The organism is Citrobacter sp. 21OH12SH02A-Citro (assembly GCF_027919895.1).
GTDB classification, from domain to species: Bacteria; Pseudomonadota; Gammaproteobacteria; order Enterobacterales; family Enterobacteriaceae; genus Citrobacter; species Citrobacter braakii.
In genome coordinates this window covers 2761595-2875659 of record NZ_CP114801.1, presented here as the reverse complement: position 1 = coordinate 2875659, position 114065 = coordinate 2761595, and the positions used below count along the sequence as shown (strand labels likewise).

Here is a 114065-nt window from a genome sequence, read left to right as displayed (position 1 = left end):
GCGGATCATAAGTTACAGCAGCCTAAACGCGTGCGTTTGCACGTCACGGGGATCCTGCAACTGAGCGGTCAGCTCGATCACAGCTTTGCCATGATCCCAATGGAAGATGCGCAGCAATACCTGGATATGGGATCCAGCGTTTCCGGGATCGCGCTGAAAGTGAACGACGTGTTTAACGCTAATAAGCTGGTGCGAGACGCGGGTGAAGTCACCAATAACTATGTGTACATTAAGAGCTGGATCGGTACTTACGGTTATATGTATCGCGATATCCAGATGATCCGCGCCATTATGTATCTGGCGATGGTGCTGGTGATTGGCGTGGCCTGTTTTAATATCGTTTCCACGTTAGTGATGGCGGTAAAAGACAAAAGCGGCGATATTGCGGTATTAAGAACCCTGGGGGCTAAAGATGGCCTTATACGTGCCATTTTTGTCTGGTACGGCCTGCTGGCGGGGCTGTTCGGTAGCCTGATAGGCGTCGTCATTGGGGTAGTTGTCTCGCTGCAACTGACGCCAATCATTAACGGGATTGAAGCTCTTATCGGCCATCAGTTCCTGTCCGGCGATATCTATTTCATTGACTTCCTGCCATCGGAATTACACTGGCTGGATGTGATTTACGTGCTGGTGACAGCACTCGTGCTGAGTCTTTTGGCAAGTTGGTATCCGGCGCGTCGCGCCAGCAATATTGATCCTGCGAGAGTACTTAGCGGCCAATAACAATATATACACGAAAGCATTCATGCGGCGGTAAGTCGGCAAACCGAAATCTCCATGAGCATAGATAACGATGTGACTGGAGGGTGAGTGCGCAGCCAACCCCAAGGCATCTTGAAGGATGACGTGTATCAAGGAGCGGTGATGTATTACGGATTTGACATCGGCGGAACCAAAATTGCGCTGGGCGTGTTTGATAAGCAACGTCGTTTGCAATGGGAAACACGCGTCCCTACGCCTCGCGACAGTTATGACGCTTTCCTTGATGCGGTCTGCAATCTGGTGACGGAAGCGGACCAGCGGTTCGGCGTTAAAGGTTCGGTAGGCATCGGCATTCCTGGCATGCCGGAAACGGAAGACGGCACGCTGTATGCGGCCAACGTTCCTGCTGCCAGTGGTAAGCCGCTCCGCACCGATCTCAGCGCTCGCCTTGACCGCGATGTGCGTCTGGATAACGATGCTAACTGTTTTGCTCTTTCCGAAGCCTGGGATGACGAGTTCACCCAATATCCACTCGTGATGGGGTTGATCCTCGGCACCGGTGTTGGCGGCGGTCTGGTGCTTAACGGGAAATCTATCACCGGGCGCAGCTATATCACCGGCGAGTTTGGTCATATCCGTTTGCCAGTCGATGCGCTGACGTTGATGGGCTTTGATTTCCCATTGCGCCGCTGCGGGTGCGGTCAACTGGGATGCATCGAAAGCTATCTTTCCGGCGGTGGATTTGCGTGGTTGTATCAGCATTACTACCATCAATCGCTGGATGCCCGGGAAATTATCGCGTTGTGGGAGCAGGGTGATGAACAAGCACGTGCCCATGTTGAACGCTATCTGGATTTGCTGGCGGTGTGCCTTGGGAATATCCTGACTATCGTCGATCCTGATTTGGTGGTGATAGGCGGAGGTTTGTCGAATTTTACCGCTATTACGACGCAACTGGCGGACCGACTGCCACGTCATCTGCTGCCGGTTGCCCGGGTGCCGCGTATTGAGCAGGCGCGGCACGGTGATGCGGGCGGGATGCGCGGAGCCGCTTTCCTACATCTTACCGATTAATACAAAGAGGTTGTTATGCTGTCGCGCCGGGGTCATCGGTTAAGCCGCTTTCGTAAAAATAAACGCCATATGCGCGATCGCCTGCGTCAACGAATCTTTTTCAGAGACAGAGTGGTGCCTGAATTGATGGAAAAACCAAGAGTGCTGGTACTGACGGGAGCGGGAATCTCCGCTGAGTCAGGAATTCGAACCTTTCGCGCGGCGGATGGTCTCTGGGAAGAACATCGGGTAGAGGACGTTGCGACTCCGGAAGGATTTAGTCGTAATCCGCAACTGGTCCAGTCGTTTTATAACGCCCGTCGTCATCAGTTGCAACAATCAGAAATCCAGCCTAACGCGGCGCATATCGCGCTGGCAAAACTCGAAGCCGAGCTGGGCGACCGTTTTTTACTGGTGACGCAGAATATTGATAACCTGCATGAACGTGCGGGCAGCCAGAACGTAATCCATATGCACGGCGAACTGCTCAAGGTTCGCTGTTCGCAAAGCGGGCAGATTCTGGAGTGGACTGGCGATGTGACTGCGGAAGATAAATGCCATTGTTGCCAGTTTCCGGCGCCGCTGCGCCCGCACGTGGTGTGGTTTGGTGAAATGCCGCTGGGCATGGATGAAATTTATATGGCACTGGCAATGGCCGATGTGTTCATTGCGATTGGTACATCGGGCCATGTATACCCGGCAGCGGGGTTTGTGCATGAAGCTCGACTACATGGGGCGCATACGGTAGAGCTAAATCTCGAACCGAGCCAGGTAGGAAGCGAGTTTGAAGAGAAGTATTACGGTCCGGCAAGCCAGGTGGTGCCTGAGTTTGTTGAGAAGTTATTGAAAGGACTGTGATTTTTTTGCCCGATACGCGCAGCGCTATCGGGCATTCCTTACAACGCTGAATTAACGTCCTGCTTTCAGCTTCTGATAATACTCTTCATAGATAGCGCTGGCGGAACCGACATCGTTCTGCCATTCCCCTTTGTTGATGGTTTCTGCATCAGGGTAGAGGGTTTTATCGTTCGCGACTTCAGGGCTTAACAGCTTACGTGCTGCCAGGTTTGGCGTCGGATAACCGATGGTTTCCGCGACTTCTTTCGCCACGTCCGGGCGCAGCAGGAAGTTAATCAGCTTCAGCGCACCTTCTTTATTTTTTGCGTTTGCTGGAATAGACAGGCTATCCATCCAGAAAATCCCACCTTCTTTCGGCCATACCACTTCCAGCGGTGTACCTGCCTGACGCGCCACATACGCGGAGCCGTTCCACACCATCCCCAGATTGACTTCGCCTTCCATATACGGGTTGGCCGGGTTGTCAGAGTTAAATGCCGCGACGTTAGGCATCAGCTTCTTCAATTCGTTATAGGCGGCTTCAATCTCTTTAGGATCGGTGGTATTGCCGGAGTATCCCAGCTTGCGCAGCGCCATCTGGAACACTTCACGCGCATCATCCGTTAACAGCAGGCTACCTTTGTACTCCGGTTTCCACAGATCGGCCCAGCTGGTTACTGTTTTCGGGTCGATGGCATCGCTATTGATGCCAATGGCCGTCGCACCCCAGATATACGGGATAGAGTAGTCATTGTTGGGGTCGAATGGCTTGTTGAGCATTTCCGGATCGAGGTTGTGGAAGTTGGTCAACGTCGACTTGTCGATCTTCTGGATCATGCCTTCTTTGCGCATTTTATCGACGTAATAGGTGGACGGAACCACCAGATCGTATGCGCCGTCTTTATAGGTTTTGAGCTTGGCGTACATGGTTTCGTTCGACTCGTAGGTCGAATAGATAACCTTAATGCCGGTCTCTTTGGTGAACTGCTCCAGCAGTCCAGGCGGGACATATTCGGTCCAGTTATAGAAATAGAGCGTGTTGTTGTCATTAGCGTGAGCGGCGCTCATGCCCAGTGCCAGAGCACCCGCCGCGAGCAGGTGGCGTGACCATTTTTTCATCATTTAACGTCCCCTGAATTAAGGGCCTTAGCGGCCCTTGGTTTTATCACGTGCAATAAGCTGGCTGGCAATCACCATAACCAGCGACAGAACCAACAAAATGGTCGCCAGCGCGTTCACCTCTGGTGATACGCCGACTTTTACCATTGAGTAGATTTTTAACGGCAAAATTTCATAACCAGGCCCGGTAACGAAGGACGACACGACGACATCATCCATCGACAACGTAAAGCTCAGCAACCAGCCGGCAGCCACTGCAGGCATTGCCAAAGGCAGTATAATCTTGCGCAGAATAGTCACTTCACTGGCGCCGAGATCTTTGGCGGCTTCAAGCATTCGTACATCAAAACCTTTCAGACGTGAGTAAACCGTCACCACCACAAAAGGTAGACAAAAAGTGATATGCGAGAACAGCAGTGACCAGAAACCCAGTTGAATGCCGATCAGCATAAACAGCACCAGCAAAGAAATCGCCATTACGATATCCGGCGACATCATCACCACGAACAGCATGCCGCTGACAAACGGTTTACCGCGAAAACGGTAGCGGTACAGTGCAACCGCTGTGAGTGAGCCGATCAGCGTGGCAAACGTGGCGGATAGCACCGCCATCGTCAGCGAGTGTTGCGCTGCCTGTAGCAGGCTGTCGTTGTTCATCAGCAGGCCGTACCATTTGGTGGTAAAACCTTGCCAGTTGATGCCAAAGCGCGAGCTGTTAAAGGAGTTCACAATCAAAATAATGATTGGAATATACAGATACGCGTAGATGGCGGTCATAAAACCGCCTCTGAGCAGCCGACCGATCATTCGCGTTTCACCTTCTTGTTCAGAAGGCGCGATGTTTTCAGAGTATTGAAAATAATCAACTTTTTCTCTTCTCCAAAATCTCTCCAAAACTTCCCGCCAAAACAGATAGCCAAAAAGAAGCAGCTATCACTAAGGCCGCGAATTTTACAACAATTTTTAGGATGATCGGGGAAAAAAAGGCCATTTAAATGACCAGCTTTACCCATTCCTGACTGCGAGTGTCGGTATAGCAATCGGTTCAGGGAACAATTAACGCACGCTACCGCTGTGGTGGTAAAGGGGAGGTACTTGACTGCAAAGCCACGAAAGAGCATGGCGTCCCAGTGTTTGAAACCTGTGAACGCTGCAGGGAGCATGCTTAACGAAGGGTAACGAAATTGACGGGAATAGTGGTTTTTTGGATATCAATTTCCTGGCCCGGTGGTAACAAAAAACAGAAAACACCAGAACGGCGTTTTACGCTATCTACAGCGTAAATTTCTTGAATCACCCTGTTTTACGACACAAGAATTTACCTTTGATGACACCGTCAAAGAAACGGCCTTTAGATTGCACTGTGAGAAAAGAGTTATAGATGCTTTCAGGAACGCCCACATACTGGAAAGTTGAAGAATTTACGAACCCAATCTCCAGTGTCTTTTCTAATGGGTAGTAACCAATAAATTTTATTTTTGATGAAATCATTGCCTGTCGTTGCATTTTTTCTCCTTCAAATTTTTTAATTTTCCTTCTCTGATAATACACTGATATGAAACAAAAGGAGCATAGTTTTGTAAATGTTATGGCTGTTTCAGAATTTACTGGTTGGATGAAATGATTTTCTTTGTTGCTTTAATTTCCTGAACTGCGAAAAATAGCACGAAAATTCGTTGCTGGATTTTTACGGATTGAAACGGGATTTCCTTTAAGTGACTGATAAATATATTCTATTTTATTTTTCGTTATCCAGGGGACGACAGGCTGTATGTTATTGCTGGTGAACAGAACTCATTGATTATGCTGTCTCAGTTTCCATTTCTAAGATTTTGCGAAAAATTAAATGAAAAAATAACTTGCTATTGTTTGTGGGGTGTGTGATTAATGAGGGGTTGGTTAGGTACACAGACCCATTAAAGCGGTTTAGTAAAGCAGTTCTCATCTCAAGCGTTATCCACAGATAATCCTTTCTTTTGAGCCTTCTTATCGTTACTAATTAGATTGTGTGCGAAGCCCTTTTCGCCGTAAGGCTACATAGAATTTAAGGAATTACCTGTGTCTAATAAAATGACTGGTTTAGTAAAATGGTTTAACGAGTCTAAAGGTTTTGGTTTTATTACCCCTGACAATGGTAGTAAAGATGTGTTTGTACACTTCTCTGCTATTCAGAGTGGTGGCTTTAAAACGCTGAATGAAGGCCAAAAAGTTGAGTTCAGCATTACTGCTGGTGCAAAAGGGCCGTCAGCTGAAAACGTTGTAGCTGCCTGATATTTTTCCTGATGTAAACTAATATACGATAGCGAAGACGGTGAATGCCTGAGTAGATATATTAGTTTTTCAGAAACTCAACATCTGTCAACATAAAGCTGAACAGATGTCTGAGTCTAATCATTGGGTAGAACAGTTGAAATGATTATTTTATGAATGTCATTTGTTGTTTTACCTCTGTAGTTTTTCTTGCACGCTTAAGTGCATTCGTAAAAGCTAACAACATCCCAAAAATCGCTGGTGCTATAATATAAAGAAAATTATATTATTTTAGATTCCTCATGTGAACTGATAAGAAATATTTATTTTTTATTGCTTTTAATAGTGAGTTGTAACCTGATACTGAAAACCAAGAGAAATTATTAGTTAAATAGATCTTTTGGATATCACTGCGGTAGTGAGTGTTGTAGCAAATAAAGGCTAACATCATGACCGACCATATTTATTTTAAGTGCCCTTGTTGTCATGGGTCACAGTACAGAACTTCACATTTTGATGTGACTGAGAAAAATCCCTTTGGTGCAAAGTGTATTTTTTGTAAATCATCAATGATCACACCTGATAACTATGCGCCATATACTTCCAGTAAATCAAATGAACAGGTGTTGCGAAAGTAACATTTGGCTCTGACCTTCCAGTTAAGGCGGCAAGATTCATTATCATTGCCAGGCACTGGTTTAAGTCCAACAAGGGCCGTCAGTCTGCTACTACCTCATCGAATTGAGCGGGCGACTTTTGAACTTGCAGGAGACGAGGGTTTGATCCTCTATGGTTACACCATGAATAAAAACCTCGTTCTAACGGGGTTTTGTCATTTCAGGGTTATCCGTGCAACATACAAGTAAGTTGGGCAAAGAATTGTATTTTTTGTTTTGCTATTAACATCATGTCTGATGTGTAACGGTATTACTAATAACCATATAAAGGGCAACGCATTGAGAATCATACAAAACCATATTATGGCCCAGGAAATTGGTGAAACAGTTATCCAGCTACTTGAAAATGGCAAAAGGGTTACGACCGGGAATATCATTGATTTGCTCGAACGGAAAAGTCATGCCTTGCACGGTCAAGAGGCCGATGAGATAAGAGAAATATTGATATTTATCAGGAAAAAATCTGTTCTGTAAACGAGCTATAAATCACCTACGGTGCTCACGGATTATGGTTTCTCAATCAAAGACCTACTGAGAGGCATCTAGCCTGGTAGTGCAAAACTCTTCTTTTCTGGCCCACACAATAAAATAGGCCTTTTTCATTACTAAAAGATAGGTTGTGATATCTGGACGGTGTGAGGCAATAATGATTACATATTTTTCGGTTGACATTGAAATCAATTATTTTCTGTAAGCGCTTTTGTGATTAAGGTTGATAGTGCTTCAAGTTGGATAGCAAGCTGAATGCTCAACCAGACATATCCGTGAACGGCGCTTTCAATGATTTCCTCGCCCTCATTGGCGAGTAAAAGACAATGCAACTCTTTAGTAATTTCGAGAAGATGCTCGCTATTTGATGCTATCGGCGTTGGGTTTCCTTCATGCAAGGCATGTGCGAGGGTGTTGAGGGTGCTACGGGTCATTTTTTCCATATCTGACAGCGTGTGAGTATTCAATATGAGAAATCGACTGCCACGGGATGCCCAGTGGGCATTTATCTGAAATTTTTGCGCCGCTATCATATCGCGGGTTATCGATTGAATATCTTCAAGTAGACTCTTCGCAATCTTTGTTTCTTTATTTACTGGTGTAATAAGGCTGCGCATTTTTACTACATTATTCAGCGCTCGCGTTTGAAGTTTGGCCATTCTCGGGGGCGCAAGAACGTTTCGGGAGACTCCCGCCGTTGTTATTTTTAGATAATCAGAAAGAAAGTCAGCAAGTTGTATACGCCAGTTAATGAATGCTCTTTGGGGAAAAATGCTGGTAAACAACATCGCCAGAATGCATCCTATAATAATGTTGGTGCTTCGCCACAATGCTGTTTGTAAGTCTCCTGCAGGAGCGCTGCTGACAACCGCCAGCGTGATACCAATCAATAATGCGGCATAGGGACGTTTACTCATGGCCAGAAAACCACAAAGGAAAGCTGCGCATCCACACCACAGCATCATCATAGTGAGAGAGTACATTTCAATGTGTAATGCGATGATCCCCAAAATCGCACCCCCTACAGTTCCCGCCATACGTTCAAGTGCCCTGGGTATCACATTGCCCATGTAACTAATTGGTCCCATGACCACAACCAGTGTAATCAGGGGCCAGGAGTGGTCTGGTAAATTCAACATTCTTATCAGTAAGAAAGTTATAACAAATGCTAAAGCAATACGGATCCCATGAACTACGCGATAGTTGCGGTAAATCTTAAGTTCTAAAGGACTTATCGGTTTATTCCGTTCAATGGAAAAAATATTGTTTTTCATTGGTTAAAATCTTTAACATAGACAGAATTATAAAGAATGTTCAGATATACACTGAAAAAATAAACTCGTCTTACTTTTTTAACTTATAAAAAAGGAGGGCGATGCCTGATATAGGTTATTGTTAATCAATTGCTAATGCAGTAGCGAAAGAAGAAGTAATTTTTAATACCCACATTATCTTTGGATTTGCCATTATGGTGGTAAGCGGTTCTACACATCTTGAGTGGCCCCTGACTTAAATTCAACATGTTGACTTTGACAGATATTAAAAAGTTGTGGACTTCCAAAATACTGGTTAGCATGTTTAAAACGTTTTCTTTTTCAGGTTGTTATAAGGCTAAGCAAAACAGGTCAGATGGTTTCTGTGCACGGCTTTATATCAGCAACGGTATCATTATATTTATAACATATGCACTTTGATGAGCTAAGGCCCGGACCAAAGCTCATGAGATATAAGTTCTGGCTACATTAGATGGAAGCAGTACACAACCTATTCATGTGTTATCGAAAAGCAACTACGTAAACAGAAAGTGCAAGTGCGAGAAATATCCAGTATTGAGAATGGTAATGGAAAAGTTTGAGCATAAATATCCTCCACAGATTCGGTTCCTAATTAATGGCAGATTTAAATGTCAACAACAAACAAAAAAGCATGGGTATTGATTGTTTGATTGTTTCATATTGTTTCAGTGATGTGCTATGACGGTGCGTTTGCACCAACAATAAGATTCTTGCATTGTTATGGTGAGCTTAGTGTCAGCCGGGCATTAAGACGCGATCAATCTACTGATAAATATAACCCAGGCAGCCATATGCGGCTTGTTCTATCCTGTCTGTTACTCTTTGCCAGCCGCAAACCGATACCACAAATCTTGCCCGCCACCTGAATGCCGCAAAGCACACCGGAAATCTTGCCGTTCCTGCCAAAAGCAAAACAGCCGGAGCTGACGTTGTAATCCTCTCTGACATGCTCGGAAATTTCGTGGTAGACCCTAAATATTATGCTGAGATGGAGGAAATACGACTCTTCCGTGAGTCAAAATCCCTGAAAACTTAGGGTGATAGATAAAGGTCTTAAGCAGCATGACATAATTTTCGATTTAAGCTATTTAAATTCATTTTTATGATAAGAATCATGTGCGATTTCCCTATAAAACTAAATCTTGCTATGTTTGGTTAATCATGCGTTAATGAATTCTTGGTTTGTAACGAATTTATCTAAAGCAAGTGCTGTAATAATTTTATTTCTTGTTCCTGTTGAGACTTCCTTGCTGGCTTTTCTCTCTGATGATTTTTTCGGACCATTCTGCCCAAGGGCTTACTCAAGAAAGGTAATAATTATGTCTAATAAAATGACTGGCTTAGTTAAATGGTTCAATCCTGAAAAAGGTTTTGGGTTTATCACCCCTAAAGATGGCAGTAAAGATGTGTTTGTACACTTTTCTGCTATCCAGAGTAATGATTTCAAGACGCTGAATGAGAATCAGGAAGTTGAGTTTAGTGTTGAACAGGGACCTAAAGGCCCCTCAGCAGTTAATGTCGTGGTTGTATAAGGTAACTGTTATTACACATCATATTCACTTCAGATGCCCGTGTTGCCACGGATCTCAGTACAGAACGTCGAGCTTTGATGTTACTGAAAAAAATCCTTTCGGAGCAAAATGTATTTTTTGCAAATCGGTAATGATTACATTTGACAATATTGCGCTATACATTCGTTCTGGTCAGACTTTGTTAGATTTTAGAAAATAAAGTTCAGGTTCCTTATGGAGCCTTTTTTGTATGCTAAACCGTTCATCTTTGTACGAACAATCACGGTATCATTATGAAAAAAGTAATCGTTTTTTTTAACTCAGAACCGGCAGTTGTTGTATCCGTAATGAAGGGAATTACTTCGATAATGCGTGAGTTTCCCAATGGGGAAAAAGCACACCTGTCCGTGATGTCAGCAGGATTTCCATCTCTGACAGGAGACCATAAAATAGTTTATGTTGCCTCTGATCGCGATGTCAGTTCCGAAGAGATTCTCGAGGCAGCATCGAAGCTTTTGAAGTGACATCTGATTGTTTCTTTACCGACCGAGATAGTAGTCCAGTGGTTTGCAGGTTTTTTGCGCTTTTCTTGTATGAAGATTGCACTGCAACCTCTTGATTATTGAGTCTTTCCATTCTATCTTTTAAACATGTCAGCGCTGTTATAAGTGCTCCACGGGGAATGTTACATACTTGGCGTTGATACGTTAGAGATCAAGAGAGGTAAATAATGAACGTCGAAGAGTTAAAAACAAAAACTGAAGCGGATATTTCTGAATTCATTACAAAAAAAATTGTTGAACTCAAAAAAAAGACAGGAAAAGAAGTTTCCGACATCCAGTTTACTGCTCGTGAAAAAATGACTGGGCTTGAAAGCTATGATATTAAAATTACATTGATCTAATTGTTAAAAGACCCAGCTTGAATGAAAAGCATTATCTTAAAAGGTAATGCTTTTTTATTACTGTCAAAAAATTTGGATGTTGTCAAAACCTTCATTTTTAACCATAGAGACAAGGCCTGATTTTTTAATGGGGCCTTTCCGATGCCAGCCCGCGCTATCGGGCTACTGCTGGCTCAGGGCAGGGAATGCACTTGTCGAATATTTCGTGGTCAGTGGGTATCACATTGAGGGGAGTGGGATGACGTAGTAGCCTGCGAATGGGTTAATTATCATTTCGGTCGGGATTGTTAGATAACCCAACTCCTACTTTTACCGCAGCAAACAACATAATGCACAGAGCGGTAATGACGGTAAATACCAATGAAAGGCTGGTAATCATAAATTTTCTTCATTTCAGATGGATTTGATTATTAGACTAAGGAATAAAGGAAAAGTTCAGGGTAAATATCATAGTATTTCCCGGAAGAAATATCGAAGCGGGTCATTGTATACCAGAGCGGACTGCAGAGAGCCGTATCGAAGAGTGGCGGAGCAACGGTCTCAACGGCCCCTGTGGCTGCAAATATCTATCTTGGCAAACGTCGTCATCTACCCTGTGATATCCCCCTTTTGGATAAAAAATAGGAAGATAAATTAAATGGTTAAATTTTATCCAAACGTGGTACAGTGAATCTCATTCATCGAAAGGGTATGATCTTGACCCGCCATTTCCGGACAGCTTTTGTATCTTAAGTTAACGATGCCCGCTGCCGCCGGTATTCTCTCGGAGAGTGATATCCCAGCGCACTATGCGGGTGATTTTCATTGTAATGCGTGAACGCCGCTGCAAGGTTTCGCAGGGCTGTTCTCACATCCGGTTTCGGCATGAACGCGATATAGTCTTCCTTCATCGTCTTCACGAACCGTTCGGCCATGCCATTGCTCTGCGGGCTGCTCACCGCTGTTGTACATGGCTCCAGATTCAGCTCTTTGGCGAACCTCCGCGTTTCATGCGCGGTATATGCTGAACCGTTGTCCGTCAGCCACTGCACCGCTGTGTCGGGCAGCCTGTCGCCGAAGCGCTTTTCCACCGACCTCAGCATCACATCCTGCACGGTCGAACTGTCATAGCCTCCCGTGCTTGCTGCCCAGTCTATGGCCTCACGGTCGCAGCAGTCCAGCGCGAACGTTACCCGCAGTTTTTCGCCGTTGTCGCAGCCGAACTCGAAGCCATCTGAACACCAGCGCATATCGCTTTCTGCCACCGCTATCTTGCCCTTATGTTCACGCTTCGGTCGCTCTGGTTTGTGATGCAACAACAACAGGTTATGCTCGCTCATTATCCTGTAAAGCCGTTTGGCATTCACAGGTGGCTGTCCCTCTGTGCGACGTTGCTTGCGCAGGATGCCCCACACGCGTCGATAACCATAACTCGGCATATCGCTGATAATGTTGAGGATAGCCGACAGTATTTCTGCGTCTGCTTCTTCATTACGCCGGTTACAGCGCCTGTCCTGCCAGTCGGCAGAACGGTTAATCCGCAGTGACAGTTGCGCACGCGACACGCCCATGGTCCGGCTGACCATGGCTATTCCCCGTCCTTTGGCAACAAGGGCGCGTGCGCTATCCATTTTCGCGACTGACCGTACTCCACGGCTTCTTTCAGGATCTCAACTTCCATCGTCTTCTTGCCCAGAAGGCGCTGAAGCTCCCGGACCTGCTTCAGAGCAGCAGTAAGCTCAGAAGCAGGAACGACTTCCTCTCCAGCCGCAACGGCGGTGAGGCTGCCTTCCTGATATTGCTTCTTCCACTTAAACAGCAGGCTGGGCTGGATACCATGCAGGCGGGCGACATGGGAGACATTCATACCCGGCTCCATCGTCTGCTGGATAATGGCGATCTTCTCCTGAGGAGTTTTACGTTTACGGACTTCTTGCCCTAACAGGATCCCGGTCATCTCAAAATTGGTGTTAGTGTTAGACATATATTCAAGCCTATCTCTTATCTGGAGATACAGCTACTGTCTGGTGTTTCAGGGGGCTACATCATTCATCGAAAGGGTAATCATCATGTCTCTCATCGATTACGCAATGAAGTACCTCGGCGGCGTATCGACGACTACTGTCATCTGCCCGGCCTGCGGCTTACGTTCATCCCAATCTATTTCTAAAATTCGCCTTAAGCAGACAATGCTGTGCCCTGGCTGTAAAACACTGTTTGTTTCACCACGATAATCCTGACACTTAGTTGCACCTAAACCCGGTGTTCTATACTTAAGTCAAATCCCGGCAGCTGTTAAATCCCTGATGCCTTACGCCCATCCTGAGAGAACGTTTCTGAACTGATTTCGCAACTGCTCCTGCATGCTAACTCTGCATCAGAGCAATGCTATGAAAATGAACCCCAGGGCGTGGTTTAACCGCTCCCATATTCCGATGAATGCTCCCGAAAGCGTAACGTTTTCGGCGAACGATCCTGCCGGTGAAAGCACGCTGCAGTCAGAACTCTTTTCGACCGCCCAGATGGAACGCTACGGTCAGAAGCTCGCACGGACCCATAAATTATCGCCGGATAAACATCCTTATTATCTTCTAAAAAGACTCGGCGAGAATGAGGCCATCATTACCCAAAGCTGTTATGAGCTTAACGCGGGTAAAAAGACCAGCATCATGCCTGCCGGGGAGTGGTTGCTGGACAATTATTATCTGATTGAGGAACAAATCCGCACTGTCCGCCAGCACTTGCCGAAAAGCTTTGGTAAAGGTCTCCCGTCGCTGATGTCGCCGCTGAATTGCCCACGAATTTACAATATTGCATCAGAGGCCATTGCTCACGGTGACGGGCGCTGGGATGCCGCCAGCCTGACCAGCTATCTCACCGCCTATCAACAGGTGACCCCGCTGACATTAGGTGAAGTCTGGGCGTTACCGGGAATGCTGCGCCTGGCGCTGATTGAAAATCTTCGTCGTATCAGTATCGAAGTGATCAAAGCGCAGCAGGACAGAACGCTGGCTGATATGTGGATAACAAAGATTTTCGGATGTGCAGAGAATGCCCCTGGCGATTTAATCATGGTGGTTGCCGATATGGCACGCTCCCGACCTACGTTAACCAGTGCGTTTGTCGCAGAGCTGGTGCGGCGTCTGCAGGGGCATGGCAATGCGCTGTCGTTACCTCTGACCTGGGTTGATCAGTGCCTTCGGGAACAGGGGATCACCACCGACGTTCTCATACATAATTTCAATCAACAGCTTGCCGCCAGCCAGCTATCTGTCAGTAACAGCATCGCGGGTCTGCGATTACTGAGTGAAACGGATTGGGCTGATTTCGCCGAAACGATAAGTGTCGTCGAACAGGCATTACGTAATGATCCTGCCGGTATCTATCCTCGGATGCACTTCAATACCCGGGATCATTATCGGCACGTTGTTGAGGTACTGGCCAGAGACAGTGGTCTCAGCGAGCCTGAAGTTGCTGACAGGGTGCTGACGCTTTCAGGAAACAGTGCTCCCGATACACTGGAACATCATGTTGGTTATTATCTCGCAGGCGAAGGTCGGCAGGCGCTGGAAATTCATCTGTTAGCAGACACCTCAAGGCTCATGCGCTTGCGGCACAGTTTCAACAGAATAACCCTGCTGTCATGGCTTGGAAGCCTGGCGTTGTTGACAACCGCAACGACCGCAGCGATTTTGCACGAAACAGCCATGCAGGGCGCAGACTGGCTGTTGATCGCGGTGATATTCCCTCTGATTATCGCTGTAACTCAGTTGATGAGCGATTTACTCAGTGACGCCACCACCCGTTTTCGCGTTCCTCGCCCCTTGCCGCGGATGGATTTCTCAACCGGCATTCCCCCTGACAGCGCCACTCTGTTAGTCATCCCCTGCATGCTGACCAGCCACGCAAGTTTCAGCCAACTCCTCACCAGTCTTGAAGTCTGCTGGCTGGGGAATGAAAACGAAAATCTCAGGTTTGCGCTGCTCACTGATTTCGCTGATTCTGCAAATGAACCCTCGCCGGAAAGCCAGATGCTGCTCAGACAGGCGATCGCCGATACGCAGGCGCTGAATCGCCGCTATCCCTCCAGCCGCCCGCGTTTTTACCTGCTACACCGCCAGCCTGAATGGAACCCTGCGGAAGGAACGTGGATGGGCTATGAACGCAAGCGGGGAAAACTGGCGTTACTGAACAGTTGGTTGCGCCATCCAGGGACACAATTCGTCAGCGTTGCAGACATGCTTGCTAACCTTTTACCGGGCCACATTAAATACGTCATTACCCTGGACAGTGATACGGTGCTGCCGCGCGATACGGCGCACAAACTGGTCGCGACAATGGCGCATCCGCTGAATACGCCAGAGTATGATCCGGTACGCCAGAGGGTTGTCAAAGGATTTGGCATTTTACAACCCGGCCTTGCGGAGGAGATACCACGCAACGGTCAGGGACGTTACGCCGCCATGCGCAGCAGCATACCGGGCAATAATCCCTATTCGATGATGTCTTCGGATATCTATCAGGATCTTTTTGGGGAAGGATCGTTCGTGGGGAAAGGGATTTACGATGTTGACATTTTTATGCAGGCCACGGCCAACACCTGCCCGGAAAACCTGGTTCTCAGCCATGATCTACTCGAAGGATGCTATGCACGTTCGGGTCTGCTCAGTGAGGTGTTACTCTATGAACAGTACCCGAATAATTATCTGTCGGATGTTGCACGCCGTTCACGCTGGATCCGGGGTGACTGGCAACTGCTTAACTGGCTGAAACCACGTGTCAGAAGAGCCGATGGAACCCGGGCCAGGAATCCGCTGACCGCGCTTTCTTACTGGAAATTACTCGATAATCTGCGTCGCAGTCTGGTCGCCCCTTCATTACTGGTATTACTGTTCTTCACCCTGCTTGGGGTACCTAATCCGGTTTACTGGCTGGGCGTACTGTCGCTGATATGGCTGTTGCCAACCATCCTCTGCATCACCCATGACCTGCTGCATAAACCTCTGCGTCGCCGCCTGAAGCCGCATCTGTTACTGGTAGGGGCGGGCGCGCTGAAGCGTTTGTCAGGTATCGGCCTTAATTTTGCGATACTGCCGCACGAAGCCGGATATTCGCTAAAAGCGATCGCCGTGACGTTATGGCGATTGGGGATCAGCAGGCGTCACCTCAGCCAGTGGGTCAGCCACAGCCAGGACAGCAATCAGGCCGGACCCACTGTTGCGCTTTTTTATCAGGCGATGTGGCTGAATGTTGCATGTGGTGTGATGCTGATAATACTGACCGGACAATTTGCTCCACAACTGCTGGGGATTGCGTTGCCGATCGGTTTGTTATGGTGTGTGGCACCGCTGCTGATGAGCTGGTTGAGTCGCCAGCCTGCGCGTAAGGTGTTTTCGCCCAATCCGGAACAAAAACAGCTGTTGCGCCAGACAAGCCGTGAAATCTGGGCGTTTTTTGAAACCTTTGCCACAGAAAAAGAGAACTGGCTTCCGCCTGATAACTACCAGGAAATACCGCAGCCGACGGTGGCCCATCGAACTTCTCCTACCAATATTGGCCTTTCCCTCATGGCTAACCTGACGACATGGGACTTTGGCTACCTGCCCGGCGGGGAAGTGCTCCGGCGCGTATCGCTCACGCTCGACACAATGGATAAAATGGAGCACTACCGGGGCCATCTCTACAACTGGTATGACACTCGTACGCTGGCCCCCCTCAGCCCACGCTATATCTCAAGCGTCGACAGCGGCAACATGGCAGGGCATTTGTTGACCCTGCGTGCAGGGCTGTCCGCCATGCGTCATCAGCCAGTTTTAAACCGCCAACAGATACTGGCAGGGCTGAATGATACGCTGGATATTCTGGAAAAACAGTGGGGTCAGAACCCGCCTGACAGCTTGCGGTTGTTGCGAAAACACTGCCTGAGCGCGGTGTCGCTCTCTCCGCAGACATTTTTCAGCGAGCTGAAAAATATGCGCACCCAGTGCAATCACCTGAACACGCTATGCCATCAGGGATCTCCTCTTCAGATGCGTTGGGCAGGACATCTGGAGCATCAACTGGTTCAGCTTTGCCATGAGTGGTCGCTGCTGCTTGGTTGGTTACCTGCATCCTGGAACGAACAGACGCTGCCGACTTTGTGCGAGCTTGCCCGCGCAACATTTACTGGTGTAGGAACCCCCCCGGCGTCAGCGATGGAGCAGGCCCGGATGCGACTCAATATTATCACTGAACTTGAACAACGGCTGGATGAGCATGCCCGGATGGATTTCGCCTTTCTGTACAGCGAAGCAACCAGTCTGCTCAGTGTTGGCTATAACTGTGACACGAATATGCCTGACAAGAGCCACTACGATCTTCTGCCGTCTGAAATCCGCCTGACCAGCTTTCTTGCCATTGCCACTAATCAGCTACCTCTTAAAAGCTGGTACGCGCTGGGGCGACTGTTCACCACCATTGACAATGAAACCGCCCTGATGTCATGGAGCGGGTCAATGTTTGAATACCTGATGCCGAATCTGGTAATGCCCACCTGGCCTGGCAGCCTGCTTGATGAAATGAGTCAGTCGGCGGTTATGCGCCAGATTCATTGGGGGAAAGAACGCGGAGTACCGTGGGGCGTTTCAGAGTCTGGTTATCATGCTTTTGATGTTCAGCATAATTATCAATATCAGGCATTTGGTGTGCCGGGTCTCGGCCTGCGCAGGGGGCTTGCTGATGACATGGTTGTCGCCCCTTACGCCACACTGCTGGCGTTAATGGTCTCGCCACAGAAAGCCTGTGAGAACCTGATCAGGCTGCAAAAAAATGGCGCACATGGTGAATACGGTTTTTATGAAGCGCTGGACTATACTCCCTCACGCCTCGCAACCGGTCAGCTCTATGCGGTGGTTCAGTCCTGGATGGCACATCACCAGGGCATGGCGTTTCAGGCGCTGGCTCATGTGCTACTTGACGCCCCGATGACTGAACGCTTCATGTCCAGTACGGTCTTCCGCTCAGCGAGCCTGCTGTTACAGGAACGCGTGCCGGATGCGGTCGATCTGTACAGTCCGCGCCGTCATTTTGAATCTCATGAGGGCAGGGTCAAACCCGTTCGCTATGAACCCCGTATTTTCTATGGCGTGGACACGCCGGCCCCGGATATTCAACTGCTGTCCAACAACCATTATCATCTGATGTTGACCACGGGCGGCGGCGGCTACAGTCGCTGGAATAATATTGCGCTCACGCGCTGGCGCAGTGATACCACCCGCGATAACTGGGGAGCATTCTGCTATATCCGCGATATACAGACGGGGAATGTGTCGAGCAATACCTGGCAACCGACAGCCCACACCAGCGGGCATGACGAGGAAGTGATATTCACCGATGCGAGTGCTGAATTCAGACGCTCTTTCGATGGGCTCAGCGTCAAAACTCAGGTTGTGATCTCCCCGGAGGATGATATTGAGTTGCGACGGCTCACACTGATTCATCGTGGTCGCCAGCCTCGCTCTCTGGAACTGACAACCTATGCCGAAGTAGTACTGGCACCTGAAGCCAGCGATCTGGCACACCCGGCATTTAGCAATTTGTTTATTCAGACGGAACTGGATCCTGAGCGTGACGCTATTCTTTGCCACCGGCGCCCGCGTTCTCCGGGTGAAGCGAGTCCCTGCCTGTTTCACATGATGGTGGTGCATGGCGATAACCGTCATAACGTTTCGTTTGAAACAGACAGGGCAAAATTTCTTGGTCGTGGCAGAAACCCTGCGGATGCCCAGGCAATAAAGGCAGGCGGGGCGCTCAGCAATACGTCGGGGTCAGTGCTGGATCCGATCCTGGCAATACGCCACGCCATCACTCTGCAGCCTGGGCAGCCGGTCACGATTGATATCATTTATGGCATCAGCGAAACCCGCCAGCAGAGCCTGGCGTTGCTGGAAAAATACCGCGATTACCCTATCGCTGATCGCGTCTTTGAACTGGCCTGGTCTCACAGTCTGGTGGTATTACGCCAGATGAACGCCAGTGAAGATGATGCCACTTTGTTTAATCGTCTTGCCAGCGCGGTGCTTTACCCTGTCCAGGAACTGCGCGCCGAAGGCCAGGCGATCAGCCGCAACCGGCGTGGTCAGTCCGGTCTGTGGGGCTGGGCAATTTCAGGCGATCTGCCGATAGTGCTTCTCAGTATTACCAGCGAGGAAAGTATTGCCTCAGTGACCACACTGATTCAGGCGCACCGTTACTGGAGACAGAAAGGGCTGGATGTTGATTTGGTTATCCTGAATAACAGTCCCGGCGGCTACCAGCAGGGCTTACAAAATCAGATTATGGACTTAATTTATGCCGGATCTGAAGCCAGCCTGCTGGACAAAACGGGCGGTATTTTTGTTCGTAATGGCGAGCATCTCTCTGCTGAGGATAAGTTGCTTTTGATGAGCGTGGCCTGTCTTTATCTTGATGACCGCACAGGCAGTATCAATGAGCAGCTTAATCAGCGTACTCACACCCTTAAACCTCAGGCCAGAGCACTCATTCCACGAGCTGTGCGCGAGCGTAATCAACATACGGACTGGAGCCCCGATATCAGTCAGTTATGCCATTTCAATGGGTACGGTGGATTTTCTCAGGATGGTCGGGAATATCAGATTGTCCTGCGCGAAGATGCGCAGACACCGGCTCCCTGGTCAAACGTACTGGCAAATGCCCGTTTTGGCACTGTGATTTCAGAGGCGGGACAGGCCTACTCCTGGTATGAGAATGCACATGAATACCGGTTGACACCGTGGGAGAACGATCCGGTGAGCGATCGCAGCGGCGAGGCGTTTTATCTGCGCGATGAAGAGAGCGGTGAGTGTTGGTCACCGACGGCTTTACCTGTTCGCGGACATGGTGATTACCTGACCCGCCATGGTTTCGGTTACAGCGTGTTTGCCCATCGAGAGAATGGTATAGACAGCGAGCTGACGGTCCTGGTTGCCGAAGAGGCGCCGGTTAAACTGGCGCTCCTGACGCTCAGTAACTCTTCGGGGCGGACACGAAAACTTTCCGTCACCGGCTATGTGGAGTGGACGCTCGGAGGAACACGAACTCGCTCAGCCCCTCACATTGTGACACATGCGGCAAGACCGCCTGGCGGCTGCGGAGTGCTGGCGAACAACTTTTATGGCGATAACGGTAGCGGTCGTACTGCCTTTTTTGCCGTCAGCGGTAATGACTGTTCGTTGACCGGGGATCGCCGGGAGTTTATCGGTCGTAATGGTTCTCTGTACGCCCCGTCGGTCATGAAGCTACGCAGGCTTTCAGGTAAAACGGGCGCCGGTCTGGATCCCTGCGGGGCAGTACAATCGGCGGTAACATTAATTGATGGCGATCAGAGGACGTTTATTTTTATCCTCGGCGCAGAGGAGAATCATATTCGAGCTCAGGAGACGCTTGCCCGTTATATGAATGAGGAGACGGTCCGCGAGGAGCTGAACCGGGTTCACAACCACTGGCACAATGTGCTCGATAAAATCGTGGTTAACACCCCCGACACATCGGTAAATTTACTGGTGAATGGCTGGCTATTGTACCAGACGGTAGCCTGCCGCCTGATGGCTCGCAGCGGTTACTACCAGTCCGGCGGCGCATTTGGTTTTCGCGATCAACTGCAGGATACGCTGGCGCTGAGTCATGCTGATCCGAACCGGATGCGAGAACAGATAATCCTGTGTGCATCACGGCAATTTATTGAGGGTGATGTACAGCACTGGTGGCACCCGCCACACGGCAACGGGGTGCGCACCCGCTGTTCCGATGACTATCTGTGGCTTCCGCTTGCCGTTTGCCACTATGTTGAAACGACGGGGGATATGGATGTACTGGAAACACGTATTCCTTATCTGGAGGGACGTCCGCTTCAGCCTGGTGAAGAGTCTGCCTATGATACGCCGGTGATCAGCGGTACCGAAGAGACTCTCTGGTTACACTGCGTCAAAGCCATTAAGTATGGACAACAGTTCGGGGAGCATGGTCTGCCGCTGATGGGGGCGGGTGACTGGAATGACGGCATGAACCGGGTGGGGATCGAAGGCAAGGGTGAAAGCGTCTGGCTGGGCTTCTTCCTGTTCGACATTTTGCAGCGGTTTGCGGCGCTGGCTGATCGCAGGCTGGATGAAAGTGTCGCCTCAATGTGCCGTTCACAGGCTGTGCGCCTGCAAAGTAATCTCGAAGCCCACGCCTGGGATGGGGAATGGTACCGGCGTGGATATTTTGACGATGGTACTCCCCTGGGGTCGAAAGCCTCACAGGACTGCCGGATTGATGCGATTGCCCAGAGCTGGTCAGTATTGTCCGGGGCCGCTAGCCCGGGACGGTGCGCAAAGGCCATGCAGGCGCTGGATAAGCACCTTGTGGATAGCGAGGGGGGACTGATAAAACTATTAACGCCGCCTTTCGATGGGCACGGTCCAAATCCGGGTTACATACAGGGCTACCTGCCTGGTGTGCGGGAAAACGGAGGGCAGTATACACATGGCGCTATCTGGGCTGTAATGGCATTTGCCCGAATGGGGAATGCCGAACGTGCCTGGCAACTCTGGTCCATGCTCAGCCCGATAAATCATACTCTGAATGCGAACTCAGTCGGGATTTATAAAGCCGAGCCTTATGTCATGAGCGCTGATGTCTACAGCGTTGCTCCCCATATCGGACGTGCCGGATGGAGCTGGTATACCGGTTCATCAGGCTGGGCCTGGCGTTTACTTACCGAGGAATTACTGGGGATAAAACGTTCCGGTGCTGACCTTACGGTTCATGCCCGGTTGCCGGATGGCTGGCCGTCTTTTTCTATGACTTATCAATATGGCGAAAGCCATTATCAGATTAGTGTCTCACACGGCGATGCAGAATATCGCGTTACATTGGATGGTGTTCTCCTCCCTGATGACAGAATACCGCTGCGGGATGATGGACAAAACCATACGGTTGAGATTATTCAGAACTGACACTGAGTCCAGACGCGCATTAACGTCTGCCGTTAATGCGCTGATTATCCCTGAGAACCTCAATCGCTGTCTGCATGGCGATTTTGTCATCTCGTTTTTTTTGCTTGTCCTGCATGACCTGAAGGTATTCCAGCAAAGTTCGGGTATTAATAGGTCGGCCCTGTTTTCCCACTGCCAGCACGGCTTCGCCAAGAATAATTTTCACTGGTGGCAACTGGGCCGGGTACCAGTCAAGGGTGTCTTCTGATTTCATGATAAATTTCTCACGGAAGGGTATTATATCATAAATCAGACGTTTAATTTTCAATATCTGATATCCTGATTTAATCATAAATTAACATAACTTAAGCCAGTTATTTTTATATTAAGGCGTATAATAATTACTGTGTTCCTCAGAGAATTATTTATGTCTTATACAAAAGGACTCAGGCACTTTAAAGAAAGACCGGTGCATGTTGCCTGCCCGGTATGCGCATACAGAGCCGATCAGAAAGCAGGTAAACTAAGAAAAGATGCGGTTCTGGAGTGCCCTGCCTGCGGGCTGTTGTTCAGACCATCAGAATGCTGGTGTATCGGCGGCTGATCGGCTTCTGCCACCTAACGTGAGTGATGTTGGGAAATGACAATATTGCTCCTGTACTGCAGTTTGAGAGGATATGATGATGAAATCTAAAAAATCTATTTTTATTGAAGGACATATCCTTTCGAACAGCTGTCATGGGCAGGTTGGTCAATCTTTCTGTATCCACAGGGCCAGGTTTAATAATGGTAAATATGCGATTATCCGGGAAGCATCAGGAATATGTTTCAAGCCTGGCGAAATTATTCAACGAAACGATTGCGAGTGGTTTTATAACCTTACCAAAATTCGCCTTCTCTCATTTGAGTACCTTGAAGATGATGAATCCAGAAGACAATTTCTTGAATATCGATAATAAATTCATGCTTATCATGACGGCATATTTTTGCGGGTTTACAATTCCTTTCTGATTTTACAAATCTTATCCCCGTTCGTGACCTGGCATGCAGTTTACTTGAGGGTAAACTGCATGCCATGATCATTTTAACTTTATAGGTAATATCGGTTAACTATCAATGTCGCTAACCTTCTTGTTCAGCAAGCGGGAGGCGCGCCAGTAGATCAGCAGCATCAGACCCATGACGATGGTCAGCGTAATGCTGGTGGCAGCACCGAACGGCCAATCGCGGATGTTCAGGAACTGAACTTTAATCACGTTGCCAATCAGCAGGTTTTTCGCCCCGCCCATTAAATCGGAAACGTAAAACAGCCCCATTGCGGGCAGCATAACCAGCAGGCATCCGGCGATAATTCCCGGCATCGTTAACGGAATAATGATGCGGGTGAAGGTCTGAAGTTTACTGGCGCCCAAATCGCGCGCGGCTTCCAGCAGCGGTTTATCGAGCTTTTCAATGCTGGAATAGAGCGGCATCACCATAAACGGCAGCAGGATGTACACCAGGCCGATAATCACCGCGCTGGGGGTAAACATGATGCGAATGGGGGTATCGATAACGCCGAGCCACAACAGAAATTCGTTGAGGTAGCCCTTGGTGCTGAGGAATATTTTGAGTCCGTAGATGCGAATAAGCGAGTTGGTCCAGAACGGAACAATCAGCAGGAACAGCAGCAATGGACGCACTTTTTCCGGCAGTTTCACCAAAAACCAGGCAAACGGATAGCCGAGCACCAGACAGGCGAGCGTGGCAATCAGCGCCATATTGAGGGAGTGAACCAGTACCTCAAAATAGAGCGGATCGAGCAGGCGTGTATAGTTTTCCAGCGTAAAGACCATTTTGACGAAATTGGCGTCGTCGCGGGTCAAAAAGCTGGTGCCGATGATCATCAGGTTGGGCAGAAAGACAAATAACACAAGCCAACCGACAATGGTGACGATCACCACACTCTGGAATTTACTTGTGTTCTTCATCAGCCAGTACGACCTCCCAGCTTTCTACCCAGTTAATCGCCATTTTCTGGTCGAGAGAGTGGTCAAAGTCAGGATCGTCTTCGTTGAAGAATTCACTGACCATCACCATCTTGCCATTTTCCAGTTCCACAACCGACTCCAGCGTCATGCCCTTGTAGTTGCGTTCACGCACGTAGCCGATCAGGCCTTCGATATGATTGTCGTCGTTGATTTCATCAACGCGCAGATCTTCAGGGCGTAACAGGACGTGCAGCTTCTGCCCGGGAATCACCGCGAAGTTGACATAAATATTGCACTCACGACCTTCAACGTTAGCACGAACGCGCTGTTCGTCCAGACGTTCTATCACCGTCGCGTTAAACATATTGATCTCACCGATAAACCCGGCGACGAACAGGTTTTTCGGCTCTTCGTAGATTTCGCGCGGCGTACCGTCCTGCTCAATCTTGCCATCGCGCATCACCACGATACGGTCTGACATGGTCAGCGCCTCTTCCTGATCGTGAGTGACAAAGACAAAGGTGATACCAAGCTTACGTTGCAGCGCTTTCAGTTCGTTCTGCATCTGCTTGCGTAGTTTGTAGTCCAGCGCAGAGAGAGATTCGTCTAACAGAAGTAAACGGGGTTTATTGACCACCGCTCGGGCAATCGCTACGCGCTGCTGCTGTCCACCGGAGAGTTGATGCGGTTTTCGCTGGGCGAACTCTTCCAGTTGCACCATGCGCAGAGCTTCGGTAACGCGGGGAGGAATGTCGGCTGCGGGCGTTTTTTGCATGCGTAAGCCAAAGGCCACATTCTCAAATACGGTCATGTGGGGAAATAACGCATAGCTTTGGAAGACGGTGTTCACGTAGCGGTTTTCCGCCGGAACGTGAGTGATGTCCTGGTTGTCCAACATGATATGCCCGGAATCAACCGTTTCCAGACCGGCAATCAGGCGAAGAACGGTTGTTTTACCGCAGCCAGAGGGGCCAAGCAGCGTGAGAAACTCGCCATTATTGATGGTCAAATCCAGGCTGGAAATCACCTCTTTGCCATCGAAACTTTTGCGAATTCCCGCTAATTGCACCAGTGGAGAAAGCGAACGCGGTTGTTTATTCAATTTTTTACTCTGTCCCATGTAAACGCAACGGATGGCTGACCGCTGCGGGGTTCGTGGTTAACCACCTTGATGACTCTTAATGAGGGCCGTTATTCTACGGCAAACCATGGTAATCGCCAATCCTTGTTGCGAATTACTGACTTAGCCCTATAGTCAGAGGGGATGTCAGGGCGAAATATTCTCACTTGCGGGGATAAAAGTGACCTGACGCAATATTTGTCTTTTGTTGCTTATTGATAATGTTGTCACAAAAAGTGAGGGTGACTGCATGGATAAACTACTTGAGCGTTTTTTACACTACGTGTCGCTGGACACCCAATCAAAATCGGGCGTGCGGCAGGTACCCAGCACCGAAGGACAGTGGAAATTATTACAACTGCTCAAACAACAGCTCGAGGAGATGGGGCTGGTTAACATTTCACTGAGCGAAAAGGGGACGCTGATGGCCACGTTGCCCGCTAACGTTGCTGGCAATATTCCCGCGATCGGCTTTATTTCCCATGTGGATACCTCACCGGATTTCAGCGGTAAAAACGTTAATCCGCAAATCGTTGAAAACTATCGCGGCGGCGATATTGCGTTAGGCATTGGTGATGAAGTTCTGTCGCCGGTGATGTTCCCGGTGCTGCATCAACTTCTGGGCCAGACGCTGATCACCACAGACGGTAAAACGCTGCTGGGCGCGGATGATAAAGCTGGCGTGGCGGAAATCATGACCGCGCTGGCGGTGCTCATCCAAAAAGATATTCCGCACGGTGATATCCGCGTGGCCTTTACGCCGGACGAAGAGGTTGGTAAAGGGGCGAAGCATTTTGACGTTGCGGCATTCGATGCGCAGTGGGCCTATACCGTTGATGGCGGTGGCGTGGGAGAGCTGGAATTTGAAAACTTCAACGCCGCGTCGGTTAATATCAAAATTGTCGGCAACAATGTGCATCCCGGTACCGCAAAAGGGGTGATGGTGAATGCGCTGTCGCTGGCTGCTCGTATTCATGCTGAGGTTCCGGCAGACGAAAGCCCGGAAACGACGGAAGGCTACGAAGGCTTTTATCATCTGGCGAGCATGAAAGGGACGGTCGATCGGGCGGATATGCACTACATCATCCGTGATTTTGACCGCAAGCAGTTTGAAGCGCGCAAACGCAAGATCATGGAGATCGCCAAAAAGGTCGGCAAAGGGTTACACCCGGATTGCTATATCGAACTGGTGATTGAAGACAGCTACTACAATATGCGCGAAAAAGTAATTGAGCATCCGCACGTGTTGGATATCGCTCAGAAGGCGATGCGCGATTGCGATATTGAGCCGGTGCTGAAACCTATTCGTGGCGGCACCGACGGCGCGCAGCTGTCGTTTATGGGGTTACCGTGTCCGAATCTGTTTACCGGAGGCTACAACTATCATGGTAAACATGAGTTTGTAACCCTGGAAGGAATGGAAAAAGCGGTGCGTGTGATTGTACGTATTGCGGAGTTAACCGCAAAGCAGCAGTAAATTTATCGATAGATGCCGGATAGCGCTTTGCTTATCCGGCCTACAGTATTTCACACCAGAAGGCCTGATAGGACGCGCTAGCGTCGCATCAGGCACCGTTCGTATTATCCTTCGAAGAACCAGTATCCGCTGTTAACCAGTGCGGCAAGCATGGCAAGGAAAGACGGATCTTCCAGCGCATCCTCAAAGTTCTCGGCCGTCAGAACAATATGGCTGGCAAGCGCTTCCAGGGCAGGGCGATGCGGTGAATCAATTTTCTCACCGTTGGCGTAGACGTCATCGCCGATGCGCAATACGCGCAATCCGCCCAGACGCACTAACACATCCCCTTGCTTCAGGGCATCGTAAATTTCGTCTGGCTGATACGGCGGCTCCGGTGGAGCAATATCCAGCTCATGACGAGACTGAGATATAAACTCGCCAAACCACTGCTGGAAATGTTCCGGCTGATTAATCAGTCCGAGCATCATTTCACGCAGCTTGTCCATTTCCTGCGGCAGAACGTCAGCCGGATGATCGCGCGGCGGCAGGTCAGGATCGCTGTAATACGTGCTGCCCAGCTCACGTTGCAAAACGTAATCGGCGAAGCCGCTGATCAGTTCGCGGGTATTCGGCGCGCGGAAACCGACCGAATAGTTCATGGCGTTTTCCAGCGCATAGCCTTCGTGCGGGAATCCTGGTGGAATGTACAGGATATCGCCGGGTTCCAGCTCTTCATCGATGATGGCTTCAAACGGGGCGACCTGCAGCAGGTCCGGGTGAGGGCAGTGCTGCTTCAACTGCAGTTTTTCGCCCACGCGCCAGCGACGTCGACCGGTTCCCTGAATGATAAACACATCGTACTGATCAAGATGTGGGCCAACGCCGCCACCGGGTACGGAGAAGGAGATCATCAGATCGTCAATCCGCCAGTCCGGCAGTTCGCGAAACGGACGCATCAGCGCGGCGGTGGGTTCATGCCAGTGATTGACCGCCTGTACCAGCAGCGACCAGTTGTTCTCGCCGAGATGATCATAGCTTTCGAACGGACCGTGGCTAACCTGCCATTTACCGTCCTGGTGGCTGACGAGTCGGCTGTCGACTTCGCTTTCCATTGCCAGTCCAGCCAGTTCGTCAGGAGAGAGTGGATCAATAAAGTTGTTAAACCCGCGTTTTAAGACCACCGGGCGTTTCTGCCAGTGGCGTTCAAGAAAATCGGGCCAGTTAAGTGTGAGTTGGTATTCCATAATGAGCATCCCGCAGGCTGGTATCTGCAACCGATTATAACGGATACTTAACCGCAAGCGGGAAATCAGTACATATTTATTACATGCGGCGATTACTCGTCTATCTGCCCCGGCTGCTGGCGGCCAAAAATAACTTCCATGCGCGCGCCACCCAGCAGGCTATCGCCTGCAATAATCTGCCCGTCATACTGTTCGGTGATTTCTCGCGCCACCGCCAGTCCAACGCCTTGACCTGGCCGTAGCGTATCGACACGCTGTCCACGGTCAAACACCACTTCCCGTTTGCTTTGCGGAATACCAGGACCATCATCTTCAACCAGAATGTGTAGCTGATCCTCGGACAAATGCGCTGAAATCTCGACAAACTCCAGACAATATTTACATGCGTTATCCAGCACGTTGCCCATCACTTCGACAAAATCGTTCTGTTCGCCCACAAAACTGATTTCGGGTGAGATATCGAGATTTATGTTGACGCCTTTACGCTGATACACCTTATTTAGCGCCGAGGTGAGTTTATCCAGCAACGGCGCGACCGGATGCAGTTCGCGGCTAAGCAGCACGCTGCTACCACGCATGCTGGCGCGATGCAGGTAATAGCCAATCTGCTGGGAAATACGGCTGATTTGTTCCAGCATGATGGGTTCCGCGTCGCTTACGTTCATTTTTTCATTACGCATCGAGCGGAGCGTACTCTGTAATACCGCCAGCGGTGTTTTCAGGCTATGGGTGAGGTCTGTTAACGTCGTACGGTATTTGTCGTAGCGCTCGCGTTCGCTTTTTAAAAGTCGATTAAGATTGCGGACCAGGCTGGTCAGTTCGCGCGTGGTGGCGGGGTTTAGCATCTCTCGATGATGTTCCTCAAGCTCACGGACTTCACGCGCCAGCGATTCGATAGGCCGCAGACTCCACCAGGCGGCTACCCATAACAGCGGAATGACCAGCAACAGATTGGCGACCAGCACATAAATAAACCAACTCCAGACCATATACGAGCGCTTTAGCTCAATAGGAATGGTATCGACAACCACTATGGTCAACTGTGGCATTCTGGCAGTGGCGGGGTAGACGTTCACGGCGACCGAGTGGGTCATTTCGGCATCGTCGTCATCTTCTCTGACTTCTTTTAGCTGCTGCTGAGCGGAGTGATCTTCGCCCAGTAAGGTGCTGGTGGCATCTACATTGGCTTCAATCTCATGAAAACCGTTCGCTTTTAGCCATTCCGGTTGGATACTGTGCGTCAGCCAGGGAACATTGCGCTGCGCCCACAACAACTCACCGTTTTCGTTATAGATCAGCGACATTGTTGGGCTTTGCATATCGAGATTCTCGGGCAGCTCGACGTTTATCTTACCGTTCTCCCATTTTGCCAGGGTATAGAACAGGTTACTTTCACCCCGCAGCAGGCGGAACGTTGTTTTATCAAAGCTGACGCTGTAGCCCACCAGGGCAACCATGCCGTAGGCCAGCGAAAGCACCAATACCACGCCTGCGGTTGCCAGTAAAAAGCGCAACCGCAGTGATAACGGGAAAAAATGACGCAATAATTTATTCATTAGCGCAGTTCAAAAAGATATCCCTGGCCACGCACGGTGGTGATGACATCATCCGGGTATTGCGCCTGTATTTTTTTACGCAGACGCCCCATCAGAACATCAATGGTGTGGCTTTCACGCAGCTCGGCATCCGGGTAAAGCTGTAACATGAGCGAATCTTTACTGACCACTTTGCCGTTATTACGGATAAGTGTTTCCATAATGGTGTATTCGAACGCCGTGAGCTTGATAACTTCATCATTGACGGATAACTCGCGTCGAGAGAGGTCCACCTGGAAAGGAGGAAGAGAGATAATCTGCGATGCCAGACCGCTGTTGCGACGCATAAGTGCCTGCATGCGCGCAGCCACCTCTTCGATATGAAACGGTTTGGTGACGTAATCGTCGGCTCCGGCGCTGAGTACTTCCACCTTGTCTTGCCAGCCTTCACGCGCGGTTAACACCAGAATCGGCAACGAAACCTCATTGCTGCGCCAACGGCGGATCAATGACAAACCGTCTTCATCGGGGAGTCCTAAATCAACGATCGCGATATCCGGCAGATGTTCATTCAGATAATAGTCCGCTTCCTTCGCATCTTCTGCATCATCCACCTGATGCCCTAAATCCTGTAACTGAACCTTGAGGTGGTGGCGTAATAAAGCATTATCCTCGACAACCAGTACGCGCATCATCGTTTCTCCCTAAAATAACGGTATAAATAGTTTAACGCTGATTATGTGGCTGTGGGGATAAACATTTAATAAACCGCGGGAAGGGAGTCATTTCGTTCATGAAATAAAAAGCCGGATAAGGCGATAGCCTCCATCCGGCTAAAATACGCATTAGCTCGCCTGTTTTTTCATCATGCTGAAGATAAACAGCAGCGCAGCACACAGCACCACGGAAGGACCTGCCGGGGTGTCATAGAAGGCCGAGAAGGTCAGCCCGCCTGTAACCGCTATCATTCCCACACCAACGGCAACCCCTGCCATCTGTTCTGGCGTACGGGCAAAGCGACGGGCGGTTGCCGCAGGGATAATAAGCAGCGAGGTGATAATTAACGCCCCGACAAATTTCATCGCCACGCCAATAGTTAATGCTGTGACCAGCATCAGCAGAAGCTTAACGCGTTGCAGTTTCACGCCATCCACAAATGCCAGATCCGGACTGATGGTCATCGACAGCAGGTTGCGCCACTGCCAGAACAAAATCGCCAGAACGATAACCACCCCAATGGCGATGGAGATAAGATCTTCCGGCGTCACGGCGAGCAAATCACCAAACAGATAGGCCATCAGATCTACACGGATGTTGGACATCAGGCTGACGACAACCAGCCCTAATGACAGTGCACTGTGGGCCATAATGCCCAGTAGGGTATCAATCGCGAGGTGAGGGCGTTTTTCCAGCCATACCAGACCGCCTGCCAGCAATAAGGTGACGACGATGACCGCATAGAAAGGGTTTACATCCAGCAGCAGGCCAAAGGCGACCCCCAGTAGCGAAGCGTGGGCCAGCGTATCACCGAAATAAGACATTCGACGCCAGACCACAAACGAGCCGAGTGGGCCAGCGGCACAGGCCAGCATGATCCCGGCTAACCAACCGGGTAATAACAATTCAATCATGAGTGACCATTTCCCCGGCGTAAGACGATACGACCCTGTAAATCGTGGCGGTGATTATGATTATGACGGTAAATTCCGAGTTGTTCGGCACCGCGTTGCCCGAACATTGAGATGAATTCCGGGTGCATGGAAACCACTTCCGGCGCACCAGAACAACAAATATGATGGTTCAGGCACAGTACCTCATCGGTTTTTGCCATCACCAGATGCAGGTCATGAGAAACCATCAGTACGGCGCAATCCAGTTCACGTCGCAACTGATCGATAAGATCGTACAGCGCGACTTGCCCATTGACATCCACGCCCTGGGTTGGCTCATCAAGCACCAGTAGCTGAGGTTTATTCAATAAAGCACGGGCCAACAGGACGCGTTGTGTCTCCCCGCCAGAGAGTTTTTGCATCGGCGCATTCATCAGATGTCCGGCCTGAACACGCTTCAGTGCCGGAAGGATATCTTCTTTTTTGGTGCCGGGACGCAGGCGCATAAACCGACTTACCGTCAGCGGAAGCGTCGTATCGAGGTACAGTTTTTGCGGCACATAGCCAATCCGCAATCGACCATTACGCTTGATAACTCCCTCATCAGCCTCTACCAGCCCTAATACAACGCGCACCAGCGTAGATTTCCCGGCACCATTTGGGCCGAGAAGCGTCAATATTTTACCGGGTCGAAGTTCAAGCGATACGTCAGAGAGGACGCGGCGTTGACCATAAGAGACCGAGACATTTTCCAGTGAAACCAAAGTCGTCATATCAATTTTAGTCTTGCAGAAGTTATAGAATGTTATAATATCACAATTCTCACATTCATTACGATGATTGGTCGCATTATGTTACATAAAAATACGCTTCTTTTCGCAGCATTATCCGCTGCTCTTTGGGGTAGTGCAACACAGTCGGCAAATGCCGCTGTCGTGGCTTCTCTTAAGCCACTGGGGTTTATCGCTTCAGCCATTGCTGACGGGGTTACTGACACCCAGGTTCTGCTGCCTGACGGGGCTTCCGAACACGATTACTCATTGCGTCCTTCAGACGTAAAACGCTTACAGGGCGCGGACTTAGTCGTTTGGATTGGACCTGAGATGGAAGCGTTTATGGAAAAATCAGTCAAGAATATTCCTAACGCAAAACAGGTAACGATTGCGCAGCTCAATGACGTGAAACCGTTACTCATGAAAGGTGCTGACGACGATGATGACGATCATGGACATAATGATGCCGGCAGTGAAAAAAGTGACGAGCATCACCATCACGGCGATTACAACATGCATCTTTGGCTTTCCCCAGAGATAGCACGGGCCTCAGCGGTTGCAATCCATGAAAAATTAGTGGAACTTATGCCGCAAAGTCGAGCCAAACTTGACGCCAACCTGAAGGATTTTGAGGCACAATTAGCCGCAACCGATAAGCAGGTAGGTAACGAGCTCGCGCCGCTCAAGGGAAAAGGTTACTTCGTTTTTCATGACGCCTATGGCTACTACGAAAAACACTACGGACTAACACCGCTTGGTCACTTTACCGTGAACCCTGAGATTCAACCTGGTGCGCAGCGTTTACATGAAATAAGAACACAGTTGGTTGAGCAAAAAGCAACCTGCGTTTTTGCTGAGCCACAGTTCAGGCCAGCGGTCGTTGAAGCCGTCGCGAGAGGGACATCCGTTCGAATGGGAACGTTGGATCCGCTCGGAACGAATATCAAACTGGGTAAAACAAGCTATTCAGCGTTTTTGAACCAATTAGCCAACCAGTATGCGAGCTGCCTGAAAGGAGATTAATGAGGAAGTGATTACGTGCAACAGATAGCCCGCTCTGTCGCTCTGGCATTTAATAATCTGCCGCGGCCCCATCGCGTTATGCTGGGGTCGCTTACCGTACTGACATTGGCCGTCGCTGTCTGGCGGCCCTATGTTTACCATCCTGATTCTGCACCTATCGTCAAAACTATCGAGCTGGAAAAAAGCGAGATTCGTTCACTATTGCCTGAGGCCAGCGAACCTATCGATCAGGCCGCTCAGGAAGACGAAGCCATCCCACAGGATGAACTGGATGACAAAACGTCTGGTGAAGCCGGCGTGCATGAGTATGTCGTCTCCACGGGCGATACGCTGAGCAGTATTCTGAATCAGTACGGCATTGATATGGGTGACATCAGCCAACTCGCGGCTTCCGACAAACAACTGCGTAACCTGAAAATTGGTCAGCAACTTTCCTGGACGTTAGGCGCGGAAGGTGACTTGCAGCGCCTGACCTGGGAAGTCTCCCGTCGTGAAACCCGTACTTACGATCGCACCGCGACGGGTTTCAAAATGAGCAGCGAAATGCAGCAGGGCGATTGGGTTAACAGCCGAATCAAAGGCACCGTGGGCGGAAGTTTCGTCGCCAGTGCCAAAGATGCCGGACTGACCAGCTCTGAAATCAGCGCAGTGATTAAGGCCATGCAGTGGCAGATGGATTTCCGCAAACTGAAAAAAGGCGATGAGTTCTCGGTACTGATGTCTCGCGAAATGCTGGACGGTAAACGTGAGCAAAGCCAACTGCTGGGCGTACGCTTGCGTTCTGAAGGTAAAGATTACTACGCAATCCGTGCTGAAGACGGTAAGTTCTATGACCGCAATGGTACCGGACTGGCGAAAGGCTTTATGCGTTTCCCGACGGCTAAGCAGTTCCGCATCTCTTCCAACTTTAACCCGCGTCGTCTGAACCCGGTGACCGGACGCGTTGCGCCGCACAAAGGTGTCGACTTTGCGATGCCGCAGGGGACGCCGGTGCTGTCGGTGGGTGATGGCGAAGTGGTTGTAGCGAAGCGCAGCGGCGCAGCCGGATACTATGTTGCGGTTCGTCATGGTCGCACCTATACCACGCGTTATATGCACCTGCGTAAGTTGTTGGTCAAACCAGGACAAAAAGTGAAACGTGGCGATCGTATCGCGCTGTCTGGCAATACCGGGCGTTCAACGGGTCCGCATCTGCACTACGAAGTCTGGATCAACCAGCAGGCAGTGAATCCTCTGACGGCGAAACTGCCGCGCACAGAAGGTCTGACCGGGTCGGATCGCACCGATTACCTGGCACAGGTGAAAGAGGTTGTTCCTCAGTTGCGTTTCGATTAATTAACACGCTGACAGAGCCGGTACGCTATGCGTGCCGGCTTTTTTATTTTGTACGGCGCATCGCGCGCCGCTACACTATCAGCAGATCTACTTTTCGCCGCACCAGACACTGGAAGAACATGGAAACGAAAAAAAAGAATATTGAATATATCCCAGAGTTTCACAAATCATTTCGCCATCCGCGCTACTGGGGTGCATGGCTTGGTGTGGCGGCGATAGCAGGTATTTCGTTAACGCCGGCATCATTTCGCGATCCAATTCTGGCAAAGCTCGGAAGAATGGCCGGGCGGCTGGGAAAAAGCTCGCGTCGCAGAGCACTGATCAATTTATCCCTCTGCTTTCCTGAGCGCAGCGAAGCTGAGCGTGAAGCTATTGTCGATGAGATGTTTGCGACTGCACCTCAGGCGATGGTCATGATGTCGGAACTCGCCATACGCGGCCCGGAAAAAATTCAGCATCGGGTTGACTGGCAGGGGCTGGAAATCATCGAAGAGATGCGTCGCAACGATGAAAAAGTGATTTTTCTGGTTCCTCATGGTTGGGGCGTAGATATCCCAGCGATGCTGATGGCTTCCCAGGGACAGAAAATGGCTGCGATGTTCCACAATCAGGGAAACCCGGTATTCGATTTTGTCTGGAACACGGTACGTCGTCGTTTCGGTGGTCGTTTGCATGCGCGTAATGATGGCATCAAACCGTTTATTCAGTCTGTACGTCAGGGATATTGGGGATACTACCTGCCGGATCAGGACCATGGCCCTGAGCACAGCGAGTTTGTGGATTTTTTTGCTACCTATAAAGCCACGTTACCGGCGATTGGCCGCCTGATGAAGGTGTGTCACGCCCGTGTGGTGCCGCTGTTCCCGGTATACAATGGGAAAACGCATCGCTTAACGATTCAGGTTCGTCCTCCGATGGATGACATCCTGACGGCGGATGACCACACCATTGCCAGACGAATGAACGAAGAAGTGGAAATCTTTGTGACGCCGCATCTCGAGCAATACACCTGGATTCTAAAACTGCTTAAGACGCGCAAACCCGGTGAAATTGAGCCTTATAAGCGCAAAGATCTTTATCCGAAGAAATAAAAAAAGCCTCTCAAACGAGAGGCTTTTTTACATCAAACGGGGCGTTACTCGACGGTCAGAATACGCGTGGTATTCGTTGAGCCAATGGTGCTCATGACATCGCCTTGCGTCACAATGACCAGGTCGCCGGAAACCAGATAGCCTTTATCGCGCAGCAGGTTCACTGCTTCACTGGCGGCAACGACGCCGTCTGTTTCGCTGTCAAAGTGAACCGGGGTGACGCCGCGATACAGGGAAGTCAGATTCAGCGTACGTTCATGACGAGACATCGCGAAAATCGGCAGACCAGAACTGATACGTGAAGTCATCAGCGCAGTACGACCGGATTCCGTCATTGTGATGATAGCGGTGACCCCTTTCAGGTGGTTAGCGGCATACATCGCTGACATGGCAATCGCTTCTTCAACGTTATCAAACTGCACGTCAAGGCGGTGTTTAGAGACGTTGATGCTCGGGATCTTCTCAGCACCCAAACAGACGCGTGCCATAGCCGCGACGGTTTCAGCCGGGTACTGACCTGCTGCAGTTTCTGCAGAGAGCATAACGGCATCGGTACCGTCGAGGACGGCGTTAGCCACGTCCATCACTTCCGCACGGGTCGGCATTGGGTTGGTGATCATCGACTCCATCATCTGCGTGGCGGTAATGACCGCACGGTTCAGCTGACGTGCGCGGCGAATCAACGCTTTCTGAATACCTACCAGCTCAGGATCGCCAATTTCAACGCCCAGGTCGCCACGCGCCACCATCACCACGTCGGAGGCAAGGATGATGTCATCCATCGCATTCTGGTCGCAGACGGCTTCTGCACGTTCTACCTTGGCGACAATTTTCGCATCGCAGCCAGCGTCGCGCGCCAGACGGCGGGCATAGTTCAGATCTTCGCCGCAGCGCGGGAAGGAGACGGCCAGATAGTCAACGCTGATTTGCGCGGCGGTGACGATGTCGGCTTTGTCTTTTTCGGTCAGGGCTTCAGCAGAGAGACCGCCGCCCAGTTTGTTAATGCCCTTGTTGTTGGACAGCGGGCCACCGACGGTAACTTCGGTGAAGACTTTCATGCCCTGAACTTCCAGCACTTTAAGCTGCACGCGACCGTCGTCGAGCAGCAGGATATCGCCCGGGACGACGTCAGCAGGTAGTCCTTTATAATCAATACCGACTTTTTCTTTGTCGCCTTCGCCTTTGCCGAGGTTGGCGTCTAACAGGAACTTGTCGCCAACGTTAAGAAATACTTTACCTTCTTTAAAGGTTGATACGCGGATTTTAGGTCCCTGCAGGTCACCCAAAATAGCTACATGACGTCCCAGTTTTGCGGCAATTTCACGGACCTTATCCGCCCGCAGTTTGTGATCTTCTGGAGAGCCGTGAGAAAAGTTCATACGTACAACGTTCGCACCCGCGGCGATAATCTTTTCAAGGTTATTATCGCGGTCAGTTGCCGGGCCTAACGTGGTAACGATTTTGGTTCTGCGAAGCCTTCTGGACATGTAATACTCCGTTGACTGAAACAACTTGGTGTTGCGTGAACATTAATCCGGTCGTTCTCAAATATTAACGGTAAATGAACGACCCGGATGATAAAAGGGTAGAACATTGTTATTGCTTTTAGCGGTCATCACTCTTGATGAGTAATTCTTTATCAAAACGCGATTCCTTGAGCGCTTCCTTGACACGCTTCAAGTTATCTCTAAATTTTGCCCCACGGCGCAAAGTAAATCCTGTAGCCAGCACATCTATCACGGTCAGTTGAGCAAGTCGAGAGACCATGGGCATATAAATGTCAGTATCTTCCGGTACATCGAGAGTAATTGCCAGCGTTGCTTCACGCGCCAGTGGCGTGCCGGGAGAGGTGAGGGCGATAACCATGGCGTCATTTTCCCGCGCCAACTGCGCCAGTTCCACCAGACTTTTGGTTCTTCCGGTATGAGAAATAAGCACAATGACGTCATCGTCGCTACAATTCATGCAACTCATGCGTTGCAGAACAATATCGTCGGAATAGATTACCGGTACGTTAAACCGGAAAAATTTATTCATTGCGTCATGCGCCACTGCGGCAGAAGAACCGAGGCCAAAGAAGGCAATTTTTTTCGCCTGAGTTAATAAATCTACGGCCCGGTTTACCGCTGCGTTATCCAGAGACTGGCGGACGTGGTCGAGGCTTGCCATCGCTGACTCGAAGATTTTCCCCGTGTAAGATTCTACGCTGTCATCCTCATCCACATTGCGATTAACATAAGGGGTGCCATTTGCCAGACTTTGCGCCAGATGCAGTTTAAAATCAGGGAAGCCGCGGGTATCCATGCTGCGACAGAAACGGTTCACCGTCGGTTCGCTGACATTGGCTTCCACAGCAAGTGTGGCGATGCTTGAATGGATTGCCCGCTCGGGAGAGGCAAGAATAATGTCGGCGACTTTACGCTCTGACTTGCTCAACTGTTCCAGTTTTAACTGGATTTTTTCCAGCATATTCATGATGTAGGTAGACTCATGGGTCATGGGCAAAAACGATTTCAATGATACGGAGAAATCGGGGCATAATTTCGTGTATAGATATTACCCCTGCTAATGCAGCAACGGGGCAAAATGGACAGAATAGTTGTTGTTTTTTTTCATTACATGATCGGAGTCGGGTTTTCTTACGTCTTCAGGGGTACGAAAAAAGACGACTTTTTTGTCCAATTTGCGACGGCAAACGCCCATAAAGCGACTGTTCGCGGTAACAGCACGGCTGGATAAGCGTTTACGGTTTCCGGATTCACGTAAAAGCAGTACAGTGCACTGTAATAAAATTACAACCAGTGTCTGGCAAAAGCACCAGGCACTTAATTGAGGAGAATGACATGGCGGTAACGCAAACAGCCCAGGCATGTGATCTGGTCATTTTCGGCGCGAAGGGCGACCTGGCGCGGCGGAAATTGCTGCCTTCCCTGTATCAACTGGAAAAGGCCGGCCAGATTAACCCGGAAACCCGTATCATTGGGGTAGGACGTGCCGACTGGGACAAAGCAGCCTATACCAAGGTTGTGCGTGAAGCGCTCGAAACCTTCATGAAAGAAAAAATCGACGAAGGTTTGTGGGAGACTCTCAGCGGTCGTCTGGAGTTTTGTAATCTGGACGTCAATGACACCGCCGCGTTTAGCCGTCTGGGCGAAATGCTGGATCAAAAATCACGTACCACCATTAACTATTTCGCGATGCCGCCGAGCACCTTTGGCGCGATCTGCAAAGGCTTGGGTGAAGCAAAGCTGAATGCTAAACCAGCCCGTGTTGTGATGGAAAAACCGCTGGGTACGTCGCTGGCAACATCCCGTGAAATCAACGATCAGGTCGGCGAGTATTTCGAAGAGTGTCAGGTTTATCGTATCGACCACTATCTTGGCAAAGAGACGGTCCTGAACCTGCTGGCACTGCGTTTTGCCAACTCCCTGTTTGTGAACAACTGGGATAACCGCACTATCGATCACGTAGAAATTACCGTGGCGGAAGAAGTGGGTATTGAAGGCCGTTGGGGCTATTTTGACCAGGCAGGTCAAATGCGCGACATGATTCAGAACCACCTGCTGCAGATCCTGTGCATGATTGCGATGTCTCCGCCGTCCGATCTGAGCGCCGACAGCATTCGTGATGAAAAAGTGAAGGTACTGAAATCGCTGCGTCGTATCGATCGTTCGAACGTACGTGAAAAAACGGTTCGCGGTCAGTACACCGCGGGTTTTGCCCAGGGCAAAAAAGTGCCGGGGTATCTGGAAGAAGAAGGCGCGAACAAGAGCAGCAACACGGAAACGTTTGTGGCGATCCGTGTGGATATCGATAACTGGCGCTGGGCGGGAGTTCCGTTCTACCTGCGTACCGGTAAACGTTTACCGACGAAGTGCTCTGAAGTGGTGGTTTACTTCAAAACGCCTGAGCTGAATCTGTTCAGAGAATCCTGGCAGGATCTGCCGCAGAACAAGTTGACCATCCGTTTGCAGCCTGATGAAGGTGTCGATATCCAGGTACTGAACAAAGTGCCGGGTCTGGATCACAAGCATAATCTGCAAATTACCAAGCTTGATCTGAGCTATTCCGAAACCTTCAACCAGACGCACCTTGCCGACGCCTATGAGCGCCTGCTGCTCGAAACAATGCGCGGAATACAGGCGCTGTTTGTGCGTCGTGATGAAGTTGAAGAAGCATGGAAGTGGGTCGACTCAATTACCGAAGCCTGGGCGATGGACAACGACGCGCCGAAGCCGTATCAGGCAGGGACCTGGGGCCCGGTTGCTTCTGTGGCGATGATTACCCGAGATGGTCGTTCCTGGAACGAATTCGAGTAAAATATCATCTAGCCCATAGGTGTTATTTTACCGGTAACATGATCTAACACAGATTGTAGAATAATTTTTGCACTTTTAGGCTCCGCGTGGATTCACCCGCGGGGCTTTTTTTATTACACTGCCTGAAACGATTTTGCCCCTGAGCTACGGCCAACAAGCGATTCAGCTATTTTTACCCAACTGAAACACATTGTTGATCCAACGCTCTGACAGATAAATTTTAGGAGCCTCTATGAATCCGAATTTGTTACGCGTAACACAACGTATCGTCGAACGTTCTCGTGACACACGTTCCGCCTACCTCGCCCGTATTGAACAAGCGAAATCAACTACCGTTCATCGCTCGCAACTGGCATGCGGTAACCTGGCGCATGGTTTTGCTGCGTGTCAGCCGGACGATAAGGCCTCGCTGAAAAGCATGCTGCGTAACAATATCGCGATCATTACCTCCTATAACGACATGCTTTCCGCGCATCAGCCGTATGAACACTATCCGGCCATCATTCGTAAAGCACTGCATGAAGCCAATGCAGTAGGCCAGGTTGCTGGCGGTGTACCTGCAATGTGCGACGGTGTGACCCAGGGGCAGGATGGGATGGAGCTTTCGCTGCTCAGTCGTGAAGTGATTGCGATGTCTGCTGCAGTGGGCCTTTCCCACAACATGTTCGACGGCGCGTTGTTCCTCGGCGTATGCGACAAAATTGTCCCGGGTCTGGTAATGGCTGCGCTGTCATTTGGTCATCTGCCGTCAATCTTTATTCCTTCCGGTCCGATGGCGAGCGGTCTGGCGAACAAAGAAAAAGTGCGTATCCGTCAGCTGTATGCTGAAGGTAAAGTCGATCGCATGGCGCTTCTTGAATCCGAGGCGGCGTCTTATCACGCTCCGGGTACCTGTACGTTCTACGGCACGGCGAACACTAACCAGATGGTAGTGGAGTTTATGGGTATGCAACTGCCTGGCTCCTCATTTGTACATCCTGATGCGCCGCTGCGTGAAGCGCTGACCGCGGCTGCAGCCCGTCAGGTAACACGCCTGACCGGCAATGGCAATGAATGGATGCCGATCGGTAAAATGATCGATGAAAAAGTGGTAGTGAACGGTATTGTGGCGCTGCTGGCGACCGGGGGCTCTACCAACCATACGATGCACCTGGTGGCTATGGCGCGTGCGGCCGGGATTCTGATTAACTGGGATGATTTCTCCGATCTGTCCGATATCGTGCCGCTGATGGCGCGTCTGTACCCGAATGGTCCGGCAGATATTAACCACTTCCAGGCGGCGGGTGGCGTGCCGGTGTTAATGCGTGAACTGCTCAATGCGGGTCTGCTACATGAAGATGTGAACACCGTTGCCGGATTCGGTTTATCCCGCTACACCATGGAACCGTGGCTTAACGAGGGTGAACTGGACTGGCGCGAAGGGGCGGTGAAGTCTCTGGACAACAACGTGATCGCCACCTTTGACCAACCATTCTCCCACCACGGCGGCACCAAAGTGCTGAGCGGTAATCTCGGGCGTGCGGTGATGAAAACGTCGGCGGTACCGGTAGAAAACCAGATTATTGAAGCGCCGGCAGTTGTCTTTGAAAGTCAGCATGATGTCTTACCCGCGTTCGATGCGGGTCTGCTTGACCGGGATTGCGTGGTGGTTGTGCGCCATCAGGGACCAAAAGCGAACGGAATGCCAGAATTACATAAACTCATGCCGCCACTTGGTGTATTATTGGACCGTTGTTTCAAAATTGCGTTAGTTACCGATGGACGACTTTCAGGTGCTTCAGGTAAAGTGCCTTCAGCAATCCATGTAACCCCGGAAGCCTATGATGGCGGGCTGCTGGCAAAAGTACGCGATGGCGACATCATTCGTGTGAATGGACAGACAGGTGAATTGACGCTGCTGGTGGATGAAGAGGAACTTGCCTCCCGTCAGCCACACATTCCTGATCTCAGCGCATCGCGCGTGGGTACGGGACGTGAAATGTTCAGCGCGTTGCGTGAAAAGCTGTCCGGTGCGGAGCAGGGCGCAACCTGTATCACTTTTTAAGACTTATTTTGTAATCAGGCGAGAGAAAACTCTGATGAAAAACTGGAAGACAAGTGCAGAAGCAATCCTGACCACGGGCCCGGTTGTACCGGTTATCGTGGTTAATAAACTGGAACACGCGGTGCCAATGGCAAAAGCGCTGGTTGCAGGGGGCGTGCGCGTTCTGGAAGTGACCTTACGTACCGCATGTGCGATGGATGCCATTCGCGCGATCGCAAAAGAAGTTCCCGACGCTATCGTTGGTGCGGGTACCGTACTGAATCCACAGCAACTGGCTGAAGTCACTGAAGCGGGTGCGCAGTTTGCTATCAGCCCGGGTCTGACCGAGCCGCTGCTGAAAGCTGCAACTGAAGGCACTATTCCGCTGATCCCAGGCATCAGCACCGTTTCTGAACTGATGCTGGGTATGGACTACGGTTTGAAAGAGTTCAAATTCTTCCCGGCGGAAGCCAACGGCGGTACTAAAGCGCTGCAGGCAATTGCGGGTCCGTTCTCTCAGGTCCGTTTCTGCCCAACCGGCGGTATTTCGCCAGCGAACTACCGTGATTACCTGGCACTGAAAAGCGTGCTGTGCATCGGTGGTTCCTGGCTGGTTCCGGCAGATGCCCTGGAAGCTGGCGATTACGCACGCATTACCAAGCTGGCTCGTGAAGCAGTTGAAGGCGCGAAGCTGTAATTGCGTAAAATGCCCGGTAATAATTACCGGGCCTGCGAGTCTGAAACGGGCCATCTGGCCCGTTTTTTATCCTGCGACTTTCACCTGTGCCGCCGCGTCTTTCGCGCGTGTCACCGCGTCTTCAATACTCTGCGCTGTTGCCAGCACAACGCCCATACGACGGCTCCCGTCGATGTCTGGCTTGCCGAAGAATCTGACTTGCATACCTGTGCCCACAGCGGCCTGTACTTTATCAAACGTGACATTCTGGCTGGTAAGCTGCGGCAGAATAACGGCGGAAGCAGAAGGTCCATACTGACGGATTGCGCCAACCGGCAGACCGAGAAATGCGCGTACATGCAGGGCAAACTCAGACAGATCCTGCGAAATCAAGGTCACCATACCCGTGTCGTGAGGGCGAGGGGAAACTTCGCTGAAAATGACCTCATCACCGCAGACAAATAGCTCTACCCCAAACAGACCGTGGCCGCCCAGCGCCAGCACCACCTTACGGGCAATCTCCTGCGCTCGAGCCAGCGCCAGGTCACTCATCTGCTGCGGCTGCCAGGATTCGCGATAATCGCCATCTTCCTGACGATGTCCTACCGGTGCGCAGAAATGTACGCCATCAACGGCGCTGACGGTAAGCAGGGTGATTTCAAAATCAAAATTCACTACGCCTTCGACGATAACGCGTCCGGCACCTGCTCGGCCGCCTTGTTGAGCATAATTCCAGGCTTCAGTGAGTCGATCGGCGGAACGAATAAAGCTCTGTCCCTTACCGGAGGAACGCATTACCGGCTTCACGATGCAGGGATAGCCGATTTCGGCGACGGCCTCGCGAAAGCGGGCTTCGCTGTCAGCAAAGCGGTAAGAAGAGGTCGGTAGAGATAATTCTTCGGCGGCGAGACGACGGATTCCTTCGCGGTTCATGGTCAACTGCGTCGCTCGGGCGCACGGCACGATGTTGTGACCGTCTTGTTCCAGTTTTACCAGCATATCCGTGGCAATCGCCTCTATTTCCGGCACGATATAATGTGGTTTTTCACGCTCGACGAGCTGGCGTAAAGCATCGCCATCCAGCATGTTGATTACGTATGAGCGATGGGCAACGTGCATGGCTGGCGCGTCGGGGTAACGATCCACGGCAATGACTTCCACACCCAGGCGTTGGCATTCAATCGCTACCTCTTTACCCAGTTCACCTGAACCTAATAACATCACTCGCGTTGCTGCGGGACGCAGCGCTGTGCCTAATAACGTCATAAATTAATCCCCTGTTTTATCTGGGCGCAGTATATACGAAAACGTTTGCGTCTGTCTTTATTACCAGGTTGATTTCAAGGCGCAAAAAGAATATACTGTACATAAATACAGGTAATTTAAGAGGCTGCAAAAATGGCGGTTGAAGTTAAATACGTAGTCATTCGGGAAGGTGAGGAAAAAATGTCGTTTACCAGCAAAAAGGAAGCCGATGCGTATGACAAAATGCTTGATACAGCAGATTTGCTCGACACATGGCTGGAGCAATCGCCGGTAGCGCTCGAAGACGAGCAGCGCGAAGCGCTTTCCCTGTGGCTGGCTGAGCAGAAAGATGTGCTGAGCGCCATTCTGAAAAACGGCAAGCTGCCCTCTCCGCAGGCGGTCGAAAACGATGCGCACGCTGAGGATGATACTCAGGCTGCCTGAAACGACTTGCGCTCCTGACGTTTTGTACCATGCTTTTCCCTGAATCATTGTGCAATCCCTGACGTCTTTTCACGTTGCAACAGGCAACCTGAAGGACGAAGGGGAGATTAAGGAGAAAAGAATGTATAAAAAAAGAGCGTTGTTGAGCCTGCTGTTGTTATCTGCCAGCGTATCTGTATTTGCGGCAAATATGGAAAGCAAGAAAGTTCAGTTCCCCAAGTGCGAAGGACTGAATGCTGACGGTATCGCGGCGAGCGTGAAACGTGATTATCAGCAAAATCGCATTGCGCGCTGGGCTGACGATCAAAAACGCGTCGGGCAAGCCGATCCTGTCGCCTGGGTCAACACGCCCGATATTACGGGCAAAGATGGGAAATGGTCAGTTCCCCTCACGGTTCGCGGTAAAAGCGCGGATATTCACTACCAGGTAAAAGTCGACTGCAAAGCCGGAACGGCGGAGTATCAGTCGCAGTAACGAAGGTAGAAGGTATTTGCACTTCTTTTGATGACCTGAACACTTCCTGACATCCCCTCGGGTACGCTTTGATGATTATTCGTCTGTACTTGAGGGCAACATGGCTAACTGGCTGAATCAACTTCAATCTCTTCTTGGGCAAAAAGGATCTTCCGCGTCATCTTCTGGTGAGCAAGGGCTGAGTAAACTTCTGGTTCCCGGCGCGTTAGGCGGTCTGGCAGGATTACTGGTTGCCAACAAATCTTCACGTAAATTACTGAGTAAATACGGCACCAGCGCGCTTCTGGTGGGCGGCGGTGCGGTTGCCGGTACTGTGTTATGGAACAAATACAAGGATAAGGTTCGCGCGGCGCATCAGGGTGAGCCGCAGTTCGGTGCACAAAGCTCGCCGCTGGATGAGCGAACCGAACGACTGATCCTGGCGCTGGTTTTTGCGGCGAAAAGCGATGGTCATATTGATGCCAAAGAACGTACCGCCATTGAGCAGCAGCTCCGTGAAGCAGGCGTGGAAGAGCAGGGCCGTGTTCTGATCGAACGCGCCATTGAACAACCGTTAGATCCTCAGCGCCTGGCACAAGGGATCCGCAACGAAGAAGAGGCGCTGGAAATTTACTTCCTGAGCTGTGCAGCGATTGATATCGACCACTTTATGGAGCGTAGCTATCTGAACGCGCTGGGCGATGCGTTGAAGATCCCGCAGGATGTTCGTGAAGGCATTGAACAGGATCTCAAGGAACAAAAACAGGCTTTACCGGGTTAATTACTTACCGTTAAGGCGCATGTTTCGCTTGCATCATTGCTGTCTTTTGCCACCCTTATAGGATGTTTAAGCAAAAGAACAATGACATGCTACCAAAAGCTTCTCGTATCCCCCACGCCATGACGAATCATGGCGATACCCGCGTTGATAATTTTTACTGGCTGCGAGATGACACCCGCTCGCAGCCAGAAGTGCTGGATTATCTGCAACAAGAAAATGCGTATGGCCGCCAGATTATGGCCTCGCAGCAGGCATTGCAGGATCGCGTCCTGAAAGAGATTATCGACCGTATCCCGCCTCAGGATGCTTCCGCCCCCTATGTGAAGAATGGTTATCGCTACCGGCATATTTATGAACCGGGGTGCGAATATGCCATTTATCAGCGTCAGTCTGCCTTCAGTGAAGAGTGGGATGAATGGGACACCTTGCTGGATGGTAACCAGCGCGCGGCCCACAGTGAGTTTTATACGCTGGGGGGACTGGCGATATCTCCGGATAACACCATCATGGCGTTGGCCGAAGATTATCTCTCTCGTCGGCAATATGGCGTGCGTTTTCGCAATCTGCAAAGCGGTAACTGGTATCCGGAAGTGCTGGAAAACGTTGAAGCGGATCTGGTCTGGGCGAATGACTCGCAAACCTTCTATTACGTGCGCAAACACGCAACGACGCTGCTCCCGTATCAAGTGTGGCGGCATACCGTCGGCTCGCCGTCATCACTGGATGAGCTGGTGTATGAAGAAGCCGATGACATGTTTTATGTCAGTCTGCATAAAACGACCTCGTTACATTATGTGGTTATTCATATCGCCAGCGCGACCACCAGTGAGGTTTTGCTGCTTGACGCAGAACTGGCGGATGCCGAGCCGTTAGTCTTTTTAGCGCGACGTAAAGATCACGAGTACAGCCTCGATCACTATCAGCATACGTTTTATCTGCGTTCCAACCGGCAGGGTAAAAATTTCGGCCTGTACCGTACCCGTGTGCGTGATGAACAAGCCTGGGAGACGCTGATCCCGCCGCGCGACAGCGTCATGTTGGAGGGCTTTACGCTGTTCACAGACTGGCTGGTGGTGGAAGAGCGTCAGCGGGGCTTAACCAGCCTGCGACAGATTAATCGTAAAACGCGCGAAGTGGTCGGTATCGCTTTTGATGATCCGGCGTATGTGACATGGCTTGCCTATAATCCAGAACCTGAGACATCGCGCCTGCGTTATGGCTATTCCTCCATGACCACACCGGACACGCTGTTTGAACTGGATATGGACACCGGAGAGCGTCGCGTACTCAAACAGACGGAGGTCCCAGGGTTTGATGCGGCGAACTACCGTAGCGAACACGTCTGGATCACCGCGCGTGATGGCACCGAGGTTCCGGTTTCGCTGGTTTACCATCAAAAGTATTTCCTGAAAGGGAAAAACCCGTTACTGGTCTACGGCTATGGCTCGTATGGTGCCAGCATGGACGCCGATTTCAGCAGCAGCCGCTTGAGCTTACTGGATCGCGGCTTTGTTTATGCCATTGCTCATGTGCGTGGCGGCGGCGAGTTAGGACAGCAGTGGTACGAAGACGGTAAGTTTCTGCTCAAGAAAAATACCTTCAATGACTACCTCGACGTCTGCGACGCGCTGCTAAAAATGGGTTATGGCGCGCCTTCGCTGTGTTATGGCATGGGGGGGAGCGCCGGAGGAATGTTAATGGGTGTTGCCATTAATGAGCGCCCGGAACTCTTCCATGGCGTCATTGCGCAGGTGCCTTTTATCGATGTGGTGACCACGATGCTGGATGAGTCCATTCCCCTGACGACCGGTGAGTTTGAAGAGTGGGGGAATCCGCAGGATGAAGAGTATTACACCTACATGAAAAGCTACAGCCCGTATGACAATGTTACAGCGCAGGATTATCCTCATCTGCTGGTTACGACGGGATTACACGACTCCCAGGTGCAATACTGGGAACCGGCAAAATGGGTGGCAAAACTGCGCGAGCTGAAAACGGACGATCGTCTGCTGTTACTCTGCACGGATATGGATTCCGGGCATGGCGGAAAATCAGGGCGTTTTAAATCATACGAAGGCGTGGCCCTGGAATACGCGTTTTTGATCGGACTGGCGCAGGGGACACTGCCTGGGCAGGCGTCTGCTCAGGCGTTATCCAGATAGTGCTTTAGCGTTAAGCGCAGCTCCGGGCTCATACTGTCGAGGTTATTAAATAACCAGCGCAGATAGCCCGGATCGCGTTCAGCCACTTCGGATACAGGTTTTCCGCGGTACTTGCCGAAAGTGAAAGTAGTAAGTAACGCAGGACGGCCGGTAATATCGACCATCTGTTCTGCTGACCAGCCTGACGTCTGTATGATGTCGATCAGCAGTGCCGCGGTGATGTAGCAGTCGTATAGGGCACGGTGATGATGCAGGCCAGCTGGCGTCTGCACGCTCAGCTTGCGGGATTTATACAGCGCCATGTTGCTGTATTTGATTCCTGGCCACAAACGACGGGAGAGTTTCATGGTGCAAATCCACTCCCCGGGCATGTCGGGTAATACGCGGCGATCAAAACTTGCATTGTGCGCCACGTACCATTCGCTGCCGTAATATTGGGGGATGACATCTTCAATCCACGGCTTATCGGCCACCATCGCTTCCGTAATGCGATGAATTGCCATCGCCTGAGGGCTGATGGGGCGGTCAGGACGCACCAGGTGGCTCATAGGATTGACTATTTTTCCGTCAACCACATCGACAGAAGCAATCTCAACAATGCCTCCCTGCAGACCACAGGTTTCTGTATCTATTATGCGCAACATGCCATGCTCCTGACCCAAAACGATTAGCGTAAAGGAATGATATCACCTTGCCAACCCCGTGGCGTGCGTTGACCGGTTAAGAGTAAGGAACCGCTGTCTGCGCGAACAATCAATCGACCTTGCTCATCCCATAACGCGCTGCTGCCACGCGCATTGGCCATTAATACCGCGATGGCAAATTTATGCGAGAAACTCTGTAGACGAGATGTGGAGGAGAGCAATTCGGGCTCACTGACAGACTGACTGCTGGTGAATAGCGAGTACGCCGGGTCGATATCGATACCTTCCGGCTGGCTATCCACAACGCTGATGGCATTTTGCTGTCTGGCGATACAGGCCCCGTGGCTCTGGTGAAACGTTAAGGGGGAGGTCATCCAGGGAGAGAAAAGCGCGATACCTTTTACGAACCGATTGTTATGTTCTACCGATAGCCCCGCAATAATCGTCATGCGATAAGTCACGGCAGCATGCGCGAGAGGTTCTAACAACGCTTCATCGGGTGGGGCAGGGAGCGCGTCATTCTCATCAACACAACCCAACAGGGAAAGGGAGGGGAAAACCAGCAATTCACATTGGCATTGAGCGGCTGCCTGAATGAATTGCAGGTGATGCGCGACATGTTCGGTAACTGAGGTTTGAAGAGGTTCGTACTGTGCTGCTGCGATTTTCCAGTGTGACATAATGATTTCCTTTTCATAGTGTCTACAACCATCTTTAAAGTATAGATTAAGAATATACTTATACTGTAGCAGGCATCATGTAAGGAATCGTAACGTAATATAAGTTTTATTTAACTTTAGGCTCGTAGGGTAAACGTGAAAGGGAAACGGATGCCAGACGGTGCGCGATCAGTCTTTCCCGAAACCAGTCGCGTAAATGTTCGGGCTGTTCACGCTCAACGACTTCGGCAACAACCGGCATGTTGTATCGCTCCTTAAATGCGACACCCGCCGCGGCCAGGTCAACATTGACCTTATCCATTTCAGCTTGCTCAAGTTTGGCCAGATTGATGTTCATGGGCTTCTCCTTTTCTCTGTCTTTCGGCGCGCAAAGTTACTAAGAGTGTGCATTAATGGCAAGACCGAAATGATGATTCTCGACTCGATCATTGTAGAAGGTTATTCTCTATAGATTAGACATAACAAAAAGGAATAGTTGAAATGGCTTCATCTGCATCTATGCTTCGTAACGCTCTCATCGTACTCGCCAGCGTTCTGGCAACTCCCGCCGCCCTGGCTCATGCTCACCTGACGAAACAAAGCCCGGCGGCTAATGCCGATGTTGCGGTATCTCCTCAGGCGTTGACGCTGAATTTCTCAGAAGGTGTCGAGCCGGGATTCAGCGGCGCAACGCTAACAGGCCCAAACAAAGAACAGATCAAAACGGGCAAGGCAACACGCAGTGAACAGGACAAAACACAACTGATTATTCCACTTGCTCAAACGCTTGAGGCCGGAAAATATACTGTCGACTGGCACGTCGTCTCCGTGGATGGCCATAAGACAAAGGGGCAATATACCTTTAGCGTGAAATAACCAATGCTGGAATTTACCTGGGTTGCACTACGGTTTATCCATTTTACCACGTTGATGCTGGTGTTTGGCTGTGCGCTCTACGGCGCATGGCTGGCTCCCATTTCGGTTCGTCGTTTAATGATGCGTCGTTTTTTGCGTCTACAACGACATGCCGCAGCGTGGAGCTTTATTAGCGCGACGCTGATGCTGGCGATCCAGGGTGGTTTAATGGGCTCAGGCTGGCGGGATGTTATTTCTAGTGACATATGGGGCGCCGTGTTGCAAACGCAGTTTGGCGGCGTGTGGTTATGGCAGATTATCCTCGCACTGGTCACGCTGGTGGTGGTAATTATAGTACCGCGCAGCATGCCGCGACGGCTGTTAATGCTGACGATTGCGCAGTTTATTTTGCTGGCTGGCGTCGGACACGCGACGCTGCATAGCGGTATCGCAGGGGCAATCCAGCAGGTTAACCACGCCTTGCATTTGGTATGCGCTGCCGCCTGGTTCGGTGGTTTGCTGCCCGTACTTTACTGTATGCAAATGGCGCAAGGCCGCTGGCGGGAACAGGCCATCAATACTATGATGCGTTTCTCCCGCTACGGGCATCTTTTCGTTATCGGAGTTTTACTTACCGGTATCATGAATGCGCTGTTTATTGTTGGTTTTTCTGTTCCCTGGCACATGGCTTACGGGCAACTGCTTTTGTTAAAAGGTGCTCTGGTGATGCTAATGGTGGCGATTGCGCTGGTGAATCGGTATGTTCTGGTACCACGCATGCGGCAGGATAACCGCAGTATGACACTCTATTTTGTTTGGATGACTAAGCTGGAATGGGGAATTGGGGCCGTTGTGCTGGCGATTGTCAGCCTGTTTGCAACCCTCGAACCTTTCTGATTGATGGATTGGCGAAACGCATGAAAAAAATCATTATCTCGTTATTACTACTGGCAAGTTCAGGGGCCGCGCTGGCTGCGCCACAGGTCATCACCGTCAGCCGTTTTGAGGTTGGCAAGGATAAGTGGGCGTTTAATCGGGAAGAGGTGATGCTGACCTGCCGTCCAGGTAACGCGCTGTATGTCATCAATCCCAGTACGCTGGTGCAATACCCATTGAATGATGTTGCCAGACAGCAGGTAGAGAGTGGGAAAACTACGGCGAAGCCAATCGAGATTATCCAGATTGACGACCCGGCGAAACCGGGCGAAAAAATGAGCCTCGCACCGTTTGTGGAGCGTGCAGAAAAGCTCTGCTAATTGTCAGATGTAGCGTTCTGATTTCCAATAAAAAACCGCAAGGCTCTCTCAGGAGAACTTGCGGTTTTTACGTTTGGATGTGTGACAATCGTCCTTTTTTTCAGGCCACTTTAGTCGCGGACTGGAAAACCTGGCGCTGTCATCTATTCTTAAATGGCAGGGTAACTTAGCCTGCATTAATGCCAACTTTTAGCGCACGGCTCTCTCCCAAGAGCCATTTCCCTGGACCGAATACAGGAATCGTATTCGGTCTCTTTTTATGTGCTTGTTTTCGTTGGGTTTTTTCGGTGCCATCACGAAATCCCACGAAAATTACTCGAAATTTCCATATCCTGTCTAAACCATAACATATTCTGCACCGCGTGCGTCCAGGTATTTTTTGGTCATTGTTAAATTTTTATGCCCCAGCAGTCTCTGTGCGAAATCCTCTCCGCGCTCCCTTTCATACAGTCTGCTCGCCAAGCTCCTGATCTCATGGAAAGGAGGAGGGTTGGGACCAAACTTTAACTCTGTAGAATCCCGGATGTCAGAAAATGCCTGGGTAATTCCGTCCGGAGTTAACGGACCAGGCTTCCTGCCTCCACGTCTCACCGCTGAAAACAGCATGAAGTCTGACGGGTTGTTTTTCCTGCAACGATCGATAACATCCTGCAATACCAAATCAGCAGAGTCCAGTCGCAAATCAAGTGGCAACGCCAATTTGTGACCTGTCTTTTCCTGCGTGATAAACAACCTTCCATCCCTGATATCGCTGAATCTGAACAACGATACGTCCTCTCTTCTTTGCCCGGTGACAAGTGCCAGATCACATGCGTTTGCAGCCCATTCGGAATGGGCGGTTGCGGCATCCCTTATTATCTCGAACTGTTCAAGTAGAAGACGCTCGCGCTTCACTTTGGGTGTCGGCGTTCTTGTCGGCTCTGCCGGATTCCTTTCAATATGTCCCTCGACGATCGCCTCTCTGAAAATATCCAACAATACCGAACGCAGGCCGGAGGCCATGCTCTTCTTATCGCAGAGTATGTAACTCTCCAGGAAAGTAGATATGTCCTTTGTGCTGACCGCCGATAGCGGCATACGTCCGAATTCATCACTGATAGTGGCGATCTGGTTGCGTCTGACCTTCATCGTGTTGGGCTTCAATTCTCTTCGCTCAAGAATTACTTCGTAGCGCTCAAGCCACGCTTTCACCGTAAATGTTGGTACTTCCTTTATGCGGTCCAGCAGCGCTGACGGAAGGTAATTCTGTTCGATGTAGTTATTGGCTTCGATGGCCTGAGATATGGCGTCCTTTCTGTCGATCCGGCCAATAGATAACTCTTGACCGGTAATCGGGTTTCGCCAGCTATAAAGCCTGTCTCTTTTACGATAGGTCAGGTTACGGGGCAGGTTAGCGTCGTAACGAACTGGCCTTTTCGCCATGAGTCAGTCTCTCCAGTAGAGTGCCGCCAGTTGGCAGCGATATGCGTTTTGCTTTGTGACGAAGGTTCTTTTTGCTCGGATCCACATAGATGGCATCTGGCTGAACCTTATATTCTTTGCCGTGAAGTTCCGGAGCAGGGTAAATACGTCCCTCCCGTGCCCAGCGGCGAAGTGTTGAAAGAGACGGTGGGGTTGAATAAGTTGAATTCGCCCATTCCAGCAGATTAAGAAGCTTGGCCATACTACCTCCGGCTTCCGGCAACTTATTATAGAGCTGCCGGAAAACTGTTAATGAAATATCGTTATCAACTCACCTGACCCGGCAGCGCGCGTAAACGACGCATACCTGTCATCGCTGTGGCCACGTAGCTCGCCTTACGGTTCACCACTTCCACCCAGACCTTCACACCTTCAACTCTCACCGTGTACGTCTCCTTCATCTTGCTTCGGCCATAGTCGCCGTAACGTTCTGCATGAGTGGCCAGTGCTATGTCGCATGCCTGACGCGCTAACGGGGATTGCTGATTGCCTCGGTTAATCAGTCGCATTACATCTCCTCAATGGGAGGGCGAACCCTCCCAAATCTGTTAGCCCACGTATTCCGGTTTCATATCGGCCAGGGTGATGCTGAACTGATCATGCAGCTCATCGCCCAGGTGACGTTTGGCCGCCGCAAGAACTCGCTCAACTTCCCCGAAACGCGCTGCTGCATCCTGTTCGTCCGGAGACGGCAGGGAGTTGATCGCTGCTTCGACCTTGTTTCGTGAATCAACCAGGTAATAACGTTTCACCGCCTTGTTCTTCAGCTCAGTGAACAGGGCTGAACCCAGAGTAACCTTCGCGCTTTCGATATCAGCGCGCAGTGCTTTAGCGCTATCAACATCCTGTGCGGCATCTATACGCTCGCGGAAATCATCAGCCAGTGAGTCGATGTTTCCTGATTTTTCCTGCTTGCTCTGCGTGGTTGTTATGGTGTCACCTGAAATTTCAGACAGGCTAACGTGTTGCACCGAAGCAGGGTTAACTTCTCGCTCTTCACGGCGATCATCCAGTTCATCAGGGGTATACACGCCGAGAATTACATCCGGGCAGAACAGTCTTGCCCAGCGTTTCACTGCGAGATAAGCGAGCTGCTGGCGAGGGTCGTCAGCCCAAAGTGTTGAATTACGAGTCCTTGCTTGTGCCAGTAACAGGTCAAGTTCCCTCGGTTGGTCTTCGCCTTTCAGCGTTGCGCGGATGATGATGCCAATGCCCGTTTCGTCCGCAAGAGTCCAGCCAGGAACACGGTATTCTCCTTTGTCGCCTTTACGAATCTGGAATTTCCCAACTACTTTTTCCCATGGTCCGTACCACTCGTATTCAAAGCGGTTTGCCAGCACGCCGCTGCGTGAAATAACGGCATTTACCAGTTGCGCTTCGTATCCGAGAACGCCGTTAATCAGGTGCGTTTTCTGCGCTACGGCAAAGGGATTCATCTGCCATTGTGCCGCCTGCATCGCTACTGCCATGCAGTCAGCCTGATTTCCCTGCAGGTGTCTGGGGACTGTCGCCGCACCCTGCGCCATAATTTGAGCAAACGCGCTGATGGCGTTCAGATACTGGGAATCAAACAGGGCCACGTTGGAGTTAATCACGGCGTTCTGGTCAGCTACAGTTACGTTAGTGTTTTGCATCTTCATTCCCCTTATGCCTGAGTGCGCAGCGCTTCAAGGCGGCGCAGGTCGAAGTCGTTCAGTTCGTCGGTGTAATCAGCGATGATCGGCGCTGGCCATTCGCCAGTGTCAAAGCCGGTAGCGATGGCGCGCATCGCCTTGCGGTACTCAAGCATGCCCAGCTCCAGCAGTTCGGCGGATGCCTCGATGATGGCGATCCAGTGGTAGTTCTCGTCTTTGTTGACGAAAATCCAGAAGAACTGGTCCAGTGCGGCGGTCTCGCAATACATAGCCGCGCTCAGGTGGTAGTCACGGTCGATGATTTCCCGGTGCAGTTTGGCGCGCAGGCCTTCCTGCTTAACGTTCCACATGCTGATGGTTTTCAGATCGGCACCGATGCGCACCCCGTCCAGGTCGATTTCCAGATCCGGGCGCACACGAACTTCGAGTCCGGTTTCGTCGTCAAATCCAAAGTAGCTCACCTCAACGGCGCGGCTCGGGTGTGTCAGCAACATGCCGGCGGTCGGGTGCTGGAGCAAGGCTTTCTGAATGCTCAGTGCAGTGCTCAACTGCTGGCGGGTGACCAGCACTTTCCCCTGCGGATTCTCGCGCCACGCATCCAACAGTTCGTCGGCGAAGACGGCGTCGGGATTAACAGACTTCACGGCCTGAATCAGATCTGCTTTAGTACCGGACACCTTCAACGGCGCAGGCTTCTGCGCTTCCTGCGCCACTAAGTCAGGATTGATGATTGCTAACTGCTCGAGTAACGCATCACGGCTACCGCTGGTTTTCACCTGAGCAGGCAGAGTGGCGTTGTATTCCTTGATGCAGGCCTTCATTGCCGTTGCGGTCTGTTTCTGGTCCGCTTCGATACGCTGGTAATCTTCTGGCAGCGACATATAGCTCTGGCCAGTTTCCTCGACTGAACCACCCAGCGGCACCTGAGCAGACAGAGTGGCGTTGTATTCCTCGAGCAAAGCTTTGATATCGTCTGCGCTCAGTTGCGCTGGCAAGCTGGCGTTGTACTCATCAATAAACGCGCGGATAGTTGACGTCGTGGTAAATGCGCCTTCCGGAATTACGGGTTCAACGCTGAATTCTTCATCGAGTTGCTCTGGCTGCAACGCCAGCGTATGTACCAGGTTACCCATGTCCAGAAACGGAGAGCGTTCTTTGATGATGGTTTTCTCTACGTGGCGCGCATTGAAGTACATCAGCGACACACGCGCATCTTTCACCTGGGTAGAGCTGATACCGTTGGCTGCGTGATAAACCTCGTTCGGCAGACCTTCGTAGCGACCTGGCTCGAAGTAAGCTGGGTAAACAACAGCTGGTTCGTCAGATTGGGCATCTGGCTCGGTTTGTGCCAAAACTGGTTCAGTCTGGTTTACAGAATCGCTATTTTGGGGGACAGAATTTGTATTCTGGTTTACATCGGCTTGCTGGCTGGTATGTGACTCTTCACCAGTTTCCACACTGCTCTTGCCTGTATGCAGCGCATCACCAGCCTGTTTTTCATCACTGACAGTTTCTTGAACCTGCACATTGCTGGTGGTCTCCGTTGCCTTTTTCGTGCCATGAGTTGCTGAGTTCTGAATCAAAGCCGTAACGTCGAATATTCCGTTGCCGACATTTTTAACCAGCTCTTGTTCGACTTTCTGCGGTTGAGCTGCAGCTTCCTCTGTGCGGTGGCGTGCTCCTTCTTCACGCACGCGTTGCAGGTTCTCTTCGTGAGTGCAGAAGGATTTGCGCGGAGACTCCTTGCTTTCAGGTTGGGAAATTTCCTGTGCTGCGGGTTCAGCCTCATGTAATGGCAATAACTCGACCGCGGAATTGAACTCGGCTGTCATGGTCTGGTTAACAAATTCCAGGTGAGCGGCAGGAGTTAGATGAATATTTTCCGGCGCGATACGTACCAGATTAAAAATAGTCGTGCGGTTAACGCCAAGAACGCCAGGATGATTACGCAGGATGCTGCTCCAAGATTTCCACGGCTCTTCTTTTTTGGTCACGATTTCTTTGGCGCGACGAAGAATGCTGCCCGGAATTTCGAAGTGGTTGAAGTCCATAGGCAGAAGGGCACACGCAATCTCTAAATCGAGAGTGTCCAGGGTGTGGTGTGCGTCAGGTCCACGGTCAGTGACATATCCACCATCGGCATTGGTGCCGGAATCAGTACGCTGTACGTTGTTGATACGGTTACCGGCGGCCCATTCGCGTGCTAGGATGCCGCGGTCAATGTAATCAGTTTTGAACCACACCGTCAGGAACTGGATAACTGTTGCCAGCTCCGGTTTTTTACCGTCGACAGGGAAGACATTCTTAACGGCATTCACGACTTTATGAATATCGTGCTCAATGGCTTTTTTGAATGCTTCCACATTCTCAGCAGCCAGCAGGAGGTTCTGGACGTACGCGTCATCAGTGTCCATCTCAAGTCGGACAATCTCGTTTTTCTGCCCAGCGTCGACGTGATAGAGATATTCACCATCACCGATGAACTGAGCCAGTACGCGCTGACGGAATGGCAGGGTGGCAACGACGATCAGGTTCGGCTGCTCTATCTGCTGAGATTGCTCTTCGGTACCGACCTCACCATCAACGACGCCACCTTCGGGCCGGCCGTTCTCGTCGCTCTGGAGACCGTCATCAGTAGCGATATGCTGACCAGTTTCAACCCCGGCGTCGTTGGTTCTTTCTGATTTGAGCAGAGTAAGCTTTCCGCTCCTCCACTCTCTCACTAACTCATTGCGGTCGCCTGCATCTACTCTCAACCAGTCGGCTATGAAAGCAGCAAGTAGCGTTACTTCGTGCTCTTCATCTGGCGCGAATACCTGCTTAACCGCCTGAATCATTTTCCACTCAGCATTCAGACTGAGTTCGCCAACTTCAGGAACATCATTTTTAACCTGCAGCAGGTTCAGGAGATAGGTATTGCTTTCGTCCAGTGACATTTCGCTGGCAGCCAACTGCTGCTCTTTTGTGACGTGGGTTTGGTATTTATCGTTCATCAGATGGACGGCAAAGCGGACCGCTGGAGTACGGTTTTCAACCGGGACAATTTCGGACGCAGTCGCGTCTTCAACGATTACGGTCGGAGTAGGTGTAGAGGGGGCGTCAACGGAACCAGTAGACACACCAGCGGCTTTTGGCAGCCAGGTGCGCCCATCGTCCTGAAGTTCGTAGCGATCACACCAGGTAAAATCAACTTCACCTTCTTTCGGCAGGCCGTCGACAACTGGGAAATCAGTGCGAATCGGTTTGGCGTAGTCCTTACCCCGACCTGTTTCGATACCTGCATCTTCCAGCGCAACATCCAGCATCAGATTGGCGCGAGCCTCGGTTTTAGCAGTGAACCAGACCACTGCATCTTGCTTTCCGGATTTCTGAGTGGCTTTAACCACATTAAAGAATTCCATGTGAGATCCTCATTTTTGGGTGTTAGAATCCCCGGACCATTGATAGCGCCCATTGGGTTAACTTTGGTTTTAATGTTGTTTCCGGTGTAACTTTGGTCGGTACCACCGGACGTAGATCCCGCCTTGCGCGGGTTTTACGTTAGCCTTCGTGAGCCATCTGGTCGTGCGAAGCGCAACGTTTGGAGCAATACTCTTTTTCTTTGCGCGCCAGCTGTGAGCCGTTGCGATAGAGAAGGGTGCTCTTGATTACTTCCTCCGTTTTAACCGGCTTGCCGCAATATCCGCATTTCTTGTCTAACATGACATCCTCCGCTAGTGGCTGAGTCCATGCCCCAGACCGTTCAGATAAACTTCAACCAGCAAATCCTTGGTGTAAGTCATCTCCACGCCGCGGTGCAGATACAAACGTCCGCGAGCGTTAGCTGATGCCGTCCAGGTTGAGTCTTTGTGTTTGACGAGCATCCCCGGCTGAACTGCGCCGCGGTTTACTGTCTGTGTACCGTAGTGCTGATGAACCATGATGTTCTCCAGTTTTCTGAGTGAACTTCGCTAGTGGCGCCGCGGCGCTGATCTTCACGGTTGAGCTTTTTCACTCTGCAATTCACCACCGTGAAGCTCACTTCTGTACTTTGCCCTTGTCGCCAGGCTGGCGGAACGTTTCTTGAACCTGACAACGATGCGCTTGTTGTCGATGAGTTGAAGATACAACCAATGGTTCGATGTGTAAAGTTAAAAATGGAACTAAAAGTTCTATTTGGGGATAAAAAAAGACACCATGACGGTGTCTTGTTGTGTTACTGGTTTGAAACGGGTCTATTTCTTCAAGTCGTTGATGATGTCGTATACATCATTTTTAAGCAGATCCATCTCTCTGACCACACCTCTGGTGTGAATAATCAGTCGCAGCTTTTCTGCGTCTGGTAATTGGTTGAAGAGGGATAGCAATGTTTCCTCTCTTTCATCGAGAACGCGTGGAGGAGTTGACACTTCTTCACCATTCTCATCCTCACACCCTGGCTCCATAAAAAACCAATACTCTGGTCTTCCAGTTACAGCCGCTAACCTTTTTAAGCGCTCACCACTTGCGGTTGCCGCGCCATTAGCCCACTTACGCACAGAAGTATGCGAAAGCATTACGCGCCTCGCAAGGTCAGCCATGCTCCAGCCGTTTTCCTCCATCACTTGATGGATTCTCTTAGCAAATACAGGGTGAGGATTTTTATTCATATTCTCATTTTACAACCATTGGTTTTACAGTTCATTAGAACTATTGGTTTGATTTTTATTGGAACCAAAAGTTTTAAGTGCTATTCTCCAATCACCAAAACAAACAGCTAGGACAAGAAATGGACAATCAACTAAAAGACAAAATCAGCAGCTACATGACACAAGTAGGAATCGGAGAGTGCTTTGGTATTTCTTCTCAGGCTGTAGGTAAGTGGCTGAGAAAAGGGAAAATTCCACATGGTCGAATCTTGCCGCTTTGTCGAATCCTCAACTGGCAGGTAACCCCACATGAAATCGATCCGAGTGCATATCCAAACCCTACTGACGGCCTTCCGCATCAGGAGTCATGATCATGCACGCCATTTCATATCATCAAAATAGCGGATATCAACCGGCTGCGATGATAAATCGCAATCAACCTGTCTCGGTAGATAAACATGACCAGATCCGCGATGCCGTTCGTGCGTGGGCGGGTGTAGATGGTCAGGACGTAGTTACGGCTCTGATCATCGAAGAGTACCAGGCGCAAGGGGGAGACGAGGTCACTTTCCCTGATGACCTCAGCCGACAGCGTCAGAAGCTTTTCCGCTTTCTGGATAACCATTTCAACAGCGAACGGTACCGCGAAAACGTTCGCCAGCTGACTCCGGCAATTCTTGCTGTCCTTCCACTCGAGTTCCGCAATCGCCTGCTACCCGAAGACAACGTAATGGCCCGTCTGGCTCGGCTGGAGAAAGAAACCAGCGAAGCGAAGATTGCCGTCGCGATGAATGCGCCACGCCATCAGAAGCTGAAGGAGCTGAGCGAGGGGATTGTGGAAATGTACCGCGTTGACCCTGGGTTAACCGGTCCACTGATGGAGATGGTGCAGATGATGCTGGGGGCTATATGACCGGTTCAAAAATGGCGAAAGCCGTGGTGCGCGAACACCAACGGCCTTCAGGTGCAATTCGTTGCGTACTCATTGCGAGGAAATTATGTCAGAAAAATCAGCCTTCAGAAAGATAGATGGGCCACCACTTTAGCGATTAAGAGGTTTTTATGCGTGATTACGCAACCGTTGCGCCTCAGTTCTGGCTTGGAAAAACAGGCCGTGAACTGAGGAAACAAGGCGCGGAGGCGCAGGTGGTTTCGTTCTATCTGATGACCTCGCCACACGCAAATATGCTCGGGTTGTATTACCTGCCAATTCTGTACATAGCCCATGAAACGGGTCTGGGCTTGGAAGGGGCTTCGAAGGGGCTAAAAAGCTCCATTGAAGCGGGATTTTGTAGCTATGACGAGGACACTGAGATGGTTTGGGTGCATGAAATGGCCGCTTATCAGGTTGGTCGAGCGCTGAAGCCAGGGGATAACCGCTGTGCTGGTGTAAGGAATGAATATATGTCATTACCTGAAAACCCTTTTTTATCATCATTTTATGAACGTTATAAAACAGATTTTCACCTTAGTTTTAAACGTGAATCGCGCCAAATTTCTGAAGGGGCTTCGAAGGGGCTACGAAGCCAAGATCAGGAACAGGATCAGGAACAAGATCAGGATAAAGATATTTTGGGGCATGGCTCGGCCATTCCCCGGGGGAGAAATACTTACCCGGATGATTTTGAACTGGCGTGGCAGGAATACCCCAAACGCGCTGGTGGTAACAGCAAGGCTGATGCGTTCAAAGCCTGGACTGCACGGATTAAATCCGGCGCAACAGTGCAGGAGCTTACTGATGGTGTTCGGCGATACGCGGATTACGTAACTGCCGCTGGGAAACTTAACACTGAGTATGTGAAACAGGCATCCACGTTTTTTGGCCCCTCAAAGCACTACGAAGAGTCGTGGTCTTTCGCGGCGCCAGATGGAAAAAGGGATCCGAACAAAATTTCTCAACCCGATAAAGCGATTCCGACCGGATTCAGGGGGTAGCGATGAAAAACATGGTTGGTACAGGAAGTGCGCTTGAGCGCCTGAAAAAACTCATTCCACCAGGCGTTCAGCCGAAGTTCACCAGCGCAGCAGAGCTGCTGGCGTGGCAACGGGAAGAAGGCCTGAAGCGGTGTGAAGAACTGGACAGGCTGAACCAGAAAGCCCGGACAGAGAAAATCTTTGGCCGCTCAGGAATCCAAAGCCTACATCGCAGCTGTACGTTCGCGAATTACCAGGTATCTGGGGAAGGGCAGCGCAAAGCCTTCACGATGGCAAAGAGCTACGCACAGAATTTCGGTGCTGGGTTCGCGAGCTTCGTGTTTAGCGGTGGCCCTGGTACCGGGAAAAACCATCTCGCTGCAGCAATCGGAAATCATTTGCTTTCTGGCGGGCATAGCGTGCTGGTCGTCACTATCCCTGACCTGATGCTACGCGTTCGCGAGTGCTACGACGGTGGGCAGTCAGAGGCTTCGCTTCTGGATGACCTCTGCAAAGTTGATCTGCTGGTACTGGATGAAGTCGGTATTCAGCGCGGTAGCAACGGCGAGAAAGTCATTCTGAATCAGGTTATCGACCGTCGCCTGTCGTCGATGCGTCCGGTGGGGATCCTGACGAACCTGAACCACGAAGAACTTCTCGGAGCGTTGGGCGCGCGGGTTATCGATCGCCTCCAGATGGATGGCGGGATGTGGGTGAACTTTGACTGGGGCAGCTATCGCAAGAACGTTAGCCATCTCCGGATCGTTAAATAACTTGGAGGGGAAATCACTATGGCAAGCAAATCACTGTGGGCAATCGTTGATTTTCTTCGGGCTAACCAGACCGTAACGCCGCGTCAGGTTCAGAACCTTCTGGGATGCGACTGCAAGAAGGCACACAACCTGCTGCTTCACCTGGTGCGCAGAGCGGTAATAATCCGCACTGGCGAACCGCATCGCCCGGTCTATTCGCTGCAACCCGGCGGGGAGCTGAACATCAAGCAGCTCAAATCGAACGCGAGAAAAAACATGGTTGCATCAGTTTGCCGCACAAGTCCGGCTATGCAGCGTGTACTGGCGTTTTACGGGAGAGCATCAGCATGAAACCAACATACGAAGAACTTGAACAGCAGGTGCTCGAACAGGCAGTACAACTCGCTAACGCCGAGAGCAAGTGCAGGGAGCTGGCGTTGGAGAATGCATACATCCGCAACCGGTACAAAGAACTGGACTTGTTAATCGGGAAAAACATCCTGGTCATGCAGGCAGCGATTATCGAATGGCAGGCAACTGGCGACGCTAAGAACGGGCTGTCATGGATTTATAACACCCTGTTTGGGCCTGGTGAATTGCCTGACGAATCTGAGAAAGATGCTCAGGCCTACTTTGACCGCAAATATGCACCGATTAACGAAGAGTTGATGGCACTTCACAAGTGGTTTTGGGAACAAAGTGAAGCTGAACGTGCCGCCGCTGGCTTTGGCGTGAAGGGTGAGTGAGATGGCAGAAGTAACTCTTCGCAATGCCGACTGTTTCGACGTCTTCCCACAACTTGAAGACGGTACCGTTGATCTGGTTTGCGCTGATATTCCCTACGGCACTACCCAGTGCCGCTGGGATTCGGTGCTAGACCTGCAGGTTATGTGGCAGCAACTCTACCGCATAGCCAATCCAACAGCGGCTATCGTGCTGTTTTCCGCTCAGCCTTTTACCAGCGTGTTGGTTGCCAGCAACTTACGAGACTGGCGTGCGGAATGGGTGTGGGAAAAGGGAAACGCCACGGGATTTCTGAATGCCAAAAAGCAGCCGCTTCGCGCACATGAAAATATCGAGGTTTTTTACCGCCGCCAGCCGACCTACAACCCGCAGATGACCGATGGCCACACACGCAAGACCAGTAAGAGAAAGACCGTCAATTCAGAGTGCTACGGTAAGGCTCTGTCGCTGACAGAATACGATTCAACTCAGCGGTATCCGAGAGATGTTCAGTTCTTCTCGAGCGACAAACAAACGGGAAACTATCATCCGACTCAGAAGCCACTGGCACTGGTTCAGTATCTTATCGAAACGTACAGCAATCCTGGTGATACGGTACTGGATTTCACAATGGGTAGTGGTACCGCGGGTGTTGCCTGCCAGCAGACTGGGCGAAATTTTATCGGCATTGAGAAAGACGCCACAATTTTCCAAACCGCATGCCAGCGCATGGGAATTAAACAGGAGTATGCAGCATGACAACTAACAACCACCCGGCGCACGGTCCTGTGTCACTCGATCGCCTGCGCCAGATAAGCGAAATACTCAGCAAAGCAGCAGCACAAAGCGACGGCGGTAATCTCGGCTACGCAATGGCTGATGCTGTGAAGGTTATTGATGGGGCTATTGCGGCATTTGGTGCTGAGCCTGCACCAGTAGATATTGAAATGCTGGCCACTGTACTGAGAAACGCTCCGTTAGCGCCGTCAGATAGCCAGGGCAAGCCGAGAGCGCCGGTAGTGCCGGATGAAGATCCGCGAGATGCATTCGAGCGAACATTCAAAATGCCGAAGCATGTCACCCGCTGCGGTACCGGATATGCAGTAACGGCATATTCCGCATGGTTAGCCCATGATTTCGTTAGGATGTGGGAGGGCTGGAACGCTTGCCGCGCCGCCTTGCTTCAGGGTGCCGAACCTGCAAGTAATTGCGATGAATTACCGCTGGACTACCTGCAAGGGCACAAAGACGGGCTGGAATGGGCAGCACAACTGGCAAAAGCAAATCATCCGGAAACTGGCGACTGGCTTTACGATGACCCTATCGAATTGTCAAAGGCGATACGCAAGGGGCCGGATATGCCATTATCCGATGGCAACTCTCCGGTGATTCAGGATGGCTGGATTAAGTGCAGCGAGCGGATGCCGGAAGACGAGCAGGAGGTTCTAACCAGGAACAGGATGGGGCATTGCTTTGTATCGTTCTTTGATGAGCATTCAGGGCTGTTTTTCGACAGCGTAGATGTGGCCGCCGCATGCTGTATAGAGCACATATTGGTAACCCATTGGATGCCACTGCCAGCAGCACCGCAGCAGGAGGAGTGAGGTGAGTACTTATCTTTTTTTCGGTTTCCTTGTTGTTTGCACTCTGTTTTGTATGGTGATGCTGTGGCGGGTGGTCAAGGTGGCAAAGTGGCGATTCAAGGCCCTCGAAATGAGTGCTGATGATTATCGGGCACTACCTGAATTTAATAAGATGTTGTGGATGATTTGGATATGGAGGCTAGAACGCTTCCCGAGATGTAATAAGCGGGCATGGCGGGAGACGAAGTGATGGATCAGCTACTGCAATATGCCACGAACCGGATAATTGAGCTGGAAAACCTGCTGCTGGTGAATGTTGAGGAAACTGTCTGGCCTGCCGAAGTAGGAATGGTATATAGCCAGATTGAAAGTGCCGGGGATCTTCCGGCACATCACCAGCGCCGCCTGAAGCATCACATCAACCGCATGTGGCTGGAACAAATGCCGGTACCGTCAATAATCGCTGCGGCCCGGTCACTGGCCATCGCTATGGAGAAATACGCGTGAGAGAAATCATCGTTGATAACTTTGCCGGCGGCGGCGGGGCGAGTACGGGAATTGAGCTGGCAATCGGTCGCAGCGTTGATATTGGCATGCGTATGCTGCAACCGCACGAGCTATACCGCGCTCAGGGATTCCCTGAGTGGTACATCATCGACCAGGACTATCGGGGTAAGAAGTATGCTAAGGACAAGCAGGTTGCGCGATGTGGTAATGCTGTTCCGCCGCCATTTGCTGAGGCGCTGGTGCGTGCTAATTTGCCGGAGCTTTGTCAGCAGAAACAAATAGCGGCGTAATAAAACATCGCTAATTCAACCCGCTACGGCGGGTTTTCTTTTTTTACTACTGACAGAAAATTAACAATTTGTGCTCTTAAAACGTTGATCATTTCCGTGCATAGGTATACTGTATAAAAACACAGTACATGCAATGGAGGCCATTATGAAAGTTGAATTAACCATTGATCGCATGAAAGAACTTCCTAAAGGCGCAGTACCTGCACTGGAGAAAGAATTGCTTAAGCGCCTGAATGATCACTATGACAATTGCAGGCTCACAATCCGCCGTGCCGGGTCGGATGGGTTAAGTGTTTTTGGCGGTGACAAGGACGATAAAAAGAAAATTGAATCAATCCTCCAGGATACCTGGGAAAGCGCTGACGACTGGTTTTATTAGAATTGCGCTTAAGGCTGGCGCGCATTTATCAGAATACCAAAATGTGTATCCCTTTGATGCTGCTGCCGACATTCTTTAATCGCGTCTGTATGTCGCTCAGGGGGATTAAGTGGCAGATGTAGCCCAATCAGATCTTGCTGATAATTTACGGGTGATCATAACCGATGGGAAAGGTCGGGAGCTTTTGTCTTTCGGACTTGCAGCGGATGAACGCTACATCCTTTCAGCCAAGGCCGGTTCTGTAACTAACAGAAAATTATCCAGAGATGAATTGTACTGGTCCAAAGAAACCATCATGGAAGTTGTAAGGGAGATGACTTCTAAAAATTGACTTAATGCTACGTACCCAATCATAATTCTGTCACTGGCCTGAACAACCAGTAACCTGACAATTATGCGCCACGGGGAATACCATGGCGCACGAACTACAACTCATCAAGCAGTCATCAGGAATCCTGATCCCCGCGACGCCGGAGACCAGCGATATTCTGCAATCAAAAATCAAACTAGGCGCCGTGCTGGTGGCCGAGTTCCGGCAGGTACGCAACCCTGCTTTTCACCGTCGCTTTTTCGCATTACTCAATCTCGGTTTCGAATACTGGGAACCCACCGGCGGGGCGATATCCAGCAATGAGCGTAAGCTCGTAAATGGTTATGCTAAATTCCTCGCGGCATTTGGTGGAAACGAAGGCGCACTGCTGGATGCTGCCGAGCAGTATCTGGAGCAGGTAGCCAGTCGTCGAATTACCAATGGGATCAGCCTGTGTAAATCCTTTGACGCGTACCGTGCCTGGGTAATTGTCGAGGCCGGCCACTACGATGCTATTCAGCTTCCTGACGGTACCCTTCGTAAACATCCCCGCAGCATTGCCTTTGCCAACATGGACGAAGCCGAGTTCCAGCAGCTGTACAAAGCTGCGCTCGATGTTCTGTGGCGCTGGGTATTATCCCGGTCATTCAAGGACCAGCGTGAAGCGGAAAACGCCGCATCGCAGCTCATGAGCTTTGCGGGGTGATGGCCATGAAATACTCATGGTTTCACCACCACGAATGTACAACCGAGCAAGCCGACGAGCTGGTGGCCAGTTACCGTCGTCGTGGCGCCACGGTAGAACGCAGCCTGAATCGCGACAACATCACCTGGACTGTCAGTGCAAAATTACCTGAATGCGAACATCCGGCGCGTACGCCAAGAACCTTTCGGCAAAAGGTCTGGGGGTGATTATGGCTAAGTTACCTCGCCGTAAGTGTGCCAATAAGGAATGTCGCCAATGGTTCCATCCGGTGCGTGAAACCCAGACCGTTTGCGGTTACGAGTGCGCCAGCGCCGTCGGCAAGGAGCAGACCAGAAAAGCCCGGGAGGCTGCACAACGCAAAGAGTCTGCCAAGCAGCGCGCCACTGAGAAGAAAGAACGTGCAGCCTGGCGCCAGCGTAAAGCTGCAGTTAAGCCGCTGAAGCACTGGATTGACCTGACGCAGCGTGCCGTAAATGACATTTGCCGCGAGACGGAGTTGGCGGAGGGGCGGGGCTGTATTTCCTGCGGAACTAAAACGGCGTTCGCCTGGCATGCTGGCCATTATCGGACTACGGCAGCCGCTGGGCATCTGCGCTTCACTCGCTTCAACATCCATCTTCAGTGTGATGTCTGCAACGTCTACAAATCCGGGAATATCGAAGCATACCGAGCCGCGCTGGTGGAACGTTATGGCGAAGAGCTGGTACTAGCGCTCGAGAACAATAACGCTCCGCATCGTTGGACTATTGAAGAACTGAAGGAAATCAGACTGACCGCGCTGGCTGACCTGCGCGCGCTGAAAAAGCAGGAGGCAGCATGACATTCGAATCCTATTTTGCCGATCACCTCCGCGTTCGTTGGCAACGATTGCGCTTATACCACTTTCCGGGCTCTGTGCTGACGGATTACCGAATACTGAAGAACTACATCAAAACCATAGGCGGTGCAGTATGAATACTCAATTTCTCGAATACGTGCGCCAGCAGTTGATGGTGGCCACCGCCGATTTAAGTGGTGCGACGAAAGGGCAGTTGATGGCCTGGCTTGAGAACGCGCAGTTCGATACGGGAACGTTTAAACGTAAAAAGCCTCGAGTGCTGGATGAAGTGACCGGGGAAATGATTACGCTGGATAACCCGCCAATACCGGGCAAGCAGTCGCATGCCAAGGGTTCGCATATTCCCCTGGTGCAGCCGGTTGAATACTCCACCGCATCGTGGCGCCGCGCACTGATGTCACTCGAAGAACACCAGAAAGCGTGGCTGCTATGGAACTATAGCGAGAACGTGCGCTGGTGCTATCAGGTGGAAATCACTCAATGGGGGTGGCAACAGTTCAGCCAGCAACTGGCCGGAAAGAGGGTGGCAAAGAAGACTATCGACCGGTTGCGTCAGCTAATCTGGCTTGCTGCGCAGGATGTGAAAGGCGAATTATCCGGGAAGGATCCGTATCAGTATGGAGATCTGGCTGCGCTGGTGGGCGTTAATAAAACAAACTGGTCTCAGAATTACGTGGAACATTACGATGCGATGATCAGCCTGTATAAGGGACTCGATTCCCAGGCGCTACTTCATGTTTCGCGATCACGTTCACAACAAAAGGCAGCAAATTATCAGCAAGGTATTGCAGAAATGAACTAATTAGCATATATTTCGTGTAAATCTGATATTGTGCCATTGTTGTATGCACTGGCAGTAAGTGAGTTTTCAAGCCCTGCGGATAACACCGTGGGGCTTTTTGCTTTATAGCGATTTAAGAATTTCTAAATCCACTCTGAGACTAGTTCCGTATAATTCCCCCATACATACAGGAGGGGATATGGATAACGGGTTTTACTGGATCCAGTTTAATGGGGCCACTCAGGTGGCATATTTTACCAATGAGATTTTTGAAGACCTGGAGACAGGTAAAACGATCACTGGAGTCTGGCATCTAACCAGAGGTGACGACATCTGCCATAACGGTGAAGCTGAGGTACTAGAAGGGCCGTTGCAGCCACCGCAATAAAAAACACTAAACATCCAATCCCTGGCTTCCCGCCGGGGATTTTTCATTTCAGGCTCACGGGAATCATCCGCTACGTGCTTTGTTGATAAATCCAGCCCGTGCAGCCTGACCCTTACATCACACACAGCGCCATCCGAAAAATCGGAGGTGAGGCTATGACCAGAATGAGCACCATTTACAGCAGACTTTCATATGGATCAGGAACCACGCTTGCCGGCTGCGGTGTATCAGCGAAGGCATATGCCGAAACAGCCAAAACAGCAAAAGAGGTGTCCTGGATGTTGGCCGACAGAATTGCAGGGTTAAGCCTGAGCGACTGGGCAATTATTGTCGGTATCGCATGTACTGTGATCACCTGTGCAGTGAACTGGTATTTCCGCTGGAAAGAACGGGAGGATCGGCGCAATGGGTATGCCACCAAAGCTGAGGAATAAGCTGAGCGCAGCGGTCGTTGGTTTGATTCTTGCCGGGGCATCCGCGCCCGTGATTCTCGATCAGTTTCTGGATGAGAAGGAAGGTAATAGCGAGCAGGCGTATCGAGACGGCGGCGGGCTCTGGACGATTTGCCGTGGCGCCACGATGGTTGATGGCAAACCAGTAGTTCAGGGTATGAAGCTGTCTGCTGAGAAATGCGCTCAGGTAAACGCCATTGAGCGTGATAAGGCACTGGCGTGGGTTGAGCGAAATATAAAAGTTCCGCTGACCGAGCCGCAGAAAGCTGGTATCGCTTCTTTCTGCCCTTACAACATTGGCCCCGGGAAATGTTTCCCGTCTACGTTCTATAAGCGCATCAATGCTGGCGACCGTAAAGGAGCCTGTGAAGCGATCCGCTGGTGGATTAAAGACGGTGGCCGCGACTGTCGTCTGACCAAAGGCCAGAAAAATGGCTGCTATGGCCAGGTAGAACGACGAGACCAGGAAAGCGCGCTGACGTGCTGGGGGATAGACCAGTGAGCCTGCGCTATCAGTTCATTGCCATTTCGGTGCTGGTGGCCGTCGCATTTATCGCCGGCAGTGTATGGAGCAGTCGCGGGTGGGAAAAAAAGTGGGCGGAACGTGACAGCGTGGAATCATCGCAAACAGCGAACGCACAGACCGCTGCCCGCATGATTGAACAAGGGCGCATTATTGCCCGTGATGAGGCTGTAAAAGATGCACAAGCGCAAGCCGCTAAATCTGCTGCCACTGCTGCTGGTCTGTCTGCCACTGTTAGCCAGCTGCGCACCGAAGCAACAAAACTCGCTACCCGCCTGGACGCCGCAAAGCATACCGCAGATCTTGCCGCTGCCGTCAGAAGCAAAACAACCGACGCCGACGCCAGAATGTTCGCCAACATGCTCGGAGATATTGCAGCAGAAGCTCAGCGATATGCTGGAATCGCTGACGAACGCTACCGCGCCGGGATGACGTGTGAGCGGATTTACGACTCGGTGAGAGAGTCAAACAATAACCCTATAGCCTCGCAATAGAAGGGGTTTTAACAGAGGTGACCACTGGGCTTTTGACTTTGTTGTCTTTAGGTTAAAGTATTAGTTCTCATAAAATGGAGAATTTAATGTTCAAGCAATTCAGGCGCAATATTGCTTCTGCAAAGGTAAGAAAGTATATAGCTCACTAGATGGAAGTTATGTCGCTTACATTCAGAAATTCTATGGCAGGAAATTATATTGACCAGAAGGATTTAGACAGAATTAGCCTTGTTATTATTAGCACTGCAATCACTGAGGCAAAAGTTTGTAGTGGCATAATCATGACATGTGTTGCTGATGTGGCGGCTAGAGCAGGCATGACCGAAGAGGATTTAAGCTATCTTCCGTATCAGGTGCTTGCCATAACGAAAGGGGTGGAAGGTCGTTCCCCGTTAGAGTCTAAGAAAGGTATGCTTGGGCTCATTTCACCTGGTTATGAGTTTTCTGATCAGGATGCGGGTTGGTTCGATACTAATATTGAAATCATAACTAAGCAGCTTAAAAATGATTTGCGAAGCGTAGTTAATACGTTGCAGGATTGATTATTTTCGCGTGATGATTTCATCACCACCTCCTGTTAGTTGCTATTAGTTTAGATTTTACAACAGGCATTCACCGAGTTCCTGTGATAATGTCGAAACTCATTAATCAGGTGCGCGAGTGTCGGGTAATACCGGTCCGGACGAAGCGTGACGCTGCTATAAGTTGGAGGATGGTGCAGACGACCAATATCTTCTGGCTCAATGGTCCGAATCCATTCCTGATTACCACACCCAAGCCACTGGCATCCGCTGGTGGCTTTTTTATTGGAGTAAGCAATGACAAAACCGGACTGGGGCGAGCTTCAGCAACGGTTCCTGTCCGAACATGCCGCAACCGGCGTATCACCAAAGGATTGGTGTGAAGCGCAGGGACTGAATTACACATCTGCGCGGCGCTACATCAAAAAGCCAACTGCGCAAAAAACTGCGCAAAAGAAAGTGCGCAATGCGCAGACTGAACAAGCCCCTACCACTGCGCAGTATGAGCAATCCCCAACTGATGCGCAGACCGATATACCGGAAAGTGCGCAACCCTTCAACCTGCGCAATTACGGCCTTAACGATATGCAGATCAGGTTTGTCGAAGAGTATCTTCTCGATCTGAACAGGACCGCTGCATACAAGCGAGCTGGCTATAAAGGTGAAGGAAATACGGCTTACGTTAACGCCTCGCGCCTGCTAAGAAATGCTAAGGTCAGCCAGGCAATTCGCGACGCGCTGGATGAACGTTCGCGAAGAGTGAAAGTTACACAAGACGAAGTGTTGAAATGGTGGTGGGACATTGCGACGGCAGACGCTACTCAACTGACCGAGCATCACCGCGGCTGTTGCCGTTACTGCTGGGGGCTCGGATTTAACTACCAGTGGCGCGATGCAGTTGAGTTTGAAGAGGCGGAAGAAAAGGTTAAGGGGAAGGAAGGTGCCATACTGCCTAAGGATACAGGCGGCTACGGCTACGACGGCACACTGGATCCGAACCCGGATTGCCCCCGCTGCAATGGCGTTGGTCTGAGCCGTCCTGTTTTCCACGACACGCGAGATTTGAAGGGCGCAGAACGCCGCCTTTTTGCCGGGATTAAAGAGGGGAGATTTGGCCTTGAAATGATTACCCGCAATCAGGATGAGGCTATGAAGATGGTCGCACAACACCTCGGCATGCTGAAAACCAAAACTGAGTTAAGTGGCCCGAATGGTGAGCCCATACAGCATAATCACACAGTAAGCGCGGAGGATCTGACTGATGAGCAGCTCGCCGCAATTATCGCTGGTAAGTAAGCAGGAAGCAGCGGCCGAGTTACTCAAACGACGTAATGCCCGGGCCAGCCTTCACGACTTTGTTCAGTACATCAACCCCGAATATATAACCAGCAAGTTCTCGCAAACGGTTTGCGACGCTCTGGATCAGTTCCTGCTGGATATGATGAATGGAGTGCGCCCGATACTGATTCTCGGTGCGCCGCCGCAGCATGGTAAATCGGATATCGTTTCGCGTTACCTGCCAGCGTATTTCTTCGGAAAATATCCTGAAATGCGCGTGGGCGCTTTGTCGTACTCCGCTGACCTTGCCGGGGACATGAACGCCGATGTTCAGCGCATTATGTCCACGCCGGAATACCGCAACATATTTCCGGATGCCTGGTTGGGAAATAAGCCGGCTGATGGTGTGGCCGTAAAGCGTAACACTGACGAATTCGGTATAGCCAACCATAAGGGAACGTATGTCTGTGCTGGCGTAGGAGGCCCGCTAACAGGTAAGAAAATCGATCTCGGTATCATCGATGACCCGATAAAAAACGCCAAGGAAGCACTCAGCCCGACAACAAAAAAATCAATCTGGAACTGGTACGTTTCGACGTTTAAAACGCGTCTGTCGAAGAACAGCGGCGAAATCATCATGGCGACCCGCTGGGCGACAGATGACCTTTCCGGGCGTGTAGTGGAAATCACGCCACGCGCTAAGGTGCTGGCGTTCCCTGCAATCAACGAGCAGGGCGAAGCGCTGGTGCCAGAGCTGCACCCAAAAGAAAAACTGCTCGAAACCAAAACCATTCTCGGGGATTACTTCTGGTCTGCGATGTATCAGCAATCACCAAAACAGGCTGGTGGTTCCATCTTCAAAGACGAATGGATCAAGTATTACCTCCCGAAAGACTTGCCGACCAACTTCGACATAGTCATCCACAGCTGGGATATGACGTTTAAAGACAGCGAAGGCACCGATTACGTTGTCGGTCAGGTTTGGGGAAAAAAGGGCGCCAATGCTTATCTGCTTCACCAGGTGCGCGCCCGCATGAGCTTTACTGCAACGCTGAAAGCCGTTAAGCGCATGGCTGACGAATTCCCCAAAGGCTTGCGCAAGCTGGTGGAAGACAAGGCCAACGGCCCGGCGGTTATTGATTCGCTGAAAAACACGGTCGCAGGGCTCGTTCCCGTCGAACCAGACGGCAGCAAAGTAGCCCGGGCGCATGCGATCACCGCAGTATGGGAAGCGGGTAACGTTTTCCTTCCCCATAAAGACATCGCACCTTGGATCATCGAGACGGTCGAGGAAATTACCACGTTCCCTGTCGGTGCGAACGATGACGTTGTCGATGCAATGACGCAGGGGTTACGCGATTTGTATCAGAGAAAAACACTCAGCCCACTGGACATCATGTAATGACGAGAAAAAATATCGTTGGTCGTCTGAATGATGGCCTGGTTAGCTTAATGACCTCGCTCGGCGAGAAGATTGGCGCAGTACGGTATAGCAGCCGTAAGCCTGACGTACCTGATAAAGAGCTGCTCGCGATGTATAAAAAATCGTGGGTGGTGAAAAAGTACATCAACAAAACCGCCGACGACATGCTGAAGTTGCCCCGTAAATTTTCTGGCGATGTCGATAGCTCCATAACCAAGCGCATCGCTGATGCCGAAAAAGAACTGAAATTGAACGCAGTTTTTCACAGCGCGCTGGGGTGGGCCTCCCTGCTGGGAGATTCGCTAATCGTGGCTATCACTGATTGTGCTGATGACCAGATCGCCCTGCCGCTCAATTTGCAAAGCGAAGATATCGTTAAATTCCTGGTGTTCCGTAAAGGGGAGTACACGCCGGACAGTAATGTCATCACCGACATACGTTCGGACTGTTTTGGTGAGCCGCTGACGTATCAACTTGATGTCGGGACAAAGCAACTCAGGTTTCACCACTCCCGCTGCTGCCGGACAAAACTGGGTAATCACAGTATTAAGGATCGCGCGAAGTTTGGCACGTCAGACCTTCAGGCGCCCTACGAGCACATCAAAACGTTCGACACTGCAATCCTGAGCACCGGCGACACCATTCAGGAAGCGAATGTCGATGTTCTGTTTATCCCCGGCATGAATAACCAGATCGCAGCGGGTCAGGAAGGACAGGTGCGCGAGTACGCCAGGGTGATGAAGGACACCAAATCTTCAACCGGGATGTTATTGATTGATGCTGGTGATACTCAGGCGCAGGGGCGCTATGAGCAAAAAAACGCGCAATTTACCGGACTGTCGGATGTGATCAGCAAAATGGCGATTGTACTGGCCGGGGCGCTGGACAGACCGATAACGGTTCTGTTTGGTGAGTCGGCCAGCGGGTTCAGCAGCGGCGAGGAAGATAACAAATCCTATTACGAGACGATTAACGGCCTGCAGGAGTCCAGGCTTCGCCCTATGCAGGATTTCGCCGACCAGTTCACACTGGACAAACTCGCCATAACGGAAAGCCTTACCTACGAATACCCGACAATCGACAGCATTAATGAGGCTGACGAAGCTAACCGGTTTAGCCAGTATGCGACGGGCTTCAATACGCTGGTAACGTCGTCAATTCTGACGGAAGAGGTTGCCATCAGGGAGATGGTAAACCGCGGCGTGCTGAAGACTGTTACTGAATCTGAAATCAAGGCGATAGTCAGCGCCGGGGCGAATGCTGGCTTCTGAGGGGATTATGGAATTAAAACTGCTTCTTGAGCGTAAGCAGGGACGTTTGAAACCGCGCCGTCGGCGAATGCGTCCACCGACCGCCAGTAAGCGAGCAGAGGTATGGTATCGGGACAGGTTGACGGATTTTATCGACAGCATGGTCCAGGCGTTTATTGACGAGTTGGGTAAGCCTGTGCTTGCCGATACCCCTGATAGCACGCCTCTCTCGATTACGACGCGTCTTGCCGCTGTCATGCAGCGTCTGGCGAGCATTTCAATTCAGGAGGTTGCCGCCCGACTCTCTGCCGGATTCGTTACGAGGGCAAACCTGCAGAACAAAGAGCAGACGCAGCGCACTTTCTCTCAGGCTTTTGGGATTGACCTGACCGGAATGCTCGGCGATGGCGCGATAAAGCCAGAAATGGAAAAGGCGGTTAATGACAACGTTGACCTGATCACCTCCATCCATACCGACTTTATCCACGATATCGGCGCGGCGGTTTTCGAGAACATGAAAGACGGTGGCCGACATGAAAACCTGATCGACATAATCAAGGAGCGCGGGAACGTCACCCGCAACCGGGCCAGGCTAATCGCTCGCGACCAGACATCAAAACTGAACGCAGACCTGACTGAAGCGCGCAATGTGGCTCTTGGTCTTGACCTGTATGAGTGGGGCGGCACTGGCGATGAACGGGAGCGCGACAGTCATTCCGCGTTAAACGGCATGCTATGTAAATACTCCGATCCGACAGTCTATTCAGACGACGGCGGTAAAACGTGGAAGAAGCGTTCCACCATCGGGGCATTCATCGGTAAACCCGGCGAGGATTACCAATGCCGATGCCTGGCCCTCCCTTACGTCTCATGGGATTAATCAATGAAGTGGAAACGAACACCGCAGGGGTACGTGATTACCACTGCGACGATCACCCGCGCCGGGCCGATTGAGTATTACGGTCACGAGCTGGGACTCACTGGCAGCGATGCCAACAAAAAAATCACCGTAGTTCGCACCCTCGACGAACTATCAAAACCCGAAACTCTCGCTTCATTCAATGGCCTCCCGTTCACCATAACGCACCCAGACGACGGGGAAGTCACCGCAGCAGACCACAAAGACAAAGCATCCGGTCATATCGCCAATACCCGTATTGAGGGCGGCGAGGTGGTCTGCGACGTTTATCTGACGGATGCCGCGGGAATCGAGACGCTGGAAGAGACGGGGATCCGAGAAGTGTCCGTTGGGTATGAGCCTGCCGAACTCGAGGAAAGGGACGGGAAGTTTTACCACATCAACATTCGCGGCAATCACGTCGCGGGCGTGGCCGCGGGGCGCTACGGGCCTCAGTGTAAGTTAAACGATAAAAAAGGTAAGCCAATGTTCAAAACATTAACTGATGCCCTGAGTTTCCTGAAGGGCAAAAAACTGAAGGATGCTGACGGTGTTGCGCTAACTCCTGACGAACTGGTCGGCATGATCGCCGCGCTGGAAAAAGCACTAGAAGAACTCCAGGGGCAAGGGACTGACGAGGCGACGGCAAAGGCTCAGGAAGTGCTGGCGCAACTCGCTGACCTTAAAACTCAACTGGAAGGCATGACGGGGGCACCATCGCCGAACGATGAAGATCCTGCCGCTGGTGGTGACGACAAGTACGCGAAAATCACTGCGCTGGAAACCGAAAACGCCGATCTGAAAGCGAAGGTTAAAGCACTGGAAGAAGAACTGGAGCAGTTGAAATCCGGCAATGAAACCAGCACCACACTGGCAGACGCGAAATCCCGTTTCCCTAAAGTCAGCTTCAATGATGCCAAATCAGCGCGTGACGTGCGCGCCGCCGTGCTGGTGAGCACTAAGGCGTTTAACGATGCCGAGGTTAAAGCGATGACTGATAGCGAAGTCCGCGCGGCATACGCAGCTATTCAGGCCACATCAAAGCCGCGCAGCGAAATCGGCTCACACCTATTTAACGACTCAGCGAAACAAAGTACTAAAACCGCAACTCAACGCCTTGGGGGTAAATAACTATGGCTTTCGGATTTACTGATTGGGACGGCGCTGATGGCACTATTAAACCAGGTTCAATCAAACGCGCCTCCAGCTCTAACGATAAAGTCTGGGGGGAAGAGAACCTGACCGAAACGAAGTTGCCCTATGGCACGTTCGTAGCTGTCAACCCGGACGGCGGCGTGATGCCTCTCGCAGCTGGCAAACGCATTCACGGGATTGTGGTGCGTGATATTTACGGTGATGGTGCACCGCACAATAAGCAAGTCAACGTGGGGCATTTTTCCCACGGCGATTGTGTTGGCGCGCTGACAGTCGATGACGCTGATTTTACTCGTGGCGCGGCGGCTTACATCGTGGCGACGGGGGACGATGCCGGGAAGGTGACAACAGAAGCAGCCGGCAACATTGATTTGGGCTACTGGGTGGAAGATGTGAGCGCGGGTAATAACTGCGTGGCTATCACCCTCGGTTACGTACAGCAGGCAGCACAGCCAGCGGAAGGAGCATAACAAATGCCAATGGTATCAGCAGATTTTGAAGAAGTATTGCAGGAAGCGCTGACCGAACGTGACATGGAGTTACAGGAAAAAGAGCTGCCGGAGATTAATATCGGTGAAGCCCTTCCGGTTAAAGAAGGTCTAGATTACTCACTTGATTACGTTGATTTCGGTGTATCTGAAGTGATGGGCTCTGTTAAAGACGGCATCATTGGTAACAAAACCAACAGCCTGAAAACTATTGATAGCGATATTGAATGGCTGAAGGCTCCTGTTGGCCAGTGGGCTAAAAGCGCAACCTGGACTCAGCAGGAACTGGAGAAAATCGCTCGCCTCAACATCAACTTGCAGACGAAAAAGCAGGATGATCTGTATGCCAACGCCCTCGCGACAATTCAGTATGCGGGCTACGTCGGCCACCAGGGTGTAAAAGGGCAGGAAGGCTTGCTGACAGGCAAGAGCGTTCAACTCGTCACTGACTCGTCAGGAAAGACCATTACTGACATGACCTCTGATGAGTTCGTGAAGCTGGTTCTGGATGCTTACAACGTGGCCTGGCGCAAATCCAACTATCGCATTCAGCCGACGAATATCGCAATGGACGCCAGCGACTTTATGCTTGCCATGCAGAAATTCGACCCTAACCCGATCGTTGTGGGTACTGACCTGCTGCCGATTGCGGCAATGGATCGCATTATGGCGGCGCTGCGCAAGGCTTCTGGTAATGAGTCCTTCAACATTTCCTTCGTAAAAGTTCCAAGCAATTACGCGGTAGGTATCAAAGCGGGTAAAACCCGCCTGGCCATCTACACCTACGAAGCCGATTACGTCGAAATGGAAGTGCATATGCCGGAGCTGCTGGCGGCACGACAGCGTGATCTGCTGACCTATGAGTGTGGCTATCGTTCTGCCTTCGGTGGCGCGATGTGGAAACAGCCGCAGTCCGCAGTGTATGTGGATTACAAATCCTCTCCGGCAGAGTAATCACAGGGGGTAGCATGGATTTCACCGTTCGTTACCCCGAGTTCGCCAGTGTTGCCCCTGCTCGAATAGAAGGGGCGCTACAGGATGCAGCAAACCAGATGAGCCGCAAGGTATGGAACAAGCTCTATGAACAAGGGCTTCATGCTTTAGCGGCGCATCTGCTGTATGCGGCTGGCGCGCTTACTCCCTCCGGCAGTAGCAATGGCAAGCCTGTCCAGACAATCACCAGTCGATCCGTTGCAGGCGTGTCCCTGGGCTACTCTGCGCCCGATGCCGGGTTTGGGGCCAGTCATGATGGATATGGCTCAAGCTCATTCGGTCAGGAGTACCTGAGACTTCGTAAGCTGGTAGGTGTGCATGTGCTGGCGCTACGGTAGTTAACAGGGAGTGGTTTTTTATGACTCCGGAAGAGACGCTAAAACTTACCACCGAATACCTGAAGAACCTGCAGGCGATGAAAACGCATTACGTCGCTGTGGGTTTGCCTGCTGGCAAGGTGGAAAACAAAACCAATGATGATGGAACATCAATAATCGAGATTGGGGCGGCGCACGAATTCGGCGCTGAAATCGATCATCCAGGTGGCACCGGATATATGGCAACAGGGGGTAAGGCTACGTTCACCCGCAAGACCTTCATGGGGCCGGTTAGCGGCTTTACGGCAGCCCACAAGATCACACTCCCTGAACGTTCCTTTCTTCGCGCTCCATTCACCCTCAAAAAGTCGGAAATTAACCGGGCAATCGAAAAGGCTTGTGAGGCCGTAGGGTCCGGGCGAATGGATGCTGACACCGCTTTAAATTTGATAGGCGCGACGGCGCGAAATATCAGCGTGAAAGCCTTTGAAACGGCGGGGTATGGCACCTGGCCGGATATCACTGCTGCAACTAAAAAGGCTAAAGGATCGTCTGCGCCGTTAATTGATACAGGCGCCCTGCGTGGTGCCATAACGTGGGAGGTTCGTAAGTGAGCGACTTATCAGACCTTGATATGAGCGAAGCGTTAATCGGCTGGGAACAGCCTGTAAAACTCAAAACCCGCACTGAAACCACCATCGATTTTGAACCGGTCGTGACTGTTAACAGCCAGGACATTCTGGCGGTGGTGCAAAGTGCGAACAAAGAGAATCTGACGCTGGATAGCCTGGACTGGTCGAAAGAATATCTGCTGATTCATGCACGGCTGAAAATTGAAACCGGTCAGTTTATTGAGAAGGGAGGCAAGGACTACAAAGTCGTGTCCCCGGCCGATTTTATGGATTACGGATTCTGCGCTGTCATCGCCGAGGAAACCCGGCTCTCGCTACTGGTGCCAACGCCATGACACAACCCCATCTGAAAGCTGTCGCGCGTTTCGTGCGTGACCTTCTGGACTACGATGAGCAACTGATCAAGTTCGACCGTCGGAACGTGCAGGCGTCCGACTTTTCCACCAGTTATATCGTGGTAAACGGCTCACTACCGCAATCAGTGCTGGCCCGGGGCCAGCGCTTTAATGGTGACGCTGAAGTGATGACATATAGCGCCTCAGTGAGCCACGCGATTGTACTGGAGTTTTACGGGGATAAGGCTTACGTCAACGCTGAAAGCTTCCTGATGCTGAGTGAAAGCCAGCACGCGAACGAACTGCGCCGCACGCATTCACTCACCATCATGGCCGTCTCAAACATCATCGATGTGGGGCAACTCCTGGGACAGTCCCACGGCAACCGTGTTCACCTGAGTTTCAATGTTCAGTATGCCCCTGCGCGGGACGTGCAGACACTGCGCATCGATACGCCGCAGTTTCAATTTTTAGAGGACAAGTAAATGTCGGCATCAATTAATAACGTCATTAATGTGACGCTTCTCGAAGAGGGACGGGCGGCGGCGCGAGATAACATCAACGTTTGCGCAATTCTGACCAGCCAGACGGGGGTATTGAGCACTGCTGAACGCTGGCGTTCATACAAAAGCGCATCTGCTGTCGAACAGGACTGGGGGGCTTCTTCAGTCACCGCAGCTTTTGCGAATGTGTTTTTCGGGACCAGTCCTAACCCGGTATCCGCGGGCGGCACGCTGATCGTCGGTTACTGGAACGCTGCCGGGGAAACGCTGCCTGCGACCAGCGGTGTACTGCGTGGCGGTGAGATTTCTCAGGCAGTCGTACTGCCAGCGTTACGCGAGAAGTCTGACTGGTCATTCAGTATTGAGATTGACGGTACGAAGCACGATGTGACCGCAATTAATGGCATGACGGCGGCGACACTGTCAGATGTCATCGCACAAATCCAGGCGAAAATTACGCCAGCGGTCGCATCGGTTGTTTTTGATGGCAGCCGTATAGTGATCACTAGCAAATCAACAGGGGCTAACTCTGTGGTTGGTTTTTCGAAAGCGATCGCCGATGGTTCTTTTATTGGTGATCTGCTGGCGATTGCTGAGGGTTCTGGCGCATCACAGACTAACGGAAGTGCATCAACAGAGGTTTCACCGGAAACACAACAGGAATCTCTCAGCAAACTCAAAGCGCAGGTCAACGTAAAAGGCGCGGCCTTCATCGACAAAATTCTCGATGCGCAGGTGCCGTTGATCGCTTCATGGGCTAAAGCGAACGCGGTAATCGTGTATGAGACATTTACCGGTTCGGCAGCTCTGGAAGTTGATCCGACTAACCCGGCATGGGCGGTAACACTCGCCAGCCAGAGTAATTTCCGCATGCTCTACAGCAAAGCAGGCAACCGGAAATTTGGTGTCAGCTATATGGCGCGCACGCATACCGTTAATTTCAACGGAGAACGCACTGCAATCACTTTGCACCTCAAAACGATGAACGTGCCGGCCGAAAGTTATGAGCAGACGGAGATCGACAAAGCGAAGCGCGTAGGTCTAGACATCTACACCACGATTAAAGACGTTCCCTGCGTGCTGTCGAGCGGTGCTAATGATTTTGTCGACAACGTCTATAACCTGATGGCCTACGTTGACGCAGTGCAGACGGATTCCTTCAACCTCCTTAAAACCACGCCGACCAAAGTCCCGCAAACCTACTACGGTGTCGATCAGTTAGAGGACTGTGTAGAGAAAACCACACATGGGTTTGTGAAGGCTGGGGTGTTCAATCCGGGTACCTGGACGCTGCCAGACTTCTTCGGGGATCGGGATATGTTTTTGCGAAATATCGAGCAAAACGGGTATTACGTGCTGGCCGGTGACCTGAAAGACCAGTCAACTGCAGACAGGCAGGAACGCAAATCCCCGGTTGTTCAGGTTGCAGTGAAGAATGCTGGTGCTGTTCACAGTGCCGATATCATCATCAATTTTAATAAATAAGGAGCGGTAAATGTCTCAGATTGTTATCAGTGCAGATACCGCGACCATCGTTCTGAATGGGCGAATCATCACGGATATCGCTGCGGGGGACTACGTCACGCTGACGCCATCCAATCCACTTACAAGCCGCGCCAATAGTGCGAATAACGGCGTCACAATCTCCGGGCGTGTTGATGCCGGGGTGCATGTGATGGTGATACGTGTCCAGAAATTTTCTAACGATGATATCTGGCTTAACCAGCAGCGCAACGCCGCGATCCCCGTTGTCCTTAACGGCTCAGTTAAAGAGTCGTTCGTGCGCGACGGCGCGGCACTGAAGGAAACTTACGATCTACAGGCCGGTTCTATCACCACACAACCGACGCAAACCAAAAACAACCAGGACGTTAACGCACTGATGGAATACACCATTGAGTACCGCAATGTCGTGCGTAACGTATAAGGCCAGATATGTCTAAAGAACAGCAGAAAAAAGCACTCGAGATGATCAAGGCGGTCTACGATGACGGTTTTGCTGAGATTAACGGCAACCGCTACGACTTTGCAGCGATGACACACAAAAAACGCCGCAAGGTTTTTGCCTTCTTCACAGGCATTGCCTCTGAGTTATCGCGGCAGTCTCTTGAGTTTCTGGACTCAGAGCGATTCGAGGAAATTGAACGCCTGATGTTCGATTACGTTCTGTTTGACGGTGTGCAACTGTCCAAGCAGCCGGAACACTTCGAATCCTACCCTGGTGATTACGTCATGCTAATCACAACAGCGCTTCAGGTTATCAGCCTGCCTTTTATGGGCGGGAGCAATATGAACTCACGTTCAGAAGCTCCAGACGTTCAGAAATTTACGTTAAATCCTCGAACATAAGCGATGACATGAGCATGTATCTGGCGCTGTCAAAGGCCGGATACGGCCCCTATCACGAACTTGTTAAATTAGACACACCTGAGCTGTTTGACATGCTTGAGTTCGAGAATATCAGCGCAGACATTCAACACTACAAGATGGAGAAAGCCCGGAATGGCGATAGTTAACGAGCTTATTACCAAATTCGGCTTTATCGGTGATCTGGCGCCGCAGGAAACCTTCAATGCGAATCTGAAAGCGTCTATTGGTCTGCTTGCCGGTCTTGGGGCTGCTATCGCCGGTTCGGCTGCAGGAGTTGCTGGCTGGGTGACGTCTGTCAGTCAGTCTATTGATCCGCTGGTCCAGTTCTCCCGGGAAACGGGCGTGGCGATCGAGACCGTTCAGTCACTGGGCTACGCGGCGTCTGTAAATGGCTCAAGTGTTGATGCGTTGCAGGCTTCGCTGGGTGAGATGACAAAAAGAGTGGGGGAGTTCGTTTCCACCGGTGAGGGAGAGGCGAAAGACGTTGCGGAAAGGCTGGGCCTTCAGTTCAAGGATATGAACGGGCAGGTAAAAAACTCCGATGTGATATTTCGTGAACTGGCCGACAAACTGCACGGTATGAGCCAGGCAGAGAAGTTTTCTGTTCTGGATAAGATGGGTATCGACCGTTCCATGGTGCAGTTGCTATCCATGACGGGCGAAGAAATATCTTCGTTGCAGAACAAGGCTGAGGCGCTTGGTGTTGTGACGCAAGACCAGGCCGATCAGTTTGCAGCCTACAACGATTCTCTGACTACGCTGGGGAAAGGTTTTGATGGTATCAAATTTCAGGTTGCCGTCGGATTTGTGCCGGTACTGAAAGACCTGGTGGATGGGTTTACGGACTTTCTCATTGCTAATAAGGATCTCATCAAAAACGGGCTGGCCCATCTTGGTGAAATTATTTTCTCCGTCATGGGTATGATCCGCCGCTTCCTGCCGATTATTGGTCTTATTACTACCGGATTTGTAGCCTGGAAAATTGCAGCTATAGGACTTAGAACGGTGCTGGCAACCATATTCTCTCCTGTCGTACTGATCACTGCCGCCATTGTCGCAGTCGTTCTTGTTATCGATGATTTGCTGACGGCTATGGAAGGTGGCCAAAGCGTTATTGCTGATTTCTTCAAAGATAACTGGGGAATAGATATTGTTCCCGCACTGAAAGAGGCGAAAGCGTCGCTCATGGCCTTCATAAACTACGCCATTGGTGTGTTTAAACCGCTTGCTGATGCCATTGTCTCCATGTTCGGATTCGTATGGCATCTCATCACAGGTGCGTTTACGGGTGATTTTCAGGATGCGATGAACGATGCGCAGAATGTCTTTGATTCTCTCATGGCGTTTATCACTGGTGCATTTGGTGTCGTTGGTGATGCGATTAAATACGTGTTTGGCGATGCCGGCGCGTTTGTCGTTGATGTGTTCACTACTGCAATCGAAAACACGAAGCTGATGTTCTCAGCACTATGGAAGTTAGTCACGGGCGATTTTGAAGGTGCATGGGGGGATGTGGTTAAAATCTTCGATAATGGCGTTGAACTGATGAAAAAACCGTTCACGGCTTTTATTGACTGGGCGAAAAACATCTTTGGTGGGCTGGGGGAATACATCAGCAATATTATCAGCAACGCTGCTTCAAATGCCTGGAATGCGACAAAGTCATTCTTCGGGTTCGGTGAGGATGAACCGCAGCAGGGTGTAACTGGCGGCGGTAACGGCGGCATGAGTCCTGGTGGTATTCCTTACGGCATGAATGCTGCGGTGGGCCTCGGTGGTGATAGTTCCTCCTATAACAATTCGTATACCTTCAGCCAGCAAAACTACATCACTGCACCTGATGCTGTTGCGGCAGGTAACGCTGTTGCTGATAGTACACAGCAACAACAAAAAGACGCCAAACGAATGTTTTCGAGGAATGGGAAATAATGGGAATTCTAGACGGCCTCATGCAGGCGCAATCCTCGGGCAAAGATACTGTTAAAAAGGTAGGGATCGGCGGGTTCTCAATGTTTGCCCGAGTGAGCGATGCTACTGAATACCCGTCTCAGGTTCCTGTAGACGTGCTGGAGGATGGCAGTAACGCGTCTGACGATATCATCAACGGCCCTCTGACGATAAAAATCAGCGGTGTTGTTGCCGATATCTATGTCGATGCGAAACCAAACTCTTCTTTTAGCCTGATGCCAGATTATTCGAAGTATGGCGAGGTGCTGGAGTACATCCCCACAAAGACGCAGCAGCAGTTGCAGAAAATGAATGAGATTGCCGATCGCGCAGAGCAGGCCGTCTTAAAGGCAAAACGCCTGGCTGATAAAGGTGCTGACCTTTTCGGACTGGTGGGCAATCCGTCTACTGGTGGCGCAAAAGGGATACGTGAACAATTTCTCGACTTCATTGAGGCTGTTTACCATGGCAAGCAGCTTATTTCCGTGGAGGTGGATTATCGCACCCATGAAAATATGGCGTTAAGCGGCCTTATCATCAGTACCGACAATCAAACGATGGAAACTAAGTTTGAGGCTAGTTTTACAAAAATCTCCTTCACGCAACTGACTACCGCACCGATAGAGCAGCATTTCAAATCCCCCTCAGCAGCTGCTAAATCAAAAACGGCGGGCGTTGCTAATAAGGGGGCGCAGACCCCGGCAGATAACTCCAGGAAAACCGGCCAATCGAAATCTGCTTGGAAGGCGACAGTCGATGCGGTGAAATCACTATATGGGAGGTAGCCTTTGGATCTGATAGCAAACATAACTGATGAACCCATCCAGCGTCATATCCTGATTTTTGACCGTGGTGAGGCTGTGGTCACTATTCGTTATCTGCCCACGGTTGAAATGTGGAAAATGCGCGTGGAATACAACGATGACTACATCGACGGCGTGAAGCTGTCGTTGGCTACACTGCATTTTCGTCACAAAAACTGGCCTTTCGATATTATGACCAAGGCGACGGACGGCAACGGCATTGACCCATATCGGGCTGACGACTTCGCCAGTGGTCGCATCGAAATGTATCTGGTCACGCCGGAAGAGATGATTGATATTCGCGGGGGAGACGTGCCGTGATGGATACTTTTTACCGTGATTATCGGCTGACGGTGGGGATCGGCAATCAAGCAGTGATTATCGAGCCACCGATCACCGTGTCATTCAAGTCGCTGGAAACGGTGGACAAGAAGTCACTCGGCAAGCTGAGTGTGTCCATCAACGGGCTAAAGCCTTCCACGCGTCTGCAATTGCTCAAGTCCGAAGATGAAGAGAAGTATATCCCCGTTCGACTCGAGGTTGGTTACGACGGCAAGCTGCGCCAGGTATTTCAGGGTTCGGTTAAAAGCGGAGCAGTAAAGCGTGAGGGGGCGATCCACATCGTCAGCCTGGAATGTGAAGACGGTGGCCACGACTATATCAACGCCTTCACATCGCGCACGGTACGCGGGAAAGATCAGGTCGTCGATTCTGTCTTGCAGGATATGCCAAACACGAAAAAAGGCTCTGTGACGAAGCAACAAGCACTCATCAGGCCGAAGGTTCTGGTAGGTAGCTCCAGTAAAATTCTTACCGATACCCTTGCGCCCGACGAGTCATTTTTCATCAAAGATGAGCGCGTCCACATCCTCAAGGCTAATGAGGTTACATCGGGTAACATTCCAGTCGTGAATGCGCGTAGCGGTCTTCTAAATACGCCTCAGGCAACGAAGATTAGCGCACAGGATGACGGGGGGAAGAAAGCCAAGATGCCAACCAATGAGCCTGATACGGATCCGGCAGGCAAAAAAGATACTGACTCGAGTACCTTAGCCAAATCCTCGAAAGGGCAGATCGTATTCGAAACGAAACTGAATCCTATGCTGGTGATCGGTGGGCTTTGCGCTGTTGAAAGCGTGACGAACCCCGCGTTAAACGGGGTTTATAAGATATACCAGATTGAAACCAGCGGGCAGAACAACGGGGCAGCCTGGTATCAGAAGGTGGTATGCCAGCCTGCCGGAAATTACTCAGTTGTTAACTGAAGATTTTACTTCTTGCGTTGCGCTGGAATTGGTTTTTTCTGGTGGGTGGCGATCTGAAAGCCAGCCAAGAGCAAAAATAATGACTGTGAGAATAAAAATTTTCTCGCCTATTGAAAACTTCACCTTACCACCTGCATTTTTAAATGCCGTTTTCTCCTCGGTTGATAGTTTTCTAAATTGCTTATGGGTTAATACCATGACCAATGGGCGAGGTGGTTGAATATCTTCCTGACCATCCTCTAACAACGTTGACTCCGAAAAGAAACCAAGCCGCTCAGGTGCTTGTTCCTCTACGTTCTCAGCGTGTTTCCCGGTGGAGTTCTTTTGACCCGCGAGCAAGTTTCCACTCGTGTAAGACAAACCGGTACCGGGAATGCCTGCGGTTGCCTTTACCCCTTTTTTACCAACGTTCAGGGTAGCACCAGCCTTACCAATTGATGCGCTAGTTATGCCTGTTTTACCTATGTTTATATGAATACCTGGTGCAATTTTGATGCGCTGTCTGAATTTGAATCCCATGAGTGTCTCTCCTTAGTGTTAAACGCTGGCGCAGGTTCGCTCTACGGCGATTAGTATGAGTATTTATCTAGCCATCCATTGAACCCACTCTGGCGGTTTTTTATGGGCTTAATTTATGATCGAAGAACTTCACGACACTATCGGCCTGGGTGTTGAATTTGCTCTGGCCGATGTTCACACCATTGTTGTCGCAAAAATAACGTCTGTAAATGACAAAACAATCAGTTGCGTCCCCGTTATCAATCGGGTTGTGAAAGGAAGCAGCAAGCAACTCCCAGAGTTCATTGAAGTCCCCCCGGTAATTTTGCAAGGCGGTGATAGTTATATCGCCGAACCAATTGCGGCTGGTGACTATTGCCTCGTCCTTATCTCTGAGCGTTGTTATGACGCCTGGTATGCGGGTAGCGACTTTGTTTCACCACTTGAAATGCGTATGCACGATTATTCAGATGGCTTCGCTCTGTGTGGGGTTAATCCACAGGCTACCGCGATCAATATCCCTAAGAAGAACAGGATGATGAAGGGGGATTCTGACCACGAGGGTGATTTAAACCTCACAGGAAATATTACCCAGAAAGAGGGTAAGACGACTCTGGAAGAATGCGATGTTCTAAATGTACTCCAATATTCACAGGTAAAGACAGGCGGTAAGTCTGGGGTGTCTGGTTCATTTCGAAGCGATGACGGGAAAACAATCACAGTTACCAACGGTATTGTCACGGAGATCTCATGATTGTTTCAGCACTTGATAAAAATGACGACTGGGGATTTGGGCGTGGGAAGGCAAACTATCTAACCGGCGGTGCTGCTATCGCGCAGAAAGCCAAATGCCGGATCCGCTCGTTCAAAAACGATAATCCTCTCAACATGGATGACAACATCGACTGGCTTTACCTGTTATCAGAGAAAAACACCGAGCAGGAGATTCTGCGGGAGATAGAGCGCGTGACGCTGGCGACGGATGGGGTTATGCGCATTACCGCTCTGGCGATGGAGGTCAATAAGGCCACCCGGTCACAAAAAATCGAACTCAGTATTGAGACCGTCTATGACCTGCAGACGATCACCTTCCCGGTCAACGGAGCGTTGAAGAATGGCACTACAGTTTAGCGACAACGGCCTTGAGACAAACACTCTCCGGGAGTTATTTCAGGAACTGAGCGACGGATATAAGGGAATTTATGGTCAGGATATCGATTTAGACCAGGAATCTCCCGACGGTCAACGCGTGGCAATCGAAGCTCAGGCTCGGGCAGATATTGAAGCCGCGCTGCAATGGCTTTATTCCCAAATGGACCCCGATTTTAATACTGGTGATATGCAGCAGATTATCGCCAAACTTCACGGGCTTTTCCTTCGTCCTGGATCCCGTTCTCAGCGCGACCTTAAAGTCACAACAGACAGGCCGGTGCTTCTCTATAGCGGGTACAAGATACGGGACCAGGCAAATCAGGTCTGGGTTATCCGACAGGACGTGACTGTTCCGGCGGGCGTCACAACAGCTACCTTTTTTGCTCAAAACTTTGGGAAAGTTACTGGGCTTGTGAACGATACCTTCACTCAACTCACACCAGAACCAGGGATTGTGAGCATTATCTCTGATTCCGCGGTTGTGGTCGGTCGGGATGAGGAAACGCCTGAAGAATTCAGACAACGCCGGAACCGGTCGCTTGAGAACCCGGCAACAGGTAGCACTGGGGCGGTTTTCGCTAAAGTTGCTCAACTAACAGGTGTAATTGATCTGAATATCGGCGAGAACGACACGAAAATTGATAATCCGACGACGGGGATCCCGGCCAATTCAATATGGCTGGTCGTTGAGGGGGGAGCGATTTCAGAAATTGTGGAGGTGATGGTTAAACAGAAAGGCGGTGGAACGGGAACGAAAGGCAGCATAACCGGACGTTTTACGGAGACTCTGATTCGGCCTGACGGCACTGCATTTCTGATAGCCCATGAACTTCAGTTTGATCGGCCCATCTATAAGCCGCTTCATATCAGACTTAATGCCCGCCGGAAGATTCAAAGTGAACCGATAGATATCGATACTCTCAAAAAATCTCTTGCATCACGCACCATGCATATTGGTGAGTCTGTGGATGCCAATGAATTTTATGAGAATGGGTATGGGGTAGGGCGAGTAAATTTTGTGCTGACCAATCTGCAAATTAGCAGTAATGGGGCAGATTACACCGATGCTGAGTTATCGCCAGGCTTTCAGGGAAAATTCACGTTGAGTGTGGAAAATATAGATGTTAACGAGGTGGTCCAGTGAATGACGACATCATTAACCGCTACACGCTAATGCTCATCAAGCAATATTGGGAAAAGAAAAAAGCAAGGTCAGAGATACAGTCCATGGTCCGGCACTGGCAAATCATCGCCGATTTTATTCGTAACCCAGATAACTTTGATCTCGACCGGGTTACCGGATACAGGCTCGATGTGATTGGCCGGATAGTTGGACTTCCCCGCAGCGTGCCTGCTGTTATTGCCCGTGTATTTTTCGGGTTTGACGGACATCTGAATACCGCAGGCTTCGACAGTAAATCTAATGCGGCGTATGTCGGCGCACCTTTCTACAGCAAGTTTTCGCCGGCATATGGTGACTATCAACTGGCTGACAATGAGTATCGCAGGTTCCTCCGGGTCAAAATTGCGCGAAACGCCGCAGGTGCAACGATTGCGTCAGACGATCGGGTCAGCCTGCAGGATGTTATACAGACGGCATTCAACGGCGAAGCTTACGTGACCGACAGAAAAGACATGACGCTTGCGCTGAACGTTTCGCCGCGGGTATCAGTTGAAGAGTTACGCCTGATTGTGAAGCTTGGCCTGCTGCCGAAACCTGCGGGCGTTCGATACGATTATTTTTATCGGGTGACTCCTGGTCTGACATTCGGTTTCTCGCGAAACCCTTCAGCCAGAGGATTCGCCAGCAAGTTTAATACCGCCTACCAGGGCGGTTTTTTTTCGAGGAAAATCCATGTCTAAGATTGCACGATATCAGGGAAATGTTCGGGCTTTTGCCTCTGATGCACAGGGAATGGAAAGAACTGTGTTTGGTGGAACAAATCAGGCAGATGACCTGACCTCGCAGATCACGGCATCTTTCCTTCGCGGATGGGGAATTGTTGGCGCTTCCGAACACCCCTCGCTTGAGGACTTCAATGCGGCAATGTATGCAATGAGTCAGTTCATTGCGTATCAGCACCAAATGGGGGTTCCAGAGTGGCATGCAGAACAGGAGTACCATATCGGTTCGATCTGTACACATAACGGTGAATCTTATCAGTCCTTACAAAATGCAAATATTGGTAGCCAGCCGCCATCAGCAAAATGGACTCCTGTATTAACGTCAAAAAACGGTCTCGCAAACCTTCATTTGGAAGAAACGGTAAAACAGGCCGCTGGAGCGATGCAGAAAAGTGCAAACGGTGGTGATATTCAGAATGTATCAGCCTTCCGAAATGCGCTCCAGTTAGGGACCGCTGCAACACGAGATGTTGGAGCAGATAATGCCTCAAAGTTACTTGATTTAGACAGCTTCAGGTCAATGATGTCAGGTAATGGCTACATCTACATCCCATGCATTGCGACGACAGGAAACCCGGTGAAACTTATGTTGCAGTGGGGAACGGTGGCAACACAAAAGGGAGCTGATGCTGGATATGCCTTACCATTTGCTTTTCCCTATGCAGGCTTGTTTGCGACCGGAAACCGTGGAACATCTGGCTACAATGCCGCGATGAATGTGCGTATTGCGAGCAGAACGCACATCAGCGTTCAGAACTGGGCACCATCCGGTGAGGGTACCGAAGATTGTTGTTTTATTGCACTGGGGTATTAAGAATGAATAAATTTTATAAAGGATCTTTCTACCCGGAAGCTCTAAAAGAGGTATATATCAGCGCTGGCTCATGGCCTGAAAACGGCGTTGATGTTGATGATGAAACAATGACAATTTTCACGTCCGCAGCGCCAAAAGGTAAAACTCTCGGGGCTAATAAAGACGGTAATCCTACATGGTTGGATATTCCCCCTCCGAGCTATGAAGAGTTAATCCGGATAGCAGAAAACGAACAGAAGAGGTTTCTAACCAATGCTGATGCTGTAATGCTCGACTGGCGGACAGAGTTGATGCTGGGTGAAATCAGCGACGCCAACAAAGCTAAGCTGTCAGCGTGGATGGCTTATAAAAACGAGATTAAGGCGGTTGATGTGACAACCGACCCTGAGCATGTTAACTGGCCTGTTTTACCGGAGGCGTAGGCCATACGGGTTTTGCTGTATCAATGCGCATCGATAGCAATCGGTATTTATCCCACTCACTACCTCTACCCCAACATCAAGGGCTTCTTGTCACTAGGAAATCTCTGGAATGCTTGCCTGAACATATTTCGTATGGGACAATACGCAGCATTAGCCCTTATAGAACTATTCAAGATTAAATAATTCAATGCTAACATTAAAACTCGGTAAAAAAGCATTACTTACTCAAATTTCCTTCGCCACCTTTGGTTTGCTAATGACTTTGCGAGCCTTTTTCCCTGGCTTAATCACTAGTGATGCGTTAGATCAATACCAGCAGGCGATGCATTTTAATTTTAATGATTGGCATCCTCCGATTATGAGTTTCATTTGGGCAATCACGAATGACTGGATACCTGGAGCATTCGGAATGCTATTGCTCGAATGCCTTCTATACTGGGGAGGGTTATTACTTATATCCCTTTCGATTCCACAATCGTATAAAAAAATATCATTAGCAGTTATTCTTGTTGGTTTCATGCCGTTTGCAGTTGGTACGCTAAGTCATATTTGGAAGGATGTACTTCATGCGGTTATTTGGTTGTATGCTGTAGGGCTTATTTGTTTAGGCATTTCTGTAGATAACGGACGATATAAGAAAATATTTCTTATGGCTGGTGCTATGCTATTTGTTGGAAGCATGGTGAGATTTAATGCAATATTTGGTTTGTTACCCTTAGTATGGTTGCTTTTAAGTAAAAGCGATTTACAGTCATGGAAGAAATGGAGTGTCGTTTGCATTCTTTTTCCAGCATGCTGCATTTTATTAACGACAACCTTCAATTACGGTTTTTTAAATGCTGCAAAATCTCGCGTCCATCAATCGTTGATAGTTTTCGATCTTGGAGGTATTTCCAATTTTTCAGGTAAAGACTATTTTGAGGAAAATTGGAGTGGTGATGAAGGTAAAAAGATGCTTTCAACTTGCTATGATGCGGCTGCATGGGACGTTTATGCTTGGGGACCTTGTAGTTTTGTTCTAAATAAAGTACGAAATTCTGGTTCATGGGATGACGGATCGTTAATGAAAAAATGGATTTTTGCAATATATCATGAACCTAGGGCGTACCTGAATCACCGCTATGCAAACTTCATGAAGTTGTTATGGCATCCAAATTCAGTCTTAGGTGATCATACTGTAGAAAATTCATTAGGGCTAAAATACAAAAAAACTGGGCTGTTCAGAATACTTGAAACGACAACCAATTTATTGAAAAATACAATCATATTTCAACCAGGATTCTGGCTTATGGCCTCTTTTGTATTTTCACTTTATGGCCTATTGTCTCGCAAATGTTTTGCCAGAGATGTTTTCCTTGCTTTAAATACGTCAAGTTTTTTGTATCTTCTAGCATATCTATTTGTCGGCGTAGCATCTGATTTTAGGTATGCATATTGGTCAATCTTGGCAACATCAGCAAGCGTTCCATTTATCTTATTGTCAATTAAAACAAAAGAATAACTTTAATGAGGTCGGTATGTATTATCGTGATCAGCATGTGGCATTAATCGTTCCTTGCTATAATGAAGAAGCAGCGATCGAAGCAGTAGTTCATGGATTTCGTGATGCTATGCCAGAGATTGATGTTTATGTTTTTGATAACAATTCGACTGACCGCACTGCCCTTGTTGCCAGAAATGCAGGTGCTAAAGTGGTATCTGTGCAACTTCCTGGTAAGGGAAATGTTGTACGCCGTATGTTTGCCGACGTTGATGCTGATATCTACGTGATGGTGGATGGGGATGCAACTTATGATGCTAGTGCTGTTAGAAGTCTTGTCGATAGGCTGCTTGATAACCGTCTTGACATGGTCGTTGGTTGTCGAGAAACAAAAGAGGAAATTGCTGGTGAAGCATATAGACGCGGACATCAGTGGGGTAATTATATACTGACTCAAAGTGTTGTTAAGATATTTGGTGGAAATTTTACCGATATGCTTTCAGGGTACCGGGCTTTCACACGTAGATATGCGAAATCTTTTCCTGCCCTTTCCAATGGCTTTGAAATTGAAACTGAGTTGACAGTACATGCTCTTGAGCTTCGCATGCCCTATGGTGAAGTAATGACCGCCTACGGAGCGCGTCCGGAAGGGTCTGTCAGTAAATTGTCGACATATAGCGACGGCTGGAGAATACTAAAGACTATTGGTCGACTCTATATAAGTGAACGCCCATTTGCCTTTTTCGGAATTTGTTCTTTGACCATGGCGATTGTGTCATTATTACTTGGCTTCCCTCTGTTAACCGAATATCTTCGTGAAGGACTGGTTCCCCGGCTACCAACTGCGGTTTTAGCTGCTTCTATCATGATTGCAGCGGCATTATCATTCGTTTGTGGTTTAGTCTTGGACAATGTGACCAGAGGAAGACATGAAATGAAGCGACTGGTCTACCTTGGGATACCACTTCCGTGTATGAGAGAAGATAAATGATAAAAACTCTGAGAGAGATTTTTTTCTTTGGAATTAGTGGGGCAATCGGTTTTCTGGTAGATACCGCAGTGCTTTATCTTCTGCTTGGGTATTGCGGACCATACATAGCCAGAGCTTTTTCCTTTTTTGCAGCAGTAGTCGTTACATGGTTTTTCAATAGAAAGATAACCTTCAAAGATAAAAGCTCATGCATGAAGCCTCAAAACGAATTTCTCTCATATTTTGTTCTCATGCTAGGTGGTGGCTCAGTTAACTATGGACTCTATAGTTGGCTAATCTCTACATATAATATAGTCCTTGAAATCCCGATCATCGGCGTAGCGGCTGGAAGTATAGCCGGTATGGTTGTCAACTTGGCAACATCAAGATTCTTATTGTTTCGCAAAGAAGTTCGATCCTAAATTATTGGTTGTTCATAATTTACTGATGCAACCATACATTAAATATAGAAAAGCCTATTTATGGGCTTTTCTTCTAAAAGATCTACCGGGACTACAAACAGCAGTCGATCTACGTTATATGTGGCATCAGCCAGCAAACTGTTGTCATCGAGATTCAATCTGGATATCCCCCAGTAGATAGAAGTGACATCCCAGATAAATCGCACTTATTATGGTTGTATACCATGACCATCTGTAAGCGTTAAGTGAGCGCCGTATTGACGGCTATTTATTGGTGAGATCTACGTTCCATGGCAGCAGTTCGGCCACTTTGTTGATGGGCCACTCCGGCAATACGCTCAGGATATGGCGAAGGTAACCCTCTGGATCGATACCGTTCAGCCTGCACGTTCCGATCAGACCATACAGCAGGGCACCACGTTCACCACCATGATCACTGCCGAAGAAGATGTAGTTTTTCTTGCCCAGACAGACCGCTCGTAGCGCGCGCTCAGCAGCGTTATTATCCGGCTCTGCCAGACCATCATCGCAGTAGTAACACAGGGCATCCCACTGGTTCAGTGCATAAGCGAACGCCTCGCCTAACCGGGATTTTTTCGACAGAGTGGCTCTTTTCTCCACCAACCAGTCATGCAGGGATATCAGCAACGGTTTACTTCGGGACCGTCTGGCGGCCAGCCGCTGAGATGCCGGAAGGCCGCGTATTTCCTCTTCTATCGCGTATAACTCACTGATGCGCTTCAGAGCCTCCTCTGCTGTGGCCGTCCGGGTGCTGATATAGACGTCATGGATTTTGCGCCGCGCATGAGCCCAGCATGCCGCTTCTGTCAACGGGCCACCTTCACGCTCTGCGCTGAACAACCTGTCGTACCCTGCGAAGGCATCTGCCTGCAGCACGCCATGATAGTGCCGAAGATGTTGCTGAGGGTGTTTCCCCTGTCGGTCCGGTGAGAAGGCGAACCATGCCGCTGGCGGATCTGATGAACCCGCGCTTCTGTTATCACGGACATATGTCCAGATACGCCCGGTTTTCGTCTTCTTTCTGCCCGGCGCCAGCACGGGCACCGGAGTGTCATCCGTATGCAGTTTGCGGCAGTCCATCACGTAGTGGTAGAGGGCTTCATCCAGCGGGGCCATTAACCGGCAGCACGCATCCACCCAGTTGGAGAGCAGCGCACGACTCAGATCCACACCCTGACGGGCAAAGATTTCGCACTGGCGATACAGCGGCAGGTGTTCACAGTATTTGGCCGTTAACACGCGGGCCAGCAGACCCGGCCCGGCGATGCCCCGGTCGATAGGACGTGAGGGCGCTGGCGCTTCAACGACGCAGTCGCATCGGGTACAGGCCTTTTTCACTCTGACCGTGCGGATCACTTTCAGGGCGCTGGAGACCAGCTCCAGTTGCTCCGCGCTGACTTCGCTGAGATAGGCCATATCACTACCGCAACCAGGACAGCTGGTTTCAGCTGGCTCCAGTCTGTTTATTTCGCGGGGAAGATGTTCCGGTAACGGGCGACGATGACGGGACTGGCGCAACTGACGCGGAACCTGCTGATCATTGTCCCGGCCGTTGTAACGATCGCTTTGCTGCTCCTGCTGTTTCAGCAGGGCTTCGGCTTCTTCGACCTGCCGGCGTAGCTTTTCTGAACGGGTACCGAACAGCATTCGGCGCAGTTTTTCTATCTGAGCCCGCAGATATTCTATTTCACGCTCTTCGTTCTCTATTTTCTCTTCTGCGCGGGCCAGCGCCGAACGCAGGAACGACTCAGTCTCAGCAACGAGACTGAGCTGGCTGTCTTTCTGGCGAAGCGCGTCTTCCAGCGCAGCGATACGGGCGAGATAGTCCTGACTCATGACCCCATTTATAATGCGGTCATGCGCTTTTTACAACATCGTCAGTGAGTTAAGGCGTGCAGTTTTAGGTTGCCGCCAGTCCAGCTTATCGAGGAGCATGGCGAGTTGTGAGCGGGTGATGGCGATTTTGCCGTCGCGTACAGCAGGCCAGACGAACTGTCCCTCTTCCAGACGTTTGGTAAACAGACACAGACCGTCAGCATCAGCCCAGAGGATCCTCACGGTGTCACCTTTACGACCACGGAAGATAAACAGGTGGCCGGAGAACGGATTGTCATCAAGAACATGCTGGACCAGTTCGCCCAGACCATTGAAGGACTTACGCATATCGGTGACCCCGGCAACCAGCCAGATACGAGTGCCTGACGGTAAGGGTATCATCGGCTCCTCCCGGTCAGCTCGCGGATCAGCGTTTTCAGAAGTGCAGGTGATAAATCCCCGGACAGACGCAGGCTGGCACCGCCGACAGTCACCTCGCATGTCATGGCCTCGCGGCAGGCTGGAGCGGCGGGTTCATAGTGCGGCTCAGCATGGTGTGACAGGGCCATATCAGGCAGGACAACGGGGATAACAGAGTCTTGCTCTCTGATTGACCGTTGTATTTCATCGGGCAGAAGATGTCTGTAACGCTGGCGCCAGGTAAACAGCAGATTGTCATTAATTCCATTATCCCGCGCCAACCGGGCAACACAGGCTCCAGGCTGATATGACTTTTCGACGAGAGCCAGCTTAAAGTCCATTGAGTAGGACGCCCGCGCCCTGCGGGGCTGAAGAGTGTTTGACATTGATAGAGTCCATTAACGTTAATAAGAGGACTCTATCATCGTCAATCGTTAGTAATCGCAACAGGCGGCAGTGGCTTGACGCTTACGACCATCTAGAATTTTGTCGGATATTCTTCATGCATTTTACGCCAGAGCAAAGCATCAACGTATAGAAACCTCCATCCATATGTCAGATTGAAAGTATAGGGCAGGAAGAAAAGTGGTGCGCACAGGTAATGATTTAAAAGGAGTTTGTAAGGTAAATCTGAATGATGGTTTTGTTAATTGATGAATTCTTAAAAATGGGTGGGCGCTGGATCATACGATCCCGAATTTTTCCCGTCGACACCACGAAACCAATGGCAACTGATTGATCTTGAATGGGCGCAATAGTAAGTATTAGGAGGTGTTTTTTAATTGGTTTTTGTTTTAACTTATTGAATTTTATAGGTTATTACGTTTTGAGTTGTAAACAGGAATCGTATTCGGTCTCTTTTTATGTGGATTTTATTTCAATCACTTAGGACATCATGTCCGAAAATTTCCGAAATTTGTCCGCATATCACAATTCGGGATTTCTTCGTTATACCACACTGCTTTTAACATTTACACTTCATTTGCGCAGAAAAAGATCAGATCGTGATGCCCATTTTTTCCTGTTCTCCAGGCGTATGGTCTGCTTATGCGCCAGCATTTCAGTTGTCACTAGTGCCGAGAGGTTTAGACTCACTTGTATCAATAGCGGTATAATTATCCATCAATTGATGCCGTTCTGGCCCCTGATACATGGACTCAGTTTCTCAATAACGAGATATAAGAAATGGAAAAGTTAAAAGAAAGACTCGTGATGGAGATTGGTAATGCTGAAGATCTCTCTGCAGCATTAAAACTATACACCAGTTTCTATCTATTAATCCCAGAGTATAAATTTGTCTTTTCATCGCCTAAAGGGCCATATCCGGGGTTTCAAACTAACAAGAAATTCAAGCATGGGGCGTCTATACGCTCTTTATTCAATGATGAAAATGTTTTAGTTATGGATCCTCAAACCATAGAGGAAATGTTCAGCGATAAAGGACACTCCACATTTAAAATAGATTACTCAATATCTCTTGATAGCCAGGCATTAAGTTATCTCAGACCATATATCAATGGTAAAGTTTCTGGTCTGGATGATGACATCGAAGAAATATTTAAATTTATTTCTCATCAGAATACGCAGGTAGACTCTGTGTTATATGAGCTGGAGAACCTTAAAAATCTGGATGAGAAAGAGAATCACCATAAAATATTCGATAAGTTGATGGGTTACGAATTTATAAAAGATGTTGATCTCGTTAAGTCAGGAACCAGCGGAGTATTGACCTCAAAAATATCGCAAGGTGAGCTTTTTCTTAATACCGACAGACATTTTAGCTCACTGCTCACCAAAAACAAAGACTCTGAGTTCAGGCGTGCGTTAAGAGACAGGCACGATAGTATTTACGCTTATGTTCTTATGATGAGTATCATCCAAATCAAATCGCCTGCCAGATCGCTCAAAAATAAATTGATCGATCTATTAAGTTTTGCTCACACCAAAGTATGCTTTTTGGCAACAAGAGAGTTAATTCTAGCGAGTGAGTTTTTTATACGAGGGACAGAATTTAGGTTTTTTAACAAAATACATAAAAAGTCGAAAAATATGTGGTCGGCATTACATGGTATGGCCTGGGATCTGACTCATTGTCGATATTTAGAGCAAGCACTTACCTTCAATACAGGAAATGATGAGCGATATTTTTTCCCTGGAATATTGACTTGTGACAAAGGTTTTATTGAGGCGATGGAGCTCACGCCGCTTAAGGCCGTTGCATTTGATACCAAAGGTGGGCCGCCGTTGCTGTTTTATCATGAACATGATGTGATAAAAATTACCGGGGATATCCCTGCGGTTAATGATTTCTATCAGGAATTGTGTTGTAAACAGAAAAGAGAAGAAAGAGCTCGTGCGCGTAATGCACCCACTTATGACCTGCAATCTATAGTAGCTGAACTGGAAGCAGAACTGGAAGCTGTCGCGTTAGTACCTCGTCGACGCGCGGATAGCGTAGGACCGTGATGTATGATTCGGTCGCTCTGTTTTTTACTGCTATGGTTTAATTTAGAACAGGGCAATATTTGTGTACAGGAGGTCAAATGGGACTGCCTGACAATGCTTATCAAAGAGTGGAAGCGACGCGCTGGCGACATGTTTGGGTGGTCGGGGATATCCACGGTTGCTTCTCATTATTGATGGCGAAATTGCGCCTGTGTCATTTTGATCCGTGGCAGGACCTGCTGGTTTCAGTGGGGGATGTTATCGACCGCGGACCTGACAGTTTGCGTTGCCTGAAACTACTGCGTAAACGCTGGATTATCGCGGTCAGAGGGAATCATGAACAGATGGGGCTGGACGCGCTGGCAACCGGGGAGCAATTCCTGTGGTTTATGAATGGCGGTTCGTGGTTTGCGCAGGCGGAGCAGCCAGCGGCGACAGCCGCTCTTGAAACGTGTCGGCAATTACCCTGGATTCTGGAGCTGCGTTGCCAGAACGGCATACACGTTATTGCTCACGCAGATTACCCTGATGATAATTATCAGTGGCAAAAAGAGGTCGATTTACAGCGGGTACTATGGGATCGCACAAGGCTGATGAATAAAGGCAACGGCATTCGCGGCGCGGATCACTTTTGGTTTGGCCATACGCCTCTGCGTCAGCGGTTGGATCACGAGAATCTGCACTATATTGATACTGGTGCGGTGTTTGGTGGCGAGTTGACGCTGGTGCAACTGCAATAATCAAAAATCGCTGTATTCCTGGGCCGGACGCCAGAAGCTGTCGATGTAGTCATCCGCGGGTAAACATCCGCCGTTACGAATACGCTGATCGTCCATCGATATCAGGCACTGCTGCTCAGTTTTGTAGACATCAACAACGATATCTTCACAACCGCCACCCAGGTAGCACACAAAAAGAACCAGCGTGAACATTCCATCCTCAAATGGTAAAGCCATACCTGTAGTGTAGAAGATGTTGATAGATGAGGGAAATTAACCAAGAAATAACCCGTCTGGCGACGGGTTCTTTTTGAATCAGGCAAGGCGCATGATCCAGGCATCTGACTTACGATCGTAGTGCTCGCGAAATAGAACTGAATGTTCTCCGTTAAGAAGAGCCGGGACGCTGGTGTCGGCATCCCAGGCATCAAGTTGCATGCATAAATCCGGATCGGATTTACACGGAATGGTTAACGTTCGGTCCCCTGGCGATTCGCCATGTAACTCGGCGTCGTCGATTTCAAAAGCGCCAATGCGCACACTGGTTTTCATCATCGTGCTCTCCGTTTATTTGCTGGTTGTGGTACGACCAGTTAGGCCGTCCATTTTTCAGCGTAGTCAACGTTAGCAAAAGCGCCAGTAAAAACGTGCGTTATCCTGTAAAGAGTTTGCCATCCCGGACAAGATCGCGCGGGTAGCTATTCTTTAATCGCGATCCAATACGTTTCGCCAGGCCAATCGGCTGATGCTGGAACGTAACCAGCACATCGTCGGTGGTCGGTGCGGTCTGCGGGTAGACATCCCGTCCGCGGTACCACTCTTCGGCTTCGGCAAGGGTCAGTTCAAACGCATGGCTGTGATTTGTGCTGGCGAGAGCAATGATGGCTTCATGCTGCCAGCGGTACCCTTTATTGTGCGTTTCAGCGAGTTTGATGCCGAGTCGGGAAAAGCGGACTTTGCCGATCAGGGTTTCAATCTCAGTTGGGAATAGCCAAATCTCTTTATCACGCTGCCACAGGCGCAGAGTGTCTTCCCACTGCAATCCACAGGCGTTAGCGGCCTGAGTGACAAGCGCGGATTCACGTCCTTTAAGCGGGCTGAACGGGAAGTTACCGACTTTGTATTTTGGCGTCGGTAGTGCAGGGATCGCGGCGGTTTTGCGCAGACGCGCGACGAAAAAACCTTCACAATCGTAGATCTGCGGGAACACATGCAGGAATCCTTCCGGGGTCAGGGCGCGTTCAGCCTCAGGGAATAAATCGCCCAGTGGTAAAAACTCGACGGCGTCCGGGTAGGTCTCAATCAACCACTGCATAATGTCTTCATTTTCGTCACGGTTCAGCGTGCAGGTCGAGTAAACCAACGTGCCGCCGGGACGCAAGGCATGAAAGGCGCTGTCGAGAAGTTCGCGCTGGGTTGCGGCAATTTCCAGATTACTTTCTGGCGACCAGTTTTTTAGCGCATCGGGATCTTTACGCACCACGCCTTCACCGGAACACGGCGCGTCCAGCAAAATGGCATCGAAGGCTTCTGGCAACGCTGCGCCAAATACCCGCCCGTCAAAATGGGTTAGCGCGACATTGGCTATCCCGCATCGGCTGATATTGGCATGCAGGACTTTGACGCGACTGGCGGAAAACTCATTTGCCAGAATCGCGCCCTGATTTTTCATTTTTGCGGCAATTTGCGTGGTTTTGGAGCCGGGGGCTGCCGCGACATCCATCACGCGATCCGGAGTGTTACCATCGGCAAACAGCGCGGCGACCGGCAGCATTGAGCTGGCTTCCTGAATATAAAACAGGCCGCTTAAATGTTCCGCGGTACTGCCGAGCGGTACTGACTTTTCATCATCGCGTTCGATCCAGAAACCTTCAGCGCACCAGGGTATCGGAGTGAGCGACCAGTTGTAAGGTGCAGTCAGAGTGAGGAAGTCGGCAACGGAGATTTTCAGCGTATTGACGCGGATGCTGCGACGCAGCGGACGCTGGCAGGCAGCGAGAAAATCATCAAATGAGAGCGTGGAAGGCATTGCTTCACGCATTTGGTTTAGAAAGGCGTCGGGAAAATAAGCCACTTGGTACCACCGGCAAAAAAACAGGTGCGCAGTGTAGCATAAGTGCTCCGGCGCGAGTATGTACGCCGGAGCAAGGGGAGAGATTAACGTGGCAGGGCGGTTCCCCATTCACGCCACTCTTTTGGTTCGCTTTCGAGCAGCAGGAAGTGTTTACCTGCCTGCGCTTTCGGGGCCAGCGGCGTACCCGGTGGCGTAGCGAAGGCGATTCCGCCGCGAATGAACTGATTGAAGGTACCGGTCTTCACGACGCCGCCGGTCAAACCAAAGTCGAGATTGTATCCTGATGCCAGCCAGAACACGGAGTTGTTCCGCACCAGATGCTGATAGCGCTGGCTAATGCGCATCGCCACCATCACGCGGTCAGAAAGCGAGCCCAGCGTCAGCCCGGTGACGGTCCCCACTTCAATGCCTCTGAACAGGACTGGCGTACCGATATTCAGCGAACCTGCTTCCGGCGCTTCTACCACAATACTCAGACCATCGAGGTAACGAGAGTCGGTAATGGTGGCTTCCTGCAGTTCAAAATCACGGCGCGGGTTACCGCGTCCTGGTTCAACGTTAATATACGGCTGTAAGATCGTATCCAGATGCTCGACGCCTGCCGCTGAGATTTGCGGTGTGATCACGGAGAAGCGGGTACCGCTACGGGCAAAAGTCTGCACGTATTCCGGATACAAAACTGCTTTTGCCTGAACTTCGTTACGGGCGGTGATTAGCTCAAGCGTCTGGATCTGGCCGATATCGATCCCCAGGTAGCGAATTGGCATGCCGGCCGCGAGTTTACCGGCATCGAACGCGTGCAGGGTTATCTGGCCGCCCACCGCACGCGCGGCAGTTTCGGAAGCATACAGAATACGCTTGTCGCCTTTTCGTTGGCTGGCGCTGGCGCCGCTGAGGTTATCGAAGCTAATCGCCCCTTTGAGCGCTCGCGACAGGGGAGATGCCTGTACGGTCAATCCGCTACCGTTAAGCTGAACCTTTGCCCCGCCTTCGGCCCAGAATACGCTGTTGCTGGTCAGCAGGTTGCGATATTCCGGTTTGATATGCAGATCGATATCAAACGCATCGGCGCGTGGGCGAACGCTAATCACTTCACCGACCTCGAATTTGCGGTATAACACCACCGAACCGGCCTGCACATCAGGCAGCGTTTCGGCGCTCAGGCTGAGCGTGGTAGTTGGCAGATCGCTCAGGCTGTTTTCAATCGCTTTTTCCAGGTTGGCATACAGCGGGTAGCTTTTTTTCATTTCACCCTTGGTACCGGGCAAAATACGAATGCCGCCGCTGAGCCATTCGCTGGCGCTGGCGCCAAGGAATTCCACGCCATCAAGCCCGACCTTGACGTCAACGCGGCTGTTGACCACGAACTTACTGTCACCTTGCACCAGGGCGCGATGCTGTGGTTCGATGGCAACGGTAAATGAAACACCTTTGCCAGAGAGCGTGCGATCAATCACCTGACCGACCTGTACGCCGTGAAGAATCAGTGGCTGACCGGCATCAATACCGTAACTCTCCGGCGCGATCAGCGTAAGTGTCATGACGCCCGGATCGTGTAACAACGACTTCTCAGCAGGAATAACCGCAAACTGGTTACGCGGCTCGCCCTCGCCAGGTACCAGCTCGAAAGTTTTGCCCGTCAGTAGCGAACTGATATTTGCATCGTTTAACGATAATTTAGGGCTGTGTAATTCAATCCGCGTATTGTCGCGCAGCAGCGTTACTACGCTGGGATCAACCGTCATTTCGCCGGTCACTTTACCGCCCGGATTTAAATCTAGTTTGGTCAGTTGCCCGACTTCTAATCCTTGATACATCAGCGACGTTGAGCCGGCCTTGAGTCCATCGCCGCTGGGTAAATCAAGCTTGACGATCACTCCCCGCTGGCTGTGCGCGAGATCCTGATACAAACCAAACGTGTCATCGGCCACCGCGGGTTTAGAGTCTTCGGGCGAATCAAAAGCAATGGCGCCATTGACCAGCGCCGCCAGACTCTCCAGCTTGATTTTCGCTCCGCTGAGGCTGACATCCGCATTCACACCGGACACGTTCCAGAAACGGCTGCCTTTTTTCACCAGGTTGGTAAAGCGACGTTCGATCAGCACGTCGATGGTTACGCCCTGATGATTTGGGTTGATGGTGTAGTCATACACCCGGCCCACCGGAATCTTGCGGAAATAAACCAGCGAACCGCTATTGAGCGACCCGAGGTCGGGGGCGCGCAGATGCAGCATCAAATCGCCATTATCCAGACGATATTTGGGCTGCGTATCGAGGGCGACGAAATGATCTTCCGGCTCGCCGGTTCCGGGCATCATGCCGATATAGTTACCGCCAACCAACGCATCCAGACCAGAAACCCCCGCCAGCGACGCTTTCGGCGTGACCAACCAGAACTGGGTATCTTTGCGCAGAGCATCTTTCATGGTCGATTTGATGCTGACGCGCACTTCAATTTTGCGTAGATCTTCGCTGAGGTTGATATCCTGCACGGTGCCCACTTCAACGCCCTGATAGCGAACGGGAGTACGGCCCGGCACAATGCCGTCAGCAGACATAAAGTCAATGGTTACGGTATTGCCGCGATCTTCATAGCTTCCCCAGATAAGCCATCCTGCAATCATCAGCGCGATGAAAGGCAGCAGCCAGAACGGAGAGATACGGCGTTTAGTTTTAATCTGCGCTTCAGTCTGCGAAGCGGGCGTTTCCTGACTCATGTGCATCCCAAAGTAAGCGGCTGTCCAGCCATTCCACAGCAAGAATAGTCAATATTACCGCTGCGCCGAAATAAAACGCAGCTGGCCCCATAGTAAAAGCAAGTATCTGATCGCGATTAATCAGCGACATGGTTAAAGCGATAACAAAGAGATCCAGCATCGACCAGCGACCAATCCAGGTCACCATACGCAGCAGTTTGATGCGGGTACGCAATCCTTGCTCACATCTAAAATGGATGCTGATGAGCAACGTAAACATCACAATCACTTTGGTGAATGGCACCAGAATACTGGCGATAAAAACAATCGCCGCTACGCCAACGTTGCTGTTCGCCAGGGACATTATGCCTGACAGGATCGTGTCTTCCTGGCGGCCGCCATTGACATAAATTACCGAGATGGGCAGCAGATTAGCAGGCAAAAGCAGGACGATCGAGGCCAGCAGAGCAGCCCAACACTTTTGGATACTTTGATTCCTGCGCCAGCGCAACGGGATATGACAGCGAGGGCAGCGACCTCGGGCGTCCGGATAACCTGTAAAGTGGCAACCGAGGCAGACGCGAAGTTTTTCATCGGGCCGACGGGCTGGTCTTTGCGGATAGAAACGGTCCCAAAGCTGCTCAACGTTAAGGTGCGACAGCGTCAAAACACTGAGGATCACCAGCGCAATAAAAGCAAACAGACCTACACCGGGTTGCAAAAAAGCATAGTCCTGAACTTTGATTGATGCGACGCCAATGCCCACCAGATAGATATCAAGCATCACCCACTCTTTGAGCCTTTCCAGCATCAGCAGCACTGGGCGCAGGTTCATCCCAAGAATATTGCCAAACCACAGATAAGCGATTGAGGTCACGAGAATGATGGGCGCACCGGCAACGCAAAAGAGTACGAAGGATGCGGTGAGTGGGTCGCCTTGTCGGGTCATTTGCCAGATGCCTTGCAGCACATTGGCGTCAATGCGCACACCTAATAAATAGATGTGCAGGAGCGGTTCTCCCCAGGCAAAGGGCATCAGCAGCAGCATGGTGAAAGCCATAGCCGCCAGTCGTGTTAATGACCAGTCGCGTCCGTCACGAATTTTTGCCTGACAGCGTGGGCAAAATGCACTTTGGTGCGAACGCATTTTAGGCAAGCTAAAGATCAGGTCACATTCAGGGCAACGATGGTAATGCGCACGAGGGAGTGCATCACCAATGGACCTGATGGCTATTTTTTTAGTCGGCGTGATGCGTGGTGTCGTTAAGGCCATGTATCGCGAATCAAATTGTTGAAGTAATGTTATCTTAACTCATGACGGGAATGATCTTGAGCATTAACGCATTTAATGTTTATTTTAGTAGGCTGCAGCTTTAAGTAAGACAACTAAGTGATTACATAATGAACAAAACAGAGCTATACACGGATCTGAACCGTGACTTTCAGGCATTAATGGCAGGTGAAACCAGTTTTCTGGCAACGCTGGCAAATACCAGCGCGTTGTTGTACGAACGTCTTGCAGAAGTAAACTGGGCCGGTTTTTATCTGCTCGAAAACGATACGCTGGTGCTGGGGCCTTTCCAGGGAAAAATCGCCTGCGTGCGGATCCCGGTAGGACGCGGGGTGTGTGGGACCGCAGTAGCGCAGAACCAGGTTCAGCGCATTGAGGACGTTCATGCTTTTGACGGACACATCGCATGTGATGCCGCCAGCAACGCTGAAATCGTCCTGCCAATCACCGTCGAAAATCAGATAATCGGCGTGCTGGATATCGATAGCACGGCGTTTGGCCGCTTTACTGACGAGGATGAACAGGGGCTGCGAACGCTGGTGGCACAGCTTGAAACCGTGCTTGCAACGACGGATTACAAAAAATTCTTTGCGCGCGTCGCAGGATAATCAACGGATAACGTAGCAATTACTGATGACGTCATTATAATGTCGCCTGTTCATGCCTGCGCTTGTTGGCTACGTCCGTTGTAATCAGGAAATTTCATGGAAAATCAACCTAAGTTGAATAGTAGTAAAGAAGTCATCGCGTTTCTGGCCGAACGCTTCCCGCAGTGTTTTAGTGCGGAAGGCGAAGCGCGCCCACTGAAAATTGGCATTTTTCAGGATCTGGTAGAGCGTGTTGAGGGCGAAATGAACCTCAGCAAGACGCAGCTCCGCTCTGCCTTACGTCTCTATACTTCAAGCTGGCGCTATCTGTATGGCGTTAAATTGGGCGCAACGCGTGTTGATCTCGACGGCAACCCTTGTGGTGAGCTGGATGAGCAGCACGTTGAACATGCTCGCAAACAGCTGGAAGAAGCTAAAGCCCGCGTTCAGGCGCAACGTGCAGAGCAACAGGCGAAAAAACGCGAAGCAGCCGCTGCTGCTGGTGAAAAAGAAGACGCACCGCGTCGCGAGCGTAAGCCGCGTCCTGCACCGCGTCGTAAAGAAGGCGCTGAGCGTAAACCTCGCGCTGAGAAACCAGCAGCAAAAGCACCGCGTGCTCCTCGTGAAGAACAGCATACCCCGGTATCTGATATTTCAGTACTGACGGTAGGGCAGTCTCTGAAGGTGAAAGCAGGTAATAATGCGATGGATGCCACCGTATTAGAAATCATCAAAGATGGCGTCCGTGTACAGCTGAATTCGGGTATGTCTTTGATTGTACGCGCAGAACACCTGGTGTTCTGAAACGGAGGCCAGGCCTGGCATGAACACTTTTTTTAGGCTTACTGCGTTAGCTGGTCTGCTTGCATTAGCAGGCCAGGCACTTGCTGTGGAAGATATCACGCGTGCCGATCAAATCCCCGTTTTAAAGGAAGAAACCCAGCATGCGACGGTAAGTGAACGTGTGACATCGCGTTTTACGCGTTCGCACTATCGCCAGTTCGATCTGGATCAGGCGTTTTCGGCAAAAATTTTTGACCGCTATTTGAATCTGCTCGACTACAGCCACAACGTGCTGTTGGCGAGCGATATCGAACAGTATGCAAAAAAGAAAACGGTCCTTGGCGATGAACTGCGTACCGGCAAGCTGGATGTTTTTTACGATCTCTATAATCTGGCGCAAAAACGCCGATTTGAACGTTATCAGTACGCTTTAAGCGTACTGGCACGTCCAATGGATTTCACCGGTACCGACACCTTTAACCTCGACCGGAGCAAAGCGCCATGGCCGAAGAGCGAAGCAGAGCTTAACGCGCTGTGGGACGGCAAGGTTAAATTTGACGAACTCAGCCTGAAGCTGACCGGCAAAACCGATGCGGAAATTCGTGAAACGCTGACGCGTCGCTACAAGTTTGCGATTCGCCGTCTGGCGCAGACCAACAGCGAAGATGTGTTCTCTCTGGCGATGACGGCTTTCGCCCGTGAGATCGACCCGCATACTAACTATCTCTCTCCACGCAATACCGAACAGTTCAATACTGAAATGAGCCTGTCTCTGGAAGGTATTGGCGCGGTTTTGCAAATGGATGATGACTACACCGTCATTAACTCCATGGTGGCGGGCGGCCCGGCAGCCAAGAGCAAAGCAATAAGCGTTGGCGACCGTATTGTCGGCGTGGGTCAGACCGGTAAGGGAATGGTCGACGTGATTGGCTGGCGTCTGGATGACGTTGTTGCGCTGATCAAAGGACCCAAAGGCAGCAAAGTTCGCCTTGAAATCCTGCCTGCCGGTAAAGGAACCAAGACGCGTACCGTCACGTTAACGCGTGAACGTATTCGTCTCGAAGACCGCGCCGTGAAAATGTCCGTGAAAACCGTTGGCAAAGAAAAAGTCGGCGTACTGGATATCCCAGGCTTCTATGTTGGCCTGACGGATGATGTCAAAGTTCAGTTGCAGAAGCTGGAAAAACAGAACATCAGCAGCATCATTATCGATCTGCGTACTAACGGTGGCGGCGCGCTGACCGAAGCCGTTTCGCTCTCCGGTCTGTTCATTCCTTCCGGCCCGGTGGTTCAGGTTCGTGACAATAACGGTAAAGTGCGTGAAGACAGCGATACCGACGGCGTTGTGTACTACAAAGGCCCGCTGGTAGTGTTAGTCGATCGCTTCAGTGCTTCGGCATCAGAGATTTTTGCTGCGGCAATGCAGGATTATGGTCGTGCGCTGATCGTTGGTGAACCGACTTTCGGGAAAGGCACTGTACAGCAGTATCGCTCTCTGAACCGTATTTATGATCAGATGCTGCGTCCGGAATGGCCGGCGCTGGGTTCTGTTCAGTATACGATCCAGAAATTCTACCGTGTAAACGGTGGCAGTACGCAGCGTAAGGGCGTTACGCCGGACATCATCATGCCGACAGGTAATGAAGAAACGGAAACCGGTGAGAAGTTTGAAGATAACGCGCTGCCGTGGGATAGCATTGATGCTGCGACTTACACCAAATCAGAGAATCTGACGCCGTTCGGACCTGAATTGTTAAAAGAGCACAATGCACGTATTGCCAACGATCCTGAGTTCCAGTACATCATGAAGGATATTGCGCGTTTCAATGCGATGAAGGATAAACGCAACATCGCTTCTCTCAATTACGCTCAGCGTGAGAAAGAGAATAACGAAGATGACGCAATGCGTCTGGCGCGTATCAACGATCGGTTTAAGCGAGAAGGTAAGCCGCCGCTGAAAAAACTGGACGATTTACCGAAGGATTACCAGGAACCAGATCCCTACCTGGATGAAACGGTAAAAATTGCGCTTGACCTGGCGCATCTTGAAAAAGAAAAGCCAGCGGAACAGCCCGCAACCAGTAAATAACCTCCAACAGGCACAAGAAATTGTGCCTGTTTTTTTAACAAACGCATGAAGACGTCAGTGTGATACGATAAAATGTAAAGTTGTGTCTTTCTGGTGACTTAGCACCTATGGATGCTTGAAAATAGCCATAAGACCCATACGATATGGGTAATCGCATAGTGCGTTTTGTTAAATTGAGGTTAAAAGAAAATTATGATGCGAATCGCGCTCTTCCTGCTGACGAACCTGGCTGTGATGGTCGTTTTCGGGCTGGTATTGAGCCTGACAGGGATTCAGTCAAGCAGCGTTCAAGGCTTGTTGATCATGGCACTGCTGTTTGGTTTTGGTGGTTCCTTCATTTCGCTGCTGATGTCCAAATGGATGGCGTTAAAATCCGTTGGTGGGGAAGTGATCGAACAGCCTCGCAATGAAAGAGAACGCTGGCTGATGAATACGGTAGCGAATCAGGCTCGCCAGGCTGGGATCGCTATGCCGCAGGTTGCAATCTACCATGCGCCAGATATTAACGCGTTTGCTACCGGTGCGCGTCGGGATGCTTCGCTGGTGGCTGTGAGTACAGGCCTGTTGCAAAACATGAGCCCGGACGAAGCCGAAGCCGTTATCGCGCATGAAATCAGCCACATTGCTAATGGCGATATGGTTACCATGACGCTCATTCAGGGTGTGGTGAACACCTTCGTTATCTTTATCTCACGTATTCTGGCGCAAATTGCCGCTGGCTTTATGGGCGGAAACCGCGATGAGGGTGAGGGCAGTAACGGCAACCCATTGATCTACTTCGCAGTGGCGACGGTGCTGGAACTGGTGTTTGGTATTCTGGCGAGCATTATTACCATGTGGTTCTCACGTCATCGTGAATTCCATGCGGATGCCGGTTCAGCAAAACTGGTGGGGCGTGAGAAAATGATCGCCGCGCTGCAGCGTCTGAAAACCAGCTATGAGCCGCAGGAAGCGACCAGCATGATGGCGTTCTGCATCAACGGTAAATCCAAGTCGTTGAGTGAGCTGTTTATGACTCACCCGCCGTTGGATAAACGTATTGAAGCGCTGCGCAGCGGAGAGTATTTGAAGTAAGTTAATGGCTGTCACGGGGCACCCGTTGCTCCGTGACTCATAAAACATAATGGCTATTTAAAGCTATCGATTAAAGCCTCGCCCAGACTATTCTGTCCCAGTTCAGCTTAACCTCTCATTCCGTCATTTTTCTCTGCCGGGGACGAAAATATTCCTTGTCGCTTTATCTCTGGTAAAAACATTAGAGCCCCGCTGGCTGGCAAAAAGAACAGTGCCGGGCATTTGATGAAACCCAGTGGTAGACGGGCTATCATTGACAGCCCGTCTGGTAGGAAAAAACTAAATCAGAACTGGTAGTTTAACGATACCCAATAGTTACGGCCCGGGTTTACATATCCCGTAGTGGATTGCGCAGTCTGATAGTAATCTCCTGCGTAGGTGCTATTACGCCCCACCTGATAAAGTTTAACCTCGCTAAAGTCTTTATCCAGCACGTTATTGACCGCCGTATTCAGCGTCAGATCTTTGGTCAGCTTATAAGACATTCCCATGTCGAGAACGGTCCAGGCTTTTAAATCAGCGCCTTTATCGTCATAGACGGCCTTTTGTACTGCGCTGAGGTTGTTGTAATTTTCGGTAAAGCGTGGAGCTTTACCGCGATAACGTGCGCTCAGCCAGGCATTCATATCTTCCGTTGCCTGCCAGTTCAGGCGAGCATTAGCCATATGTTTTGGCGTGTAGCTTAACGGCGCGCCTTTATTGTCACCATCTTTTTGCTTGCTCTGGGTGTAGGTGTAGTTGAGGGATAAAGTCAGCACATCCGACCACAGAGGGAAGGTGCTGGCAAATTCAACGCCATCGGTCCTTGCCTTTCCGCTGTTGGTATAGCTGTTGGTATTATCATCGATAGAATACGAGACAATTTTATTTTTGTATTCGGTATAGAAGCCGGTAATGTTGGCGTTCAGCCCGGTGTCGTTCTCGTAATACAGCCCGGTTTCGTAGCTGATACTTTCCTCAGGTTTTAGGTCCGGATTACCGACCGTATTCACGGTTCCTTGCGCGGTTACGCCGCTGATCCCGTTATGTAACTGGCTCAGTGATGGCGCTTTATAACCTGTCGTCACGCCACCTTTGAGCGTCCATTCGTCGGATACGTCCCAAACCATATACGCTCGTGGGCTGAGATGGCCGCCAAAGACATCGTTATGCTCGTAGCGTGTCCCTGCGGTTAAGGCCAACGAGTCGAGAATATGCCATTCATCTTCTACATAGGCTGCCCACGTTTTTTGATGGAACTTTTCGCCGGTATTGGCCAGCACCACACCGTCTTTCATGCGCGCATCCCAATATTCCCCGCCGAGGGTTAAGAGGTGCGAATCACCTAATGGCGTCAGCAGTACTGAGTCCAGAATGACGTTGGTGTTCTTCAGTTCACGTGCGTCACCGGCCCGGCCTGCGTTCTCTGGCGTGAGTGCGGAGGAGACCAGTTGTCGTCCTTTGTTCTCAGTTTCATTCCAGCCGAGGGAGGATTTCCAGGTGCCGAACGTTAAGGCGGTATCGTGGCCGAGGGTGACTTTGTTACGCTCATAGCGCAGCGTTTTATCGTAACCCCCCGTCAGGTTACCCAACTGACCGTCATCGTTATCATAGCGCTGTCTGGCGGAGTCGAGATCTAACCATAGCGTATTGCTTTCATTCGTCTTCCAGTCGAGTCGCGTGCCGATGTTATAGTTTTCTGACTCGGTAGGATAAGGTACGCGGGTGGAGGAGGTATCGCTCAGGGAGGTAACGCTGGAACCCTGACGTTGGGTGGTGCTACCCCGAACCTGCATATCCAGTACGCCAGCGATTAACGGGCCGCTTGACCAGAAGTTGGCGACCGTGCTGTTACCCCATTTATTACTCTCTTGCAGGTTAACGCCGGTATTGATGGAGGTGCTCCATTTATCGGTGCTTTTTTTGGTGATGATATTCACCACGCCACCGATTGCGTCGGAGCCATAAAGCGTCGACATCGGGCCGCGGATCACCTCAATATGATCGATTGCCGCCAGTGGAGGCATAAAGCTGGTATTCATAGCTGAGAAGCCGTTTGGCGTCACATCGCTGCTGCCGTTTTGACGAATACCGTCAATCAGGATCAGGGTATAACTGGCGGGCATGCCACGAATGCTGATCTCCAGGCCACCGGTTTTACCGGTGCTGCTTTCAACATCCACCCCTTCAACAGAACGCAGGGCTTCGCCTAAATCATTATATTTATTGGTTTGTAACTCTTGCTGTGAAATAACGGAGACGCTGGCGGCAGCGTTGGTGATTTTCTTTTCGTAACCGGAAGCGGTTACCACCATAACATCTTCAGCGAAGGCCAGGGGACTGGAAAATCCTAAACAGGACAGAACAACAGAAGCAACAGGTTTTAAACGCATAGTCAAACTTCCTTTGTTAAAAATTCAAAGGAAGTAAGATAATTGATGGGAATGATAATAAAAATAATTATCATTATATGTTTACATAACTTATCACTTCTGGTGTTTTTCTTGAATAAATATACATAAATTGTCATTAATTTTAGCTAAGTAAATAGCTGAAATGACCAATAATTAGTATTTGTAATCATTAGGTTGTAATTAATTTGCCATTAATTGAATGGCTAACATTTAATCTATTTTCTGTGATTCAGAGGGTACTCAATTAGGAGTATCAGAAAAAAGTATGATAATTTTAGAAAATCGTCATACTTTTCTGCGCCGCATCATTTTTTTCGTCATTTCAGTCCGCCATAATCCCTTCCCCAGGAGACCGTTTAACGGCATTGAATCGTTGAGCGGCATAAAAATAACGCAAATCTGGATAACATAATGATTAAAGGCAAGCTGGCACTGCTTACGTGCGCATTGACTCTCGCATTAACCTCACCACTTCTCGCCGCGCAAAATGTGAGCGAGGGGCAGACGTTGAAGCTGGCAATTGGACCTGAGCCAACGGAAGGGTTTGACCCGATGCTGGGCTGGAGTCATGGCAGCTATTTGCTTTTGCATGCACCATTATTAAAACAAAACGCAGATATGAGCTGGGGTAACCTGCTGACGGAAAAAGTTGAAACCAGTGCTGACGGCAAAACCTGGACGTTGACGTTAAAACCCGACCTTAAATTCTCCGATGGTTCCCCGCTAACCGCTGAAGATGTGGTGTTCACCTATAATAAAGCCGCAAAGAGCGGCGGCAAAATCGACATGGGTAACTTTACTCATGCCAGCCTGAAAGATAACCGCACGGTAGAAATCACGCTGCGCAGCCCGCAGAGCACCTTTGTGAACGTGCTGGGCTCTTTGGGTATTGTTCCGGAAAAACGGTATGACGAAAAAACATTCGCCAAAAATCCGATTGGCGCGGGCCCTTATCGGTTGGTGAGTTTTCAGCCGGGGCAACAGCTGATCGTGGAGGCGAACCCCTGGTATGCCGGTAAGAAAAATGATTTCAGTAAGCTGGTGTTTGTCTTCCTTGATGAAGATAACGCTTATGCCGCAGCGCGCAGTGGTCAACTGGGACTCGTGCGTATCGCGCCTTCGATGGCGGTCGCCCCTCAACAGCAGAATTTGAAGCTTTGGGTACGCGACAGCGTGGAAAATCGTGGCATTGTGTTCCCGATGGTTCCAGCGGGTAAAAAAGACGCCAATGGTTATCCGATCGGTAACGATATTACGGCTGATATCGCCATCAGACGCGCCATCAACTACGCCATCGATCGTAAACAACTTGCCGATCAGGTCATGGAAGGTCATGCGATTCCGGCGTATAGCGCGGTTCAGGGCCTGCCATGGCAGGGACAGTCAGTTGCGTTCAAAGATGGCGACAGCGAAAAAGCGCGGATGATTCTGGAAGAAGCCGGCTGGAAGGTGGGGAAAGACGGCGTACGCGTGAAAGACGGTAAAGAGGCTCGCCTGACTCTATGGTACGCCAGCGGAGACAGTACGCGCCGGGATTTAGCCGAGGCCGTACGTGCGATGCTGGAGCCCGTGGGTATTCAGGTCTCGCTGCAATCCGGAAGCTGGGAAACCGTTGAGCGGCATATGCATGCGAATCCGACGCTGTTTGGCTGGGGAAGCCTGGATCCGATGGAGCTTTTCCATCACTACAGCAATCAGGCCGCGGGCGTGGAATACTACAATCCAGGCTATTACAGCAATCCCGTCGTTGAACAACATCTTAAACAGGCCATTGATGCTCCGGACTGGCAAAAAGCGTTGCCTTTCTGGCAACAGGTGGAGTGGGATGGCAAGCAAGGGGCTGGGGTGCAGGGCGATGCCGCCTGGGCATGGCTGCTGAACATTCAGCACACTTATCTGGCAAATCCGTGTATTGACTTAGGCAAAGGCGCGCCGGAGATTCACGGTAGCTGGTCCCTGCTCAATAATCTGGATGAATGGACCTGGACCTGCCGTTGATGAAGTCTGTTGTAGGCCATTTTCTACGGCTGATAGTGTTATTAGTGCTGGTTGCGGCTGGCACTTTTATGCTGCTCAGCTTTTCTCCTGTCGATCCGATTCGCGCCTATATCGGCAACGATCTCCTGCACGTGCCGCCGGAACAATATGCGCGTATCGCTGCTCGCTGGGGATTAGACCAGCCGTTATGGGAGCGTTTTGGTCACTGGTTTATACGTGTATTGCAGGGCGATCTCGGCTACTCAATGTTGTTTAATGCACCGGTTGCCAGCGTAATCAAGGAGCGCTTTGCAACTTCGTTTGCCTTGCTTGGCGGCGCGTGGCTGCTCTCCGGCATACTGGGAACGGCAATGGGGTTTGTCGCGGGTCGTTATCTGAATCGCTGGCCGGATAAAGCAATCTGTCGACTCAGCTATCTGCTTTCGTCGTTGCCGACCTTCTGGATTGGCATGCTGCTGCTGGCGTTATTTGCCGTGCGCTGGCCGGTATTTCCGGTCTGCTGCGCGTGGGAGCCGGGCAACAGTGGTGATATGGCCACGCTGGCTGAGCGTCTGCGCCATTTAGTGCTGCCCGTTTGCGCGCTAAGTTTATTGGGACTTGGCCAAATTACACTTCATACACGGGAAAGTATCGCCAGCGTGATGAAAAGCGATTTTGTCCGTTTTGCGCGTTCTCAGGGAGATAAAGGCTGGTCGCTGCTGCGTCATCAGGTTCTGCGCCATGCTATCACGCCCGCGCTGTGCCTGCAGTTTGCCTCGCTGGGAGAATTGCTGGGCGGCGCACTGCTGGCGGAAAAAGTTTTTGCTTATCCGGGACTGGGACAGGCCACTATTGATGCCGGATTACGCGGCGATCTGCCGTTACTGATGGGAATTGTGTTGTTCAGTACCGTGTTAGTGTTCATTGGCAACTCGCTGTCTACCTGGCTTGTCCATGTGTTGAACCGTGCTCTGGAGCGACCTGATGCTCTATAATCCGACGCCGACGCTGATTCGTCTTCTGCTCTCTTTTAGCTGCCTGCTAGGCATTGC

Annotated in this window: 123 protein-coding genes and 3 pseudogenes (2 of these 126 running past the window's edge); 88 read left to right on the top strand and 38 right to left on the bottom strand. The window is 50.5% G+C overall.

The features are described from left to right. From lolE to cobB, 3 genes are all read left to right on the top strand, one after another. On the top strand, positions 1-723 hold the 3' portion of the coding sequence (lolE, locus tag O6D90_RS14030) for a lipoprotein-releasing ABC transporter permease subunit LolE (RefSeq protein WP_016152683.1). Its footprint begins 522 nt before the window's first position; 723 of the gene's 1245 nt are visible here — the last part of the coding sequence; the start codon falls outside the window, past its left edge; it ends in the stop codon at positions 721-723. A 141-nt stretch (positions 724-864) separates the two neighbouring features. Beyond that, positions 865-1776, top strand: coding sequence for an N-acetylglucosamine kinase (gene nagK / locus O6D90_RS14025; RefSeq protein ID WP_016156212.1), 912 nt, complete (start codon positions 865-867; stop codon positions 1774-1776). A gap of 15 nt (positions 1777-1791) precedes the next feature. Next, positions 1792-2613, top strand: a complete 822-nt coding sequence (gene cobB / locus O6D90_RS14020) for a Sir2 family NAD+-dependent deacetylase (protein ID WP_016152685.1) — start codon at positions 1792-1794, stop codon at positions 2611-2613. Between the two features lie 51 nt (positions 2614-2664). Here the strand turns inward: cobB and potD are convergent, their stop codons facing one another. Both potD and potC read right to left on the bottom strand, forming a co-directional pair. Next, positions 2665-3711, bottom strand: coding sequence for a spermidine/putrescine ABC transporter substrate-binding protein PotD (gene potD / locus O6D90_RS14015; RefSeq protein ID WP_029139492.1), 1047 nt, complete (start codon positions 3709-3711; stop codon positions 2665-2667). A gap of 27 nt (positions 3712-3738) precedes the next feature. Next, the gene (gene potC, locus O6D90_RS14010; protein ID WP_003030794.1) at positions 3739-4518 is read right to left on the bottom strand and encodes a spermidine/putrescine ABC transporter permease PotC; all 780 of its coding nucleotides are present in this window, start codon (positions 4516-4518) and stop codon (positions 3739-3741) included. A gap of 239 nt (positions 4519-4757) precedes the next feature. On the opposite strand from potC, the pseudogene O6D90_RS14005 reads away from it, so the two are divergent. Then, positions 4758-4865, top strand: a pseudogene (locus O6D90_RS14005) (antitermination protein); the annotation flags it as partial. Between the two features lie 139 nt (positions 4866-5004). Here O6D90_RS14005 and O6D90_RS14000 read toward each other — a convergent pair. Continuing rightward, entirely contained in the window at positions 5005-5217 is a 213-nt protein-coding gene (locus O6D90_RS14000) for a KTSC domain-containing protein (RefSeq protein WP_016156213.1), read from the bottom strand. 552 nt (positions 5218-5769) lie between these two features. Between O6D90_RS14000 and cspE the strand changes: the two genes are divergently transcribed. From cspE to O6D90_RS13985, 3 genes are all read left to right on the top strand, one after another. Then, positions 5770-5982, top strand: coding sequence for a transcription antiterminator/RNA stability regulator CspE (gene cspE / locus O6D90_RS13995; RefSeq protein WP_005127641.1), 213 nt, complete (start codon positions 5770-5772; stop codon positions 5980-5982). A 428-nt stretch (positions 5983-6410) separates the two neighbouring features. Then, positions 6411-6599 carry a cold-shock protein gene (locus O6D90_RS13990; protein ID WP_071600303.1) on the top strand — a complete coding sequence of 63 codons (189 nt, stop codon included), beginning with the start codon at positions 6411-6413 and terminating at the stop codon, positions 6597-6599. Between the two features lie 342 nt (positions 6600-6941). Further along, the gene (locus O6D90_RS13985; protein ID WP_223949811.1) at positions 6942-7112 is read left to right on the top strand and encodes a hypothetical protein; all 171 of its coding nucleotides are present in this window, start codon (positions 6942-6944) and stop codon (positions 7110-7112) included. Positions 7113-7315: 203 nt separating this feature from the next. Here O6D90_RS13985 and O6D90_RS13980 read toward each other — a convergent pair whose 3' ends face one another. Then, positions 7316-8401, bottom strand: a complete 1086-nt coding sequence (locus O6D90_RS13980) for an FUSC family protein (RefSeq protein WP_016156215.1) — start codon at positions 8399-8401, stop codon at positions 7316-7318. Between the two features lie 1340 nt (positions 8402-9741). On the opposite strand from O6D90_RS13980, the gene cspG reads away from it, so the two are divergent. The 4 genes from cspG (at position 9742) to O6D90_RS13960 (ending at position 10837) form a co-directional block, all read left to right on the top strand. Then, the gene (cspG, locus tag O6D90_RS13975) at positions 9742-9954 is read left to right on the top strand and encodes a cold shock protein CspG (RefSeq protein WP_016152690.1); all 213 of its coding nucleotides are present in this window, start codon (positions 9742-9744) and stop codon (positions 9952-9954) included. A gap of 10 nt (positions 9955-9964) precedes the next feature. Continuing rightward, positions 9965-10153 carry a cold-shock protein gene (locus tag O6D90_RS13970; RefSeq protein ID WP_087121842.1) on the top strand — a complete coding sequence of 63 codons (189 nt, stop codon included), beginning with the start codon at positions 9965-9967 and terminating at the stop codon, positions 10151-10153. Between the two features lie 73 nt (positions 10154-10226). Further along, positions 10227-10457, top strand: a complete 231-nt coding sequence (locus tag O6D90_RS13965; protein WP_019076503.1) for a hypothetical protein — start codon at positions 10227-10229, stop codon at positions 10455-10457. Positions 10458-10663: 206 nt separating this feature from the next. Continuing rightward, on the top strand, positions 10664-10837 hold the full coding sequence (locus O6D90_RS13960; protein WP_016152691.1) for a GnsA/GnsB family addiction module toxin: 174 nt from the start codon (positions 10664-10666) through the stop codon (positions 10835-10837). A 262-nt stretch (positions 10838-11099) separates the two neighbouring features. Here the strand turns inward: O6D90_RS13960 and O6D90_RS26380 are convergent, their stop codons facing one another. Both O6D90_RS26380 and O6D90_RS13955 read right to left on the bottom strand, forming a co-directional pair. After that, positions 11100-11165: a hypothetical protein gene (locus O6D90_RS26380; RefSeq protein ID WP_367397984.1), complete on the bottom strand. Its 66-nt coding sequence runs from the start codon at positions 11163-11165 to the stop codon at positions 11100-11102. A gap of 400 nt (positions 11166-11565) precedes the next feature. Beyond that, a protein-coding gene (locus O6D90_RS13955; protein ID WP_087776199.1) for an IS3 family transposase occupies positions 11566-12773 on the bottom strand; the annotation gives its coding sequence in 2 pieces (ribosomal slippage) (positions 11566-12452 and positions 12452-12773; 1209 coding nt in all). Between the two features lie 112 nt (positions 12774-12885). On the opposite strand from O6D90_RS13955, the gene O6D90_RS13950 reads away from it, so the two are divergent. Continuing rightward, on the top strand, positions 12886-13050 hold the full coding sequence (locus tag O6D90_RS13950; RefSeq protein WP_175299807.1) for a YnfU family zinc-binding protein: 165 nt from the start codon (positions 12886-12888) through the stop codon (positions 13048-13050). A gap of 156 nt (positions 13051-13206) precedes the next feature. Next, a complete protein-coding gene (locus O6D90_RS13945) occupies positions 13207-21789 on the top strand; it encodes a GH36-type glycosyl hydrolase domain-containing protein (protein ID WP_271143120.1) in 8583 nt (2860 codons plus the stop codon). 19 nt (positions 21790-21808) lie between these two features. Here the strand turns inward: O6D90_RS13945 and O6D90_RS13940 are convergent, their stop codons facing one another. After that, entirely contained in the window at positions 21809-22042 is a 234-nt protein-coding gene (locus O6D90_RS13940; RefSeq protein ID WP_029139493.1) for a hypothetical protein, read from the bottom strand. 153 nt (positions 22043-22195) lie between these two features. Between O6D90_RS13940 and O6D90_RS26375 the strand changes: the two genes are divergently transcribed. Beyond that, positions 22196-22372, top strand: a complete 177-nt coding sequence (locus O6D90_RS26375; protein ID WP_213083733.1) for a YnfU family zinc-binding protein — start codon at positions 22196-22198, stop codon at positions 22370-22372. A 73-nt stretch (positions 22373-22445) separates the two neighbouring features. Next, positions 22446-22724, top strand: a complete 279-nt coding sequence (locus O6D90_RS13930; RefSeq protein WP_227021707.1) for a hypothetical protein — start codon at positions 22446-22448, stop codon at positions 22722-22724. Positions 22725-22874: 150 nt separating this feature from the next. Here O6D90_RS13930 and potB read toward each other — a convergent pair whose 3' ends face one another. Continuing rightward, positions 22875-23738 (bottom strand): spermidine/putrescine ABC transporter permease PotB, encoded by an 864-nt coding sequence (potB, locus tag O6D90_RS13925; protein ID WP_016150058.1) that lies wholly within the window; start codon positions 23736-23738, stop codon positions 22875-22877. Then, positions 23722-24858 (bottom strand): spermidine/putrescine ABC transporter ATP-binding protein PotA, encoded by a 1137-nt coding sequence (potA, locus tag O6D90_RS13920; RefSeq protein ID WP_016152695.1) that lies wholly within the window; start codon positions 24856-24858, stop codon positions 23722-23724. Before potA ends, potB begins: the two co-directional genes overlap by 17 nt. A gap of 250 nt (positions 24859-25108) precedes the next feature. On the opposite strand from potA, the gene pepT reads away from it, so the two are divergent. Beyond that, positions 25109-26335: a peptidase T gene (gene pepT / locus O6D90_RS13915; protein WP_016152696.1), complete on the top strand. Its 1227-nt coding sequence runs from the start codon at positions 25109-25111 to the stop codon at positions 26333-26335. A gap of 104 nt (positions 26336-26439) precedes the next feature. On the opposite strand, the gene roxA is transcribed toward pepT, so the two are convergent. The 5 genes from roxA to znuC form a co-directional block, all read right to left on the bottom strand. Next, entirely contained in the window at positions 26440-27561 is a 1122-nt protein-coding gene (gene roxA, locus O6D90_RS13910; protein WP_016152697.1) for a [50S ribosomal protein L16]-arginine 3-hydroxylase, read from the bottom strand. Between the two features lie 92 nt (positions 27562-27653). After that, on the bottom strand, positions 27654-29117 hold the full coding sequence (phoQ, locus tag O6D90_RS13905; RefSeq protein WP_016156218.1) for a two-component system sensor histidine kinase PhoQ: 1464 nt from the start codon (positions 29115-29117) through the stop codon (positions 27654-27656). Then, a complete protein-coding gene (gene phoP, locus O6D90_RS13900; protein ID WP_003846709.1) occupies positions 29117-29788 on the bottom strand; it encodes a two-component system response regulator PhoP in 672 nt (223 codons plus the stop codon). The genes phoQ and phoP overlap by 1 nt, the downstream gene beginning before the upstream one ends. A gap of 153 nt (positions 29789-29941) precedes the next feature. Continuing rightward, complete coding sequence (gene znuB, locus O6D90_RS13895; protein ID WP_016152760.1) at positions 29942-30727, bottom strand: zinc ABC transporter permease subunit ZnuB; 786 nt, start codon at positions 30725-30727, stop codon at positions 29942-29944. Then, positions 30724-31479, bottom strand: a complete 756-nt coding sequence (znuC, locus tag O6D90_RS13890; RefSeq protein ID WP_016152761.1) for a zinc ABC transporter ATP-binding protein ZnuC — start codon at positions 31477-31479, stop codon at positions 30724-30726. Before znuC ends, znuB begins: the two co-directional genes overlap by 4 nt. 78 nt (positions 31480-31557) lie before the next feature. Between znuC and znuA the strand changes: the two genes are divergently transcribed. The 3 genes from znuA (at position 31558) to lpxM (ending at position 34928) form a co-directional block, all read left to right on the top strand. After that, positions 31558-32502: a zinc ABC transporter substrate-binding protein ZnuA gene (gene znuA / locus O6D90_RS13885; RefSeq protein ID WP_019076521.1), complete on the top strand. Its 945-nt coding sequence runs from the start codon at positions 31558-31560 to the stop codon at positions 32500-32502. A 15-nt stretch (positions 32503-32517) separates the two neighbouring features. Continuing rightward, on the top strand, positions 32518-33837 hold the full coding sequence (gene mepM / locus O6D90_RS13880) for a murein DD-endopeptidase MepM (protein WP_016152763.1): 1320 nt from the start codon (positions 32518-32520) through the stop codon (positions 33835-33837). A 119-nt stretch (positions 33838-33956) separates the two neighbouring features. Then, positions 33957-34928, top strand: coding sequence for a lauroyl-Kdo(2)-lipid IV(A) myristoyltransferase (gene lpxM, locus O6D90_RS13875; protein WP_016152764.1), 972 nt, complete (start codon positions 33957-33959; stop codon positions 34926-34928). 44 nt (positions 34929-34972) lie between these two features. On the opposite strand, the gene pyk is transcribed toward lpxM, so the two are convergent. Then, a complete protein-coding gene (gene pyk, locus O6D90_RS13870) occupies positions 34973-36415 on the bottom strand; it encodes a pyruvate kinase (protein WP_016152765.1) in 1443 nt (480 codons plus the stop codon). 118 nt (positions 36416-36533) lie between these two features. Further along, positions 36534-37403, bottom strand: a complete 870-nt coding sequence (locus O6D90_RS13865; RefSeq protein WP_019076523.1) for a MurR/RpiR family transcriptional regulator — start codon at positions 37401-37403, stop codon at positions 36534-36536. Between the two features lie 368 nt (positions 37404-37771). Here O6D90_RS13865 and zwf point away from each other — a divergent pair, with 368 nt between their 5' ends. The 3 genes from zwf (at position 37772) to kdgA (ending at position 41967) form a co-directional block, all read left to right on the top strand. Then, positions 37772-39247 carry a glucose-6-phosphate dehydrogenase gene (gene zwf, locus O6D90_RS13860; RefSeq protein ID WP_003034896.1) on the top strand — a complete coding sequence of 492 codons (1476 nt, stop codon included), beginning with the start codon at positions 37772-37774 and terminating at the stop codon, positions 39245-39247. Between the two features lie 232 nt (positions 39248-39479). Next, positions 39480-41291 carry a phosphogluconate dehydratase gene (gene edd / locus O6D90_RS13855; protein ID WP_016152767.1) on the top strand — a complete coding sequence of 604 codons (1812 nt, stop codon included), beginning with the start codon at positions 39480-39482 and terminating at the stop codon, positions 41289-41291. A 34-nt stretch (positions 41292-41325) separates the two neighbouring features. Continuing rightward, the gene (gene kdgA, locus O6D90_RS13850; protein ID WP_016152768.1) at positions 41326-41967 is read left to right on the top strand and encodes a bifunctional 4-hydroxy-2-oxoglutarate aldolase/2-dehydro-3-deoxy-phosphogluconate aldolase; all 642 of its coding nucleotides are present in this window, start codon (positions 41326-41328) and stop codon (positions 41965-41967) included. Positions 41968-42033: 66 nt separating this feature from the next. Here the strand turns inward: kdgA and purT are convergent, their stop codons facing one another. Further along, positions 42034-43212 carry a formate-dependent phosphoribosylglycinamide formyltransferase gene (gene purT, locus O6D90_RS13845; protein WP_271143119.1) on the bottom strand — a complete coding sequence of 393 codons (1179 nt, stop codon included), beginning with the start codon at positions 43210-43212 and terminating at the stop codon, positions 42034-42036. 132 nt (positions 43213-43344) lie between these two features. On the opposite strand from purT, the gene yebG reads away from it, so the two are divergent. The 4 genes from yebG (at position 43345) to ptrB (ending at position 47032) form a co-directional block, all read left to right on the top strand. Further along, on the top strand, positions 43345-43635 hold the full coding sequence (yebG, locus tag O6D90_RS13840) for a DNA damage-inducible protein YebG (protein WP_003833810.1): 291 nt from the start codon (positions 43345-43347) through the stop codon (positions 43633-43635). Between the two features lie 121 nt (positions 43636-43756). After that, positions 43757-44110 carry a protein YebF gene (gene yebF / locus O6D90_RS13835; protein WP_016152770.1) on the top strand — a complete coding sequence of 118 codons (354 nt, stop codon included), beginning with the start codon at positions 43757-43759 and terminating at the stop codon, positions 44108-44110. A 100-nt stretch (positions 44111-44210) separates the two neighbouring features. Continuing rightward, on the top strand, positions 44211-44870 hold the full coding sequence (locus O6D90_RS13830; RefSeq protein WP_016156220.1) for a tellurite resistance TerB family protein: 660 nt from the start codon (positions 44211-44213) through the stop codon (positions 44868-44870). Positions 44871-44956: 86 nt separating this feature from the next. After that, complete coding sequence (gene ptrB, locus O6D90_RS13825) at positions 44957-47032, top strand: oligopeptidase B (RefSeq protein ID WP_172452826.1); 2076 nt, start codon at positions 44957-44959, stop codon at positions 47030-47032. Here ptrB and exoX read toward each other — a convergent pair. The 3 genes from exoX to O6D90_RS13810 all read right to left on the bottom strand — a co-directional run bounded on the left by exoX (position 47014) and on the right by O6D90_RS13810 (position 48693). After that, the gene (gene exoX / locus O6D90_RS13820; RefSeq protein ID WP_016152773.1) at positions 47014-47676 is read right to left on the bottom strand and encodes an exodeoxyribonuclease X; all 663 of its coding nucleotides are present in this window, start codon (positions 47674-47676) and stop codon (positions 47014-47016) included. The genes ptrB and exoX overlap by 19 nt on opposite strands. A 23-nt stretch (positions 47677-47699) precedes the next feature. Then, entirely contained in the window at positions 47700-48356 is a 657-nt protein-coding gene (locus tag O6D90_RS13815) for a carbon-nitrogen hydrolase family protein (RefSeq protein WP_016156222.1), read from the bottom strand. Between the two features lie 106 nt (positions 48357-48462). Continuing rightward, positions 48463-48693 carry a DNA polymerase III subunit theta gene (locus O6D90_RS13810; protein ID WP_003034925.1) on the bottom strand — a complete coding sequence of 77 codons (231 nt, stop codon included), beginning with the start codon at positions 48691-48693 and terminating at the stop codon, positions 48463-48465. Between the two features lie 143 nt (positions 48694-48836). On the opposite strand from O6D90_RS13810, the gene yobA reads away from it, so the two are divergent. The 3 genes from yobA to O6D90_RS13795 are packed head-to-tail and all read left to right on the top strand — an operon-like array spanning position 48837 to position 50446. Next, positions 48837-49211: a CopC domain-containing protein YobA gene (yobA, locus tag O6D90_RS13805; protein ID WP_016156223.1), complete on the top strand. Its 375-nt coding sequence runs from the start codon at positions 48837-48839 to the stop codon at positions 49209-49211. Between the two features lie 3 nt (positions 49212-49214). Beyond that, positions 49215-50087 carry a copper homeostasis membrane protein CopD gene (gene copD / locus O6D90_RS13800; RefSeq protein ID WP_016156224.1) on the top strand — a complete coding sequence of 291 codons (873 nt, stop codon included), beginning with the start codon at positions 49215-49217 and terminating at the stop codon, positions 50085-50087. A gap of 20 nt (positions 50088-50107) precedes the next feature. Continuing rightward, complete coding sequence (locus O6D90_RS13795) at positions 50108-50446, top strand: YebY family protein (protein ID WP_003833793.1); 339 nt, start codon at positions 50108-50110, stop codon at positions 50444-50446. 336 nt (positions 50447-50782) lie between these two features. Here the strand turns inward: O6D90_RS13795 and O6D90_RS13790 are convergent, their stop codons facing one another. The 8 genes from O6D90_RS13790 to O6D90_RS13755 form a co-directional block, all read right to left on the bottom strand. Then, positions 50783-51868, bottom strand: coding sequence for a tyrosine-type recombinase/integrase (locus tag O6D90_RS13790; protein ID WP_016156225.1), 1086 nt, complete (start codon positions 51866-51868; stop codon positions 50783-50785). Beyond that, a complete protein-coding gene (locus O6D90_RS13785) occupies positions 51837-52109 on the bottom strand; it encodes an excisionase (RefSeq protein ID WP_016156226.1) in 273 nt (90 codons plus the stop codon). Before O6D90_RS13785 ends, O6D90_RS13790 begins: the two co-directional genes overlap by 32 nt. 64 nt (positions 52110-52173) lie before the next feature. Continuing rightward, the gene (locus O6D90_RS13780) at positions 52174-52416 is read right to left on the bottom strand and encodes a DUF4060 family protein (RefSeq protein WP_003841647.1); all 243 of its coding nucleotides are present in this window, start codon (positions 52414-52416) and stop codon (positions 52174-52176) included. A 39-nt stretch (positions 52417-52455) separates the two neighbouring features. Beyond that, complete coding sequence (locus tag O6D90_RS13775; protein ID WP_032931168.1) at positions 52456-53541, bottom strand: RecT family recombinase; 1086 nt, start codon at positions 53539-53541, stop codon at positions 52456-52458. 11 nt (positions 53542-53552) lie between these two features. Beyond that, positions 53553-56942, bottom strand: a complete 3390-nt coding sequence (locus O6D90_RS13770; RefSeq protein WP_174588369.1) for a RecE family exodeoxyribonuclease — start codon at positions 56940-56942, stop codon at positions 53553-53555. A 139-nt stretch (positions 56943-57081) separates the two neighbouring features. Next, a complete protein-coding gene (locus tag O6D90_RS13765; RefSeq protein ID WP_000884659.1) occupies positions 57082-57243 on the bottom strand; it encodes a YdaE family protein in 162 nt (53 codons plus the stop codon). 11 nt (positions 57244-57254) lie between these two features. Continuing rightward, the gene (locus tag O6D90_RS13760) at positions 57255-57461 is read right to left on the bottom strand and encodes a hypothetical protein (RefSeq protein WP_001568763.1); all 207 of its coding nucleotides are present in this window, start codon (positions 57459-57461) and stop codon (positions 57255-57257) included. Between the two features lie 294 nt (positions 57462-57755). Then, a complete protein-coding gene (locus O6D90_RS13755; RefSeq protein WP_174588370.1) occupies positions 57756-58169 on the bottom strand; it encodes a helix-turn-helix domain-containing protein in 414 nt (137 codons plus the stop codon). A 119-nt stretch (positions 58170-58288) separates the two neighbouring features. Between O6D90_RS13755 and O6D90_RS13750 the strand changes: the two genes are divergently transcribed. The 41 genes and pseudogenes from O6D90_RS13750 (at position 58289) to O6D90_RS13550 (ending at position 84966) form a co-directional block, all read left to right on the top strand. Next, a complete protein-coding gene (locus O6D90_RS13750) occupies positions 58289-58519 on the top strand; it encodes a hypothetical protein (RefSeq protein WP_174588371.1) in 231 nt (76 codons plus the stop codon). Between the two features lie 2 nt (positions 58520-58521). Beyond that, positions 58522-59061: a toxin YdaT domain-containing protein gene (locus O6D90_RS13745; protein ID WP_271143118.1), complete on the top strand. Its 540-nt coding sequence runs from the start codon at positions 58522-58524 to the stop codon at positions 59059-59061. A 149-nt stretch (positions 59062-59210) separates the two neighbouring features. Continuing rightward, positions 59211-60083 carry a DNA-binding protein gene (locus O6D90_RS13740; protein WP_271143117.1) on the top strand — a complete coding sequence of 291 codons (873 nt, stop codon included), beginning with the start codon at positions 59211-59213 and terminating at the stop codon, positions 60081-60083. Positions 60084-60085: 2 nt separating this feature from the next. Further along, entirely contained in the window at positions 60086-60835 is a 750-nt protein-coding gene (locus tag O6D90_RS13735; protein ID WP_032943673.1) for an ATP-binding protein, read from the top strand. Positions 60836-60853: 18 nt separating this feature from the next. Continuing rightward, on the top strand, positions 60854-61165 hold the full coding sequence (locus O6D90_RS13730; protein ID WP_271143116.1) for a hypothetical protein: 312 nt from the start codon (positions 60854-60856) through the stop codon (positions 61163-61165). 80 nt (positions 61166-61245) lie between these two features. Beyond that, positions 61246-61560 (top strand): annotated as a pseudogene (locus O6D90_RS13725) (ead/Ea22-like family protein); the annotation flags it as partial. A gap of 1 nt (position 61561) precedes the next feature. Next, on the top strand, positions 61562-62296 hold the full coding sequence (locus O6D90_RS13720; RefSeq protein WP_087051077.1) for a DNA-methyltransferase: 735 nt from the start codon (positions 61562-61564) through the stop codon (positions 62294-62296). Further along, on the top strand, positions 62293-63141 hold the full coding sequence (locus O6D90_RS13715; protein WP_271143114.1) for a DUF551 domain-containing protein: 849 nt from the start codon (positions 62293-62295) through the stop codon (positions 63139-63141). The genes O6D90_RS13720 and O6D90_RS13715 overlap by 4 nt, the downstream gene beginning before the upstream one ends. Positions 63142-63369: 228 nt before the next feature. After that, positions 63370-63627: a hypothetical protein gene (locus tag O6D90_RS13710; protein WP_016156704.1), complete on the top strand. Its 258-nt coding sequence runs from the start codon at positions 63370-63372 to the stop codon at positions 63625-63627. Between the two features lie 68 nt (positions 63628-63695). Further along, positions 63696-63917, top strand: a pseudogene (locus O6D90_RS13705) (DNA cytosine methyltransferase); the annotation flags it as partial. Between the two features lie 145 nt (positions 63918-64062). After that, the gene (locus O6D90_RS13700) at positions 64063-64296 is read left to right on the top strand and encodes a DinI family protein (RefSeq protein ID WP_016236996.1); all 234 of its coding nucleotides are present in this window, start codon (positions 64063-64065) and stop codon (positions 64294-64296) included. Positions 64297-64405: 109 nt separating this feature from the next. Next, positions 64406-64627 (top strand): hypothetical protein, encoded by a 222-nt coding sequence (locus O6D90_RS13695; protein ID WP_174588375.1) that lies wholly within the window; start codon positions 64406-64408, stop codon positions 64625-64627. Between the two features lie 82 nt (positions 64628-64709). Then, positions 64710-65312 (top strand): DUF1367 family protein, encoded by a 603-nt coding sequence (locus tag O6D90_RS13690; RefSeq protein ID WP_109018166.1) that lies wholly within the window; start codon positions 64710-64712, stop codon positions 65310-65312. Continuing rightward, the gene (locus O6D90_RS13685) at positions 65312-65518 is read left to right on the top strand and encodes a hypothetical protein (RefSeq protein WP_116360010.1); all 207 of its coding nucleotides are present in this window, start codon (positions 65312-65314) and stop codon (positions 65516-65518) included. The genes O6D90_RS13690 and O6D90_RS13685 overlap by 1 nt, the downstream gene beginning before the upstream one ends. Before the next feature lie 2 nt (positions 65519-65520). Then, positions 65521-66132, top strand: coding sequence for a recombination protein NinG (locus O6D90_RS13680; protein WP_016156247.1), 612 nt, complete (start codon positions 65521-65523; stop codon positions 66130-66132). Further along, positions 66129-66266: a YlcG family protein gene (locus tag O6D90_RS13675; protein ID WP_016156248.1), complete on the top strand. Its 138-nt coding sequence runs from the start codon at positions 66129-66131 to the stop codon at positions 66264-66266. The genes O6D90_RS13680 and O6D90_RS13675 overlap by 4 nt, the downstream gene beginning before the upstream one ends. Then, positions 66263-66952: a bacteriophage antitermination protein Q gene (locus tag O6D90_RS13670; protein WP_174588376.1), complete on the top strand. Its 690-nt coding sequence runs from the start codon at positions 66263-66265 to the stop codon at positions 66950-66952. Before O6D90_RS13675 ends, O6D90_RS13670 begins: the two co-directional genes overlap by 4 nt. 178 nt (positions 66953-67130) lie before the next feature. Further along, entirely contained in the window at positions 67131-67319 is a 189-nt protein-coding gene (locus O6D90_RS13665) for a hypothetical protein (protein WP_174588377.1), read from the top strand. Positions 67320-67474: 155 nt separating this feature from the next. Continuing rightward, positions 67475-67753, top strand: coding sequence for a phage holin (locus O6D90_RS13660; RefSeq protein ID WP_016150433.1), 279 nt, complete (start codon positions 67475-67477; stop codon positions 67751-67753). Beyond that, positions 67725-68273, top strand: a complete 549-nt coding sequence (locus tag O6D90_RS13655; RefSeq protein WP_200011096.1) for a lysozyme — start codon at positions 67725-67727, stop codon at positions 68271-68273. Before O6D90_RS13660 ends, O6D90_RS13655 begins: the two co-directional genes overlap by 29 nt. After that, positions 68270-68788 carry a DUF2514 domain-containing protein gene (locus O6D90_RS13650; RefSeq protein ID WP_174588387.1) on the top strand — a complete coding sequence of 173 codons (519 nt, stop codon included), beginning with the start codon at positions 68270-68272 and terminating at the stop codon, positions 68786-68788. Before O6D90_RS13655 ends, O6D90_RS13650 begins: the two co-directional genes overlap by 4 nt. Before the next feature lie 182 nt (positions 68789-68970). Continuing rightward, positions 68971-69330, top strand: coding sequence for a hypothetical protein (locus O6D90_RS13645; protein ID WP_271143113.1), 360 nt, complete (start codon positions 68971-68973; stop codon positions 69328-69330). Between the two features lie 276 nt (positions 69331-69606). After that, positions 69607-70605: a terminase small subunit gene (locus tag O6D90_RS13640; RefSeq protein WP_174588379.1), complete on the top strand. Its 999-nt coding sequence runs from the start codon at positions 69607-69609 to the stop codon at positions 70603-70605. After that, positions 70571-71989 carry a phage terminase large subunit gene (terL, locus tag O6D90_RS13635; RefSeq protein ID WP_174588380.1) on the top strand — a complete coding sequence of 473 codons (1419 nt, stop codon included), beginning with the start codon at positions 70571-70573 and terminating at the stop codon, positions 71987-71989. Before O6D90_RS13640 ends, terL begins: the two co-directional genes overlap by 35 nt. Continuing rightward, positions 71989-73281: a DUF1073 domain-containing protein gene (locus O6D90_RS13630; protein WP_200011094.1), complete on the top strand. Its 1293-nt coding sequence runs from the start codon at positions 71989-71991 to the stop codon at positions 73279-73281. Before terL ends, O6D90_RS13630 begins: the two co-directional genes overlap by 1 nt. 7 nt (positions 73282-73288) lie before the next feature. After that, on the top strand, positions 73289-74140 hold the full coding sequence (locus tag O6D90_RS13625; RefSeq protein WP_271143112.1) for a phage minor head protein: 852 nt from the start codon (positions 73289-73291) through the stop codon (positions 74138-74140). Positions 74141-74143: 3 nt separating this feature from the next. Beyond that, positions 74144-75289, top strand: coding sequence for a DUF2213 domain-containing protein (locus O6D90_RS13620; RefSeq protein ID WP_271143111.1), 1146 nt, complete (start codon positions 74144-74146; stop codon positions 75287-75289). A gap of 2 nt (positions 75290-75291) precedes the next feature. Next, positions 75292-75783: a structural cement protein Gp24 gene (locus tag O6D90_RS13615; protein WP_211941076.1), complete on the top strand. Its 492-nt coding sequence runs from the start codon at positions 75292-75294 to the stop codon at positions 75781-75783. A gap of 3 nt (positions 75784-75786) precedes the next feature. Beyond that, positions 75787-76755, top strand: coding sequence for a major capsid family protein (locus O6D90_RS13610; protein WP_211941075.1), 969 nt, complete (start codon positions 75787-75789; stop codon positions 76753-76755). 14 nt (positions 76756-76769) lie between these two features. Continuing rightward, positions 76770-77132 (top strand): DUF4054 domain-containing protein, encoded by a 363-nt coding sequence (locus tag O6D90_RS13605; protein WP_115643610.1) that lies wholly within the window; start codon positions 76770-76772, stop codon positions 77130-77132. Between the two features lie 20 nt (positions 77133-77152). Further along, positions 77153-77725 carry a hypothetical protein gene (locus O6D90_RS13600; RefSeq protein ID WP_210589830.1) on the top strand — a complete coding sequence of 191 codons (573 nt, stop codon included), beginning with the start codon at positions 77153-77155 and terminating at the stop codon, positions 77723-77725. Next, positions 77722-78078 carry a hypothetical protein gene (locus tag O6D90_RS13595; protein ID WP_181681394.1) on the top strand — a complete coding sequence of 119 codons (357 nt, stop codon included), beginning with the start codon at positions 77722-77724 and terminating at the stop codon, positions 78076-78078. Before O6D90_RS13600 ends, O6D90_RS13595 begins: the two co-directional genes overlap by 4 nt. After that, positions 78075-78563 (top strand): phage neck terminator protein, encoded by a 489-nt coding sequence (locus O6D90_RS13590; protein WP_016156263.1) that lies wholly within the window; start codon positions 78075-78077, stop codon positions 78561-78563. The genes O6D90_RS13595 and O6D90_RS13590 overlap by 4 nt, the downstream gene beginning before the upstream one ends. Further along, a complete protein-coding gene (locus tag O6D90_RS13585) occupies positions 78564-80066 on the top strand; it encodes a DUF3383 family protein (RefSeq protein WP_016156264.1) in 1503 nt (500 codons plus the stop codon). A 10-nt stretch (positions 80067-80076) separates the two neighbouring features. Further along, positions 80077-80508 (top strand): hypothetical protein, encoded by a 432-nt coding sequence (locus O6D90_RS13580; RefSeq protein ID WP_016156265.1) that lies wholly within the window; start codon positions 80077-80079, stop codon positions 80506-80508. Between the two features lie 8 nt (positions 80509-80516). After that, positions 80517-80930, top strand: coding sequence for a hypothetical protein (locus tag O6D90_RS13575; RefSeq protein ID WP_000032481.1), 414 nt, complete (start codon positions 80517-80519; stop codon positions 80928-80930). Between the two features lie 8 nt (positions 80931-80938). Next, the gene (locus tag O6D90_RS13570) at positions 80939-81097 is read left to right on the top strand and encodes a hypothetical protein (protein ID WP_016156266.1); all 159 of its coding nucleotides are present in this window, start codon (positions 80939-80941) and stop codon (positions 81095-81097) included. Then, the gene (locus tag O6D90_RS13565; RefSeq protein WP_271143110.1) at positions 81084-82880 is read left to right on the top strand and encodes a phage tail tape measure protein; all 1797 of its coding nucleotides are present in this window, start codon (positions 81084-81086) and stop codon (positions 82878-82880) included. Before O6D90_RS13570 ends, O6D90_RS13565 begins: the two co-directional genes overlap by 14 nt. Continuing rightward, entirely contained in the window at positions 82880-83683 is an 804-nt protein-coding gene (locus O6D90_RS13560) for a phage baseplate protein (RefSeq protein WP_016156268.1), read from the top strand. The genes O6D90_RS13565 and O6D90_RS13560 overlap by 1 nt, the downstream gene beginning before the upstream one ends. A gap of 3 nt (positions 83684-83686) precedes the next feature. Then, positions 83687-84022, top strand: coding sequence for a hypothetical protein (locus O6D90_RS13555; RefSeq protein WP_016156269.1), 336 nt, complete (start codon positions 83687-83689; stop codon positions 84020-84022). Further along, positions 84022-84966 carry a hypothetical protein gene (locus O6D90_RS13550; protein ID WP_016156270.1) on the top strand — a complete coding sequence of 315 codons (945 nt, stop codon included), beginning with the start codon at positions 84022-84024 and terminating at the stop codon, positions 84964-84966. The genes O6D90_RS13555 and O6D90_RS13550 overlap by 1 nt, the downstream gene beginning before the upstream one ends. On the opposite strand, the gene O6D90_RS13545 is transcribed toward O6D90_RS13550, so the two are convergent. Continuing rightward, complete coding sequence (locus O6D90_RS13545; RefSeq protein WP_016156271.1) at positions 84952-85485, bottom strand: DUF4236 domain-containing protein; 534 nt, start codon at positions 85483-85485, stop codon at positions 84952-84954. The two genes, O6D90_RS13550 and O6D90_RS13545, sit on opposite strands and share 15 nt — an antisense overlap. Before the next feature lie 115 nt (positions 85486-85600). On the opposite strand from O6D90_RS13545, the gene O6D90_RS13540 reads away from it, so the two are divergent. From O6D90_RS13540 to O6D90_RS13500, 9 genes are all read left to right on the top strand, one after another. After that, positions 85601-86218 carry a Gp138 family membrane-puncturing spike protein gene (locus tag O6D90_RS13540; RefSeq protein WP_016156272.1) on the top strand — a complete coding sequence of 206 codons (618 nt, stop codon included), beginning with the start codon at positions 85601-85603 and terminating at the stop codon, positions 86216-86218. Then, entirely contained in the window at positions 86215-86595 is a 381-nt protein-coding gene (locus O6D90_RS13535; RefSeq protein ID WP_016156273.1) for a hypothetical protein, read from the top strand. Before O6D90_RS13540 ends, O6D90_RS13535 begins: the two co-directional genes overlap by 4 nt. Next, positions 86579-87760, top strand: coding sequence for a baseplate J/gp47 family protein (locus O6D90_RS13530; RefSeq protein ID WP_174588384.1), 1182 nt, complete (start codon positions 86579-86581; stop codon positions 87758-87760). The genes O6D90_RS13535 and O6D90_RS13530 overlap by 17 nt, the downstream gene beginning before the upstream one ends. Beyond that, complete coding sequence (locus tag O6D90_RS13525; protein ID WP_016156277.1) at positions 87757-88479, top strand: DUF2612 domain-containing protein; 723 nt, start codon at positions 87757-87759, stop codon at positions 88477-88479. Before O6D90_RS13530 ends, O6D90_RS13525 begins: the two co-directional genes overlap by 4 nt. Then, positions 88472-89335, top strand: coding sequence for a gp53-like domain-containing protein (locus O6D90_RS13520; protein WP_016156278.1), 864 nt, complete (start codon positions 88472-88474; stop codon positions 89333-89335). Before O6D90_RS13525 ends, O6D90_RS13520 begins: the two co-directional genes overlap by 8 nt. A 2-nt stretch (positions 89336-89337) precedes the next feature. Continuing rightward, positions 89338-89757: a tail fiber assembly protein gene (locus O6D90_RS13515; protein ID WP_016156279.1), complete on the top strand. Its 420-nt coding sequence runs from the start codon at positions 89338-89340 to the stop codon at positions 89755-89757. Between the two features lie 187 nt (positions 89758-89944). After that, positions 89945-91258, top strand: a complete 1314-nt coding sequence (locus O6D90_RS13510; RefSeq protein ID WP_032931186.1) for a hypothetical protein — start codon at positions 89945-89947, stop codon at positions 91256-91258. A 16-nt stretch (positions 91259-91274) separates the two neighbouring features. Continuing rightward, entirely contained in the window at positions 91275-92228 is a 954-nt protein-coding gene (locus O6D90_RS13505) for a glycosyltransferase (protein WP_016156281.1), read from the top strand. Further along, positions 92225-92629, top strand: a complete 405-nt coding sequence (locus O6D90_RS13500; RefSeq protein ID WP_016156282.1) for a GtrA family protein — start codon at positions 92225-92227, stop codon at positions 92627-92629. Before O6D90_RS13505 ends, O6D90_RS13500 begins: the two co-directional genes overlap by 4 nt. A 264-nt stretch (positions 92630-92893) precedes the next feature. On the opposite strand, the gene tnpC is transcribed toward O6D90_RS13500, so the two are convergent. The 3 genes from tnpC to tnpA are packed head-to-tail and all read right to left on the bottom strand — an operon-like array spanning position 92894 to position 95271. Then, positions 92894-94486 carry an IS66 family transposase gene (tnpC, locus tag O6D90_RS13495; RefSeq protein WP_039264109.1) on the bottom strand — a complete coding sequence of 531 codons (1593 nt, stop codon included), beginning with the start codon at positions 94484-94486 and terminating at the stop codon, positions 92894-92896. Positions 94487-94516: 30 nt separating this feature from the next. After that, the gene (gene tnpB / locus O6D90_RS13490; RefSeq protein ID WP_021567584.1) at positions 94517-94867 is read right to left on the bottom strand and encodes an IS66 family insertion sequence element accessory protein TnpB; all 351 of its coding nucleotides are present in this window, start codon (positions 94865-94867) and stop codon (positions 94517-94519) included. Then, positions 94864-95271 (bottom strand): IS66-like element accessory protein TnpA, encoded by a 408-nt coding sequence (gene tnpA / locus O6D90_RS13485; protein WP_021567585.1) that lies wholly within the window; start codon positions 95269-95271, stop codon positions 94864-94866. The genes tnpB and tnpA overlap by 4 nt, the downstream gene beginning before the upstream one ends. A gap of 799 nt (positions 95272-96070) precedes the next feature. Here tnpA and O6D90_RS13480 point away from each other — a divergent pair. Both O6D90_RS13480 and pphA read left to right on the top strand, forming a co-directional pair. After that, the gene (locus O6D90_RS13480) at positions 96071-97351 is read left to right on the top strand and encodes a hypothetical protein (RefSeq protein ID WP_019076586.1); all 1281 of its coding nucleotides are present in this window, start codon (positions 96071-96073) and stop codon (positions 97349-97351) included. 77 nt (positions 97352-97428) lie between these two features. Next, positions 97429-98070, top strand: a complete 642-nt coding sequence (pphA, locus tag O6D90_RS13475; protein WP_016156284.1) for a protein-serine/threonine phosphatase — start codon at positions 97429-97431, stop codon at positions 98068-98070. On the opposite strand, the gene O6D90_RS13470 is transcribed toward pphA, so the two are convergent. The 5 genes from O6D90_RS13470 to yebS form a co-directional block, all read right to left on the bottom strand. After that, complete coding sequence (locus tag O6D90_RS13470; RefSeq protein WP_016152779.1) at positions 98071-98262, bottom strand: YebW family protein; 192 nt, start codon at positions 98260-98262, stop codon at positions 98071-98073. A 102-nt stretch (positions 98263-98364) separates the two neighbouring features. Next, positions 98365-98601 (bottom strand): YebV family protein, encoded by a 237-nt coding sequence (locus O6D90_RS13465; protein ID WP_029139506.1) that lies wholly within the window; start codon positions 98599-98601, stop codon positions 98365-98367. Between the two features lie 100 nt (positions 98602-98701). Beyond that, the gene (gene rsmF / locus O6D90_RS13460; protein WP_032931304.1) at positions 98702-100090 is read right to left on the bottom strand and encodes a 16S rRNA (cytosine(1407)-C(5))-methyltransferase RsmF; all 1389 of its coding nucleotides are present in this window, start codon (positions 100088-100090) and stop codon (positions 98702-98704) included. 116 nt (positions 100091-100206) lie between these two features. Further along, positions 100207-102840 carry a PqiB family protein gene (locus tag O6D90_RS13455; protein WP_016156286.1) on the bottom strand — a complete coding sequence of 878 codons (2634 nt, stop codon included), beginning with the start codon at positions 102838-102840 and terminating at the stop codon, positions 100207-100209. After that, on the bottom strand, positions 102809-104092 hold the full coding sequence (yebS, locus tag O6D90_RS13450; RefSeq protein ID WP_016152782.1) for a membrane integrity lipid transport subunit YebS: 1284 nt from the start codon (positions 104090-104092) through the stop codon (positions 102809-102811). Before yebS ends, O6D90_RS13455 begins: the two co-directional genes overlap by 32 nt. Positions 104093-104220: 128 nt before the next feature. Here yebS and O6D90_RS13445 point away from each other — a divergent pair, with 128 nt between their 5' ends. The 4 genes from O6D90_RS13445 to htpX all read left to right on the top strand — a co-directional run bounded on the left by O6D90_RS13445 (position 104221) and on the right by htpX (position 108643). Then, positions 104221-104718, top strand: coding sequence for a GAF domain-containing protein (locus tag O6D90_RS13445; protein ID WP_016152783.1), 498 nt, complete (start codon positions 104221-104223; stop codon positions 104716-104718). A gap of 96 nt (positions 104719-104814) precedes the next feature. Beyond that, positions 104815-105501 (top strand): RNA chaperone ProQ, encoded by a 687-nt coding sequence (proQ, locus tag O6D90_RS13440; protein ID WP_271143109.1) that lies wholly within the window; start codon positions 104815-104817, stop codon positions 105499-105501. Positions 105502-105520: 19 nt separating this feature from the next. After that, positions 105521-107569 (top strand): carboxy terminal-processing peptidase, encoded by a 2049-nt coding sequence (gene prc / locus O6D90_RS13435; RefSeq protein WP_016156287.1) that lies wholly within the window; start codon positions 105521-105523, stop codon positions 107567-107569. A 192-nt stretch (positions 107570-107761) separates the two neighbouring features. Next, positions 107762-108643, top strand: coding sequence for a protease HtpX (htpX, locus tag O6D90_RS13430; RefSeq protein WP_003034964.1), 882 nt, complete (start codon positions 107762-107764; stop codon positions 108641-108643). A gap of 284 nt (positions 108644-108927) precedes the next feature. On the opposite strand, the gene O6D90_RS13425 is transcribed toward htpX, so the two are convergent. Then, positions 108928-111015 carry a TonB-dependent receptor gene (locus O6D90_RS13425; protein WP_016156288.1) on the bottom strand — a complete coding sequence of 696 codons (2088 nt, stop codon included), beginning with the start codon at positions 111013-111015 and terminating at the stop codon, positions 108928-108930. Between the two features lie 432 nt (positions 111016-111447). On the opposite strand from O6D90_RS13425, the gene O6D90_RS13420 reads away from it, so the two are divergent. The 3 genes in view from O6D90_RS13420 to O6D90_RS13410 are tightly spaced (each overlapping or abutting the next) and all read left to right on the top strand, a layout consistent with a single transcriptional unit that may run on beyond the window. Then, positions 111448-113034, top strand: a complete 1587-nt coding sequence (locus O6D90_RS13420) for an ABC transporter substrate-binding protein (protein ID WP_016152787.1) — start codon at positions 111448-111450, stop codon at positions 113032-113034. Continuing rightward, positions 113034-114008 carry an ABC transporter permease gene (locus O6D90_RS13415; protein WP_016156289.1) on the top strand — a complete coding sequence of 325 codons (975 nt, stop codon included), beginning with the start codon at positions 113034-113036 and terminating at the stop codon, positions 114006-114008. Before O6D90_RS13420 ends, O6D90_RS13415 begins: the two co-directional genes overlap by 1 nt. Next, positions 113998-114065, top strand: partial view of an ABC transporter permease gene (locus tag O6D90_RS13410; RefSeq protein ID WP_016156290.1) — the 5' end (the start) only. 745 nt of this gene lie beyond the right edge of the window; 68 of the gene's 813 nt are visible here — the first part of the coding sequence; the start codon lies at positions 113998-114000; its stop codon lies off the right edge, out of view. The genes O6D90_RS13415 and O6D90_RS13410 overlap by 11 nt, the downstream gene beginning before the upstream one ends.

Coding starts and splice junctions, on each gene's coding strand:
- nagK (WP_016156212.1), top strand. CDS start 865: ATGTATTACGGATTTGACATCGGCGGAACCAAAATTGCGCTGGGCGTG.
- cobB (WP_016152685.1), top strand. CDS start 1,792: ATGCTGTCGCGCCGGGGTCATCGGTTAAGCCGCTTTCGTAAAAATAAA.
- potD (WP_029139492.1), bottom strand. CDS start 3,711: ATGAAAAAATGGTCACGCCACCTGCTCGCGGCGGGTGCTCTGGCACTG.
- potC (WP_003030794.1), bottom strand. CDS start 4,518: ATGATCGGTCGGCTGCTCAGAGGCGGTTTTATGACCGCCATCTACGCG.
- O6D90_RS14000 (WP_016156213.1), bottom strand. CDS start 5,217: ATGCAACGACAGGCAATGATTTCATCAAAAATAAAATTTATTGGTTAC.
- O6D90_RS13990 (WP_071600303.1), top strand. CDS start 6,411: ATGACCGACCATATTTATTTTAAGTGCCCTTGTTGTCATGGGTCACAG.
- O6D90_RS13985 (WP_223949811.1), top strand. CDS start 6,942: ATGGCCCAGGAAATTGGTGAAACAGTTATCCAGCTACTTGAAAATGGC.
- O6D90_RS13980 (WP_016156215.1), bottom strand. CDS start 8,401: ATGAAAAACAATATTTTTTCCATTGAACGGAATAAACCGATAAGTCCT.
- cspG (WP_016152690.1), top strand. CDS start 9,742: ATGTCTAATAAAATGACTGGCTTAGTTAAATGGTTCAATCCTGAAAAA.
- O6D90_RS13965 (WP_019076503.1), top strand. CDS start 10,227: ATGAAAAAAGTAATCGTTTTTTTTAACTCAGAACCGGCAGTTGTTGTA.
- O6D90_RS13960 (WP_016152691.1), top strand. CDS start 10,664: ATGAACGTCGAAGAGTTAAAAACAAAAACTGAAGCGGATATTTCTGAA.
- O6D90_RS13950 (WP_175299807.1), top strand. CDS start 12,886: ATGTCTCTCATCGATTACGCAATGAAGTACCTCGGCGGCGTATCGACG.
- O6D90_RS13945 (WP_271143120.1), top strand. CDS start 13,207: ATGAAAATGAACCCCAGGGCGTGGTTTAACCGCTCCCATATTCCGATG.
- O6D90_RS13940 (WP_029139493.1), bottom strand. CDS start 22,042: ATGAAATCAGAAGACACCCTTGACTGGTACCCGGCCCAGTTGCCACCA.
- O6D90_RS26375 (WP_213083733.1), top strand. CDS start 22,196: ATGTCTTATACAAAAGGACTCAGGCACTTTAAAGAAAGACCGGTGCAT.
- O6D90_RS13930 (WP_227021707.1), top strand. CDS start 22,446: ATGATGATGAAATCTAAAAAATCTATTTTTATTGAAGGACATATCCTT.
- potB (WP_016150058.1), bottom strand. CDS start 23,738: ATGAAGAACACAAGTAAATTCCAGAGTGTGGTGATCGTCACCATTGTC.
- potA (WP_016152695.1), bottom strand. CDS start 24,858: ATGGGACAGAGTAAAAAATTGAATAAACAACCGCGTTCGCTTTCTCCA.
- pepT (WP_016152696.1), top strand. CDS start 25,109: ATGGATAAACTACTTGAGCGTTTTTTACACTACGTGTCGCTGGACACC.
- roxA (WP_016152697.1), bottom strand. CDS start 27,561: ATGGAATACCAACTCACACTTAACTGGCCCGATTTTCTTGAACGCCAC.
- phoQ (WP_016156218.1), bottom strand. CDS start 29,117: ATGAATAAATTATTGCGTCATTTTTTCCCGTTATCACTGCGGTTGCGC.
- phoP (WP_003846709.1), bottom strand. CDS start 29,788: ATGCGCGTACTGGTTGTCGAGGATAATGCTTTATTACGCCACCACCTC.
- znuB (WP_016152760.1), bottom strand. CDS start 30,727: ATGATTGAATTGTTATTACCCGGTTGGTTAGCCGGGATCATGCTGGCC.
- znuC (WP_016152761.1), bottom strand. CDS start 31,479: ATGACGACTTTGGTTTCACTGGAAAATGTCTCGGTCTCTTATGGTCAA.
- znuA (WP_019076521.1), top strand. CDS start 31,558: ATGTTACATAAAAATACGCTTCTTTTCGCAGCATTATCCGCTGCTCTT.
- lpxM (WP_016152764.1), top strand. CDS start 33,957: ATGGAAACGAAAAAAAAGAATATTGAATATATCCCAGAGTTTCACAAA.
- pyk (WP_016152765.1), bottom strand. CDS start 36,415: ATGTCCAGAAGGCTTCGCAGAACCAAAATCGTTACCACGTTAGGCCCG.
- O6D90_RS13865 (WP_019076523.1), bottom strand. CDS start 37,403: ATGAATATGCTGGAAAAAATCCAGTTAAAACTGGAACAGTTGAGCAAG.
- zwf (WP_003034896.1), top strand. CDS start 37,772: ATGGCGGTAACGCAAACAGCCCAGGCATGTGATCTGGTCATTTTCGGC.
- edd (WP_016152767.1), top strand. CDS start 39,480: ATGAATCCGAATTTGTTACGCGTAACACAACGTATCGTCGAACGTTCT.
- kdgA (WP_016152768.1), top strand. CDS start 41,326: ATGAAAAACTGGAAGACAAGTGCAGAAGCAATCCTGACCACGGGCCCG.
- purT (WP_271143119.1), bottom strand. CDS start 43,212: ATGACGTTATTAGGCACAGCGCTGCGTCCCGCAGCAACGCGAGTGATG.
- yebG (WP_003833810.1), top strand. CDS start 43,345: ATGGCGGTTGAAGTTAAATACGTAGTCATTCGGGAAGGTGAGGAAAAA.
- yebF (WP_016152770.1), top strand. CDS start 43,757: ATGTATAAAAAAAGAGCGTTGTTGAGCCTGCTGTTGTTATCTGCCAGC.
- O6D90_RS13830 (WP_016156220.1), top strand. CDS start 44,211: ATGGCTAACTGGCTGAATCAACTTCAATCTCTTCTTGGGCAAAAAGGA.
- ptrB (WP_172452826.1), top strand. CDS start 44,957: ATGCTACCAAAAGCTTCTCGTATCCCCCACGCCATGACGAATCATGGC.
- exoX (WP_016152773.1), bottom strand. CDS start 47,676: ATGTTGCGCATAATAGATACAGAAACCTGTGGTCTGCAGGGAGGCATT.
- O6D90_RS13815 (WP_016156222.1), bottom strand. CDS start 48,356: ATGTCACACTGGAAAATCGCAGCAGCACAGTACGAACCTCTTCAAACC.
- O6D90_RS13810 (WP_003034925.1), bottom strand. CDS start 48,693: ATGAACATCAATCTGGCCAAACTTGAGCAAGCTGAAATGGATAAGGTC.
- yobA (WP_016156223.1), top strand. CDS start 48,837: ATGGCTTCATCTGCATCTATGCTTCGTAACGCTCTCATCGTACTCGCC.
- copD (WP_016156224.1), top strand. CDS start 49,215: ATGCTGGAATTTACCTGGGTTGCACTACGGTTTATCCATTTTACCACG.
- O6D90_RS13795 (WP_003833793.1), top strand. CDS start 50,108: ATGAAAAAAATCATTATCTCGTTATTACTACTGGCAAGTTCAGGGGCC.
- O6D90_RS13790 (WP_016156225.1), bottom strand. CDS start 51,868: ATGGCGAAAAGGCCAGTTCGTTACGACGCTAACCTGCCCCGTAACCTG.
- O6D90_RS13785 (WP_016156226.1), bottom strand. CDS start 52,109: ATGGCCAAGCTTCTTAATCTGCTGGAATGGGCGAATTCAACTTATTCA.
- O6D90_RS13780 (WP_003841647.1), bottom strand. CDS start 52,416: ATGCGACTGATTAACCGAGGCAATCAGCAATCCCCGTTAGCGCGTCAG.
- O6D90_RS13775 (WP_032931168.1), bottom strand. CDS start 53,541: ATGCAAAACACTAACGTAACTGTAGCTGACCAGAACGCCGTGATTAAC.
- O6D90_RS13770 (WP_174588369.1), bottom strand. CDS start 56,942: ATGGAATTCTTTAATGTGGTTAAAGCCACTCAGAAATCCGGAAAGCAA.
- O6D90_RS13765 (WP_000884659.1), bottom strand. CDS start 57,243: ATGTTAGACAAGAAATGCGGATATTGCGGCAAGCCGGTTAAAACGGAG.
- O6D90_RS13760 (WP_001568763.1), bottom strand. CDS start 57,461: ATGGTTCATCAGCACTACGGTACACAGACAGTAAACCGCGGCGCAGTT.
- O6D90_RS13755 (WP_174588370.1), bottom strand. CDS start 58,169: ATGAATAAAAATCCTCACCCTGTATTTGCTAAGAGAATCCATCAAGTG.
- O6D90_RS13750 (WP_174588371.1), top strand. CDS start 58,289: ATGGACAATCAACTAAAAGACAAAATCAGCAGCTACATGACACAAGTA.
- O6D90_RS13745 (WP_271143118.1), top strand. CDS start 58,522: ATGCACGCCATTTCATATCATCAAAATAGCGGATATCAACCGGCTGCG.
- O6D90_RS13740 (WP_271143117.1), top strand. CDS start 59,211: ATGCGTGATTACGCAACCGTTGCGCCTCAGTTCTGGCTTGGAAAAACA.
- O6D90_RS13735 (WP_032943673.1), top strand. CDS start 60,086: ATGAAAAACATGGTTGGTACAGGAAGTGCGCTTGAGCGCCTGAAAAAA.
- O6D90_RS13730 (WP_271143116.1), top strand. CDS start 60,854: ATGGCAAGCAAATCACTGTGGGCAATCGTTGATTTTCTTCGGGCTAAC.
- O6D90_RS13720 (WP_087051077.1), top strand. CDS start 61,562: ATGGCAGAAGTAACTCTTCGCAATGCCGACTGTTTCGACGTCTTCCCA.
- O6D90_RS13715 (WP_271143114.1), top strand. CDS start 62,293: ATGACAACTAACAACCACCCGGCGCACGGTCCTGTGTCACTCGATCGC.
- O6D90_RS13710 (WP_016156704.1), top strand. CDS start 63,370: ATGGATCAGCTACTGCAATATGCCACGAACCGGATAATTGAGCTGGAA.
- O6D90_RS13700 (WP_016236996.1), top strand. CDS start 64,063: ATGAAAGTTGAATTAACCATTGATCGCATGAAAGAACTTCCTAAAGGC.
- O6D90_RS13690 (WP_109018166.1), top strand. CDS start 64,710: ATGGCGCACGAACTACAACTCATCAAGCAGTCATCAGGAATCCTGATC.
- O6D90_RS13685 (WP_116360010.1), top strand. CDS start 65,312: ATGGCCATGAAATACTCATGGTTTCACCACCACGAATGTACAACCGAG.
- O6D90_RS13680 (WP_016156247.1), top strand. CDS start 65,521: ATGGCTAAGTTACCTCGCCGTAAGTGTGCCAATAAGGAATGTCGCCAA.
- O6D90_RS13675 (WP_016156248.1), top strand. CDS start 66,129: ATGACATTCGAATCCTATTTTGCCGATCACCTCCGCGTTCGTTGGCAA.
- O6D90_RS13670 (WP_174588376.1), top strand. CDS start 66,263: ATGAATACTCAATTTCTCGAATACGTGCGCCAGCAGTTGATGGTGGCC.
- O6D90_RS13665 (WP_174588377.1), top strand. CDS start 67,131: ATGGATAACGGGTTTTACTGGATCCAGTTTAATGGGGCCACTCAGGTG.
- O6D90_RS13660 (WP_016150433.1), top strand. CDS start 67,475: ATGACCAGAATGAGCACCATTTACAGCAGACTTTCATATGGATCAGGA.
- O6D90_RS13655 (WP_200011096.1), top strand. CDS start 67,725: ATGGGTATGCCACCAAAGCTGAGGAATAAGCTGAGCGCAGCGGTCGTT.
- O6D90_RS13645 (WP_271143113.1), top strand. CDS start 68,971: ATGGCAGGAAATTATATTGACCAGAAGGATTTAGACAGAATTAGCCTT.
- O6D90_RS13640 (WP_174588379.1), top strand. CDS start 69,607: ATGACAAAACCGGACTGGGGCGAGCTTCAGCAACGGTTCCTGTCCGAA.
- terL (WP_174588380.1), top strand. CDS start 70,571: ATGAGCAGCTCGCCGCAATTATCGCTGGTAAGTAAGCAGGAAGCAGCG.
- O6D90_RS13630 (WP_200011094.1), top strand. CDS start 71,989: ATGACGAGAAAAAATATCGTTGGTCGTCTGAATGATGGCCTGGTTAGC.
- O6D90_RS13625 (WP_271143112.1), top strand. CDS start 73,289: ATGGAATTAAAACTGCTTCTTGAGCGTAAGCAGGGACGTTTGAAACCG.
- O6D90_RS13620 (WP_271143111.1), top strand. CDS start 74,144: ATGAAGTGGAAACGAACACCGCAGGGGTACGTGATTACCACTGCGACG.
- O6D90_RS13615 (WP_211941076.1), top strand. CDS start 75,292: ATGGCTTTCGGATTTACTGATTGGGACGGCGCTGATGGCACTATTAAA.
- O6D90_RS13610 (WP_211941075.1), top strand. CDS start 75,787: ATGCCAATGGTATCAGCAGATTTTGAAGAAGTATTGCAGGAAGCGCTG.
- O6D90_RS13605 (WP_115643610.1), top strand. CDS start 76,770: ATGGATTTCACCGTTCGTTACCCCGAGTTCGCCAGTGTTGCCCCTGCT.
- O6D90_RS13600 (WP_210589830.1), top strand. CDS start 77,153: ATGACTCCGGAAGAGACGCTAAAACTTACCACCGAATACCTGAAGAAC.
- O6D90_RS13590 (WP_016156263.1), top strand. CDS start 78,075: ATGACACAACCCCATCTGAAAGCTGTCGCGCGTTTCGTGCGTGACCTT.
- O6D90_RS13585 (WP_016156264.1), top strand. CDS start 78,564: ATGTCGGCATCAATTAATAACGTCATTAATGTGACGCTTCTCGAAGAG.
- O6D90_RS13580 (WP_016156265.1), top strand. CDS start 80,077: ATGTCTCAGATTGTTATCAGTGCAGATACCGCGACCATCGTTCTGAAT.
- O6D90_RS13575 (WP_000032481.1), top strand. CDS start 80,517: ATGTCTAAAGAACAGCAGAAAAAAGCACTCGAGATGATCAAGGCGGTC.
- O6D90_RS13570 (WP_016156266.1), top strand. CDS start 80,939: ATGAGCATGTATCTGGCGCTGTCAAAGGCCGGATACGGCCCCTATCAC.
- O6D90_RS13565 (WP_271143110.1), top strand. CDS start 81,084: ATGGCGATAGTTAACGAGCTTATTACCAAATTCGGCTTTATCGGTGAT.
- O6D90_RS13560 (WP_016156268.1), top strand. CDS start 82,880: ATGGGAATTCTAGACGGCCTCATGCAGGCGCAATCCTCGGGCAAAGAT.
- O6D90_RS13550 (WP_016156270.1), top strand. CDS start 84,022: ATGGATACTTTTTACCGTGATTATCGGCTGACGGTGGGGATCGGCAAT.
- O6D90_RS13545 (WP_016156271.1), bottom strand. CDS start 85,485: ATGGGATTCAAATTCAGACAGCGCATCAAAATTGCACCAGGTATTCAT.
- O6D90_RS13540 (WP_016156272.1), top strand. CDS start 85,601: ATGATCGAAGAACTTCACGACACTATCGGCCTGGGTGTTGAATTTGCT.
- O6D90_RS13535 (WP_016156273.1), top strand. CDS start 86,215: ATGATTGTTTCAGCACTTGATAAAAATGACGACTGGGGATTTGGGCGT.
- O6D90_RS13530 (WP_174588384.1), top strand. CDS start 86,579: ATGGCACTACAGTTTAGCGACAACGGCCTTGAGACAAACACTCTCCGG.
- O6D90_RS13520 (WP_016156278.1), top strand. CDS start 88,472: ATGTCTAAGATTGCACGATATCAGGGAAATGTTCGGGCTTTTGCCTCT.
- O6D90_RS13515 (WP_016156279.1), top strand. CDS start 89,338: ATGAATAAATTTTATAAAGGATCTTTCTACCCGGAAGCTCTAAAAGAG.
- O6D90_RS13510 (WP_032931186.1), top strand. CDS start 89,945: ATGCTAACATTAAAACTCGGTAAAAAAGCATTACTTACTCAAATTTCC.
- O6D90_RS13505 (WP_016156281.1), top strand. CDS start 91,275: ATGTATTATCGTGATCAGCATGTGGCATTAATCGTTCCTTGCTATAAT.
- O6D90_RS13500 (WP_016156282.1), top strand. CDS start 92,225: ATGATAAAAACTCTGAGAGAGATTTTTTTCTTTGGAATTAGTGGGGCA.
- tnpC (WP_039264109.1), bottom strand. CDS start 94,486: ATGAGTCAGGACTATCTCGCCCGTATCGCTGCGCTGGAAGACGCGCTT.
- tnpB (WP_021567584.1), bottom strand. CDS start 94,867: ATGATACCCTTACCGTCAGGCACTCGTATCTGGCTGGTTGCCGGGGTC.
- tnpA (WP_021567585.1), bottom strand. CDS start 95,271: ATGTCAAACACTCTTCAGCCCCGCAGGGCGCGGGCGTCCTACTCAATG.
- O6D90_RS13480 (WP_019076586.1), top strand. CDS start 96,071: ATGGAAAAGTTAAAAGAAAGACTCGTGATGGAGATTGGTAATGCTGAA.
- pphA (WP_016156284.1), top strand. CDS start 97,429: ATGGGACTGCCTGACAATGCTTATCAAAGAGTGGAAGCGACGCGCTGG.
- O6D90_RS13470 (WP_016152779.1), bottom strand. CDS start 98,262: ATGTTCACGCTGGTTCTTTTTGTGTGCTACCTGGGTGGCGGTTGTGAA.
- O6D90_RS13465 (WP_029139506.1), bottom strand. CDS start 98,601: ATGAAAACCAGTGTGCGCATTGGCGCTTTTGAAATCGACGACGCCGAG.
- rsmF (WP_032931304.1), bottom strand. CDS start 100,090: ATGCGTGAAGCAATGCCTTCCACGCTCTCATTTGATGATTTTCTCGCT.
- O6D90_RS13455 (WP_016156286.1), bottom strand. CDS start 102,840: ATGAGTCAGGAAACGCCCGCTTCGCAGACTGAAGCGCAGATTAAAACT.
- yebS (WP_016152782.1), bottom strand. CDS start 104,092: ATGGCCTTAACGACACCACGCATCACGCCGACTAAAAAAATAGCCATC.
- O6D90_RS13445 (WP_016152783.1), top strand. CDS start 104,221: ATGAACAAAACAGAGCTATACACGGATCTGAACCGTGACTTTCAGGCA.
- proQ (WP_271143109.1), top strand. CDS start 104,815: ATGGAAAATCAACCTAAGTTGAATAGTAGTAAAGAAGTCATCGCGTTT.
- prc (WP_016156287.1), top strand. CDS start 105,521: ATGAACACTTTTTTTAGGCTTACTGCGTTAGCTGGTCTGCTTGCATTA.
- htpX (WP_003034964.1), top strand. CDS start 107,762: ATGATGCGAATCGCGCTCTTCCTGCTGACGAACCTGGCTGTGATGGTC.
- O6D90_RS13425 (WP_016156288.1), bottom strand. CDS start 111,015: ATGCGTTTAAAACCTGTTGCTTCTGTTGTTCTGTCCTGTTTAGGATTT.
- O6D90_RS13420 (WP_016152787.1), top strand. CDS start 111,448: ATGATTAAAGGCAAGCTGGCACTGCTTACGTGCGCATTGACTCTCGCA.
- O6D90_RS13415 (WP_016156289.1), top strand. CDS start 113,034: ATGAAGTCTGTTGTAGGCCATTTTCTACGGCTGATAGTGTTATTAGTG.